This window comes from Microbacterium esteraromaticum, assembly GCF_900163815.1.
Classification (GTDB): Bacteria; Actinomycetota; Actinomycetes; order Actinomycetales; family Microbacteriaceae; genus Microbacterium; species Microbacterium esteraromaticum_B.
Window position 1 is genome coordinate 1 of sequence record NZ_FUKO01000041.1, and the last position, 112,776, is coordinate 112,776.

Consider the following 112,776-nt stretch of genomic DNA (forward strand, 5'->3'; position numbering starts at 1 on the left):
CATTTCTATGTCACGACGCTCGCTCAGAACCCAAGCTCATCGGTGAATCGAGGCTTAGTCACTGCGCACTCCTTCTCTGATGCTGTGTTGTGCCAACCGTCGGCGGAACGCTCCAGAGCCGTCAGTCGTCTGTGCGGAAGCCGGCCGCTTTGTGTGTGCCATCACAGAACGGCTTGATTGCAGACAGCCCACATCTGCACAGTGCCACCGTGCGACGGCGGCGTTCGATGATCGCCCCATCGGCGGTGCGCAGATCTACATCTCCGCGCAATAGCAAGGGGCCATCCGGATACGGAGTGATCGTTGCGCGCTCTTCGCTCATGATTCTGCGCCCGTCCGCAGAGACGATTCGCCATTGGACCAGGCCCGAAGCATGTGAGCGCCGGCCCAGCTGTCTACGGCGAGGCATGCGGCCGCACCGAACATGATGTCTTCCAGCAGGTCCGGCCTGTCTTCAGCGAGAGCGCCCGCGAGATCGCGACCGGCGATCTGCTCATGCACAGCATCCGCCTCGACATGTTCGTCGAAGTAGTCGGTGACGTCGTCCCCGAAGCCGAGCCGTCGAAAGCCGTCACCATACATTCGGTTGGGCACCGAGGATGTCATCTCGAATGCAGCGAGGTGGCCGACGATGGCTCCGACGAGGCGCCTGTTGATGCCGAACATCGACATCATGTTGTGCGAGGCAAGGGTGATCGCCGGCACGTCGTCGACATAGGCGCCATACGTGTCTTCCAGGCCGAAACCGCGCATGGAAGCGGCGAAGATCGTCGCGTGAACACGATCCGGTCGGCCGCCGCCGTATTCGTCCGCCTGAATCTCTACGAGTGCTGCCTTCGCACGCCCATGCAGGCGCGGAATCGCCCAGGAATGGGGATCCGCTTCATGCAACGTATATATCGAGCGCTGCATCAGGAACTCTCGAGCCTGCTCTCTCGTCGCCTTCTTGGCGACGTAACGCGACAGGCTCGGACCGGAGTCAGCTTCAGCCAGCGCGAACAGCGCTCTGGAGACCGTATCCACCGTCGGATGCGGCAAGTCTGGCGTCGAGATCTTCTCTCGAAGGGTGCGTTCAAAATGCTCTTCCAGAATTCGCCGAGTTTCGATCAGATCCGGGTCCCATTCGAGCGCGGGATCGAATTGCTGAAACGATCCGTAGGCCGAGGCGTACAGTGCGAACAGGGCGAGCTGGATGTCGTCATCGAGGATTACGTCCGATGTTTCAGCAACCGCAAGTCGAGCCAACTCCGTGTGCTCACGATCTGCCGAGGAGTCGGTCAGACTGTGCAACACGCAACTGCTGAGCGGCCCGCGCGCGACGAACGGAAGGCGGATGGTCTCCGGGGCGACGGTGATCTGCGACACGATCAATCTCCACTTCTGGGTCTACCAGAAGTTTGTCGCGATTGATCTAGTGGGTGAACCGCCTTGACCACCGTGCATTATGCCGGTAGGAGGGTTGGCAGATTCTTTGGCGGAGACGAGGGGATTCGAACCCCTGGTCCCCATAAGGGGACTCCACCTTAGCAGTGCCTTGGGAGTCACATTGGCCGCGTAATCGTGCTCACTCGTGCACCGAATGCACGCCTGGTTTCGGCGTGTTCGGCGGTGCGACTCCCCTGCTGCTCCCCTGGGTCGACCGACTGCGATGTCGGATACAGGTCTTGCGGATGCCTTCGCAGAAGCGATGCGGCGTTCGAATTGCGCTCGCCCCTATGAGGCTCAGCCTGGCGTGTTCGTTCGCTGTCAATCACGGCGATCGGCAGTGTGCCCATCGTGCGCGGCACAGTATCGGGGTGATTGGCAGCGGCTCGCGCGTTCGGGCATGTACGATGCTGACGGGCAGCCGGTGAAGGGCTTCCGCTACTTCTTCATCACGCTCAGTGCTCCCAGCTTTGGCGCTGTTCACCGAATCCCGAAGCCCTGGGACCATGCCGGACGAATGTGCGCGTGCGGTGTCACACATGCGCCCGCTGACGTTGATCTGCGCGGCATCCCGGTTGACCAGGACAGATACGACTACAGCGGTCAAGTCGAGTGGCACGGCACAGTTTCGCGCCTGTGGGCGTCGTCGGTGGATGCGATGCGACGGCGTGCATCCTCGATGGAGTACTTCGTGGTGCGCGAGGTTCAGGCTCGGATGGCGCTGCATCTGCACGCAGTGGTGCGGGTGCCGGAAGGGTCGCCGGTCAATGCGTCACTGATGGGTGCGGCTGCTCGAAGCGCAACGGCTGCGCATCCGGTAACCGGAGAAGTCATGGCATGGGGGCAAAAGGGCGTGCAAGATCGGGAGATTCTGCCACGACATTCTCGTGAGGAAGGCGTGCCGCCCGACATGTCTACGGCGGCGGCTCGCGTCATCGGGTACGTGTCCAAAGCTCTGAATTACAGCCTGAAGGACATCACACCGGGACAGGATGCCGCTGACAGCAACCCATCGCCCGACCGGTTCGAGTTCGTGCGTCGCCTGCGGCACGCTGCGCGGTTTCAGGTGCGCTGCAAGGACTGTCCGCCATCTGGTGCAGCGGATTGCTCGAAGCGTGCGCATCGTTCGCTGGGGTATGGCGGGCACACGGTGACGATGAGCCGTCCAACGAAACAGCGTCCAGGCTGGTCGTTCGCTCATCTGACCCGGAAGCGCATCCGCGAAGAACGAATGGCGTGGGCCGCTTCAAACTCGACACGCGATGACGCTGGCGGGATCGGACACGATGAGGTCTGGTGGGCTAATTACGCCGCTGACCTGAGGGCGCGACGTGCTCGGGAGTCTTGGGAGTCTCGACAGCACGCCCGCGCACCGTAACGGCAATTGTTCGGAATGGCCTCGCTGGTGACGGTGGGGCTAGTCGGCGTGTTCCTAGTCGAGGGCAAGGGCGCTAGCGCCTGCGGCAGGCCCGATACGGGGCAGTGATTCGCCGGAAATTGCCGACATGAGAAGGTCGGGTTCGTGCGAGGGCGGGACGGGGCACGGCGAGAACGGCGCCAGCCGCACGCGCAGCCGTGCCCCGTCCCGCCCTGCGACCGCGAAGCGGTCGCTTTATTCATGGATAGGAACTTTAGTCGGTGATGGTGGTCGTACCGATGATGTCGGAGGCGGACGATAGGTTTGCCAGAGACGAGAGGAAGACCAACGTGACTACAGTTGTGCGACGCATTCAGGAGGTGACCCAGCCTCGCGGCGGGTACATCAACGCGAGGTCAATGGAGGTGCGGCGACTGGACGACGGTGGGCCATCACCTATCGATCACAAGGTCGAGAACATCCACGCTTCGCTGGTGGGCATGGCCGTGGACTACCTCACGCGTCTTGCGACTGGCTCTGATCCTCGGGATGCGTTTGCCATATCGATTAGGGGCGCGGCATACATCGGGCGTGCTGAACTTGCGACCGCTGAGGCGGAAGTCGGCAGTCTCGTCGCGGGCAAGGTGGATAGCTATGCGATTTTGTCAGCCTGCAAGCTCGCGGGCTACGACGTGGGCTATCGAGTTGGACCGATGGCGTACAACCCGGACGCGCGTACGAAACCCGACAAAATTACGACCGACCACATCGCAGCGATGGTCGAGCGCTCACTAACTTTCTTTCAGAGCTACGGGCCTGTCACGCTCGACGGGTTCACATTCCCCGGCGGCTACAGCGATCTAGTCACGGCAGGTGACGGCGACTTCCTCACTGCGGACACGCTCTGGGATTTCAAGGTATCGGTGAACGGCCCCACGAAAGATCACACCCTCCAGATACTCATGTACTTACTCATGGGTCTACGCTCGGGCCAACCGGAGTTCAAGAGCATCACGCATTTGGGGGTATTCAATCCACGCCTGAACGCCGTGTATCGAATCGCACTTGCGGACGTGCCCGCCGATGTCGTAGCGACAGTTAGCCGCGACGTTATCGGCTACTAGTTCCGACCCGTACCGTCGTGATATCAAGAGAATGCCCTGATCTCATCGAGAAATCAGGGCATTCTTGTGTTCGCTTGGTAGAGAAAATCTCAGAGCGGGCTACCCGAGTGATGACTCGGAGGCCGGTTGGAACGTACAAAATCAGCAATCGTCCCCGGTCAGGCTGGCTGTCACTCTGCCAGGGTTGTAAGTCGCGTAGAGACATTGACGAATCGGTAGGTGCGGAACTCCTGACGGCGGACGGGCACCTGCACTTCGACGACCGGAAGTTCTCGCTGCCCGTTGCGGCGCGCTTCGGTCAGCGCGTCTGCTAGTCGCTTCAACTGCTGCCAAAGCGCATCCTTGGCGAAGTTCGAAGCAGAAGAGAATCCTAGGGCAGCTGCAAGGGTCGTCTGCCGCGTGCCCGAACTAAGCAACTGGGCGGCGACTAGAACGGTTCGAGCTTGCAAGCGGCGGGTGGCGTCCTGCGTGTTGCGGAGCAGTTCGATGCCGTCAAGCTCCGGCACCTGCGTTCCGTCAGCGCGCGACGTGGCGACAGAGGATGCCTGCTCCAGCCCTGGCTGCAACGCACCTTCGACAAGCTCGCTAATCGCGTCGTCGTGCAATTCATTGACGTTCATTGCGACCTCCGGCTTGACACTCATCGTTCTAGGCTTATAGTTTTTACTGGTAGCCAGGTAAACCTACCGAGGCTACGGAGTAACTACTACCCAAGGAGTATAGATCATGAGCAACAAGAAGAAGGTTTCGGAGAACGAGCAGATTCGGCAGCTGTTCGAGCTGCCGGAGGTGAAGAAGCTTCGTGAAGAGGTGGAGGCGCGAGCGCGAAAGAACGCTCGTATGCCGCGCGAGGTTAGCCTGAAGAGCTTGTCGACGCTGCAGAAGCTGCTGATTTGGCAGCGGGTGGTGGAGATCGCGGCGGTTGCAGCAGTGAAGACGGAGTTCCTGCGTGAGTCGAGTACGACGATCAAGCCGGTGACGCTGATGAAGCGTCTTCAGCGTGGCGCTGTTCGCGTTTGGGGATTCTGCTGATGGCCGGGTCGGTCAGCCTGCCCTTCGGGTCAGGGGTCAAGTTGCTTGCTAAGAGCGGTCAGCCCGGACGCGCAGCTTATGAATTCGACAAAGAGGCTGGGAAGTCGTCTGATCGTCCTCAGCGCAACGCTCGGGGGGCAGCGGTGTTCAGGCATCCCGCCCTTCTTCAGCTTGCCGACGGAGCCGACGTCATCGACGTGAATCTCACGGTTGATCGCGAAGAAGGTTTCGGGGCATTTCAGGAGATCACCTTGGATGCTGCAGACGCGCGAATCACGGTCAGCAACCAGAAGGATTCTTTTGATCTGAGGGTGAGCGTCAGCGGCTCGTGGCAGGGCGGCAAGAGAGCTACTTCCTGATGCGTGTAGTACGGGTTTTTCGTCGTGGTGGCTACCGGATCGTCATCGTTCCGGTAGCGGCTGCGGCTGCCCTCGGCATCTTGGTCGCGTGTTCACCGGCCTCGCAGGTGGATAGTCACGCGACTGCTTCCCCGGAGCCGCCGGTCGTTGAACACGATCCGTACTCATCCCGTGTTTCGAGGGTGGTCGTCGGTTCCGAACCTGGCACCGCTTCGGTAGATATGTACTTGCCCGTTTTCCAAGACGGTGCTGCCGTGACGGTTTCAGTGCTCGAGGGTACTGAGTCTCGCGAGTTGTGCCACGTCGTTGTGGAGGACGTGGCGGTGACAGAAGGCGTGTGCGTCGTGGAGCCGTTGGACCCCGACGAGAGATATGGGCTAGATGGGGTGCTGCTTTTCCTGCAAGACATTCCTGACACCGACTTTTACGAGATCGATGTGCGGGGACTGATCCGCTTGGAGGATGGCGCTTTGGATGCCGAGCATGGCAACCGTGCGGTTCACAGGTTGGGGAATCTGCTTACTTCTGATTGACGGTGATGCTCGGCAAGGTGGGCGCGTTGTGTGCGCTGGTGGGTTCGATTCCTACTCCGAGTTCTGCAGCACGAACGGTTCGTGTGATGAAGGGGAAGGTGGTCGGCGATGAACAGGTTCATCACGGCGGTAGTCGCAGTAGTTGTGGCTGTGTTCTTGCTCGGGTTCGGGTTGTTCGGTGCGCCGAGTGGCATGGAGTCCGTGGCGGTGCTCGGTCGTGCGCTGTGGACGATACTCATCATCGGTGCGGTGCTGGTCGTCGCTGTCGCTCCCCTGCGTCGGCGGATGCTCGGGCGTAGTCGGCTGCTCGGGCGGTTGTTTGCGCCACGTCTGGCCCGCGCTGACGCTGCCGCGTTGTCACCTCACGAGCTGAAGGCGCTTGGTGTACTGCGTCGCCCGGAAGCATGGGGTATGGCTGCTGCGCTGACAAGGGAAACCGTAGACCGGAAGGGGCAGCGGGTTCGCCTATGGCCGGCGTTAGCTGGTGTCGAGTTGACTCCGCTCGGGCCGGCTGCACGATTCGCGAATCCCCCGGGCGTGACCGCTGGCGATTGGGATGTGGCGCGGGTTAGCTCGGCGGTCGGCTTCCATGTCGAAATCAGCCCTGCTGGCGCGTCGTCGGTATTGGTCACGGCGCGCACTCGTGATCCGTTCAAGGGGGCGGCAAAGTCGTCTGGCGGTTCACTTGCGGCGGGTATTCCGTGCGGTGTGCAGGAGGATGGTTCGCCGCTACTGGCGAGCTTCGCGAATCAATCGGGCGCGGTCGTCGGGGGCGTTCCTGGCTCAGGCAAGAGCGCCGGGGCAACGAGCATCATCGCCCAGCTGTGCGCTGACCCCGCTGCGCAGTTCGTCGTGATCGACGGCAAAGGCGGTTCGGACTGGTCGTGGGTCGCTCCGCGTGCAGCGCTGCTGAACACGGATGACGAAAACCTCGAGGCGGTGAAGGCGCAGCTACTTGCGGTCACGAGTCTGATGCGGTGGCGGTTGCAGACGCAGAAGGAGCGTCGGGGTACGTCGAACTTCTGGCACGCCGGAGCGACAGCCGAAGAGGGATTCGTCCTCGTGGTGGTGGACGAGTGCCAGTCTTTCTTCGACCCGAAAGAGCACATGACGAAGGCAGCGAAGGAGCTTTCGCAGGAGATTGCAGCGCTCACTGTCAATCTGGTTAAGAAGGGTCGCTCGGCGGGCATCTTCGTGATGTCGATCACGCAGAAGCCGACTTCGGACAGCATCCCGTCGGCACTCTCCGCAAACTGCGGCGTGAAGTGGGCGTGCCGTGTAGAGACACGGGCTGCTGAGGAGTCCATTCTTGGTGCTCGCCCGGACGGGACGCCGGACAGTGCTTCGCCCACGCTCATTCCCGAGACTCGCCCTGGTGGGGTGACGGTCAAGCGTGGTGGCGAGTGGGTGCGCGCACGATTCTCGTACACGCCGGAGGCTGAGGCCGCTGCCATTGCTGAGCGTTACGCCAGCCTGCGTATCCCGTTCGAGCAGCTGACGGCAAGACAGCCTGTGTTCACAGAGGGAGACGACGTATGACCGTCGACGACCTCAACGCACGGATTGGGCGTGCGGAACGTGCCGCGATAGGTAAGGCGATGTGCGGGCGATGGACGAATACAGATGGCGAAGCGCTAATAGCTCTATACGACGAACGCAGATGCCGCTACGAGGAGAAGGGATCGGATGATGAATGACGCACCGCGCGTTCCTAGTGATGAGTGGCGTTCTCCTTTCGAGGGCCTGATTCCGGGCCAGCGGACATTCAACGAAAACGGCAACTTCCAGCTCAATGCTGGCCCGCTCCCTGGCATTGATCCTCCTGGACGGTGGCGCATGCGGGACTTCGGGCCTGTGCACGTCACGACGTACGGGAATGTGCTCAGCATCTCGACGCTCATCGAGATTGTGCCTGCCGCCGATGGTGGAAACGCCGCGATAGGTGGCAATCTCTCGTACGTGCTCACTGAGGAACAACGCCGCATCGTGGCGGAGATACGGAGGTGGCGTGATGAGTAAGACGACGGATACGCCGCTCTGGTACACCACCGAGGAATTGGCGGCTCTTATGCGCGTGGACAGGTCAACTATCTCCAGGCGGCTCAAGGACGGTACCTTCCCGCTGACTCCCCTCGTGCTTGGTTCGCGTCGTCTGTGGGCCGTTCAGGATGTACACCAACTCGCGGGGCTGACTGTTGAGCATTGAGCGACGTGAGACGGCATCGGGTGTTCGGTGGCGCGTTCGGCTGCATGCTGGTGGCCGGGTCGTGGCGGATAAGACGTTCACGACTCGGCGTGCGGCCGAGATATACGAACGGCAGGAAAAGGAAGCGTTGCACGTTGGCGGGTTCGTCTCCCCTCAGCGACAGCGCACGCCTGTCTCCGAGGTCGCCGCTGCGTTCCTCGAAGCACGGTCTGGCCAGGTTGCCCCGCACACTCTGCGCACGGATCGGGATAACCTGGCGGCTCTTCCGCCTAAGTTCGCCGCTCGTCCTATCGGGTCGGTGTCTGAGGCGGATGTGCTTTCGTTACTCACTGATCTGCTGGGTAGCCGCGCGCATTCGACGGTTTCGCGGATTCGGACGACTCTCTCTGCGCTCTGGTCGTGGGCGGTTCGGCAGCGTCTTACTCCGTCCAATCCAGTGCGTGGTGTGCGGATGCCGTCTGGCGCTGTGCAAGCTCACGAGGGTGCTCCGCTGACGGCTTCGGTCTTGAGGCTCATGCTCGACGTTCAGCGGGAACGGTCGCCACATGGCGCACTCATCACTGAATGGCTGAGCCTTACGGGGCTGCGCTGGTCTGAGTTGAGGGCGCTGCGGGTCGGCGACCTGCAAGATCAAGATGTACCGTTTCCCGCCGTGCGGGTTCTGCGGGCACAGAGCGACGGGTATGCGGAGAAGGCTCCAAAGTCTGCGCGTGGACGCAGAGCAGTGCCGCTCGTTGCGCGTGCTCATGACATCGCGAGGGAGTGGGCATCTGGCAAAGGCCCGACGAACTACCTGGCAACAAGCGCGACAGGTCTGCAACTGCGCGGCACGTACTTCCGTCGGGCGGTCGCGTGGACGATGACCTCTCCAGAGCACACGATTCACGATCTCCGGCACTACGCTGCGAGCACTTGGCTCCGGCAAGGTATCCCGATCAACCAGGTTGCGGCCTGGCTGGGCGACGATCCGCGCACCGTCTTGAAGATTTATGCGCACGTTCTTGGGGAGGCGCAGGACATCGAAGCGCTGCACCGCCTGAACTCGCCGGTCCCCTCACACTCCCCTGAGAACGTATCGAATCACGATTCGCGGGAAGGAGGGCGGTCGACAGAACCTCGTAAAACAGGTTCTGACCAGGGAAAAACTGGCGGAGACGGAGGGATTTGAACCCTCGGTCCCCGTAAGAGGACTCCACCTTAGCAGGGTGGTGCACTAGGCCGGACTATGCGACGTCTCCGTGCATCCAGCTCAGAAAGCATGGATGCGCCTTGCAATCATAACGGTTCCTGGCCGCTGCCACGAATCGCGGTGGTCAGCGCCGCACGTTGCCGTTCGAGCAGGTCTGCTGGGCGGCGGAGTTGCCCTTGATCGACGATGGCAGCTCCACGACGTCACCAGGTGTCGGCGTCGCGCTGGGCGTGGGGTCAGGCGTGGCGCCCGGTTCCGGCTCGGCCACGACGACACCGTCGTACTTGGTGTTCTGGTGGGTGATCTGCAGCTGCTTGTTCGCTGAGATCGCGTCCCAGAGCGCGGTCGCCGCGGTCTGGTTCGGAACGACCTTGTTGCGGTTGTCCGGGTCTTCCAGCGTCGGGTACTGCACGAAGACGATGTCTTCGAACGGCACGCTCTTCACGGCCAGCGCGATCTGCACGATCTTCATCGGGTCGGTCAGCGAAGACGACGGCTCGATGTTGTTCAGTCCGGTGTCGGCGAGCTTCAGCATGACCGGCACATTGCCCAGGACCTCGCCGCTGATGAGCTTGCGCGCGAGGCTCGACATGTACTGCTGCTGGTTGCCGATGCGGCCGAGGTCGCTTCCGTCGCCGACGCCCTTGCGCGTGCGCAAGAACTGCAGCGCCTCCAGGCCCTTGATGGTGTGCGTGCCTGCGGCCATGTCGAGGTTAGTGAAGCTGTCCTTGATAGGACTGGCGAGGCACACGTCGACACCGCCGATGGCATCTGTGATCTCGATCACGCCGCCGAACGTGACTGTTGCAGCGAACTCAATATCCTCACCGGTGAGCTCGGTGATGGTCTTCGCGACGCAGTTGAGACCACCATCGGCGTAGGCGGAGTTCAACGGCTGCTTGCTCATCGCTGAGCGGGTATTGCCATTCTCATCGACGCACTCGGGAATCGGGATCATCATGTCGCGGGGAAAACTCACCGCGGTGATCCGACGCGGTTCTTCCGAGACGTGGACGAGAAGGTTCACGTCGTTGAGCGAGCCCTCAGAATCCTTGCCGTCGCAACGCTCACCGAACAGGTGCGCGTACTTCGGCTCGCAGGTGTCGACACCGACCAGCAGGATGTCGAACCCGCCCGGGTAGGCGGCGATGTCGGGCGGGAGTTCTTTCTGCCCGTCCAGGTCTACCGCGTTCGCACTGACGGTGGTTCCCCAGCTCGTGAGCACGTACCCGACGACACCGACACCGCTCACCAGCACGATCGCCAAGGCTATGCCGATCAGCTTCAGCAGTTGCCCCATGGCAGACGGTGAGCGAAGCTGGCCATGCTGGGCTACGGGAAGCTGGGGAGTCCTGCTCACTCGGTGCCTTTCGATCTTCTGCGGAGGGTGTGGGATTCGAACCCACGGGACATTGCTGCCCACTGGTTTTCAAGACCAGGTCCATCGGCCGCTCGGACAACCCTCCTGGCTCGGTTCACACCGAGTCAGGCGTCGAGTCTATCCGGTTCGCGCGGCAGCCTTTTCACCAACGCCCCATTTTGCCCTGATCACCTGGGGAGACCCTGTGCCCTCGCCACCGTCAGAGGCCAGCTCAACAGCCCCGAAGCAGGATCACAGCAGCGTGCGCAGCACCGTGGCCAGGCCACCGACATCAACGTGCCCGGTCACCTCGCCGGCGACCTGGTGCACGTCTTCCGGTGCCTGCCCCATCGACGCCGCGCGGCCACCGCCGTCGACCGCCCACTCGAACATGCCGATATCGTTGCGACCATCGCCGACCACAAGCACCCGGTCACGAGCGATGCCCTGCACGTCGCGAACCCGCTCGAGCGCCGTGCCTTTGTTCACTCCGTGCGGTGCGATGTCGAGCCAGGCCGTCCAGCCGACGGCGTACGAGACTTCGTTGAGGCCGGCCTCGGCGACGAGCCGGTGGAAATCGGCCTCATCGTGTTCCGGCGATACGACGACCACACGGGAGACGGGCTGTGCGGCGAGTTCTTCCATGCTGACCTCGCGCCCGTTGTCGAGCGTCCAATCGTGCAGAAGCTGGGTGTACAGCCGCTGCCCCGAGCCGAGCTCCACCATGTACCGTGCCTCCGGAAGGCGCTCCGTGAGGAGCCCGAGCACCGTCTTCGGATCGAAGACCTCGACGTGCCACCGCTCCCATTCATCGCCGACGCGGCGCATGGTCACGGCACCGTTCGAGCACACCGCGTACTCGGCGGTCAGTTCGAGCAGCTCGTGGTACCGCTGTGTCGCCGACCAGCTGCGGCCGGTGGCGAGCATGACCTCATACCCGGCATCCCGAACCTCGGCCACCGCCTCTGCAACTCCGGGGCTGAGGGTCTCGTCCTGCAGCAGAATCGTGCCGTCGATATCCAGGCCGACGAGGCCGCGAGCGGTCACTCCGTCGCCTGCGCTTCGACAGCACCCGCGGAGTCAGCATCCGCAACCGCTTCCGTCCACCCCACCGGGCGCAGCATATCCATCCCGCCGAGATACGGTCGCAGTACCTCCGGCACCGTCACCGAGCCATCGGCCTGCTGATGCGTCTCCAGCAGCGCGACGATCCAGCGCGTCGTCGCCAGCGTTCCGTTCAGCGTCGCGACGTTCGTGGTCTTCTGCGCGTCTTCGGGGCGATACCTGATGTCGAGCCGGCGCGCCTGGTAGGTCGTGCAGTTCGAGGTGGACGTCAGCTCACGGAACGCCTCCTGCGTCGGCACCCACGCCTCGATGTCGAACTTGCGGGCAGCGCTCGAGCCGAGATCGCCCGCGGCGACGTCGATCACTCGGTACGCGAGTCCCAGCGCCGTGAGCATCTCCTCCTGCAGTGCGACCAGCCGGTCATGCTCGGCCTCGGCATCTTCAGGCGTCGTGTAGACGAACATCTCCAGCTTGTTGAACTGGTGCACGCGGATGATCCCGCGAGTGTCCTTGCCGTACGAGCCAGCCTCGCTGCGATAGCAGGTCGACCATCCGGCATACCGCAGTGCGCCGTCGCCCAGGTCGACGATCTCGTCCTTGTGGTAACCGGCGAGCGGAACCTCGCTCGTGCCGACCAGATACAGGTCGTCCTTGTCGAGGTGGTAGACCTCGTCGGCGTGCTCGCCGAGAAAACCGGTGCCCTGCATGATCTCCGGGCGCACCAGGGTCGGCACGATCATCGGCGTGAAGCCGTTGGCGAGCGCCTTGTCGAGCGCGAGGTTCATCAGCGCGATCTCGAGCCGCGCGCCGATGCCCTTCAGGAAGTAGAAGCGAGCGCCAGACACCTTCGCGCCGCGCTCCATGTCGATGGCGCCCAGCAGCTCGCCGAGCTCGAGATGGTCGCGCGGCTCGAAGTCGAACTTCGGAACCTCGCCGACGTGGCGCAGCTCGATGAAATTCTCCTCGCCACCGGCAGGAACCCCGTCGATCACGATGTTCTCGATGCGCGACAGAGCGGATGCCGCAGCCTCAGCCGCCTCACCGGATGCCCGCTGCGCCTGCTTGACGCGCTCCGCGAGATCCTTGGCCTGCGCCACCAGGGCGGCCTTATCGTCCTTCGGCGCCTTCGCGACTGTCTTGCTGAACGCATTCTGCTCGGCTCGCAGCTCTTCGAACGCGCTGAGCGCGCTGCGACGCGAACGATCCGACTCGATTGCGGCATCAACGGTGTCAACCGCATTGCCGCGCGCCAGCTGGGAGCGTCGGACGAGGTCAGGCTCATCACGGAGAAGGGCGAGATCGATCATCAGGCAAGTCTATCGAGCGTCCTCCCCGCGCGTTCAGCCGTAGAGTGGCGGCATGACGGCATCCGAGACTCCGCGCACACACGCGGCACTCGTTCTCAACCCCGTCAAGGTCGACGCCCACCGACTGCGCACCGCGCTGCTGACTCTCTCCGAGGATCACGGCTGGGCGCCGCCGCGGTTCTACGAGACCCGCGTCGACGACCCCGGCCAGCTCATCACGCGCACCGCCCTCGATGACGGGGCATCCGCCGTGCTCGCGGCGGGTGGCGACGGCACGGTGCGCGCCGCCGCCGAGGCGATGGCGGGAACCGGCATCCCATTCGCCGTCATCCCCAGCGGCACGGGAAACCTCTTCGCGCGCAACCTGTCGCTGCCGCTCGCGCGCCCCGAGACGATGATGGATGCTGTCTTCACCGGGATGACCCACCCGGTCGACATCGGCTGGGCGAAGCTCACCCGCGAAGACGACACCGAGACCGAACATGCCTTCGTGGTGCTCGCCGGGATGGGCCTCGACGCCGACATGATCGCCAATACCAAGACTGAACTGAAAAAGTCGGTCGGCTGGGTGGCGTACATCGATGGTGCCGCGCGTTCGCTGCCCGGAGCCAAGCCATTCCGGGTCGTGTATCAGATCGACGACGGCCGCCTGCATTCCACCAAGGTGCACAGCATGCTGTTCGCCAACTGCGGCGCACTGCCTGCGGGCATCGCACTCATGCCCGATGCCTCACTCGACGACGGCCGCATGGACATCGCGGTGATCCAGCCGACCGGGCCGCTGGGCTGGCTGGGTCTATGGCGCAAGGTCTGGTGGGACAACTCGGTGCTGACCCGTTCACGCGCCGGCCGACGCGTGCTTGAGCGCCGCGGCCGAAATGCGTCGATCCGCTACCTGCACGGCCACGTCGCCGAGACCGCAATGGTCGCACCGACCTCGATCGAACTCGACGGCGATGCCTTCGGCGCGGCAGTGCGGATGACCTGCCGCATCGAGCAGGGCGGCCTGCGCATCGTGCTCCCCTCCGGGCACGACGTCTCGCGTTTCTGAGGTCCCCGCGAACGGCGGATGCTGCGCGACCAACGGATGCTGCCGGTCAGCGGATACTGCCGATGCTGCTTGTCAGCCGACGACGGCGACCTTTCCGTCGAGGTTGTCCCCACGGAGGGTGAGCTCGAACGGCGCATCGTCGTCATGCTCGCGCGGCAGCATGATCGCTGTGACGCGCGGAACGAAGTCCATCGTGCACACGCGATCGACGGTGGCGAAGGTGATCGTGGCACCGGCATCCGTGTGGTCGATGTCTTCGATGACCGGCGGGCACGTCGATGATCCCCAGGTGAGGAGGGTGATGCCGTCGTCTTCGAACCATCCGGCCGATGGCTGCTGTTCGCTGATGCCCTGCGGCGCCTCTGCCAGAGCGTCGAGATCGACGCCTTGACTGCGCGGAGCGTAATCGACCTGCACGTCGACATCCTGCGTGACGTCGACGCCATCGGGCGTGCTGACGAACAGCCCACGCGGCACCAGGTCGTCGGTGCAGACCTTCTCGTCGTTGTTGCTGAGCGTCACGGCGATCGTCTGTCCGTCTGCGGTGACGTCGCCCAGCACCGGAACACAGGTCGATGAACCCCAGGTGATGATGGCGAATCCGCGGCCGTCGTCGATCCACGCGGTCTCGATGTCGCCGCCATCGCTGCCCGGAACGGTCGGGTTCGCGCTGGCGCTCTGCCCCGGCGTGCTGGTGGGCGGCGGCGAAGCCGGAGACTGCGCGCAGCCAGCGATCAGCACAGCCGCGGCAGTGAGGGCGAGAGCCGAGAAGGCGGAACGCCGTCGAGAAGAAGTCATGGGCTCAGGCTACCCGGGCTCGGAATCTGTCGCCGAGCAACCGCGCACTCACTGCAGCGCAGAGGTGAGCCGAGCGAGGTTGTCGAGCACGGTCGAGCGCAGCGGCTGCTGCGACCATTCCTCGAGGGTCAGCTCTCGGCTGAGCGTGCGGTAGGTGTCTTCGAGCTCGCGCATCTCGGCGACGAATTCCTCACCGCGCACGAGCATCGACACCTCCATGTTCAGACCGAACGAGCGCATGTCCATGTTGCTCGACCCGATCACGGCGGTCTGGTCGTCGATGGTGAGGCTCTTCGTGTGCAGAATGTACGGGCGCGGGTACAGCCAGATGCGCACTCCGGCTCGCAGCAGCGCCTCGTAGTAGCTGCGCTGCGCGTGGTAGACCATCGCCTGGTCACCCTCTTCTGACACGAACAGCTCGACCCGCACACCACGGTCCACGGCACCGGTGACGGCGAGCAGCAGCGCTTCATCGGGCACGAAGTACGGGCTCACGATCATGATCTGATCCTTCGCCGCGTAAAGCAGCGCGAGGAACAGCCGCAGGTTGTTCTCGACCTCGAATCCGGGGCCGGATGGCACGATCTGGCAGTCGAGATCGCCCTCACCGGTTTCAACCCGTGTGATGTCGATCCCCTCGGGAACGCGGTCGGTCTCGGCGTAGTAGTCCGTCAAGAAAACCGCGTTCAGGCTCGCGACGACCGGCCCGTCGACGCGCACCATCAGATCGACCCAGTGCAGACCGCGCTTGATGTTCTTGGGCAGGTTGTACGTCGAATCGGTGACGTTCTGCGAGCCGACGTATCCGACCCGGCCATCGACCACGAGCAACTTGCGGTGGTTGCGCAGATCGGGGCGCTGGATGCGTCCGCGCAACGGCTGCACCGGCAGCATCAGGTGCCAATCAGCCCCCATGGCCTCAAGGCGTCGGATGGTCTCGCGATATCTCGGCTTCCAGCGGTTCGCCCAGTAGTCCAGCAGCACTCGCACCGGAACGCCGCGCGACACCGCATCCTCCATCGCCCGGAAGATGCCATCGGTCGCCTCGTCGGACTGCAGAATGTAGAACTCGATGTGCACGTGTTCCTGCGCATCGCGGATCGACTCCGCCATTGCATCGAGCGAATCCTGGTAGCCGCTGATGAGGTGCGCGCCGTTGTCGCCGGAGAGCGGCAGAGCGCCCATGGCATGGTTCATCGTCACCAGTGGCGGAAACCATTCCGGCGCATTCGGGCGCAGCGTGCCGAACTTCAGGTGGCTGGCCGTGTCGAGGATGTACTCGTTGATGCGCTCCTGCTTCTTCCGCCGAGCGCGCGGCAGCTTCGGGTTTCCGATCAGCAGGAACAGCAGCACCCCGAACACTGGAATAAAAAAGATCGCCAGCAGCCACGCCATCGCAGAAGTAGGGCGACGGTTGCGAGGAATCACGATGACCGCGACGATGCGGACGGTCAGATCGATAGCGATATATCCGAATGCCGCCCACCACGGCCAAGAGGCCACAAGCGTTGCGGTATCCACCGTGCGCGCTCCTTCATCTCGGCCATGCCGACTAGTGCCTGGGATCAGAGTAGCCGCAGCGACCGACTTCGCCCGCACCTGCGAGCTGTCGGGCGGTTTCAGACGGAGGCGGGCCCGCGCGCAGGGCTCAGCGGATCAAGAGGCGCGAGGCGGGAGTCCGCGCGCAGCGCGCTCCTCGGCCTCGATGCGAGCGTGGGCCTTCCGCTCGGTGCGGTCGGAGTGCAGGATGCCGCGCAGCACTACGACAAAAACGATGCACACGCCGATGGTCGGCAGAATCGACCATGCCGCCGCGACCCAGAAGTTCTCCACATTCTGATGATACGCCCCGAGGCTATGGGTGGGCGCGGAGCAGCATCCGCTCGCCCCATTCCGTCTGCACCATTGCGCGATAACGCCTCCACCGCACAATCCGTGGGATCTGCCCTCGTGCGTGACGGTGGCCCTCGCCACACTCGCCGTATGAGCACAGTCATCAAAGCCACAGATCCGGCCGAGTTCCTCGGCCTTGTTCCCTCGCTCGCCGGTTTCACACCACGACAGAGTCTCGTCATGCTGCCGTTCCACGGCAAGCGCACGCACGGCGCGATGCGCATAGACCTGCCCGGTACCGAGATCGAGGCCGAGACCTTCGCGGATGTCGCGCTGCAGGCGCTGCTGCAGGTCAGTGGCGTGGATGCGGTCGCGTTCGTCGTCTACACCGACGAATGCGCTGTGTCGGTGCCAGACGGCACGCTGCTGCCGCACCTCGCGATGACGGAGGCACTGCTCGACGTCTGCGTGCAGACCGGTCTGCGTCTCGTCGAGGCGCTGTGCGTGACACCGGACGGCTGGGGCGATTATCTGACGGATGAGGCGCGAATCGAGTCGCTGGAAGACATCCCCGGCCCGCCGTCGCTGCCAGGAATCGGCGATGTCAGCGGCGATCAGCTCGCCGGAGCCGCACTGCCGCCGAGCAACCTCGTCGAGCGGGAACAGGTCGGTCGGGCCCTGCAGGAACTCACGCACGTCTTGGAGCGGCACGAGCAGGGCCGTGCGCACATCGGCGCGGGAGACAATCCGATCGCGCTCGACGTGGCGGCGGTGATTCTCGACGATCTGCCGAGCTTCGCCGAGGCGCTGCTGGAGATGCCGTCCGACGCCGCCCCGTATTCCTGTGCCGCGCTGCTCTGGTGTCTGAACCGCCCGGTGCTGCGCGACGCGATCCTGGTGCAGTGGGCCACTGACCTGGACTTCGGCTACCACGCGCTCGATGCGCAGCTGGAGTTCTCAGACCGCGGCTCGGGTGTTCCGGATGCTGTCGGCGAGGTGTTCCTCGGCCGCGGGTCCCGACCCGACATCGACCGCCTGGGCTGCGCACTGGAGGTGGTGCGGTTCGCGATCGCCCGCGCGCCGCAGCCTGCGAAGGTCGGCGCACTCACCGCAGCAGGATGGCTGGCATGGGCATTGGGCCGCTCTTCGCACGCTGGCGAGTACGTCGATCAGGCGCTGGCGATCGATCCGCACCACAGCATGGCGTCGCTCATCTCGACCATGCTGTCGGCCGCGATGCTGCCGGAATGGTCGCTGCGCAGACCGTGAGTTCTGGTGGGCTACTTGACCAGCGGGAAGAGAATCGTCTCGCGGATGCCGAGGCCGGTGATGGCCATCAGCAGGCGGTCGATGCCCATCCCCATTCCACCTGACGGCGGCATGCCGTGCTCGAGCGCGCGCAGGAATTCCTCGTCCACCGGCATCGCCTCGACGTCGCCACGGGCGGCGAGCTTCGCCTGTTCGACGAAGCGCTCGCGCTGGATGACCGGGTCGATGAGCTCGGAATAGCCCGTCGCCAACTCGAATCCGCGAATGTAGAGGTCCCATTTCTCGACGACGCCAGCGATCGAGCGGTGCTCGCGCACCAGCGGAGACGTGTCGACGGGGAAGTCCATCACGAACGTGGGACGCACGAGGTCGACCTTCACGAAGTGCTCCCAGAGCTCTTCGACGAGCTTGCCGTGCGTGGGGTGCGGGGGGATGTCGACGTCGTTCGCCTCGGCGAACGCGATCAGATCCTCCACCGCGTCGCCCGGCTGCACGGTGCGTCCGCAGGCGGCAGACAGCGATTCGTACATCGAGATGCGGTCCCAGTCGCCGCCGAGCTCGTACTCGGTGCCGTCTGCCCAGGTGACCGTCGTGGATCCGGTGACGGCGACCGCTGCGTTCTGCACGAGTTCCTGCGTGAGATCGGCGATGCCGTTGTAATCGCTGTATGCCTGGTACGCCTCGAGCATCGCGAACTCCGGGCTGTGCGTGGAGTCGGCGCCCTCGTTGCGGAAGTTGCGGTTGATCTCGTACACCCGGTCGATACCGCCGACGACGGCGCGCTTCAGATACAGCTCGGGGGCGATGCGCAGGAACAGTTCGGTGTCGAACGCGTTCGAGTGCGTGATGAACGGACGAGCGGATGCTCCGCCATGCTGCACCTGCAGCATGGGTGTCTCGACCTCGAGGAAGTCGCGCGCAGTGAAGGTGGCGCGCAGGCTGGCGTTCACCGCAGCGCGAGCGCGCACGGTGGTGCGCGCCTGGTCGCGGACGATCAGGTCGAGGAAGCGGCTGCGCACCCGCGTCTCTTCGTTGAGGTCGCCGTAGACGTTCGGCAGGGGGAGGATCGCCTTCGAGGCGATCTGCCAGCTGTCGACCATGATCGACAGCTCGCCGCGACGGCTGGAGATGACCTCGCCGTGCACGAAGACGTGGTCGCCGAGGTCGACGAGTTCCTTCCACTCCGCGAGCGATTCCTCGCCGACGTTGGCCAGCGACACCATGGCCTGGATGCGCGATCCGTCGCCGGCCTGCAGGGCTGCGAAGCAGAGCTTGCCGGTGTTGCGGCTGAAGACGATGCGGCCCGCGATGCCGACGACCAGTCCGGTCTGCGTGTCGGCCTCGATCTCGCCGTACTCCGAGCGGAGGGCAGAGATGCTGTGGGTCACGGGCACCGATACCGGGAAGGCACCGCCACCGGCATCCACTCGGTTCGCGATCAGTTTGTCGCGCTTGGCGAGGCGAACCGCTTTCTGCTCGAAGATGTCGTCCTCGGGGATCGGCGCAGACGCGTCAGTCATGGGTGGGGCTCCTTGAAGAAAGTCTCGTCCAGTCTACCGGCGAGCCCGCACCGTCCCGAAGCCGCCGACTCCCCCGCGTTAGCCTCTTAACCATGCGAGTCCACCGAGGTGACCACCGTTCTGACAGTCAAAAGCGGATCCTCACCGTTCTCACGATGATGGTCGGGCTGCTGGCGGCTGTGCTGTTGCCGGCATCCGCAGCATCCGCCGACGTCGACGACTTCTCCTACTCGTCGTGGGACGCGCACTACGCCGTATCGCTCGATGCCGAGGGCCGAGCCGTAGCGCACGTCACCGAGACGCTGGTGGCCGAGTTTCCCGACGCCGATCAGAACAAGGGGATCGTGCGCGGGTATCCGGAGCGCTACGAGGGTGCGGGCATCAGCCTCGACATCGTCTCGGTGAAGGATGCCGACGGGCAGCCCATGCCGTATGAGACGGAATCCGACGACGGGATGCTCTACGTGCTCACCGGCGACGACGACTACGTGCACGGCGCCACCACCTACGTGATCGAGTACACGATGCGGGACTTCATGGTCACCGGCTCGAAGTCGCACAACGACGAGTTCTACTGGGATCTGCTCCCCCTCGACAGCACGCAGCCGATCGACCGTGTCGACATCGAACTGTCGTTCTTTGGCGCGCTCGCGCATGCCTTCACCGGTGATAGCGCCTGCTATGAGGGCGGTTACGGCAGCAGCCGTCGCTGCGACCTCGATGGACCGCGCACCGACGGAGACGCCCAGGTGTTCCGGGTGACGTCAGGTGAACGCGACGCCGGCGACGGCATCACCCTCGCCATCGGCTTCGACGCAGGCACCGTTACGCAACCCGCGGCCCGTCAGCCCGACCCGGTGGCCGACTTCGGTGCCGCTGGATTCGGCGCAGGCGCCCTCGCGCTCCTCACCGGTTCGTGGTTCGCCGTCGCACGCCTGGCACGCAAGCGCCGCATCGCGACCGGCATCATCGTGGCCCAGTTCGACGTGCCAGACGAGCTCGAGCCGCTGACCGCCGCCGCACTCATCCCGCGGTCTCCGAACCCCATCCCCGCCGAGCTGGTGCATCTGGCCGTGCAGAGCGCGGTGCGCCTCGAAGAAGAAGCAGACAGCAAACGTCCTTCCGTGCGGCTGCTCGATCGCGAGGCCGTCACAGCTCCCCTCGACCTCGCCACTCTCGATGCGGTGTTCACCGGCGGGTCCCGGCTGCGCGTGATTCCGCGCACAAACGAGAAGTTCGCGAAGCGGATGACGAAGCTCGCGGCCAAGGGGAAGGCTGCGGCGAAGACGCACGGATGGGTGACGACCGAGCGCAGTCGCGCAGCGATGGCCCTGGCCGGGGTGGGCATCGCCCTGCTCCTCGGCGCGGTCGCGCTGCTGGTGTGGAACCTCACACTCGACCGAGACATGCTGCCGCTGTCGGTCGCTGCGGTCATCTTCACCTTCACCGCTGCCGTGATCACCTCGTTCGTGGCCTTCGGCAAGCACACCGTGCTCACTCGCGACGGCGCCGAGCGCTACGAGTACCTGATGGGCCTGAAGGAGTTCATCCGCGTCGCGGAGGCCGACCGGATGCGGATGCTGCAGTCATACCAGGGCGCTGAGCGGCGCAGTGATGGCCAGGTCGATGTGGTGCACCTCTACGAGAAGCTGCTCCCCTACGCCATGCTGTTCGGCGAGGAGAAGACCTGGACGCAGGTGCTGCAGACCGCGTACGACACGGCGGACACGCACCCGATCTGGATCGCCCACGCAGCGAACATCAGCATCGGCGCGAATCTCTCGCGCTACTCGCAGTCAGTCCGCTCGGCGGCCAGCTATTCGGCGTCGTCGTCATCGTCGGGTGGTTCGATGGGCGGCGGCTTCTCGGGCGGCGGCGGGGGCGGCGGGTTCTCCGGCGGGCGCTGACGCGTAGCGCTCAGAGCGCAGGCGATGGGCCGATCGAATCGGATTCATCGCGCAGCGCGCGCTCGACAGCCGACTGCACGAGCGCAGACAGGTAGCCGCCGGGGTTCCCCACGCCGATGCCGCGCAGAAGTCCCGTCGCCTGCTGCACAATCGATCGTGAGAATTCGGATGCTGTGGCGATCGCCTCCGCGTACGCAGCGCGGTCTTGTTCGGCGATGACGACAGGTTCGCAGCCCATCTCCACGGCGAGCGCCTGCGCGATCGGCAGCACCGCGGCGGGAGCGGTGACGCCGGCGAACGAGGCCTGCAGCTGTCGCAGGTCGAGCGTGGTGCCGTTGAAGAGGATCGCCGGATGCACGGCCAGGGGAATCGCGCCATGCTCGGCAGCGGGACGCAGCACGTCGATGCCGTAGGCCGGATCGACGTGCAGCACGAGTTGCCCCATCTGCCATCCGCCGACGTCCGCGATGCCCTGCACGAGTGCCGGCAGCTCATCGTGCGGCACGGCGATCACGACGAGCTCGCTGCGCCGCACGACCTCGACGGCGTCGAGTACCGGCGCACCGGGCAGCACTGCAGCAGCCCGATCATCGTCTGAGCCGCTGGTGATGCCGGTGATGGCATGGCCGGCACCGGCGAGGGCGGCCCCGATGACGGGGCCGACCTTGCCGGCGCCGATGATGCCGACGCCGAGGCGTCCGGGTGCAGTCATCTCAGTCGCCGCTGAACGGTGGCGGGGTCGCCGGGGATGCCGGCGGCGCATACGGCGGTGGAGTCGGCTGCGCAGCGGCGGCCGGTGCGGATGCCGATGCAGGTGCGGCGTAGGCAGACGGCGCATCTGCGGCAGCGCCCACCGGCACCGAGGCGTTTTCTGCCCAGCGATGGCTGTGATCCGTAGACACGGCATTCGCGGTGGCTCGTGCCACGTCGTCGAGCAGTGCGATGGCGTCACTGCGGTCGAGCGACGCGACCGCGCCGCTGACCGGGCCAGCTACCGAATGCGCCTGAGCCGATGCGATGCGCTGTGCGCGCGACAGCGGGCCCTGCGTCACCGAGATGCCCTGCAGTCGAGCCAGCGGGAAGATGGCGAGGCGACGCCACGCCCAGCCCTTGCGCAGCAGCAGGCCCGCCCGGGTGAGTGCCCATCCCTGCCGCTTCCAGGTGAAGGGATGCCGCCAGGCGGCGCGTGCGGGGATCGTGTGGAACGGCTCGCCTGTCTTGCGTCCCTCCACGCCCCGCTCCCAGATGTCGGCGAGGTCGGAGGCGGTGAGATCCGGCAGGATGAGTCCGAGCACGCGCTCGACATCGGCGCGCTTGCCGACCGGCAGCACGATGTTGAACTGCTGAGCGGTGCCGGACTGCTGCTGCGACGCAGATTTGCCCGACATCCGGTTGATCTTCACAGACCACCAGCCGAACGGCCGCCACAGCAGAGACTGCGTGACAGCCACGGCGAAGATGCGGCCCGGTGGCAGCGTCTCGGTGATCGTCGTGAGCAGACCGAACGTCAGGCGGATGCCATCAGGCGTCGGCGCGATCGCATACCGCAGCGATCGCGAGATCTGTGCCCAGGTGATGCCGACGATGGCGATCACCAGCGGGATACCCATGCCGAAAGTGATCGCCAGCATCGCGATGAGGACGTCCTCACCGGAATCGCCTTCGGAGGTCATCCCGATCCAGCTCATCACCATCGCGACCGCGTAGATGATCCCGAACACTCCCACCCAGACGAGCGAGTTGACCAGCTGCGAGCCGATCAGCCGTCCGGTGGGGATCTTCACGACGCTCTCGGGGGCGACATCGTCGAGGTCGACCCCCGCGATGAGCCCGGTCACGCCGGCGTTCATCGACCCGACGAGTTCGTCGCGCATCCCGGCCACGCCCGAATGCCCGGCCTGGGCGGGGGTGGAATGGGCGGGGGCGCCACCGGATGCGACCAGTCGCGCGTTCCGAGCTCCCGACGCGAGCCGCAGGATGTCCTTGCGCACGGCCTCGGCCTTGGACGTGGCCAGGTACTCCAGGTCGACGTTCGAGTCGTTGCCTGCCCCGACGACCTCGATTTTGGCGAGCCCGATGAGGCGCGCGGGGAACGGACGCGTGAGGTTCACGCCCTGCACGCGATCGAGCGGAGCGCGGCGCTGCGAGCGGAACAGCAGGCCCTTGCGCACCTCGACGTGCGAGCCGGTGATGCGGAACTGGTGGAATCGCCAGATCACCCAAAAGATGACGACCAGCACGATGATCAGTCCCACCACGGCGAGCAGCGCGATGAGCAGCAGGTTGTTGGCCAGGACCCAGTCGACGGGATCTCCGCCGTAGGAGAGGTAGTCGGCTTCTTCCGGCGCGAACAGCTTCACGAACCAGCTGATGATCCGATCGCGCATGTTCGCGACCAGGATGCCGGCGACGATGAGAAGCACCAGCCCGCCCTTGAACAGGGGCGTGAGCGGATGCATCCGGTGCCATTCGCCATCAGCAAGGCTCGACGATCCGCCATCCGGCAGTGTTCCGGTGGGAACCCCAGGTTCGGGGGCAGGAGCGGAGGGGATGCTCACAGGCCAGTCCGCCTGGTCTCGGCGACCTCGATCAGGGTGTCGCGCAGCGCTTCGGCGGCGGGCTGCGTGAGCCCGGGGATCTGCACGCCGGTGGTTGCCGCGGCGGTGACCATCTTCAGCTGCGAGACGCCGAACGCGCGATCGAGCGGGCCGTGCGTGATGTCGACGAGCTGCAGGCGCCCGTAGGGCACGGCGACCATGCGCTGCCACAGGATGCCGCGGCGGAACACGATGTCATCGGCGCGCAGCATGTACCCGGTGGCCTTCGCCTGGCGGGGCAGGATGATGAGCGTGATCAGCGTGAACAAGATCACAATGCCACCGGGGATCCAGACCCAGGCCTGCTCGAAGGCGAAGGCCATCACGAGCATCACCACGATGACGAGGGCGAGGAACAGCCCGTTCTGCAGGAACTGCGACGCTACCCAGCGGGGCGAGATCTGGTGCCACGTGCCGTCGAGCGCGAGCGCCGAGGCGCTGCGCGGAGTGCGCAGCGCAGAGTACGTGCCAGCGTCGAGCGCATCGGGCGTCACAGGAGCGGATGCAGACGGTGCGGCTTCCGGCGACGGAGCGGATGCCGAGTGAGCAGACGGAGCGGATGCCGGCACTGGAGGAGCCGTCGGATAGGCGGGCGGAACCTCCGCCTGCCCCGGCTGCGGCGCCGAATAGGGCGGCGGGGTCAGCGGCGCGCTCGGCTCATGAGGAGGGGGCGTCTGGCTGTCGGTCATCAGGGTCCTTCGGCAGGGTGCAGAACTGTTCCGCGACGAGCGCGACCCCGACCAGCACTAGAGCGCCGATGACGAGCGCGACCATCGCCACAATAGACCCTACCGGCGCGGGTATCGGCCGGGACACCAAGAACACGAGCAGCCCGATTCCGAAGCCGGCGAGAATCGCGCCGAGCAGGCTGGAGGCCTGGGCGAGCGTGGCTGCTCTCAGCGCGCGGAAGGGGTCGATCCGCGTGCCACCGCGCTTGCTGCGACGGACGGGCCAGGCCAGCCAGAGGACCGCACCGGCGATGATGAGCAGCAGTACGGGGAGGAATCCAGATGGGACGAATGTCGCCCGGCCGCTGACGGTGAGCAGATGATCGAAGCCGAAGCCTGAGCCCGCCGCCAGCAGGGCGAGCACAGCGAGCACGCTGCTCGAGGTGCGCTTCACCCGGTGCCTCCCCCAGCGTCCTTGAGTCGGCGCACCAGTTCATCGACGCGTCCATGACCGTGCAGCACAGCATCCGCATCGATGCTCAACCACGGCTCCAGCACGAACAGTCGCTCCGCCGCGCGCGGGTGCGGCACCAGGAGGTGCTCGTCGTCGCTCTCGAAATCGCCGTAGGCGATGAGGTCGAGGTCGAGGGTGCGGTCGCCCCAGCGCTCGTGTCGCACCCGACCCTGCTCTTCTTCGACAGCGTGCAGCATGCCCAGCAGCACCTGCGGTGCCAACCGCGTGGTAACCAGCGCAACGGCGTTCAGGTACCTCGGCGCATCCGGGTCGGGTCCGTCCGGCTTCACCGCGATGCTCTCGATCGGGTCGCTCATCACCAGGTCATCGACAAGCGGGAGTCGACGCAGTCGAGCCGCAGCGGCCTGCAGGATCTCGCCGCGGTCGCCCTCGTTCGAGCCCAGCGCGATCACGGCGACCTGCGGCTCGCGGCCGGGGCGCGGATCGGGGGGCTGTGGCAGGTGCGTCAGACGCCGATCCATCATGCTCCCCCTCGCTGCAATGTCACCGCGACGTCAGAGAACGTCTGAGCGATCGGCGCCTGCGGCTTGTGCACCGTGACCGTCACGAACTGCACGCGCTCGTCTGCGAGCACGACGTCGGCGATGCGCTGCGCGAGCGTCTCGATGAGGTCGACGGGGTCGCTGGCCACCACCGCCGCGACCCGGTCGGCGAGCTCGCCGTAATGCACTGTGTCGGCGACGTCGTCGGATGCGGCAGCATCCGCAAGCGAGAGACGCAGCTGCAGATCGATGATGAAGTTCTGGCCGTCGCGGCGTTCGTGGTCGAACACACCGTGGTGACCGAACACCGTCAGGCCGGTGAGGGAGATCTCGTCGAGGTGCTCCATGTCAGACTCCATCCCACGCGCCGACGATCGCCAGCGCATCTCGTGTGGCGGCGACGTCGTGCACGCGCACGGCCCACACACCGGCCCGTGCGGCGAGCGCACTGGTGACCGCCGTGGACAGGTCCCGCCGCTGTTCACTGACGCTGCCGCCGCCCAGCGTCTCGGTCAGGAACCGCTTGCGTGAGGTGCCGATCATCACCCGGCAGCCGAGCGCGGTGAGCTCGTCGAGCCCACGCAGCACCTGCCAGTTCTGCTCCCCCGACTTGGCGAAGCCGATGCCGGGGTCGACGATGATGCGGTCGGGCGCGATCCCGGCGGATGCTGCCGCGGTCATGCGCTCCCGCAGTTCGGCAGCCACCTCGCGCGCCACTCGTTCGTACTGAGCTCGCGCGTACATGTCGGTCGATGGGCCACGCCAATGTCCGAGCACGATGTCGGCGCCGGAGTCAGCGACGGCTGCCAGCATCCGCTCGTCGGCGAGCCCGCCCGAGACGTCGTTGACGACGCGGGCGCCCGCGCGCACGGCCGCGACCGCGGTGTCGGCGTTGAGTGTGTCGATGGAGGTCGGTATGCCCGCGTCGGTGAGCGCTTCGATCACCGGCAGCGCACGCTGCTGCTCCATGGGCAAGGAGACCCGCATGGCCCCAGGTCTGGTCGATTCGCCGCCGACGTCAATGATCCCGGCGCCCTGCGCGTGCAGCACCCGAGCGTGCTCGACAGCGTCGACCGGGTCGGCGTAGCGGCCGCCATCGCTGAAGGAGTCCGGGGTGACGTTGAGGATCCCCCAGATGCCGGTCATTCGGGCGTCTCCGCGGTGCGCGTATGGGCCGTCGAGCCGGTGCCCGCAGCGCCGATCAGCGTGATCAGCTCGCCACGGGCGGTCGGGTCGGTGAACTCGCCGCGGGCGGCGATCGTGAGGGTGGATGCTGCGCTCTGGCGTTCGCCGCGCATCGTCACGCAGCCGTGGGATGCATCCAGGATCACCAGAACCCCTCGCGTGTCGAGATTGTCGGCGATCGTATCGGCGATCTGCTCGCCGAGGCGCTCCTGCACCTGCGGTCGGGCGGCGAGAGTCTCGACGACCTTGACGAGCGCTCCGAGCCCGACGACCTGCTCACCGGGGAGGTAGGCGAGATGTGCGTGTCCGGCAAAAGGAAGCAGATGGTGCTCGCAGACCGACCGGAACCGGATGTCGCGCAGCAGCACCGCGCCCGAGGGCAGCGTGTCTGGAGCCGGACCGCGCGAGACGCTGATGGTGCGGGCGAGATGCTCGGCGGGATCTTCGCTGACACCGGCGAAGAACTCCGCGTACAGTGCCGCCATGCGCGCCGGGGTCTGCGTGAGGCCGGGTCGTTCGGGGTCTTCGCCGATGGCTTCGAGCAGCTCGCGGGTGAGCTGCTCGACGCGCGGCCTGTCGACGGTCACGTCAGGCCGTCGCTGGCCGGGCCTGTCCCCCGGTCGTCCGCGCCGTGGAGGTGCGTGCGGCGTCGGTCTGAGCCGGGGCCTGGGCAGCGACGCCCTGATCGGCGCGACGAGGCACGTCGATCGGCGGGCGCTGCGACACCGGGCGGCCCTCGCTCGAGAGCCACTGCGGGCGCTCGGGGAGCTTGCGGATCTCGGTGAAGATCTCGGCGATCTGGTTGTGGTCGAGCGTCTCAAGCTCGAGCAGCGCGAGCGCGAGGCGGTCGAGGATGTCGCGGTTCTCGCTGATCACCTGGTAGGCCTCGTTGTGCGCCTGCTCGATGAGGGCGCGCACCTCCTGGTCGACGCGCTCGGCGATGCTCTCGGAGTACTCGCGGCCACGACCCATGTCCCGACCGGCGAAGGGCTCGCCGCCCTCGGAACCGAGCTTGACCGGACCGAGTTCGGTGGTCATGCCGTACTCGATGACCATCTTGCGGGCGATGCTCGTCGCCTTCTCGATGTCGTTGGAGGCACCGGTCGTCGGGTCGTGGAACACGATCTCTTCGGCGACGCGCCCGCCCATCGCGTAGGTGAGCTGGTCCTGCAGCTCATTGCGCGTGATCGAGTACTTGTCGTCGAGCGGCATCACCATCGTGTAACCGAGCGCCTTGCCGCGAGGCAGGATCGTGATCTTGGTGACCGGGTCGGTGTAGTTCATCGCCGCTGCGGCGAGCGCGTGCCCGCCCTCGTGGTACGCGGTGATGAGCTTCTCCTTGTCCTTCATCACGCGCGTGCGGCGCTGCGGGCCGGCGATCACACGATCGATGGCCTCGTCGAGAGCGCGGTTGTCGACCAGCTGCGCGTTCGAGCGTGCGGTGAGGAGGGCTGCTTCGTTGAGGACGTTGGCGAGGTCGGCGCCGGTGAAGCCCGGCGTCTTGCGCGCGACGACTTCGAGGTCGACCGATTCGGCGAGTGGCTTGCCCTTGGCGTGCACCTGCAGAATGTGCAGCCGACCCTTGAGGTCGGGGGCGTCGACGCCGATCTGCCGGTCGAAGCGGCCGGGGCGGAGAAGTGCGGGGTCGAGGATGTCGGGACGGTTGGTCGCCGCGATGACGATGACGTTCGCGTTCGGGTCGAAGCCGTCCATCTCGACGAGCATCTGGTTCAGCGTCTGCTCGCGCTCATCGTTGCCGCCGCCCATGCCCGCGCCGCGGTGGCGGCCGACGGCGTCGATCTCATCGATGAAGATGATCGCGGGGGCGTTCTCCTTGGCCTGGTTGAACAGGTCGCGAACGCGCGAGGCGCCGACGCCGACGAACATCTCGACGAAGTCGGAGCCCGAGATGGAGTAGAAGGGTGCACCCGCTTCGCCGGCGACAGCGCGGGCGAGCAGGGTCTTTCCGGTTCCTGGAGGGCCGTACAGCAGCACGCCCTTCGGGATGCGGGCGCCGATCGCCTGGAACTTGGCGGGATCCTGCAGGAACTCCTTGATCTCATGGAGCTCTTCGATCGCTTCGTCGGCACCGGCGACGTCGGCGAAGGTGACCGTCGGGGTCTCTTTGCTGACGAGCTTCGCCTTCGATTTGCCGAACTGCATGACCTTGCTGCCGCCGCCCTGCATCGACGAGAGCAGCCACCAGAACAGCAGTCCGAGCAGCACCAGCGGCAGGAGAGACAGGAAGCCGTCGAACCAGGTCGCCCGCGGGACGACGTCATTGAACCCGTCCTTGGGCGCGGCCTTGTCGATGGCCTGAACGACCTGGTCGGCACGGGCTTCGACGTAGTAGAACTGGACGTTCTTCGAGCCCTCGAACTCCTTCGAGAGCGTCAGGTCGACTCGCTGATCGCCGTCGGTGTTGATGGCCTCGGTGACCGTCTTGCCGTCGAGCAGTTCCAGACCCTGCTGCACCGTGACCTGCTTCGGCGCCGACAGGTTCGAGATCAGCAGAAAACCAGCGAAAAGCAGCACGCCGATCAACGCAACGTAGATCAGCGGGTTCCGGGAGACCTTCTTGACATCCATGATGCGTTCAGCGTACCGCTCGGGCACTAGGGGGCCGCTGTGCGTTCACCATTGGCGTACGCCGTCGGGGAGAGGCGCGCAGGTCGTCACATATAGACGTGCGGAGCCAGCACGGCAACGTCGCGCAGGTTGCGGTACCGCTCGGCGTAATCGAGCCCGTAGCCGACGACGAACTCCACGGGGATGTCGAAGCCGACGTACTTGCAGTCGATCTCGACCTTCGCCGCTTCGGGTTTGCGCAGCAGCGCCAGCACCTCGATCGATTCGGCACCGCGCGATTCGAAGTTCTCCAGCAGCCAGCTCAGGGTGAGACCGGAGTCGATGATGTCCTCGACGATGAGCACGTGCTTGTCATGCAGGTCGGTGTCGAGGTCTTTGCGGATCTGCACGACACCGCTCGACTTCGTGCTCGCTCCGTAGCTGGAGACCGCCATCCAGTCCATCGGTGCGTGCATCGGCAGAGCGCGGGCGAAATCGGCCATCACCATCACCGCGCCCTTGAGCACGCCGACGAGCACGAGATCCTTGCCCTCGTAGTCGGCGGCGACGCGGTCGGCGAGTTCCTGCAGCTTGGCGAGGATCTCCTCCTCGGTCACGAGGATCTGGGTGAGGTCGTCCTGGATATCCGCTGCGCGCATGCATCGAGTGTAGGTCGAATCGAGCTGGACATCCGCACTACTGTGAGCACAGGAGCGGGCGCGCGCCCGCGGGGAAGGAAGACATGGACTTCGACGCAATCCTCAAGCAGGTGCCGATCGGCGACATCGCGGAGCGCTTCGGCGTCAGCCCGGATGTCGCCCGTCAGGCGGTGCAGGAGGGCGGTGCAGCTCTCCTCGGGGGCCTCGCCAAGAACGCGGAGACCGCAGAGGGCTCCTCCGCTATCGAGCAGGCGCTCAGCCGCCATGAGGGCTTCAACGGCGCTTCCAAGGTCGATGACATCGACACCGCCGACGGCGACAAGATCGTCAAGCACGTGTTCGGCAACAAGGAGAAGGAGGTCGTCAACAGCCTCACCGAGTCGAAGAAGACCGCCGGTGGCATCGACTTCGGCAAACTGCTGCCCGTGCTCGCGCCGATCGTCATGGGCCTGATCGCGAACGCCACCAAGGGCAAGAGCACCGGTGGCGGCGGCGGTCTCGGCGACATTCTCGGCGGGCTGCTCGGCGGCGGCCAGAACGAGCAGTCATCGGGTGGCGGCGGCCTCGGTGACATCCTCGGTGGGCTCGGTGGCATGTTCGGCGGCGGCCAGCAGAGCGGCTCGAACTCCGGCGGCAACGTGGTCGGCGACATCCTGGGCGGCCTCTTCGGCAAGAAGTAGGCGTCGCCGCTGCCCGCTCAGCGGGCGGTGAAAACGATGCGCCCGCCTGCTCGGCGCGCCGAGCAGGCGGGCAGGTCGATCGGCCCCTGTCCCGACCAGTCGGTCACGAGGCGTGCGACTTCGACGGTCTGCGAGCGGCTGAGGCTGACGCCGAACTCGCTGTCGACGACGAAGCGGAGGATCCGGTTCCGCAATGCCGCAGGGTTGGCGGCGAGTGCGGCCACGCTGACAGATATTCCCGCCTCCGCATGCTCGACGATGTCCTCGATCGTCTCGTGGATCATCTCGTCGAATGCCTCGGCGTCCTCCCGCAGCTGTTCGGCGGTGCGCGCCAGCGCCTCTGCAATCCCCGGCCCGATCTCGGCTTCGAGCACAGGCAGCGCCTGCGTGCGCACGCGAACGCGCGCGTAGCGGGTGTCGAGATTGTGCGGGTCATTCCAGAACGGCAGAGCGGATGCTGCGCAGAACGCAACCGTCGTCGCACGCCGCACCGTGAGCAGGGGGCGCAGCCACAGCATCCCGTCGCCGTCTTGGCGTGATGGCGCCATTCCCTGCAGACTCGCCGCACCCGAGCCGCGGGCGAGGCCCAGCAGCACGGTCTCGGCCTGATCGTCGAGGGTGTGGCCAAGCAGAACAGCCGTCGCGTTCTCTGCGGCGGCGAAGCGTGCGAGCGCGGCGTACCGCGCAGCTCGAGCCGCGGCTTCCGGACCGTCCGGATGCTGATCATCGACCTCGATGGCCAGCACCATCGCTTCCACGTCGAGCTCGCGCGCCTGTGTCGCAGCGCGCTGGGCGACAGCATCCGATCCACTCTGCAGGCCGTGGTCGACGACCGCCGCGACAACGCTCATGCCGAGTTTGGTCGCCTCGAACGCGACGGCCGCGGTCAGCGCCAGCGAATCGGCGCCACCCGACAGTCCGACGATGACGCGCGTTTCGGGAACGGCAACCAGAGCGTTGCGAACGGCGAGGCGCACTTCGGCGATGGCGGGATCGAGTGAGGGCACTTCTCCACGCTAGAGCACAGCGCTCGACGCTGAAGCCCTGCGCGCGGGTGATAAGCGGCGGGCGCGAGTAGGCTGGTCTGCGGCATCCACCCCGTCTTTCCTGAGGAGCACACGCATGGGCGCACACGACGTCATCATCGAGATTCCGCGCGGCAGCCGCGTGAAGTACGAAGTCGACCACGAGACCGGTCGCGTCCACCTCGACCGCGTTCTGTACACGACGTTCGGCTACCCCGCCGACTACGGCTATTTCGACAACACGCTCGGCGAAGACGGCGACCCGCTCGACGTGCTCGTGCTGCTCGACCACGGCATCTACCCGGGCGTCGTCGTGAGCGTGCGTCCCGTCGCCGTGCTGAAGATGAGCGACGAGGCCGGTGGCGATGACAAGCTCGTCGCCGTGCTGTCGAAGGACCCGCGCTGGGAGCACATCCAGGACATCGACGACATCGCCGAGCACACGAAGAAGGAGATCGCGCACTTCTTCGAGCACTACAAGGACCTCGAGCCCAGCAAGTGGGTCAAGGTCGACGACTGGGGCAATGCCGCTGAGGCGCAGCGCATCCTCGACGAGGCGATCGAGCGCTTCGGCACCGAAGGCCACTGAGCTTTCTACAGCGCAGCAACGCGAAACCCCCGGTCGGTCGGCCGGGGGTTTCGTCGTGACTCGAAGCGATTCAGATAGCGCCGCGAGCGGCGAGGAAGTTGTACGGGTTGACAGTGCCGCCGCCCGTGTAGACCTCGAAGTGCACGTGGCATCCCTGCGATGCACCGGTGTTGCCGGCGTAGGCGATCACTTGACCGGCGCTGACGTGCTGGCCGGACGAAACGGCGAAGCGCGCAATGTGCGCGTAGCCGGTGGCGATGCCGTTGCCATGCTGAATGCGAACGTAGTTGCCGTAGCCGCCGTTGTAGAACGCTGCATCGACGCGGCCAGAAGACGCCGCGTAGATGGGTGCTCCGCATCCGTTCGCGAAGTCGGTTCCGCGGTGGTAGGTAGAGCGCCAGACGCCGTTGCTGAACTGCGGCGGGCGCGGGCCATAGCCCGAGGAGATGTAGCCGCCGTGCGGGCGTCGCCAGGCGCCGGAGCCCGAGCCGCCGGATCCTGATCCGCCACCCGAGCTGGGGCGTCCTCCGCCTCCGCCGCCCTGGTTGTTCTTCGCGGCCTCTTCGGCTGCTTTGCGTGCTCGTTCCGCTTCTTGGCGGCGGCGCTCGGCTTCGGCCTTGCGGCGCCGCTCTTCCTCGGCCTTGCGCACGCGCTCGCCCTCTTGGTACCCGGCGACTGTGGCGGCCGTGTTGTCCTTGAGTGCGGCGAGCTGGGCTTCGAGCGTCTGCAGGTTGGCCTGCTTCTCATCGAGAGCGGCCTGCGCAGCATCCGCTGCCTGCTGCGCCTTGATCATCTTCTCTTCGGCGATCTTCTGCAGGCGGTCGCGCTCATCGCGGGCAGTTGTCGCCTGGTCGCTCAGCGACTGCGCGGCGTCACGCGCCGAAGCGGCGTTCTCGTACACCGTGCGGTTGTAGCCGAGCAGCTTGTCCATGCCGCCCAGGCGCGACAGCAGCCCGTCGGCGTCAGCGGAATCGGAGAAGAACAGTTCGAGGGCGGCGTCGTCGCCACCGTTTCGGTACAGCTGGGTGGCGACCTGACCGGCCTTGCGCGCCGTCTCATCGGCGATCTTGGACTGATCGTCGGCCTGCGACTGCAGATCGGCGGCCTTGGCGGCCTGGTCGAAGAACGCCTGCTGCGCTTCGTAGAACTCGTCGCCGGCGGTGCGGGCCGCGGCTTCGGCTGCGGCGGCGCGCTGGGTGAGCGACTGGATCAGCGTCTCGATGCGACTGATCTCGGCGCCCTTGGCGGATTCGCTGGCCTTCGCGCGCTGCACGTCATCCCAGCTGGGGTAATCGGCCGCGTGCGCAGACTGGGTGCTCGCCGAGATGCCGAAGGCACTGAGCGCGATGGCGCTGAGTGCGCCGACCGTGATCGCTCCGCGGCGGGTGATGGGGCTGGTGGGCCAGAGCGCGCGGCGCTCGGCGGCGGTCGGTGCGCAACCGCAATCGTCGGATGTTGCCCGCGCATCCGGGTGCTGATCGTTGTTCACACGCGCCCTTCCACCATATTCACAAGTGCCACACTAACAACATTCGTCACATCTGCACCAGGTTTGCGCGGCTGACGGGTTGCGCGCGCATACCGCACGTCGTTGTCGTGCATCTCTATCGTGCATCGGAAACGCCCGGGATGCCGGCAGGAATGCCTCCGATTTCGTGATTCGTCTGAGCGTCCTTTATGCTTGAGCGTCGGCAGGACAACCCTCGGGATTCGCCTGCGGCCCCATCGTTTAGCGGCCTAGGACGCCGCCCTTTCACGGCGGTAGCACGGGTTCGAATCCCGTTGGGGTCACTCATCCGATACAATTTAATAGTTATGGCCCTGTAGCGCAGTTGGTTAGCGTGCCGCCCTGTCACGGCGGAGGTCGCGGGTTCAAGTCCCGTCAGGGTCGCTCCTAGCGATCGGCCTTCTTTCGAGAAGGCCTTTCGTTTCGGACGCGGCAGTTCTATAGTCAGCCGCGCGGCTCTGTAGCTCAGTTGGTAGAGCGTTCGACTGAAAATCGAAAGGTCACCGGATCGATGCCGGTCGGAGCCACACGGATCATCATTACAGTGATCCCAGAAACCCTCGCCTAGCTTCTACATGGCGGGGGTTTTGCTTTGCCCGGGTGAGGTGAGGTTTTGAGGCCTATCAGCCAAAAGAAGCGAATAAGTTCGGGGACACCACCGCCGTCGAACTCTCCGAGCACGCAGCAGAGGCCGCGGACTGCGTCTTCCCCCGGCACGGGAAGGGCGACTCGATCGATGACCTCACGCCACTCGTCGTCGCACCTCGACTACGCTCGCATCGAGCCGGTTGAACACACCGGCTGACACCAGCAAAACGCTCTCCAGACACGCCGGGGCGGGTCGAAGATAGGTCATGAAAAGAGTGAAGCGATGACCAAGACACTGCTACTTACGCCAACGATCTCGACTGGTGGTCGGTCAGTATTTCCAAAGGGCAAAAACCCTGCCCGCTTCATCGGGTGGCTCCTCATAGTTCCTGCCATAGCGTTCGCTATCGCGTTTGCCGACTCTCGTGTCGGTTTCAGGCTGCTCATGGCCAGTGTCGGAATCACCATGCTGGTTCTCGCGCTCGCGCTATATTTCCGTAGCCGCACCTTGCGAACTGGAAATATTCGTATTGCCGCGTCTGGCGGGCTGCGGTTCCTGCCACCAGGTTCCACCCGCGCCGGTGCGTTGTGTGTTGCGATCGCATTTCTCATTCCCGCTAGCGCCTCACTGATCATCACGCTCGTCGACCTGCCGACCCAGCAGGGCTTTTCACGGTTCACAGCCGTGGGCCCGTATGTTCTTGCGGCGCTCGGGCTCTGGCTGCTCGTGAAGGAGATCCTGTCTGCGCGGACCCCGGCGGGCCTGCAGGTCGACGCGGAGGGGCTCAGCGGTGTTCGCGGCACCAAGCAGGTGCATCTTCGCTGGGACGACCTCGAGAGCGCAGCGGCGTTCGGGCGCCACGGACCACAGCTCATGCTGCTCACGAGCAACCAAGGGCCGATTGCCCTTGAAGCACATCACTTTGGCTCTGACCCGGCGGTGGTTGCGCGCATCATCGAATATTTCAGAGTGAATCCGACGCAGCGTGCACAGTTGAACGACGGCGCAGCCGCGATCCGCACCGTAGAAATGGTAAGCCGCTAAGCGCTAGTCGATGTCGGCGAGGCGAGCATGCCACACTGGCATCCATGCCGCAGCAGCCGACAGACCCGCGCCAGGCGCGGCGTCTCTCCGAGACCCTGAACGAATTCCAACAGGCCGAAGGGCACCCGCACTTCCGGCTGGATGTCGAGCGCGTCCGGTTCTCGCCGTTCTACTCGCGACTGTCGGCCGTCACCCAGGTGATCTCGCAGACCGGGGCGGGTCTAGCAGTGCACAACCGACTCACCCACTCCATCAAGGTCGCCGCTGTGGCACGGGCGATCGCCACCCACCTGTCGTCGCGCACCGATGAGTCTGCACAGATCGTCGCAGAGCTGGGCGGTGCACACCCGGTGGTCGTGCAGGCGGCAGCCGCGGCGCACGATCTCGGACATCCACCGTTCGGCCATCTCGGCGAGCAGACGCTCGATCGTCTGGCACGCGAACGCTTCGGCCTCAGAGAAGGCTTCGAGGGCAACGCGCAGACCTACCGCATCATCACTCGCCTCGATGAGCACGACCGCCCCGGTGTCGGTCTCAACCTCACCGCCGCGGTGCGCGCCGCAGTGCTGAAGTACCCGTGGCGGCGCGGCCAGGGCGGAGAGCGCCGCGGCGGGGCCAGCAAGTTCAACTTCTACGCGATCGACGGACCGGATGCCGCGCAGGCACTCTCCGCGTACCCGCTGATCGAACGCGGGCAGCAGACCATCGAGTGCTCGATCATGGATATCGCCGACGACATCGCCTACTCGCTGCACGACCTCGACGACTTCTACCGCGCCGGGCTGCTGAACCCGGCCACGCTCTCGGCCGAGTTCCGCTCCTGGCACCGCGAGCTCGCCGGTCTTCGAGCATCCGACACCGAGACACTCGCCACCGACACCCGCACTCCCGGCCACTCGCTCGAGCTTCTCTGGCGCCGACTGCAGAGCAAAGATGCCTGGATCGCCGATGCCGATGCGTTCGGCGAGGCCGTCGCCAAGGTCGCCGCCGAGGTGATCGATGGTCTCGTCGCCGAGCCGTTCGACGGATCTCTCTCCAGCGAGCGCGCGCTCGCGCGATTCACCACCGGCTGGATCGCGCGCCTGCAATCGTCGGTCGAGGTGCGTCGCCACCCAGACGTGCGCTCGGGTCACGTCAGCCTCAACCGGCAGGCGTGGCATGAGGTCGCGGTGCTGAAGTTCCTGCACGAGCGCTTCATTCTCGAGCGTCCCGACCTCACGGTTTACCAGCGCGGACAGGCGAGTGTGCTCGAACGGCTCGTCGACGGGTTCACGGCCTGGCTCGACGATCCGCGTGACGCCCGACGCGCTCCGCGCCGACTGATCGACCTGGTCGAGCTGGCCACCGACGACTACCGCCGACTGCGGCAGGACGCCCCAGAGCTCGTCGAATCCCACACCGACAACGATCTCGATGCGCTCGCTCGCGGCCGCGGCATCATCGACTACGTGGCCTCACTCACCGACGCGCAGGCACTCTCGATCGACGCGCTGCTGTCCGGCCGGACCGAGCGGCTGTGGGACGCCGGACAGGGGCTCTGAGCGCGATGGGCGATGACCGCACGGGCACCCGCCGCATCGAACTCATGCTGCGCAAGCCGTGGTTCGCGCTGTATGCCGGCATCCGCCCGACTCTCGTCATCGGCGGACGCGGCCAGCCGACCCAATGGGGCCTCGGCACCTGGCAGATGCCCGCCGACGAGGCGGTGACACTGGGCGTGTTCCTCTTCAACAGAGTGTGGCGCTTCGGTGCGGCGGAGTTCACGGTCGCGCCCGGCCAGACCTCCACCCTCGTCTACCAGGCTCCGGCGCTGCCCTTCGGCCGCGGGCGGATTCGCGCCACCGAATAGCGCGCCCGAAGTCGCGCTCCGCGTGGAAGAGTGGATGCCACATGGCACCATCTTCCGGAGGAGCATCATGCGCGCTGTCGTCTACGACCGGTTCACCAAGGATTTCGATGAGCTCGCCGTGCGCGATGTTCCCGAGCCGAAGCTCCCTCCGGCATCCCTCCTGATCGACGTGCGCGCAGCGGGCGTGAATCCGGTCGATTGGAAGCTCATGGCAGGCTACCTGGATGCGATCGTGCCGACGCAGTTCCCGGTGATTCCGGGATGGGATGTCGCCGGCGTCGTCGTCGGCACGGGCTTCGACACCCCGGAGTTTCAGATCGGCGACGAGGTGATGGCCTACGCCCGCAAGGATGTGCTGAGCACGGGCACCTTCGCCGAGCGCGTGGCTGTTCCGGTCTCCGCCGTGACGGCGAAACCCGCGTCTCTCTCCTGGGAACAGGCCGGCGGGCTCCCGCTCGTCGGCGGTGCCGCCCTGCGCACGATCGACGCACTCGGTGAACTGCATGCGCGCACGGTGCTCATCCACGGTGCTTCCGGTGGCGTCGGCAGTCTCGCGGTGCAGATGGCCGTCGCCCGCGGAGCGCGCGTGATCGGCACAGCATCCGAAGTGAACCACGACTTCCTGCGCAGCCTCGGAGCGGAGCCCACCACCTATGGCGACGGCCTCGCCGAACGGGTACGCGCGCTTGCGGGCGGCCAGGTCGATGCCGTCGCCGACTTCGCGGGCGACGTACTGACAGTCACACTCGATGTGCTCAGTCCCGACGGAGTGCACGCGTCGATCGCTGACGCGACGGTCCGCGACCATGGTGGCCGCTACATCTGGGTGCGCCCGGACGGTTCGGAGACGGCGCGTCTCGCCGCGATGGCGGATGCCGGAGAGCTGCGCATCGATATCGCGGGCACCTACGGTCTTGATGAGGTGGCCGAGGCCTTCCGCGCCAGCAGTTCCGGGCACACTCGCGGCAAGCTCGTCATCATCCCCTGACCGCCTGTGGGCGCACGCAGCGGTTGGCGGCCGTCGGCATCAACGGGCTTTGTCGGCGACATCGGGAAGGCGCTCCGATGCGACGACGACGACGTCCTGCGACTTCCAGTCCATCGCGACGATCATCTCCGACGCCTCCGTGATCTGACGAAGAGAGACCTTGCGCTTGCGGGGAACCACGAAGGCCTCGATGTGGAAGACCTGGCCCTGATCGCGCATGCGCACCGCGGCATCCGCAACCCATGGCAACTCCCTCAGCCGCGACACGATCTCGCCACCAAGCGGATGCGGCTCTTTGTCGTCGTGAGTGCGCGCTCGCTGATCCATCAGATCGGCCACGGCGGATTTCGTGTTGCGAAGGCCGTCCATGATGATTCCCGACGAGATGAAGAGCGCGGCGATGCCATCGAGCCACCACCACCCGACGCCGATTCCGAGAACGCCCACGATCGAGGCGACGTTGGTCTGCCAGTCGGCCTTCGCCATGTCGGCATCGGTGTAGATGAGCTTGTTGTGCAAGACGGGGGCGAGCTTCGCTTTGGCGGGACCGTAGAACAGCGGCCCGACGATCACCAGCACCATGGCGCCGATCATCAGCCAGCCCAGCCAGATGGTGTGGCCGAACAGCCGCACCGTGCCGATGGTGGGATGCTCAAAAGTCACCAAGTTCTTGATGGCCTCGATGGCCAGATTCACGCCGACAGCCAGCAGCGCGACTCCCGCAACCACGTGGCCGGTAGCCATCGCACGGTGCCAGCCATACGGCCGACCAACGGTGGGTCGGCGACGCACGAAGATGAGAGCGGTGAGGAAGGCGATCTGCGGCAGCAGCGACAGCATGTCTTCGATCCATGCGGTCTTCATCGACTGCGAGTTGCCTACGACGAAGGCGACGAGCGCGATCGTGGCGCTCGTGTAGCAGATCGTGAAGATCTCCCAGCGCGTTGCTTTGCGTAGTGCATCTGCCTGCTCTTCGGGCAGGTCAGTGCGCCCGAACTGCTCCCACTTCATTGCAGCTCCTTGTCGAGGAACGACTCGAGCTTCGAAAGGAGCGCGTTCTCACCCAGCGGGACAGCAAAGACCAGAGATCGTTCGTCAGAGCCAGCGATGTTCGAGTAGCCGCGAGTGATACCCACCCGGTCGACCCAGGGCGTCTCGTCGGTGAAGCCACCGATAGCGAGATCGAGATCACCGCTCTCGAGTTCGCCGACCAGTGTCTCTTCAGCGGCCACCGTCCACTCGACCCGAGCGTCGATCGAATCTGCGAACCGCTCGGTCAGCGACACCAGCGGCCCGTGCAACTCATCACCGGTCCGCTCGACCAGTCCTGGCTCCAGAGAAGCGCCGACCCGGAGAATCGACCCCGTCGCCCGGTCGAGGGCTCCGTTCGGATCGGTGGGGATGGTCAAGCCGCATCCTGACAACAGCATTGCGACGAACAGAAGCCCGGTGAGCATTCCCACGCGAACCACCCGCAGGGCGTCGTATCGCCCGAGCAACCTCGCCATGTCCCCTCCAGGCACTGACTGAACGGCTGTCTAATTGAAAATTCCACGATCAGAGTAGCCAGCGCGCACCGTTACCCCTCTACAGAGATATCGGCGCGCGCTGGTTCAGACGGAGCCGCTGTGGCGGGCTCAGAGCACTTCGTCGCCTTCACCAGGTGCGCGAACCGAACGACGAGAGACATTGCCGTCAGGGGTGGCCTCGGTGCGCGTGACGACATCGGTCCTGCGGCGACGCGCCATCAGGATGATCCCGAGAAGCACGACGAGAACGCCCGCTCCCATCAGGATGTAGCCGATCATCTGCAGATCTGCCCAGTCCACCTGGACATTGATCGCGAAGGCCAGAATGGCGCCGACTACGAACAGAAGGATTCCTGTACCGATACTCATGTGCATTCCCTTCAATCAGGCGACGCTGTGCACCGCCGGGCGCCAGTCTGTCGCATGGCTCACGAGGGCGAGAGGGGGTTGACAACGGCGTCCGGTGTTCCGAGATGTACAGCACGCGCGACACACGCTCCTCTCGTGAGAACCTGGAAGCATGGTCGTCCCCCGCCGCAAAGGACTGCTCGCCACCGTCCACAGTGTCATCCGCAATGATCCGTCTCGTGTCGCGCCCACCGAGCTTCTTCCTGTCATCTCGGACGAGCTGACCCGAAGAATCCTCGACCTCGCGATGCGGATCGGCGAGGCGCTGTTCGCCGTCGGCGCCTCGGCGCACGACGTGACCTTCGCGATCACGCGCGTGACGAATGCCTACCATCTGCACAGCGTGCAAGTGGATGTCACGTACAACTCGATCACCGCCGCGCATCATCACGGAGACGAAAGCCGCCCGATCACACTGCTGCGAGTGGTGCGCGTCGCCTCTCCCGACCACGCGAAGCTGCAGCGCCTGCAGGCTCTGGTGGTCGATATCGATGACGGGCTCGCTCTCGACGCTGCGCGTGATGCGTTCCGCGGCATCCGCCGTACACCCTTCCTCTACCGGTCCCCCGTCGTGATCGTCTCGCGCGCGGTGCTGGCGGCCGGCGTCGCCGTGCTGTTCGATGCGTCGGCGATCATCGTCGGACTCAGCTTCGTGGCAGCGCTCTGCGCAGCGCTCGTCCAGGCTGGCCTCGCTCGGTTGAGCGTGCCATCGTTCTTCAGCCAGATCGCCGGTGCGTTCGTGACGACGATGGTGGCGTTGATCGTCGCGGCGCTGGGAAGTGCGGGGGTCGAGCCGTTCATGGGAATCCGCCCGACGATCATCGTCGCGTCCGGCATCGTGCTGATGCTCGCGGGCCTCACCGTCGTCGCCGCCGCGCAGGATGCCATCGACGGTTTCGCTGTCACGGCGGGCGGCCGCATCCTCGACCTGACGATGCAGACGATCGGCGTCGTTCTCGGCATCCTCATCGGCCTCGAGTTCGCTCGGGTGCTCGGACTCGGGATGGTGCTGCCGACCGATGCGATACCGCTCGGTTCCTTCGCGGGACAGCTCGCGGGAGCGGTGATCATCGCCATCGCGGTCGCCGTGTTCAACGGCGCAGGCCTGCGCATCGTCGTCGTCAGCGTCGTGCTCAGCCTCATCGCGATCTCCGGGTACAACGCGCTCGCGCTGCTCGATGTGCATGTGGCGGCCGCCAGCGCCGTGGGGGCGCTTCTGGCCAGCTTCGTCGGCATCCTCGTCGCCCGCCGTCTGCACGTGCCATCGGTTGCCGTGACGACCGCGGCCATCGTGCCTCTCGTACCTGGGCTCGCCGTCTTCCGTGGCCTGCTGGGGGTCATGCACTCCGACGGCACCGCAGAGAGCCTCTTGACCGGCGCAGCCCCACTCGTGCTGGCGGCGATGATCGGCATCGGTCTGGCCGCCGGCAGCTCGCTGGGCCTCTACATGGGAACGCCGGTGCGAGCGACGCTGACGAGCGTGGCGAAGTCTCGCTCGCGGGTTCGCCGCTGACGCTCCGGACGAGTTGCTTACAGCTCGCCCGGTCGCATCGCCTCGGCGTCGATCGCGCGGATGATCCGGATCGCGGCGGAATCGGTGGTGGGCTCGTGCGCGGCGTCCGCGCGCCGGCGTCGCGGCCGGTAGACGACGAGTGCGTGGTAGAGGAAGCGGGCGAAGAACGCGACCACGAGCGAGATCGCCGTCGCGATCACGCTGGAGATGTGCCAGGTCTCGACCATCAGCGCCATCAGTGGAATGCGCAGCGCCGCCTCGACGCTGTTGAAGGTGACGGATGCCACGAAGCGCACCCACAGCTGGGAGGCATCGTCGCGCATATCGCCGAAGACGTACAGTTCCTGCAGCACGAAGTTGCCGACGATCGTGGCCGCGGCACCGATGATCGCCGCGAGCACGTAATCCATGCCGAAGTGCGTGAGCACCCACATGATGCCGATGTTCGCCAGTGCTCCGATACCGCCGATCACGGCGAAGCGGCCCATCTTGCCGAACCGCAATCGTGCGAGATGCGCGATGAACGTCGCACCCTGTCGCAGACTGGCCTTCGATGTGCCGTGACGTCGGCGCCCGAACGCCATCGGCACCTCGGCGATGCGCAGGTCACCCCGTTCGCCGCCGCGACCGCCGCGCACGAGGATCTCGAGCAGGATCTTGAAGCCCTGCGGACGCAGCGTCGACACCTCGATGCGCGAGCGGTCGACGAGAAAGAAGCCAGTCATCGGATCGGTGCTGTGCCACAGCCGCCGCAGGAACATCGCCTTCGTGATCGCGGTCGCCGCCTTGGACACCCCGAACCGCACCGCTGTTCCGAGGCCGCGGGAGTCGCCACCGCCGACATAGCGCGACGCGGCCACGACGTCGGCACCGCCCTGCACGAACCGCTCCAGCATGGCCGGCAGCAGCTCGGGCGGATGCTGCAGATCGCCATCCATCACGATGCAGACCTCGTGCGCAGCCTCGGCGAGCCCGAGTGCCACCGCGCCTCCGAGCCCGCCGACGTTCGCGTCGCGGTGGATCGCACGAACCGGCAGCGGCGCCGTGGCCGCGACCCGTGCGATCTCGGCCATCGTGTCGTCGGAGCTGTCGTCGACGAAGAGGATCTCCGCGTCGTACTCGGCGAGCGCCGCGGCCGTGCGCGCGACGAGTTCGGCCACGTTTCCGCGTTCATTGAAAGTGGGCACGATGACGGTGACTGCGACGGTCATACGCGCTCCTCCCCCGATGCGACGCTGTGATGCACGCTCCATCGTTTCATGAGTTGGCGACGGCGGCGATCCGCTCGTCAGTGCCGGGTGCCGGGTGCCGGCGGCGGTCGTAGGCTAGGAGCATGACGACTACTCCTGCTGCAGACACCATCACCATGTTCGGCGCCGAATGGTGCGGCGATTGCCGGCGCACCAAGAAGCAGCTCGACGAGCTCGGCATCGAATACACCTACGTCGACCTCGCCGCTGAGCCTGCCGCCGCTGACGTCGCCAAGGAGATCTCGGGACGGACGAACATTCCCGTCGTCGTGTACCCCGATTCATCGCACCACGTCGAGCCCTCCAACGCTGACGTCGAGGCGAAGCTGCGCGAGCTGTCGCTGATCTGACCGGCGCCCGCACGGCAGACGTGCGGGACGCATTCGTCGCCCGCTGGCACGGAATGAGCGCGGCGATACGCTGTAGCCAGGCCTGAAGGAGACGATGATGACTTCCACGACCGCGCGCACTGCGGCATCCGCTGTTCCGGAACTCGACGATGACGATCGCGCAGAACTCGACGCGCATATCGCCGAGTTGCGCAAAGGCGCGCGGACGTGGGCCAGTCTGACCATCTCGCAGCGCGTGACGCTGCTGCACGCCCTGCGCACGAGCGTCTCCGCGAGCGCGGAAGACTGGGCGAACACCGCGGCCGATTCGAAGGGTCTCCGCGCGAATCATCCGCTGCGCGGCGAGGAGTGGCTGAGCGGACCCTACTCGCTGCTGGGCGCCATCGATGCCTACGCCGACACTCTCGGCAAGCTCGCCGCCGGGCGGAGCGCTCTCGACGAGGTCGAGATCGGCCGTGCTCCGGGCGGACGCACGAGAATCAGCGCCTTTCCTCTCACCGGCATCGACCGCTTTCTGATCTCCGGGTTCACCGGCGAGGTATGGCTCGAGCCGGGCATCACCCCCAACACGGCCCGCAGCTCGGCGGGGCTCGGTCAACTGACACCATCCACGTCCGGTGGGGTCGGCCTTGTGCTCGGGGCCGGCAACATCACCGCGATTCCCGTGCTCGACGTGATGTACGAGCTGCTTGCGCACAACCGCGTGGCGCTGCTGAAGGTCAATCCGACGCAGGATGCTCTGGTGCCGATCTTCGAGCGGGCACTCGCGCCGCTGATCGAACCCGGCTTCTTGCGCATCGTGCGCGGCGCCGCGGCGGTCGGCTCGTATCTGACTGCGCACCGTGACCTCGAGCACGTGCACATCACCGGGTCAGAGGCCACCTTCAATGCGATCGTCTGGGGCCCGTCTTCGGGCTCCGGGGCAGGCGCGACCACGCGTCGACGACGCGAGAACCGTCCGCTGATGAAGAAGCCCATCACGGCGGAGCTCGGCGGAGTGGCTCCGATCATCGTCGTGCCGGGCCAGTGGACCGATGCCGACCTCACCTACCACGCCGAGCACATCGCCACGATGCGGCTGCAGAACTGCGGACACAACTGCATCGCCGGCCAAGTCGTGATCATGTCACGCGACTGGGCGCAGGCAGAGCAGTTCAAGACGGCGCTGCGCGGCGCATACGCACGCGCCCCAGAACGGCCGATCTGGTATCCCGGATCGCCCGCGCGGATGCGACAGGCGAGTGACGACTACCCCGATGCGCTGGTGCTCGCGGATCGACTGCTCGTCGAGATCGAAGACGGAGCGGATGCCACGGCACTGCAGACGACAGAGTACTTCGCTCCTGTTCTGGGCATCGTCGAGATCGACGGCACCGGCCAGGAATTCCTCGATGCTGCTGTCGAGCATGCCAATGATGAGCTGCACGGCACACTCGGCGGCAACATCCTGATCGACCCCGCCACCGAGAAATCGCTGGGCACCGGGTTCGAGCGCGCGATCGCCGAGTTCCGCTACGGCTCCATCGCGATCAACGCGTGGACCGCTCTGGGCTTCATCATCCCCACCCTCAGCTGGGGCGCCTTCCCCGGCAGCACCATCGACGATGTCGGCAGCGGTATCGGTGTGGTGCACAACGCGCTGCTGCTCGACGGCGTCGAGCGCTCGATCGTGCGCGGCCCGTTCCGCCCGTTCCCGCGCTCGCTGCCCGTCCTCAACGGCGGTGGCCGCTTCACGATCCTGCCGACTCCGCCGTGGTTCGTCACCGCGCGCACGGGTGCGAAGGTGAGCGAGGGCCTGACGAAGTTCCGCGCACGCGGTGGAGTGGTGGGCCTGGTGCGCACGCTCCTGGCCGCGCTGCGCGCCTGACTCCTGCACGGCGGTACTCGGTGAGCGGTAGCTAGAGCTTGTCGCCCGCCACCGCGAACGTGTCGCAGACGCCGAGACCGTTCTTGTAGCCGTTGGCGAACCAGAACTTGCGTTGCTCGCTCGTGCCGTGGGTGAAGCTCTCCGGGTTCACGAACCCGGACTGCTCTTGAATGTGGTCGTCGCCGACGGTGTAGGCCGCGTTCACGGCATCCGCCAGCTGCGCCTCGGTGGGGGTCTTCAGATACCGCACGCCGTCGTCGTCCTTCAGCTCGGCAGCGTCACCCAGCCAGGCACCCGCGTAGCAATCCGCCTGCAGTTCCATCCGCACGCCGTTGCTCTCGGGTCCGGTGCCGTTGTTCGGATGCTCGCTCATCGTGCCGGTGATGTTCTGAATGTGGTGCCCCCACTCGTGACCGACGATGTACAGCTGGGCCAGCTCCCCGGCTGACGCCCCGAACTGCTGCTGCATGAGCTGGAAGAAGGTCGGGTCGATGTAGACGCCCTGCTCCGGCGGGCAGTAGAAGGGCCCGACGGCGTTGGAGGCGGTGCCGCACTGCGTGGGCGTCTGGCCGTCGACCACAGTCAGGGTGGGCGTGACGTACCCGTCGACATGCGCCGACCAGTAGTCGTTCAGAATGACTTCGGCACCGGCCATTCGACAGTCGTCGTTCGTGTTGGCATCATCACCGGTCTTGCATTCGATCAGCGTGCCGCCGCTTCCTTCCGAATCGCCAGCCGGTGCACCGCCACCGCCTACGAGACCGGAGAGGTCGACCCCGAGCATCGGGCCGACGATCAGGGCGAGCAGACCGAGCACGCCGACGCCTCCCGCGCCGATGGCGACGTTGCGGCCCCGGCGGCGGGTGGTGTTGCCCGAGATATCGGCATTCGGATTGAAAGTCATGGAGAAAAGGTACCCTGCTGCCGACACTGCGTGCACAATAGGCTCGAGTTATGGCGACGACGATCACGATCACGGGGGCCGGCGGACAGATCGGCTACGCACTGCTGTTCCGCATCGCGGCAGGAGACATGCTCGGTCCAGACGAGAAGGTGCGGCTGCGGCTGCTCGAGATCCCTCAAGGCCTCGATGCCGCCGCCGGGGCGGCGCTCGAACTGCAGGATGGCGCTTTCAGCCTGCTGGAGCACGTCGAGGTGACTGATGACCCCACGGTCGGATTCGATGGCGCGAACCTGGCACTGCTGGTCGGCGCTCGCCCGCGTGGCCCGGGTATGGAACGCGGCGATCTGCTCGCGGCCAACGCCGGGATCTTCGGTCCCCAGGGTGCGGCGATCGCCGAGCACGCGGCATCCGACGTACGTGTCACAGTGGTGGGGAATCCCGCGAACACGAACGCGCTCATCGCAGCATCCGCTGCCGACGGAGTGCCAGCCGAACGATTCACTGCGCTCACGCGTCTCGACGAGAATCGGGCCCGTGCGCAGCTCGCGCTGACACTCGAGCGGCCGATCGACAGCATCCGTCGAGTGCCGATCTGGGGCAACCACTCGGCGACTCAGTTTCCCGACATCTCACACGCGACCGTCGACGGTGTTCCTGTCGCGGAGGCCATTCACGAGAAGGTCGGAGATGTGCGCGCGTGGCAGGAGCAGCAGTTCATCCCGCGGGTCGCGAAGCGCGGCGCCGAGATCATCGCCGTACGGGGGTCATCGTCGGTGGCATCCGCCGCCAATGCCGCCATCGAGCACGTGCGCGATTGGGTGCGGGGCACCGAGGAGTGGACCAGCGCCGGGGTCGTCTCGCATGGCGAGTACGGTGTGCCCGAAGGACTCATCTCGTCGTTCCCGGTGCGCTCGGTCGATGGCGCCTGGCAGATCGTCGACGGGCTCGAGATCGATGACTGGGCGCGAGCGCGAATCAACGCGTCGGTCACAGAGCTCGCTGAGGAGCGCGAGACGGTGCGCGGACTCGGGATGCTGTAAACCCCGTTTGTCTGCGGCGTCGGGCAGAATGGTTGCTGGAGGTGCGACGATGAGCGACGCGATGAGACGGGCGGATTCCGGTGCGGAGATCACCGTGGAGGCTGCTCTGACGAGCCCACTGACTCTCCCGCACGCGGCGTCGTCCTGCCCGAAGTGCCTGGCGAACGACGATCACGACTGGTGGTCAGCCCGTCCAGAGGGCGCCCGACTGGTCGGGCTGGTGGTCTCCCGTGAGGGGATGCCCTCCGTCACTCAGCAGCGCGAAGACCTCACCCGCTTCGGCGTGCCGATCGAGGGATTCCGGCATCCGGCGCCAGACATTCTCGAGAGCTGGGGCGATCGCCTAGCCCGTCTGATCAACACCCTGCAGCGCGGCGACGTGCTTGTTGTGGCGAATGCTCACGCTCTGGGCCGCGATTCGGAAGAGGAATCACGCACGATCTCCGAACTGCGCCAGCGAGGAATCATGGTGAAGGTGCTCGGGCACCACGCCAGGCACCTCGTCGACGCGGTGGTCTGACGCCTTTCCGCACGGCCTCCGGTGCCGATGACCAGGTAGATGCTGCGTCGTAACAGCTCAGTTGAATGCGCGGGCCTCATGCTCGAGGCGGGTGGCGATGGTGAGAATCTCGTCGACATTCTCGATCGGCACGACCACGAGCGGGTATGCCTCCGATTCCTCAGCCAGGTAGATGATGCGCAGCCCGTGAGGTGCGAGGATGCCATCGGCGCGGGCGATGGCGTCCGCCAAATCACCGTCGACATCGGCAACTCTGTCGAGATCCGCGTGGGAGCGGAACACCCGAGGAACGCCGGCGAGCGCGTCGGACAGTTCCACGCCCGAGTCCTGCGACTCCAGATAGGCGAGCGCACCCGAATCGTCGAGACCGTCGATGAGAACAAGCCAGGTGTCGAGTTGCGGATCGACGGCCGCTTGCTGCACGGCCGAGAGCGTGACAGGGTCGTCATCGATCAGTACGCAGAGGCGTGCCCAATGGGCTTCAGTCGTCGATGTCATGCGTCTGTCCCGCTCGTCGGTCCTGGGCTTGTCGCCCGTTTGTCGTCGATCTCAGCAAGGCGAAAGCCGGCCCTCGCGCCCGAGTGATTCGGGGCGAGGGCCGGCTCATGCGACCACCGTCAATGGCGGTGCACAGAACTTGTCACCAACGGTTCTTGTTGCGGTTCTCGTTGGCCTGACCCTCGGAAGAGTCCTGCGAGACCTGACGACCGATGTCGTTCAGCAGCACCTTCATCTCTGTCAGCGCTGCGCTCCACTTGGCCTTCGCCTGGGCGTACGCCGCGGAAGCCTCACCGGTCCAGTCGGCCTGAAGCGGCTTGAGTGCGGTGTCCATGTCGTTGAGCTTGGTTTCGATGTTGCCCGCCCCGCGGACGAGGTCGCTGCCCGCCGCGTCGACGGCACCGAAATTCATTTTGTAGCCGTTGCCACCCATAATCCGTATCCTTCCAGTCTCAGCCGAGACGGCCCATGAACTTGTTGTGAGCCGCCTTCGACGTGTCGTCGGTGGCGGTGTAAGTCGTCTGCGAGTCGCGCAGGTTCTGCTCGAACTCGTTGAGCGCGTTTGTGATGCGCTTCGACTTCTCGGCCCACGCCTGGAACGTCTGCTGGAAAGAAGTCGCTCCGGCTCCGGTCCATGCTGCACCGATACCGGACAGCTGGTTGCTGATCGAGTTCAGCTCTGTAACGATCTCGGTCTTCGACTGACTAACGATGCTGGCGCCACGCTGCAGGGCTCCATCCGCTGCGGAAACTTCTCCGACCACGGTCACCTCCTGGTCCTGAGGGCTTGTCCGCCCTGAATGCTTCAGCCCTGATGGGCCGTGACGCCGATGCCCGGCGACAAGTACAACCATACGGATTCGTGCCGAACCTGCCTATGGGTAGGTCTGCCCACGTGGGAATTTTCGGCAGAGAAGCCCAGATCAACGTCACAAATGCGAGGACGGTGAATACGCCAGTTGCATGATCTGGAGACCCCGCTCGCGGGTGACCACCTTGGCCCGACCGGGAACCGCCGGCGACGCCTTGAGATTTCCGATCAGCTGACCTTCATCCGGATCGCCCGAGAGCAGGATGCCGGGCGCGGCAATGTCGCGCAGCGTCTGCATGACGGGCTCGAAGGTGGATCGTGAAGCTCCACCTGTTCGTCGCGCCAGAGTGAGATGCAGGCCGACGTCGGTCGCCTGTGCCAGCAGCGGTTGCAGCGCCGCGATGGGGTTGCCCGACTGGGTGTTCACCAGGTCGTAGTCATCGACCAGCACGAAGACCTCGGCACCCGTCCACCACGAACGACTCCGCAGCTGCTGCGGTGTGACGTCGGGGCCGGGCAGACGAGTCTTCAGGTATTCAGTGAGGCCCTGCAGCTCTTCCGTCGCCTGCTGCGCGGTCGTGAAGTAGCCCGCGAGGTAGTCATCCGGCAGTTCGGACAGGAGGGCGCGCCGATAGTCGACGACGAAGAACTGTGCCTCTTTCGGGGTCATCGTGCGTATGATCTCGCGAGCGAATCCGCGGAGGAAGCTCGACTTGCCCGACTGACTATCGCCGAACAGATACACGTGCGGGTTGCGCGCGATATCGAAGGCGGTCGGAGCCAGCTCAGCCTCGTCGACACCCAGCAGGATCTGCTTCCATAACGGCGTGCCCTGCACGCGTTGATGCAGTTCGGAGTAGTCGAGCATCTCCGGCAGCAGCCGCAGTTTGGGTCCGCTGGGGCCCTGCCACGCCGCGTTCACGCGCTCGATCAGGTCGTCCACGCCCTCACTCAGCTGACCCGCGTCGCCGGAGCCATCGATGCGCGGCAGCGCCGTGAGCATGTGGTGTTTAGACGGCGAGAGTCCTCGGCCTGGTCGACCTTGCGGCACGTTGACAGCGATCTTGCGATCGATCTCGGAGTCCGAAGGATCGCCGAGGCGCAGTTCGAGCTTCGATCCGAAGGTGTCGCGGATCGCCGTGCGGAAGTCCATCCAGCGCGTCGTCGTCACCACCAGGTGCACACCGAACGTCAGAGCACGGCCGGCGAGCTCCTGGATCTGGAATTCCATCTCGTCGAACTCGGCGCGAATCGTCGGCCAGCCATCGATGAGCAGGAATACATCGCCGTAGCCGTCATCAGCCTTGCCCTGTGCTCGTCGTCGCCGGTATGTCTCGATCGAGTCGATGCCGTTCGCGGTGAAGTAGCGCTCGCGAGCGTTCACGATTCCGAGAACTTCCTGGAACAGGCGGCGCAGCACATCGGGCTGGTTTCTGCCCGCGACTCCCGCAACATGCGCCATCTTCCCGAACGGCACGAACGTGCCACCGCCGAAGTCCATGATGTAGAACTGCACTTCCAGCGGGGTGTGCGTCAGCGCGATGCCAGTCAGGACGCTGCGGGCGAGCGTGCTCTTACCGCTGCGCGCCCCGCCGACGATCGCGAGATGACCGCCTGCTCCGACCAGGCTCATGCTCATGCTCTCGCGGCGTTGCTCGAGCGGCAGGTCGACGATGCCGAGCGGGATCGTCAGGGGCCCGGCCGCGCGCCACTTCGGCGAGATCAAGCCGAGTTCGGGATCCTCGACCAGGTCTCCCAGCAGTTCGTCGAACGTCGGCGGAATGTCCAGGGGCGGCAGCCAGACCTGGTGCGCCGGCATGCCCTTTCCCTTCATCAGCGACACGGCGATGTCGAATGTCACCCGCTTCTCAGCGGGCTCACCACCGGCGATCTCCGGTGCCGCGACCGGTGTGTCCGGCGTCTCTTCGGCGATGACAGGCGCCGCGGTGAAAGGCCTGGCCTCGATGGCGCGGATCGGCTGAGCACTCTCTACCCCGCCTTGGGCAGTGCCTGCCCTGCGACGCCGCGTCTTCGGCGGAGCCGAGACGTATGCAGCACGGAACTGCGTGAGGGTCTCAGCATCCGACTTCAGGATGCCGTGCCCACCACCACCTGGCAGCGTGAATGCATCGGGTACGCCGATCACCGCACGCGAGTCAGCCCCCGAGAAGGTCTTCAGACCGATCCGGTACGACAGGTGCGAGTCCAGACCCCGTAGTTTGCCCTCTTCGAGGCGCTGCGTAGACAGCAGCAGGTGCACCTGCAGTGAGCGGCCAAGACGACCGATGGCCACGAACGTCTCGGTGAAATCCGGTTTCGCCGCGAGCAGCTCGGAGAACTCATCCGCGACGATGAGCAGAGCCGGGAGTGGTTTCAGATCGGTGCGGCCGCCCTTGCGCGCAGCCTCATAGTCGGTGACGTTGGCGAAGTTGCCGGCATCGCGCAGCAGTTCCTGGCGGCGATTCATCTCGCCCAAGATCGCGTCCTGCATGCGATCGACGAGCGTCAGATCATCGCCGAGGTTCGTGATCACCGCGGAGACATGCGGCATGTCTGCCATGCCCGCGAAGGTCGCACCACCCTTGAAGTCGATCAGAACGAAGTTGAGCGCCTCGGATGAATGCGTGAGCGCGAGCGACAGCACGAGCGTGCGCAGCACCTCGGACTTACCCGAACCTGTCGCGCCGATCAGCATGCCGTGCGGACCCATGCCCTGCTGAGCGGATTCCTTGATGTCGAGGTGCATGAGCTGACCGGTTGCGGTGAGCCCGATCGGCACGCGCAGGCGATCGCGCGCAGATCGCGGCTTCCACGCCACGTCGGGGTCGAAATCGCGAACGTCCGGCAGCCCGAGCAGATCGGTCAGCTCGGCCGAAATCGTACGCGCCCCACCGGCAGCGTCCTCAGCATCCTCCGACTCGATCAACCCGGTGAGCCGTCGCGCGACCGCCTCCGCCGAGGCGATGCCCATGAAGTCCGCTGACGACTGCATCACACCGACGCCGCGTCGCACGACCGTCAGCTGCGAATCCGGGTCTGCCTGTTCGTTGACGAGCAACCGGATCGTGAACGGGTCGGTGAGCTCATCCCACGCACGTGGGAGATCCATCAGAGTGACACCTTCGATACCGCCCTCTTCCGCCAACTGGTGGCCGGCAGGCATCTCCATGCCGTCGGTGACGATGAGCACGTGCGGCCCGACTCCCCCGCCTTGACCGCTGACGGGCCCGCGGGAGCGGATGTTCGCCAGAAGGGGTTCGATCTCGCTCCACGAAGAGCCGATGCGGCGAGCGCGACCGACAGCATCCGACGCCTCTTCGGCCTGGGCGTGCGGAAGCCACTTCATCCACTCCCAGTAGGCGGCGTTCTCACCGGTCGTGAGCACCGCGATCTGCAGGTCCTCCGGCGCCACGAACGTCGCCAGGTGCGCGATCATGGCACGCGCGAGCCCTCGAGCGCGCACTGTGTCACCGGCCACTTCGAGCCGCGCGCACGTCGCGATGTTGATCGCGAACGGCAGGTCGGGCAACTGATCGTGCGTGAGCACGAAGCGGTGCGCAGCCGACGCACTGACCGGGTCGAGTTGCGCCAGTGCCGGGATGGGCGCTTCGTCGAGCGTCATGACCAGCGGCTGCGTGGCGGCCCCCAATCGGACCGCGAGCAGATCTTTGTCGTTCGCCGGGCGTTCCCAGACCCGCGAGCCCTCTTCTACGATGAACGGCAGTGTGGCCGGCGCGGGCAGCATCCACTCTTCGTAGCGGCGCTGACGATCCGCGACTTCTCGCACCGCGTCTCGTGTCTCCGCCAGGTAGGCGAGGTATTCACGGCGAGTGTTCTCGACGTTCGTGGAGTGCTGCGATTTCTGCCGCCACATCTGGCCGCCCACCATCGACAGCGCCATGAACAGGAACATGCCGCCCATGATGTACGTGCGGGTCGCGTCACCGCCCTGCGTCAGCGAGAGCAGAGCGATCGAGCCCATGCTGCCCACCATCGGCAACGCCATCATCAGCGAATTCGTTGCGCCCTCGGGCTTAGGCAGCTCCGGAGCCTGCTGAAGAGTGAGTTGGCCGCCAGCCGGGGGTTTCGGCGCACGGCGGTTAGCGATCATGCTCACGACAGGCCCTCCTCGAGTCGCATACTATTGTGTCAGGGTACGGGCGTGAAACTGCGTCACGCCGAAGATCTTCAAGGGGCTGGGCATGTCAGTGAAGACGGTTCGTCTCACAATCGCCGATGCTCATAGCCGGCACGACCTGGTGGTTCCTGCTGACTCGACCGTTGCGGAGCTGCTGACCGTCGGCGGAGTGGATCTCGACAAGTACATCAGCACCACGACCTCCGGCACCGCTATCGAACTCGACAGCGAGGTGTCTGAGACTCCGGGCGATGGCGGCGTGATCTGGCTGTTCGACCGCACCGCGACCAGCGTCGCGCCCGCAGCGCCCACCTCACGGGTTGCCCCTCGCACGCCACTCGCCCGTCAACGCTGGGTGACGCTGAGTCTGCTCGTCTGCATCGCCGTGGGCATGATCGCGGGCGCGTTCCTCGCACCTTCACCGCTTACGATTCTGGTGGCGGCGGTGCCGCTGCTGGCGGGTTCCGCCGCGCTGCTCATGCAGCCTGTTCGCGACGACAACGCATATGTGGCGTTCTTCGCGCCGCTGCTCGCCGCAGCATCCGGTGCCGTCGCGATCTCCGGATTCGGTGATGCCGGCGCCATGATGGCGACCGGAATGGTGGCGGGCGCGACCGTCGCCTGCATCCGACATGCCCTCACGAGCATTCGTCGAAGCGACACCTCCAACGCGACCGCGGTCATCGCCGCGTTGTGGTCGATCTTCGCGATCGTGAATGCCGCGGCATTCATCGGCGATGTGTCCGCCACAGCGATCACCGCACTGCAGGTCGCCGTGGCGGCACCCCTCTTTCATTACATGCGCGGCAGCGCACTCGCCGTCGACGCCGGTGAGCTCATCGATACGCCCTTCGTCATCCGCGACGCCCCTGGGCTCCGCGCTCGCGTGCCAGCCGAGCCCTCGCCGATCGATCCCAGCTCGGCAGCACGCCAGTACCAGCTTGCGAAGCAGCGCTCCGATGCCGGTACCGTCACTGCGAGCGCACTGGCCCTGCTCTCTTCGCTCTACGCCGTGCTGACCGTCGAAAGCGGGACGATCGGGGCCTGGTGCGTTCTCGGCGGAACCCTCGGAGTCGGATGCTATTTCCTCTTGACTTCACGGAAGCAACGACGCGGACTGGCGCAGGGTGCTGCACTCTTGACCGGTGCTCTGATCGTCATACTCGCGACAGCCGCGCTGACCGCCTCCCTGCAGATCGCCCCTCTGCTCATCGCCGTCATTCTGATCGTCGCCGGTGTGATCGTCGGAAGCATGACCGTGCCGCTCGCCGCTGACTGGCGTTCACTCGGCTGGTCTCGCACCGGTGACATCATTGAAGCGATGCTGCTCGCGTTCTCGCCCGCTGCTCTGATCTATGGTTCGGGAATTGCCGGAGAGATCCTGGAGGCCTTCTCATGACGCTCGCCGCTCCTGCCCCGCTTCGGCGCACATCGCTCCCGCCGCAGGACGTGGGCACTGCCCGTGTCGATGCTTCGGCTGGCAAGCGTGCAGCTGCCTACCTCATCGATTTCGCCATCGTGGCCATCATCGGTGTGCTCGCGTGGTTCTTGACCGGATCGATTCTGCTGACCGGCGTCGCCGCTATCGAGCTGTGGGCGATCGGCTGGGTCTGGGAAGGCCACACCGGCGCCACCCCGGGAAACTTGCTCTGCGGCATCCGCACCGTGCAGCGCGGCAGCGCGCTCACCGTGGGTGCCGTTCGCCTTCTTCCGCGCAGCCTGCTGATGGGCGCCGCCCATGTGATTCCCGTGCTGCTCCCGGTGAGCCTGGCCGCGTCCGGTGCACTGGATGCCGTCGTCCGCGCTCGAGTCGTCGATGTCAAGAAGCTGCGGCAGTCGCCCGGCGGAGAAGTGCGTACGAGAACGCACCTCGAGGATCGGGTTGCGCACGCGGACTCGACGGCCGGGATGCCGCAGCGTCAAGGCCCCATCACGCGCGTGCCGACGACTGCCGCTGTCCCTGCCGCCCCCGGCCCTGCGGCTGTGCCTGCGGCGACGCCCGCCCCGCAGACACTTTCGGGCCCGGGCACGATTCCGGTGTTCGAACTGAGCGACGGCACGGTGATTCGAGTCACCGGGCTGGGGTTCATCGGGCGTGCCCCACGGGCACCCGAATCCGTGCCGGATGCCATCCTCGTGCGTGTACCCGATGGCGCCCGCTCGCTCTCGCGCACCCATGCGTCGTTCGGCATCGAAGACGACCGGCTGTGGGTGCAGGACCTCGGCTCGGCCAACGGCGCATCCATCCGTCACCTCGGCGGCAGTATCACCGAACTCACCTCGCGCAGCCCGTACTTCCTGGTGGCGGGAGACGTGCTGATCCTCGGCGGGGACGCCGAACTGGCTTTCCACCGTCGAGTCGATCGAGCAGCAGCATCCGCTGCTCCGGCGCAACCGACCGCCGCACCCACCGCTGCCGCGGTGCCCGACGCACCCGTAACTCCTGAACCGGCTCCGCTGACGCGGACCGCCCCCGGAATCGCACTGCAGTTTCACGATGGTACGACAGTGCCGATTCGAGGCAGCGGCTACATCGGTCGCGCTCCGAGCCTGCCGGAGGGGGAGCAGGCGGATGCTGTGCTTGTCACCGTCCCCGACGGCGACCGCTCGGTGTCGCGCACCCATGGCCGATTCGGCATCGTCGACAACCAGACCTGGTTCGAAGACCTCGGCTCAGGAAATGGCTCGGCGCTGCGCACCGGCGATGGCCGCTCCGGCCCGATGACGCCGAACCAGCGATTCAGCCTGGTCCCCGGCATGGTGCTGCAGCTCGGTGACTGCGTCATCCGGGTCATCGCCTCGTGAGCCTGCGAGCCGTCTGAACGCTGACGGATCGAAGGACGCGCTCACGAAAGTCGCCCACCCGCGCAATGCGAGTGGGCGACTTTCATCGGTCGAAAAGGGTTACCAGCCGAGTTCTTCCCGGTCTTCGGAATCTGCACTGCCGGCAGCGCCGGCCGCCCCCAGATCGGGCGCAATCCCATCCTCGTCTTCGATCTCGTATGCGAAGAGGTCCTGACCACGACGGCGGTTCTTCTTGCCCTTGCCGGCTCCGCCAGCGGCGCCGCCACCGGCCATCATGCCGCGCGCGCCCCCCGAGCCCCCGGCGACGCCTGCGGTACCGGATCCGGCTCCGGCGGAACCACCGACACCGCCAGCACCGCCTGCTCCGCCGACGCTGCCGCCGCTCAGGTTGCCGACACCACCAACACCACCAACGCCGCCACCACCGCCAACGCCTGCACCGCCGACTCGGCCACCGCCGAGCAGACCAACCGCACCGCCACCACCGCCAGCACCGGCACCGCCGGCGCCGCCAGGGGGTATGACTCCGCCACCGGGAGGCGTCAGCGAACCGCCCGGAGGTGTTCCGGGCACAACTCCGCCGCCACCACCATCGACACTCGGACAGTCTGGGTACCAAGGATTGGGGTATCGAGGGTTCGGGGCAACGCCCACGGAGTCCTTCGGGCCGGGCCCGGTGGGACCGGTGACGCCAGGTCCGTTGTAATTGCCGTTGCCACCGCCATTTCCGGAGCCGCTGCCGCCGGGGCCGGAAACACCCCCTCCGGGGTAGTCGACGCCGGGCCCGCTGCCCGAGCCGTCTTCGTCGGAAGGCTCCTTGTCGGGCTCGTCCGGGTCGAATTTGGACTCGGGGAGACCGTCGATGATCTCCTGAAGCCGGGTGTCCACATGCACAGCGAGTTTCTGCGCTTCAGCCTCTTGCGCGGATTCCGCCTGCTGCGTGTACCACTGAGCGGCCTGCGTCGGAGTGAGCGCAACCCCGGGTGTCACTTGAACGGGGCTGCCCGTCTCCTGAGCCATCTTGATGGTGCTCTCTTGCGTCGGCGTCAGGTTGGTGCTGGGGAGATCGTGGCCTTGCAACGCCGCCGTCTCCAGCACGTGGTTCGCTGCCGAGACCGCCGAATGCATCTTATGGATGAACCCGCCGAGCTCGTTCAGGTCTTTGTTGATCGAAGAGATCTTGGCGTAGATCTTGTCGCCCAGATCCCCTTCGAAGCCTTCGGTCCTCGCGGCGGCATGCATGCCGGAGTGCACTGAGGTGACGGCCGCCATCAGGCCAGTGCTGCTCTGATCCTGCGCGTCCCGCACCGCTGAGGATACGTAGCTGGTGCGATTCGCCTGCAACCGGGCAACCCGGTCTGTGTACTGTCCCATGGTGCCTCCGGTCAGAAAGGTGAGAGCTTGATGGGGAAGCCGAGATTGATGGTTTTGAGCATGGCGGCAAAAGCTCTCTTCTGCTCTTCATCCAGAAGCCTCGTCTCCTCAATGGCGAGCTTGAGGTTCTCGTGTGCTTCGGCGATGTCCTTCTGGATGGCGTTCAGCTGCTCCCTGCCCGCAAGATACTTCGCTGTCAGCTTGGCCGCGAGATCAACCGACTTGCCGTCGGCGGTCCACACCTGCTCGGTCTGCCCCACGCGGAGCTCTTCCATCTGCTCCACCGACTCATCGAGCTTCTGCTGGCATCGCTCAAGGAGCTTGACCTGGCGTTCCGCCGTTTCCAGGTCAAGCTGAATGCCGCGTTCACCTGTCATAATCGATCCCCTCCGCACATGCCATGTCAGTCGATGCTAGCCCGCATCGATTCGCCGATCCATGGGGAGCATTCCCCATCCTGCGCTGACACCGGATCATGGCTTGCAAAAGAGAAGAACATCGGTCAACACGTCTCGAGCATGCTCGAATTCATCCGCGCCCGGGTACTCGTCTTTGATGCCCGCCCACAGAGTTTCATCGCTGACGTCGGAGTCATACATTTTCTGTCCGATGCATTCGGCGATCTCGGGGTCATCGTAATCGTGGACGCCATCGGCGTGCATGATCGCGAGATACCCCTCGGAGATCTCTGCAGGAGTCGGGCGATCGGATGACTCCGGTGCGTCGGTCGGCTGTTCACTAGGCGCGGAGATGCTCGGCGCAGGCGAGCTCACGGGGCCACTGTCGACGGGGCCTTGCGCGATAGAGAAGACCGCCACGACGAGCAGCACGACAGCGGCGATGACACCACCGATGACCGACACGACAATACTGACGATCGCCGGCCACTTCGCCGTGTGCTTCACGAACAAGGCGATGATGCCCACGACCAGCGCCGCGAACAGCAGAACCATGCCGATCACGATCACCGGAACCACCGGAACACAGCCCAAGATCAGACCCACCACCGCCAGACCCAGAGCGATGAAACCCAAGACGGGCGCCCTCCGCGGCGCAGGAACTGTCGGCGCGGAGCGATCCGATGCGACGTCAGCTATGCCCGTGCCCGCCGGCGCATAGTCCTCCGTCCACTGCACACCGTCCCACCAACGCTGCCGCCCCGCACCGTCGTCATACCAACCAGCAGGAACCCCCATGCAACACCCTCCGTGTACATCCTCTATGCCTTCGTATCCGACGTCACTCGACGTCAGAAACGACCGTCTCTGTATACCAGGCGCACATGAAAGAAGTGCGTCGGGGTGACGCCGCGGTCACCGGTTCCGTCGTCCTTCAGACCGCGAATGCGTCGAGCAGGGGAAGGTCGTCGGCAGTCACGATCCGAGCTCCCACCGCATGTTCAACGAGCCGAGAGCGCTGCGAAGACAGGATCTCTCCCGCGCCCGAACGCTCCAGGCCACTGATGCCCAGCCGAGCGAACTTATCGCACAGTGCGCCTACGCGTCGCTCGACCTTCTCCACTGCCCAGCCCAATCGAGTCGCCACCTGCTCCGTCGACGGCAGCGGCACCGACCCCTCTGCACGTCGGCGCAGCAGGGGCTCTGCCAGTGAGGTCAGCAGGATCCTCTGCATGGGCGACAGCAGTTCGGCGACCGTGCGCGCGTCGGCCCCAGATGTCCACGACGTCGACATCTGATAGAACGGCTGCTGCGCAGTCAACGAGAACTCGTACGTCGTCGAGCCCGCCGTGAACAGCACGGTCGTCGCGCTGAACACCAGCGGCATCGTCGCGCCAGGGCTCAGCCATGACTGCGCCATGCCGTCCGCCGAGGTCACCGATGCCGCGAGCGCCGATCCGACGTTCGTCAGCCACCAGATGCCGTCCCGCTCCGCCACCTCCAGAAACCGCCGGTGGATGTATGGATTCTCATCGATGGAGAGATCCGCGGTGCGTCCGATCGTGAACGCAGTTCCCGGCTGGATGCGATCGACTCTCCCGCCGAAATCGAGCAGCAGCGCGCCCGGTGAGGCCGTCTCCGCATTGATCGTCGCTGGCTGCGCTTCCTGTGGCATGGTCACGCCGCCGCGTGACGCGGCCAGGCGCCGCCGGGGAATGCGCTGGTCGACGACAGCGTGTTCGTGACACCCACCACGAACGACGAAGTGCCCTGGTTCGCCGTCATGATGGCGGAGATGCCATCGATCAGGAAGGTGAGGAACACGCCGACCGCACCGATGATCGTGCCGATCGCAACCGGTGCCGTTACGACGCCCGCAAGCGCGGCAGCAGTCGTGAGGACACCGATGACCAGGCTGACGACAGCACCGAGCATTCCGATCCAGAAGTTCTCGATAGCACCGGCGAAGCTGTCCAGCTGGGTGTTGATGTCATTGCACTTCGCAAGAACGTCATCCGAGGCGGGACCCTGCTGGTCGACGCGAAGTTGGTACGCGTCGTACGCCTTGCCCTCCCAGTTGCCCGTCGTCGGGAGCACCGTCGGCAGCAGAGTGGCAGTGCACTGCTGCGCCGGCGTGCCGACGTCGCGCACCCAGTCCAGCCCCGTATTACGCAGCGTGGACGGGCTTCCGACGTAGGCGAAGACCTGCGCGACCTTATCGATGGCTTCCTGCACCTTGGCAAACATCTTCTCGAGCCATGAGTTGATCCTGTCCATGATTCCGTCGGGAAGCACGAAGTTCACCAGACCTAAGCCGCCGTTGATGATGTCGACGACACCGTCGATGAAGCCCGTGAAGCTGTCAAACTCCGACTTCGACTCCTGTGCGTTCTGCGCTGTGGAGTCGCTGCCGCCGCTGGGTCCGATAGTGGTGACCATGTCAAACCTTCTTTCTGCTTCGTCGATTCACGTTCAATTGCCGAGCCGGCTCTGCCAAGACGAACCTGCAGATGCGGAGGTGCTGTCCGCTGCAGCGGCAGGCTGTATGCCGATGTCACCCTCAAGAGGAGGAGTCGCTAGATCACTGTCGGGTGCACCATCCACCGGTGCACCATCCACCGGTGCACCATCCACCGGCGCACCATCCACCGGCGCACCATCCACCGGTGCGCCTTCAACGGGCGTTTCCGGGGTCACATCAGCATCGATCTCAGCATCCGGAGCGACTTCCACATCGATGTCCGTCTCGGGGGCGGGCTCGGCCTCGAGATCTGCTGCGGAATCAACGCCCGACTCGCCGCCCGCGGCCTGGTCGCGCAACTCCGCGGCCTGGTCGCGCAGGTCTGCAGCCTTGTCGCGCAGCTCTGCAGCATCCTCTCGAGCGTCCGTCATCTCTTCATAGGCCTCGTCCTGCTGGCCCTCGAGCTTCTCCGCTTCGAGCCTGAGTTCTGCGGCTTCCGCGCGCTGTGCTGACGCATCCACGCGCAATGCCGCAGCCTCCGTGCGGCTCTGCAGCGCACCCGCGGAGTCGCCGGCCTCATCCTGCTGCGAGGCCTTGAGGTCGAACTCGGTCGCGCGTCGCTCCAGATCCGTGGCGCTCCGGTCGAGCTCGGCGGCCCGGTCCTCGAGTGCATCGATCTGCGTCTCGAGGGCGTCGACCTGCTCTTGGGCCTTTTCGGCGTGCTTGTCGGCCTGATCCGCCTGCCGGTCCAGCGCATCAGCGCGCGCATCCATCTGGTCGGCTTCCGCATCCAGACGCGGATCGTCGATTCCAGTCTCGCCGTCGACGCTGCCGTCGACGCTCGGCTGCTCGGCGATGCCACCGCCGACGCCTCCGCCGCCTGCACCGATGCCTCCGCCGGGCTCTCCCCCGCCTGCACCGCTGCCGCCGCCCCCGACGCCACCGCCGCTGGAGCCTCCACCGCCCGTAGATCCACCCCCGCCACCAGGTGTGTACGAGTCCCCGCCCGGGATTTCCTTCTTCTGATCCGTCGCCGACGTCTGGTCGGTCTGGTCATAGGCATCCGCTGTCAAGCGAAGCGAGTCCGCGAATCCGGTGTGCGCCTCAGGCGCGGTGTGCAGCAGCTGCGACATCGTCACCTGAAAATCCGCATACGCCTGAGCCGCGTCCTGACCAAAGAAGGTGAACGCTGACGGGTCGATCGTCAGCCCGTCGGCCGCTCCGGCGATGCCCTCATAGGTGGATGCACCGGCATCCCAGAGAGTTGCGTCCTTGCGCAAGAACGAGGTCTCGACATCGACTTCCCCCTCGGCGCCGAACGACGATGCGGCCGGCTGCGCAGGCGGCTCGGGAAGAACCGACTCGCCCTCGACCACCGGCAGCTTCTCGTACACGCCGTCGGTGAGGTCCGAGATCCCCAAGTTGTCCGGCCCGCCGAGCAGGTGGGATCCAGCGCTGACGATCTCGTCGATCGGGGTCAGCGCGTCGAGGACGTTACCCCCCGCGGCGATGAAATCGCCCTCCGCGACGTTCTTGACAAAATCGATCCCCTCGTCGATCGGAGTGATCGCGTCGAGGAGGTCGCCCCCTGCTCCTTTTAAGTTATCCCAAAGGCCCATGTCTCTGCTCCTTATCTCAGCGAACGCTGCCCATGCGGCGCAGCATCTCGCGAGGATCTTTCGTCATGTCCATCAACCGCTGCACAGCCGGAAAGCCTTCGTACGTGTTCTGCTGGTCACGGTTCGACATCGCCATGACGTTGTTCATCGCGCGGACGATCTCACGCTCGATCATGCCGTCGTTCGCGTTGCGCACCCAGCGCTCGTCGAGTGCTACACCGGTGATGGCCGGCCCGCGGCGCGACACGATGACGGTCTTGGCCGAGTTCACTGCAGCCCGAGCTTCGCTGCCCTTCTGATTCACCTTGGCGAGGTAGGCCTCGCGCTGATCCCGCGCCTGGTGGATGGCGTCGAGGATGTTGCTGCGCCCCTCCTCCGCCGAAGCTGTCGTCGGGTCACCCAGAGTGAACGGCGCGGGTGGCGGAGTCGTGATGCGGGTGTCATCTTCAGGCTGCTCGTCGACCGCGGTCATCATCTGATCGAGCCGCTTGCCGAGCGCCGTCTGATAGCACATGCTCACCGATGCGCCGAGGCTCTCCTCGCCGATCTTGTCGCGCCAGTCCTCATCGAGCACGAGCGCCTCCACGGAGCCATTCTTCGCGAGGGTCAGCTTCACGGCCTTCTCGTCATCCTCGACCGTCACAGGCGTCAACTCGTCCGCTGCCGTCGCGACCGCCCTGAGTTCACGCTGCAGGTTCGCCGCGCTCTCACGCAGCTCTGCCATCAGCCGGCCGGCATCCGCCATATCCAGATTCACGATGGCCTCCTTCTCTTGTGGTCCGATGTGGCAATCCTACGGAGCACACTCGAACCGACATAGGGGGAGGAGTCCCCATGCGGCGCTTCAGAACGAGCCGCGAGAGCCGCAAGCGCGACATCGCGGCACCCACGTTCGAAGACGTTTCAGGCGCTCGTTCGGCGCGCCCGCCCGCGGGCCAGCAGAAGCACGATCACGGAGATCGTCGCGCCGGCGCCGAGAGTCCATCCCACGATCGTCCGCGCGGGATCGAGTGCATCCGGCACCGGGTCGAGCGAGACCGTGCGCGGGTTCTCCGGCTGATCAGCCGGTGCTGGGTGCGCGGCCGAAGGAGGCCCCGGCAGCATCCCATCGTCAATAAGTGCCAGGGCCGCGGCCGGCCTCACTTCGCCCCAGCCGACGGTATTGCTGCGCTCTGCCGGGGCGACGCGCATCGCCGACTGCATCAACCGGAACGCCCATTGGTCAGGAGATTCTTCGGGAAACCGTGCGGCGATGAGCGCCGCCGCACCCGACACGACCGCGGTGGCGTAGCTCGATGACGCAGAGTCGCTGTTGAAGACGCAGTCACCGCCGGAGATATACGTGGACGGCACAGCCTGTCCCGGAGCCGCGATATCGACGTGCTCGCCCGCATAGGACGACTCGGCGTCCCAGGTGCCATCGCTCAGCACGCCGGCCACGGCGAGCGCGCCGTCGAGCTCTCCGGGATAGAAGTGGGTGGGGTCGGGTTGATTCGGTGCGGCGGTCTTGCGGTTTCCTGCGCTGGCTATGACCAGGGAGCCTCGGGCGTTCGCGTAGGCGACCGCATCTCGGTACTGTGCCGAAGACTGCGCGTCGGATAGCGAGACATTGATGATCTGCGCTCCGTGCTCAGCAGCCCAGCGGATGCCCGCGGCCACTGTCCCTGCCGACGGCGGCGTGAGGTCACGGGACGACTGGCCGTCCTCCGGCCCTGCCTCGAATGCGCGGATCGGCATGATCTTCGCCTCCGACGCGATACCGATCACACCGGAGCCCTTGACCTGCCGCGCCGCGATGATTCCGGCGATCGCCGTGCCGTGACCGAAGAGGTCAGCATCCGCTCGAGCAGAGCCGTTGCCGAAACTGGTGTGGCCGGGCACCAGAGCATCCTTCAGATGCACATTCCCCGCCTGCACACCAGAATCCACCACAGCTACTGTGACACCGCGCCCGCGACTGAGCGCCCAGGCTTCTTCGAGCCCGAGCCGACCGACCAGGTAGCTGGTGCCGGGTATCAGTGCGCGCTTATCGGGCGTGCATTTCTGCGTGGCCGCGTCAACAGCCGGAGCATCGGCAGGCGCGCTCGGCGACTGCACCATCGATGTCAGCGCAGTTGCAGACTCGGCCGGTGGCACCGCACCGGCACCCGTGCCGAGCAGCGCGACGATGCCGATGACAGCAGCGGCGGCGAGCTTGGCAGGAACGCGCGTCACTTCTCCTGCCTCGGCGCCGTCCGCTGCGCGATCGACTGGCTGAGTGTCGGCCCTTCCTCGAGCAGCTGGGTCCATGATGCGGGAACCGTCATCGAGTCAGCGGTGCTGTATCCGAGCAGTTGAAGATCAGTCGCCGACGCGACTGGGAAGTACACCCCGGCCTCGGAGACGAACCCGTATGTCGCGCCTTCGCCCGTGCTCCGCGATGTGACAGCTAATCCCGATCCGGGCTTGACCCTGGTGCCGGGTTCGAGCTCTTCCGGAGAAGCTGCCACAGAGACCACTGGGCCGTCAGCGGTCGGGGTCATCTGCAGGCACGCGCCCGACGGGTCAGCCGATGGCACAGGCACCGCCGAGGGCCAGTCCTCTGGCACCGCAGTCGAGTTCACATTGCGCAGACTGGTGGCTTCGGCGACGGTCATCGTCACCGGCGGCACGCCCACATATGCGGTGAGCAGGGTGCGGGCGAACGGCGTCGCAGGAACCAGATCCCCGCGACCGTCTACGATGTACTCCGCCACGACTTCACCGTCGACCTGCGTCTGCACGGCCTGTCCGACGATGAGTCCCGCGGTGCCGGCGTCCTCGCCCAACTCGCTGCCCAGCGTGATGTCCAGCGGTGTGCCCGGAGTCACAAGGTTGAGCCAGAGTGCCGATGCTGTCGGAACGGTGCGCACATCATCGATTCCGAGGAAGACGCTCGCGACGACAGCGACGCTGTCTTTGCTGACGGCAAAGCGGCGCGCGCCCTGGATGTACCAGTAGTCACCGTCATCGTCTTTGACGAGAGCGGCTTGCGTTTTCGGTCCGCTCGGATCGCTGAGCAGACGGGTGGAGATCTCCAGAGGACGGGATGCCGTGACGCAGGCGAGCCAGTGGTCGGTGTACTGCCGGTCAGGAGCCGGAAGATGATCGGGGGCTCCGTCGATCCCGACCGGGGTCGGATCGCGGTCGATGCCATCGAGCTTGTCGGCCGGGACCGAAGTGATCTCGGTGGATCCGACGAGCAATCGTGCGCTTGCCAGGTTCTTCACCGGGTAGAGCGTGTCACCGAGGGCGACGTATCGCGATCCCTCACCCTTCACCACGATGATTGAGCCGTCGCCCCAGCCCTTGGGCAGGGTTCCGGTGAACGTGCCGATCAGCAGCGAGACGATGATGGTGAGAATCGCCAGCGCAACGCTGACCACGACGCCGCGGAGGGGCTTGCCCGGTGCGAGTTCACGCCCGCCCGGCGCACCGCTGGTGAAAGCTGTGCGCAGGCGGCGCCGGTTGAAGGCCTGCGCCTGCATCAGCTCGGTTTTGGACGCCATTTACTTAGAACCAGCCTCCGGCGATGATGGCCAAGGGCAGCAGCAGGGCGATCGTGAGCCATTCTGCGAAGTCGGCGAAGCGCGTCAGACCCAACCGCACCTTCGAGCTCAGCAGCACGATCACGATGACGCAGACGGCGGCAGCCGTCAGGGCGATGACCAGTGCGCCGATCCAGTCGGGGTGCGAGATGATCGCAGTGACCACGCTGAGCACGACCCCGGAGAGCACCCCGGATGCGACGGCGATGATGTCGAACCGCGAATACACCTGTCTGCTCCCCAGAAACATTCCGATGTACGTCACCGCGCACAGGAGCAGGCCCCAGACGCCGGAAGCGACCACGGGTGCCGTCGCCACCAGCACGATGAGGCTCACCGCGATCCGCAACGAGACCTGGTACCGGTGCGCGCGCACATAGAGCTTCGCGACGTCCTCCGGAAGGATGCGCGTGGGCGCGTCGTACACCTCGGAGTCATCCCGCGCGGATACGACGCGCAGCGGCACCGATGTCAGTGCGATCCAGGGAGCGGCGAGCCCCACGATCCCGGCGATGGCCATGGCTGCGGCGAGGATGGATGCCACGGGCGCGGCGAGCCACACCACGATGCCGCTGACTGCGAGGAGCGCCCCGCCGACGACCACCGGGATGAGTCCGTACTCGCGCATGCGCTTCAGCGCCAGCATGGTGACGATGCCGAACAGCAGCATGGCGCCGCTGCCGATGACCAGCGGCAGTCCCCACCCGCCGTCTGACGGAAGAATGGTGTATCCCGCGACTCCCGCATAGACCGACGACACCAGCGCAAGCGCCATCGTGGCCTGTTCCGGAGCACCGGTGCGATCCATGACCAACGCGCAGACCATGAGCACGACTGCTGCTGCGCCGGCGCCCGCCGCGGTGACGATCGTCCCGGTGTCGAACCACGACCAGACCATCGGCACCAGCCCGAGAAGCAGCAGGACGGACGCGACGACGGTAGCGGTGGTCACCGAGTTCTGCGCGGTCCAGGCCGGCGCGCTCTCTTCGACGACGTCTGCGACGGCCTCGACCAGATCGTCATAGCGCTTCGATCCGGCGACGGCAGCGCCCTGCTCGAGCACAAGGAAGTCACCATCGTGCACGGATTGCGCTGCCAGGGTGCGATCACCATCGAGCGAGGTGCCCTCGGCGCGAACCAGTCGGAAGCCGGAGGATGCGGAGACGTTGTCGAGCACCCGAAGCCGTCGCGTGAGGGAGGGGAGAATCTCGGCGACGGGGACGCCCCCAGGAACACCCACGTCAATGCGCTGGGATTCCCACTGCACCGTAATACGCAGTAGCTGCGCCGGCGCGACAGCTGTCGTCTGAGGCGACATCGATCCCCGCTTTCTCTCGGCACGCGCGCTTCACATTATCGCTTGCCTGACTGTTCTGCCTGTTCAGCGCACGACGTGCGCTCAGCTGTCTCCGGTGCCGTCGTTGCTTGCTGCTTCGGCATCCAGCAGCACGAGATCATCTCGTTCCACCAGCCTGCTCGATACCGCGTGCTCGACCAGACGAGCCCGCCTGTTGGTCGCCAGCTTGCCCTGACCACCACGCATGCCCTGCACTCCGATGCGGTCGAACTTGTCGCACACGTTGTCGAGCTTGCGGTTGAACCTCGTACTCGTCCATCCGAGCCGCTTCGCGGCAGCCGCCGAGCTGGGGATCTCACTCGTCCCGGTGCCCTCGCGCCGCAGCAGCGGCTCGGCCAGCGACAGGATGAGGAGTTTCTGACTTGCGGTCAGCGGCACGTGTCCGATCGTCGACTCACCGTCATCCGTCGCATCGCGCGGCGTGATCTTCACTTCCGGCGTCTTGGCGTGAATCGTGAACTCGTATGTGGTCGGCCCTGCGGTGAACACCACCGAGGTCTGCTCGAAGACGATCGGCAGCCGCGCGCCTGGCGCAAGCCAGGCGTTGACGCCGCCCGACGAGTCCGTCACCGTCGCGGTGAGGCGTGCGCCGATGTTCGAGAGCCACCACAGTCCGTCGGAATTGGAGATCTCCAGGAACTGACGATGCAGGAACAGGTTGTCGTCGAGTTCCAGGTCGCCTTGTCTGCCGACGTAGAACGGCTTCTCCTCGGCGAGAGAGAAGTACTCCCCCGCGTACTCGATCGTGACATCCATCAGTTCACGCACCCCCTGGTCGGCTCGGGCGAGGAGCGCCCGTCTGCCCGCTTGATGAGCACCTCGATGCAGGTGCGGTCCGAGGGCCCGCTCTTTACTGCGGCACTCGTCTCTTCTGTGGTCTGGGTCTTGTCCGGTCCGTCGAGCGACATCTCGTACCAGAGGTAGACGTCGCCGTCTTCCGGTGCCGGATTCTTCCAGGTGAAAACGACCTCATCGCCATCGCGCGTGCCGACGACGTCAGTCACCGGAGGCACCACGCCCGCGATCGGATCCTTCGGATCGGGATCCGACGACGCCGTCGCCTGCGGCGTAGGGCTCAGCGTGCCCGCAAAGCTGCCAGCGAAGACGATCCCCATCACCACGGCCGCCACCCCGAGCGCTGCGGCGACCCAGCCCCACCACGGCATGCCACGTCGCGTCCGCTCGTGCGCCAGGTCGGGCGCCGGTTCGACCGCACCGGGGGCTGCCGCCGGCAGACGTGCGGATGCTGCGGACGGTGCGGGAGCGACCACGGTCGGCCTGCGCAGCAGCGTGGCTTCATCCGGGTCGCCGGATGCCGCGACGCCCGGCGCTCGTCGCTGCGTCTCGTCGAGGGCTTCTGCAGCGGCTGGATGCTCGAATCTCGGCCCCGCAGGAGCGGGTGCGCTCGGGCGCTTGCGCTCTGTCGTGGCCGAGGGCCGCGTCGCGGAGTGCGTGTCCGGGTTGATCGATCGGATCTCGCGAACCCGCGTCAGCCCGTCATCGTCGTCTTGCTCGTCTTCGTGGGCGGGGTGGTCGTCGACGATGTCGATGGGCGTCACCGAATGCGAGAGCTCGATCTGCACCTTCTGCAGCGCGCGGGCGAATGCGACGGCACTCGGGTAGCGGTCTTCCGGACGCTTCGCCATCGCTCGCGCAAGTGTCGCCTGCAGGCTGGCGGGAACATCTGCGCGTTCCAGCGACGGAACCGCCATGCGCTCGATGCGCTCGATCAGGTCGACACTGGTGTTCCGTTCACCCTTGCGCTCGAACGGCGAGCGGCCGGACAGCAGGGTGAAGACCGTCGCGCCCAGCGCGTAGACATCGGTGCGCACCCCGGTAGTGGGGGTCTCGGCGAACGACTCCGGGGGCGACCACGGAATCGACATCCCTTCGGCTTCGTCTGCAGCGCCAGATGCTCCGGTCGTCGACGCGATACCGAAGTCAGTGAGGGCAGGACGGTTGTATGCGGTGACCAGAATATTAGCCGGCTTGATATCGCGGTGCAGCACCCCGGCGCGGTGCGCGGTCTCGACCGCGCCGCTCACCTGCACGCCGACGCGCAGCGCTTCGGCGGCCGAGAACGGCTCCTTGCGGGTGCGGATCTGCAGGTTCGGCTTCGGGCAGTACTCCATCACGAGGTACGGACGACCGTCGGCGGCGACGCCGGCCTGGTAGATCGTGACGATCGCCGGATGCGTCGAGAGCAGCGCCATGACGTTGGCCTCGTTGGTGAACTCTTCGGCGGCCCCCGCGCTGAGGCGGTCGGCCAGCAGCACCTTGACCGCGACTTCTCGCTTCGGCAGCTGCTGCTCATAGAGGAAGACGTCTGCGAAGCCACCGGTTCCGAGCGGGCGGAGGTAAGTGAATCCGTTCAGCTCGGGTGGTGGCGATGGCGCGCGGGTCATCCGAATTCCTCGACGGCGATGGTGATGCCATCGCCGATGTCGATGACGTCGCCGCCCAGTACGAGGGTCTGCTCGCCGGGGTGCAGGCGCACCGGGTCGGCGCCCGGACGCAGCAGGGTCGAGCCGTTGGTCGTGTGCAGATCGATCACAACGACCGAATCACCCTCGGGACGCACCTCGAGGTGATTGCGGGAGATATCGGATTCGGGGCTGTCGACGGCGACCAGATGCGGCAACGTGCTGCCGCTGGCCCGGGTCGAGCGGGGCTTGCGGCCGATGATGACCGGACGATCGAGGTCGACCACCTGTCCTGTCGACAGCCGAATCCGCGCCGAGCTGGGTGCCGGTGACGCTGTGTCGGCAACCGGGATGACTTCCGTCGGCGCGTCGGGCGCGGATGACCGCTGACGCAGCTGCCGCGCCTCAGCAACGGAGATCGTGGCACCATCATGGTCACCGATGTCCGCGAGCATCGGCGCCGGTGCCGGCGCAGCCTCTGTCGCCACGTCGGGCAGCACGGGGGGTGCGGGGGGCACGGGCGGCGCGTTGCGCGCGTCGTCGGGGTCGCTGACGTCGCCGCGCGCCAGGACGACCTCATCAGGGGTGATCGTGTCGGTGGAGGCATAGGTGTCCTGCGGCGGGTCCGCCGACTCGGCGGCTGCCGCTTGCTCAGGCTCAGGCTCAGGCTCAGGCTCAGGCTCGGGTTCGGCCTCTGGCTCGGGCTCGACCGCTGGCTCAGCGACGTGCTCTGCGGACACGAGTGTTGCGGCATCCGCATCCGCATCCGCATCTTCGACGTCGGGGGCAGTGAACTCCTCCCCCACGCGGACACCGGAAGCGAGAACGACACCGGAGCGGATCGGGTACTCGACAGCGTCGGGCAGTGCCGTGAAGGTGATCTCGAACTGCGGGGCGCCTGGAATGAAGCGTTCACTCCAGGTCGTGATGTCCTCACCCGAGAAGCCCTCGTCGTGGCCGGTGCTCACCGTCACTGGCCCGCGGACGGCGAAGCGCACGCCGTTCGTTCCGATCAGTGCGACGGCGAAAGAGCCGAGCCCGGTGATGGCGCCGCCGGAGAGCACATCGATGACCTCGGTCAGAGCGGGCACGCCCTGTCGAAGCATCGCCGACAGAGCGACGACCTTGTCAGCGCTCGCGTCTGCGGGAAGGGCCGCGACGCCTGATTCCTCGATGACAACCTGCCACTCACCCGAACGGTAGATCACGTCACTCATCGCATTCCTCCATCCACGGCGGCACGCGGACGCGTGTCGTCGAGCTCATCGGCCTCATCTGCGTGCACGTGAACGCCCCGCGCCGAGGCCACGGTCAGCGCGTCGACGATCACCACCGTCACATTGTCGCGGCCACCAGCGCGCACTGCTTCTGCAGTAAGCATGTCGGCGGCCCGCTGCGGATCCGGCTCTGTCGCCAGCACCTCGGCGATCCGCTCGTCTGGCAGCTCCGTCGTCAGCCCGTCCGAGCAGACCAGCATCCGATCTCCGCTCTCTGCCGGGAACAGCCAGTAGTCGGCATCGCCGACGCTGCCCGCACCGATCGCGCGAGTGATGATATTCCGACGCCGATCGGACTTGGCCTGTTCTGGGGTGATCTCACCCTCGTCGATCAGCTCCTGAACGTAGGAGTGGTCGACGGTGATCTGCTCCAGCATGCCGTTCGAGAACTGGTAGGTGCGAGAATCGCCGATGTTCAGCACCAGCCAATAGCCGAGGCCGTCGACGCTGGCAATCACAACCCCACTCAGAGTCGTACCGGCGCCGGCGGTGCCCTGCTGTCCCAGGGCTCCGACAGCTGTGCGAGCGGATGCCAGCACATCGCGCACCTGCCCTATGCTCAGCGATTCCTGCCCGCTGAGGGTCGAGAAATGCTCCACGACCTTCGCGCTGGCGACCTCGCCGGCATCGTGTCCGCCCATGCCGTCGGCCACGATGAACAGTGGCGCTGCTGCGAGAAATGCATCCTCGTTGAGTCTGCGTCGGGCGCCGACATCCGTGGCGCTGGCGCTCCTGGTCATGATGGGAGCAGTCATGCGTACCCGCCGATCGTCACGATGCGGTCGCCGATCTCGAGGGCATCGCCCAGTCGTACCGGAACGCGCTGACCCGGAGGGCAGGCGATGCGCACGCCATCGCGGACGATCGATGTTCCATTGGTCGACTGCCTATCCAGCACCCAGCCGCCGCGCGCGTCCGCGCCGGCCTCGAAATGCGTCTTGGAGAGTGAGCGGGTCTCGTCGCGGACAGCGACATTCGCGGCACCGTCGCCTTCTTCGGGATTGCGACCGAAGACCGTGCGGCCCGAGACCATTGCGCGCTGACCATCGTCCCAGGTGAACACCAGACGATGGCCGGGAACGCTGATCCGCGTGGACTCGAAGTCCTCGTCTTCGAAGATCTCCGGCTCCAGCTGCGGATGCGGCTCGGCGTCCGGCTCGGGGTGCGGCTCGGGCTCCGGCTCCGGCGCTGGCTCCGGCTCCGGCTCCGGCGCGACGGCCGCCGGCGCGGGCGGCTCTTCGCGTCGCACCGGCTCCTGGGTGATGCCGGGCACGAAAGAGATGAGCGGATCATCCGGAAGATCCCGGGTGAGGTGCGGCGTGAGCACGGTCTGCTCGGCGACTTCCTCATCGACTGATGGCTGCATGACAGCTTCAGACGCCGCATGATCGGGCGATACCGCCGCCTGCGGCGTGGGCGGGACAACCGACGCCGGATCGGCAGCGGGCGCCGGCGCTGCGGCTGGCGATGGCGCCGCGAAACCAGGCATGGATGTCGGTGCGAGCGGAGCGGCGAAACCAGGCATCGAGGTCGGCGCCGACGACATCATCGGGGCAGGCCCACGATCTGGCACCAAGGGCGCAGCGGCCGCATTCATCTCCTGCGGCATCCTCTCCGCACGGTACGACTTCTGATCGATCATCACGGATCCGACGGCCTTGTCGTGCCAGCCCTGGAAACGACCCGACCCGTCGAACAGCGGCGAGAAGTAGCCCACCACGATCGAACCGGCGAGGCCGAAGACGATATTGCGCAGCAGCGCCCGCCAGAAGCTGATCGGCGATCCATCGGCTGCCGACGCCAGCCTCAGGCCCTGCGCGCGCATGCCCACCGATCCCCTGCCGGTCTGCATGAAGGTGTACACCAGCATCCAGCCGAAAGCGAGAATGCCGACGATCGGCATGACGACGAAACCGAGCGCGAAGAGCGTGCCGGTGGGCTCGCCGCTGCTCAGAGCGCTGACAGTCATCACGATGGCGATGATGGCGCCGAGCACCGGAATCACCGCGGCGATCAGCGCATCGATGATGTACGCCACCGCGCGCCGTTTGACCGGCGCGACCTGACCGAAGGGAAGCATCGTCATGGGGTCTCGCTCTCGGAGGTCGTGCTGTTGTGTTCGATGTTGCCAGGTTCGCGGCGAACGCGCGCGGTCGCGGCGGCTTTCAGTTCCTGCATCCGGACGCTCATCCGGCCGGAGCCGGTGAGAGAGCGGATGCTGACGCGGGCCTTCATGCGCTTGAAGAATCCGGCGTCCTTGCCCAGTCCACCCACCACAGTCTCGATCTCCTGCCAGAACGAGTCGACCTCGGCTTGGCTCGGCTCATCCGGCCCGAAGACCTGTCCGTCTGCGCGATCAGCGAGCGCGGTGACCGAGGGCACGGTCAGAGCGGCGGACACCGTCGCCGCCTCTTCGATGCGCGTCGCACCCGGCGCAAGGCGCGCGCCGTAGTCGACAGCACGGTCGGTGAGTTCATCCCAGCCGCCGCTGATCCGATCCGACGTGCGGTCGGCGTTGCGCCGCGAACGCCGCTTCGATGCTTTCCATGCGCCGATGACGATGAAGGGCGAAGCGAGCAGCAGCAGCACGCCGAGCGAGATGCCTCCGATGGCGAGGATGACACCGATGATCCCAAGGATATTGGGGGTCTCATCCTGCGGCTTGCGGTCATCAGGAACCGTCGGGGGCAGATCGATCGGCTCCTGCGGCGGGGGCGGCGGCTGCAGCACCTGCGGTTTGGGATCGACCCGGGGCTTGGTGTTCGTGTCGTTGGGGACTTTGTCCTTGGGCGGGGTCGGCGAGAACGGCACCCAGCCAAAGTCCTCGAAAGCGACCTCGACCCACGCGTGCACGTCATCGCCGGTCGCGGTGAAGACCGGATCGCCGGCCTGCTCCTCCTCCGGGTAGTAGCCCATCACGACGCGGGCCGGGATGCCGAGCTCTCGAGCGGCGAGCGCCATCACGGCGGCGTACTGCTCGTCGTCGCCGATCATCTGGTCACCCCCGAGGAGGGTCGCGATGCGCTCTGCGGTGTGTCCGGCTCGCGAGAGCACTTCTCCTTCGAGACCGTGGCTGAAGAAGCCGTCCTCGGCGAAGTGGGTCTCGAGTGCCCGCACCTGTTCGATAGGAGTCTCGGCATCGGTCACCGCGTCGGCGGCGATGTTCGAGAGATCTTCGGGCACGTTGGTCGCCTTCGGCATCCGGATGTTCGCGAACGCGGCATCCTTCAGCTGCTCATCGCTCACCGCCGCCGGAACGATCGCACGCAGCGTGTACGCGTCGCCCTCCTTCAGTCCGTCGACGACCACAGTGGTGCCCGTTCCGGTGTTGCTGTAGGCGCTGCGCCGCAGAGCGTCGGCGTGGTCGCCATCGAAGGCGAAGTCGTCGGCAACCTCGACGCTGGGCACCCAGACGCCGTCGTAGTCGCCGATCTCGAAGCGGAGCGAGACCGGCACGCCCTCGGCATCCGCCGCCATGTTCGAACGCAGCGGTGTGAAGGCGCTCGACGAGCCGGGGCCGCCGTCGGCGACGTTGAAGACGACGCCGTCCCACTCGTCCATCGCCGCGAGACGCACTCGCGCACCCTTGGGAAGGCCCGAGACGGTGAAGAGCGTCTTCTCCTTCTGATCGCGCACGTTCTTGCGGAACGACTGCAGCGGGCTCACGTAGTCGCGCACGTTGAATGGCGGCACGATGGCATCGCGGAAGATGTGGCGCGGCTCGGCGGGGGCGGATGCCGCGCTGACCGCCACGCCCGCGCCTGCGGCGACCGCGACCACTGCCACACCGCTGAGAACGCGCCGCAGCCGCATGTGCGCGGCACGGGTGGGATCGACCTGAGAGACGTCGACGGCGCTGCTGCTGGGCACCCACCAGGCGCGCAGTGACATCCAGGTCACGGCGCCACCGGCGAGGATGATGCCCTGCACCACGGGGAAGGCCGGGTCGGGAACGCCGAGCGCGATGACGAGGACGAATGCACCGATGATCGGCGCGAGCGCCCAGCCGACGTGGCGCAGGCGCAGCGCGAGCGACGCGGCAGTGACAGCCGCGACGAGAGCGATCAGGAACGGCACGAGCAGGTGGCCATCAGCGGCCGAGACCGGAGCGACGGTGGTGAGCAGCTGCTTCCACGCGGTCACAGCGCCGAGCGCCAGTGCACCGAGGGTATCGAGGGTGGGGATGAACCCCGCGATCGCAGTGTGCGAGAGGGCGAAGGCTCCGCCGAAGACGAAGTAGGCGGCGATCGTCAGACCGGCGACGATGAGAATGCCCCAGCCGCGCCAGGTGCACACGGCTGCGATGGCGATGCCGAGCAGTACCCCGCCAGCGGCGGCGAGGCCGAAGCTGCCGCCGCCGAAGGTGGGCCAGAAGCCGAGCAGGGCGACCGCCAGCAGCACAGCGACCGCAGCCAAGTCGAGCACCCAGCGCCGGATCGAGAGTGCCGGTGAAGGCGAGACGGCGGTCATGCGAGAACTCTCTGCAGTGCGATGGGGAGCTGCTCCAGCGCTCCGACGGTGACGACATCGGCTTCGCCGATCTTGCGCAGCTCGGGCTGCGCGAGTCCGGACTGCACGATGACAGCCAGAGCGCGCGCACCGAAAGGAAGGCGCGAGCAGGCCAGCCGCAGATCCTCGGCACGCACGGCGGTGCCGCAGACGAGCACGACCACACTGGCCAGCGGCATGTTGGCGCTGAGAACACCGGCGAGATCGGCGATGCCGCCCTCGCGGGGCTTGGACTCCTCGACCATCGCCAGAGAGTCAAGCAGCTGCTTGCCCGTGCCGGATGCCAGCTCTCGGCCCTGCACGCGCATGTCGACACGCTGAGAGTCGCGCAGCGCTCGCAGGCCGATCGATCCCGCCACCGAGATGGCGAGCTCGAGGTCGTCGTCGCTGCGGTAGTCGCCGCTGGAGCGAGAGAGCCCGATCACGAAGTGCGAGCGACGTGTCTCTTCGAACTGGCGCACCATCATCACCCCGGTGCGGGCGGTGGAACGCCAATGCACGTGACGGAGATCGTCGCCGGGCTGGTACTCGAGCAGCGTATGGAACGAGACATCGTCACGCGAGAGATCGGCCGCAGGCAGACCCTCCAGGTCGCGAAGGAACCCGAGCGACTGCCCGCCGAAGAGCACCGTCTTGGGGTGCACGTAAAGGTCAACCGGTTCATCACGGTGGTGCGCGCGTTCGAAGACGCCGAGCGGGTCGCCTCGAACGACGCTCACCGGGCCGACCTTGACGACCCCGCGGCGCTGCGTCGGGATCGTGAACAGCTCCTCGGCTTCCTGCGCGGGAGCAAGACGCTGGATCGTGAATTCACCGCGCCCCGCGCCTACCGGCATCACCACGCGCGAGGGGAGAATAGCCCGCGACCCATGATTCGCGAGCGTCAACGCGCCGACAGCTCGCTCGCCGACGACGACTCGCGTGCGGGCGAGATCGAGCGACACGTCGTACGCAGTGCGGCCGATGAGGAACGCCGCACAGATGACGAGGATGATGCCGAGCACCATCGCCGCCACGATCAGCTCCTGCCAGCCCAGCAGCGCACCGACGAGCCAGAACGAGACGGCCAGGCCGAACAGCACCCAACCCAGCGGCCGCACAGCCGAGGCGATCAGGCGAAGACCGTCGAGAACGCGCCCGCCGAGGACGGCCGCGATGTCGCGCCAACCGGCCTCGCGTTCGCCTCCTTCGACCGCAGCGATCGTTCCCGCCGACATCAGGCCGCCGTTCGCGCCTGCGGAGCCGTGACGCTCTCGAGTACCCGGCCGACGACGCTCTCGGCGGTGGTGCCCGCGAACTCAGCCTCAGCGTCGAGCAGCATCCGGTGCTGCCACACCGGACGCGCAAGAGTCTTGATGTCGTCAGGCAGCACGTAGTGGCGGCCGTGCGCTGCCGCCCAGACCTTCGCGATGCGGACCATCGCGATCGCGCCGCGCACCGAGACGCCCAGTCGCGTGGCTGAGTCTGCGCGCGTCGCCTCGGCGAGCTCGGCCGTGTAGCGCAGCACCGCGGATTCGACGTGCACGGTTGCCGCGAGGTCAGCCATGTCGGCGACCGCGCTGGTGGTGATCATCGCCGACAGGGCGGCCGCGGGGTTGCGCTGCGACGACCCGGCGAGAATGCGCTCGGTGACCGCCAGATCGGGGTAGCCGATCGACGTCTTGATGAGGAAGCGGTCGAGCTGCGCTTCGGGCAGCTTGTAGGTTCCCGCCTGCTCGACCGGGTTCTGCGTGGCGATCACCAGGAAGGGTCGGCCCGCTTCGTGGGAGACCCCATCGACGGTGACCCGCGATTCCTCCATGACCTCGAGCAGCGCCGACTGCGTCTTCGGAGAAGCACGGTTGATCTCATCGGCCAGCACGATGGAGGCGAAGATCGGGCCCTTGTGGAACTCGAACTTGTGCGACTGCTGGTCGTAGATCGTCACACCGGTGACGTCGGACGGCAGCAGGTCAGGGGTGAACTGAATGCGCGAGCTGCTCCCCTGCACGGTCGCGGCGAGCGCCTTCGCGAGGCTCGTCTTGCCCGTGCCAGGGGCGTCTTCGAGCAGCACGTGTCCTTCGGCCAGCATCGCGGCGATGACCAGACTCACCACGTCGCTCTTGCCCTGCAGCGCCTTGTCGACGTTCTCGACGAGACGGTGGAAGGTGCCCTGGAACCAGGTGGCCTGTTCGGGGGTCATCGTCATCGTGTTCGTTCCATTCTTCTATTCGAGAAATCTGCTACTACCACGTCATCGCCTTCGCATTGCCCCAGCCCTCGATCGTGACCCACACTGTTGTGCCCGGGTTGCCGTAGAAGCAGCTGAGAGTGGCCTTGCCGTTGGCTGGCACGTACACGGACCTGCCGCCCCAGCGCTGGCTCCCACTAGGTCCGTCGTTGCAGTACAAGTTGTAGTTGCCGGCGGGGAAGTCCTTCACCTGGATCGCCATCGTCGCGCAGGACGATGCCGTGCAGGATCCGGTGCCGCCCCAGCCCACAGGCCAGGATCCAGATGCGCCCTTCACTGTCTGCGCGGTGGGCTGCGGCGGACTGCTGGTCTTAGCCGAGTACGTCTTGGACTCGGCCGTGCCACCCTCGGCGACCGCGCGCACCTTGATGCTGTGCGTCTGGTCGTAGCCGTTGCCGACGGTCGTCGTCCCAGAGGTGGCCTTCTTCTGCCAAGCCCCGCCGTCGACACTGATGTACGTGGTCACCGCACGGCCGTTGTCGGATCCACCCGCGTTCCAGGTCAGCTTGATCGCCTTGTCTCCGGACTTCGCCGCGCTACCGGTCGGGGCGTGCGGCGCTCCGAAAGGAATAACGCTGCTCGAGGCCTTCGCGGGGCCCGGGTTGGACTGCTGACCGCCAACGACCGAATACGCGCGCACCTTGACCGTGTACGTCGTGCCGTTGTTCGCGGCGATGTCCGACGTGCCGTTCCAATTCGTCCACGCCGCGGAGTTGAGCTGGTACTGGTAGCGGATCTCGCCGCGCTTCGCTCCGTTCAATGCCGAGTCCGGCAGCACGAATGCCACCTTGATCGCCTTGTTCTTCGGAGTCGCGGTGACGCTCGAGGGCGCGCCCGGCTGGCCGAACGCACGCTGCGGGGCGGACTGCGGACTCAGCTTGCTCCAGCCGGCCTTGTTCTCTGCCCGCACCGAATAGGTGTAATCGGTCGAGTTCGTCGGCACCGGCACGGTCTGCGAGCGTGCACCGCCACCACCGGGGACGGGCACCGTCTTGAAGACGGAGCCTCCTCGGTAGACAGTGAGCTCGTACCCGCGGATGGCGTCGCCGTTCTGCGCCGCGGCATCCCAGCTGACGGTCATCTGCGCTTCGCTGCCGACCGACGGGGCGCTGCTCACGCGAGGAGCTCCCATCGTGCCGGGCGGGCCAGCCGGAATCTCGGTGGCGGAGTACTCGCTCCAGCTCGACGGGTCTGGTGCCCGGTTGTGAGCTTCCACCCGCACGGCATAATCAGTGCCGTTCTCCAGACCCTCCCACACCAGCGAGTTGCCGACCACGCCGACCTTCTGGCTGCTGCCCGACGGCGGCGGAGGCGAGATCTCGAGGGTGTAGTTCTCCACCGGAGACCCGCTGGACGTCGGAGTCGTCCACGCGACCTTCAGCGACTTGTCACCGAATTTCAGCGTCGGCGGAAGCGGCTTGTCCGGCCGCGTGTCCGGGCGCGCCGGCTGTGATGCGGAAGAGGCAGGACCCTCGCCGACGCGGTTGTGGGCCGTCACCTGGAACGTGTATTCGACGTTGTTCGTCAGGCCATCGAGCGTGCACGTCGTCGAGGCGCAGGTCTTCGAATACGGGCGGCCTCCCACAGAGGTGACGGTGTACTCGGTGATCTCGGCGCCGTTGTTCGACGGCGATGCCCACGCCAGGACCACAGTGCGGTCTTCGACGCTGCTGACAGTGGGCTTGCCCGGAGCATCCGGAACGCCCTGCACAGCCACCGTGATGCGGCCGTCGACCTCGCGATCAGGGTCCTTGGTGGCGTCCTGAATGCGGTAGCGCACGACCATGACTCCGACGAACGATGCAGCAGGCGTCACTTCGACCTGATCGCCGACGGCCTGCGCTGCTCCACTGCCGCTCTCCAACGAGGCAGAGAGAACCTTCAGCGGGTCCCCCTCGGCCTGGAACGGGTTGATGTCGTTGTTCAGCACTGGCACGACGATGGTCTTGCCCTGGTCGGCTTCGTCGATCGTGTCGGGGCTCGCCACGGCCAGATTTCTCGTCGACGCGGTCACGACGATCTGCACGCTGCCCTCGATCGGGTCGGTCGTGCCATCGCTGATCCGCACACCGACACTCGCCGTCGTGCCCTTCGGCGTGCTGGAGCCGGTATCGGCGAGCAATGTGCTGCCGTCCATGCGCACATTGATGCCCTGGCCGGGCTGATCCGAGATCGTGAATTTCAGGTTGCCGTCATCCTCCGGATCCGGATCGGATGCCAGGGCCGCCAGATCCAGCGAGGTCGCGTCCTCGCCCGGTGCGATCTGCATCTGGCTGTCGGTGAACGTCGGCTGCTGATTCTTGGGCGGTAGCACGTGAATCGGAATGGTCAGTGTGGCCTTGCGCCCCGCAGGGTCATCCGGTCCGGTGCCGTCGGTGACCTCGAAGGTCAGCGCGTCATCGCCGAAGAAGCGATCCTTCGAGGTGTAGACCAGCGTCGTCTCATCCTTGATCAGCGGATCGCCGTTCGCATTGATCGCACTGACCTTGGCAGCCTCGGTGAGGCGGACGTCGCCGCCACCGGCGACGATGACGTACTCCTCGAGCGGGAGCTCCTTCGTCTCTCCGCTCATGACCTCGAGCGGCTTCGTCGACTCCAGCCGTGGGCGCATCTCCTTGAGCGCTGGAACGAAGATGAAAGCGGATGCCGACAGCTCGTCCTGGTCGGTGATCGTGTAGCGGATCAGCTGTCGCTTCTCGCCGACCGTGACGCGCACCTTGCCGTCGGGCAGCTGCTGGGCGCCCGCCTCAACGGTGACATCGACGCCCTCGATCGTGCCGTCGGGGTCTTCGTCGTTGCGCAGAATATCGAGATCGACATCGAGCTCGCCGTCCTTGACGTCCTCGACCTGCACGCGGTCATCGCGAGCGATCGGCGTCATCAGCGGCACGTCCTCATCCACCGTCACGAGGATCGAGGCCGTCGCATCGGCACCCTTCGCATCGCGGATCGTGTACTGCAGCGAGGTCTCCAGCGGGCGATCAGGCACCTGGATGATGACCCGATCACCGGAGACCTTCGCCGTCAGCCCCTCGACGTCGCTCGGCAGGGTGAGACCGTCCTTGACGAGTCCGATCTGATCGCCCTCGGGGTCGGAGTCGTTCACGAGCACGGGTACGGCCACCGACCGCCCGGGGCGCACGACCACCGCGTCGTTCACTGCATACGGCGGCTGGTTCATGGCCTCCGGCGGCGCGATGCCGACCCGGACAGTGGCGATGCCCTCCTTGCCGAGGCGATCGCGCACGCGATAGGTGAACGTGTCGACGCCCGTGGACGCGTCGAATGCCTCATACGTCAGATAGTTCGCGCCCTGCTCGCTGACACGGCCCTTCGACGGGGCGGTGTCGACGCCGATCAGCTCGACGGAGTCGCCATCAGCATCCAGGCCATCGAGCGGAATCGGGATGTTCACCCGCGAACCAGACAGAGCTCGCGCCGTGAGGTCCTGGGGCCGAGGCGCCGCGTTGGTGCCATCCACGACCGGGACGATCTGCACGGTGACGTGGCCGCCGGCCTTCTGCCCGCGCGAATCCACCGTCTCGTAGGTCAGGTAGACGGTGCGCGGCTCGTTGCCGGCCCGGAATCGCACGGTGTCCTGCGAGACGAATGCCTCGCCGTCCTCGGGGTCGACGAGCGGTTCCACGAGGTCGGGAGCGACATGCAGCACGTCGCCGTTCGGGTGAACATCGTTGTCGAGCACGGGAATCGTGACGACATCGCCGACGCGCACGACCGCCTCGTCGTCATTCGCGACCGGCGGCAGCAGCTTCGGCGGTGCCGGGATCGGGATGACGACGACATCACCCTCCGCCGATTTCACTCCGTTGGAGATGCGATAGGTGATGCGCACCGGCTCGTCCAATGCGCCCTGGTCGCTGATGCGCAGCGTCTCGTGGTTGAGCACCGAGACGGCGACGCCGCTCTGCGGTGGAACACTCACCGACTGCACGACCAGCACGCCGCCGGAGGGGTCGGTGTCATTGTTGAGCACGCCGACGAGCGCTTCGCTTCCGCTGGGCAGCATCGCGACATCGCGCACCGCCACTGGAGGGAGATCGCTCTCGCGCTCGTCGAGCACATCGACGCGCACGATGCCCTTCGCCTGCTTCGGACCAGCCGTGGCAAGGTACTGCACGTAGTACGTGCCCTTGGTCTCGGCGCGGAACGTGAACTGCCGATTCGGGTAATCCTTGACGATGGTCGTGCCGGGTGTGTCCTCGACGCGAGCCAGGCGCAGGCGCTCACGCCCGGCGCTGGTGTCGTTGGTCAGCGGGGCCACCGTGACCGTCTCACCGACGCGCGTCACGACGTGGTCGGCGTTGGTGAGCGGATTCGTCGAGCCCTCGGGCTTCACATCGAGAAGGATGGTGCCCTCGGACACCTTGCCGAGGGCGTCGGCGACATGCACCTTGACGTCCTTGCGGCCCTGCAGACTGGCCACCGCGCGGTAAGTGATCTGACCGTCGGTGGTGAATTCGACCTCATCGCCGGGCGCGGCTTCGACATCGCGCAGATAGAGGTCATCGCCCTCCGGGTCGATCCAGTCGGGCAGCACGTTGTAAGCGACCGTCCCGCCGGTCTCCACCGCGAGCTTCGTGGTGCGCTTCGGCTTGGGTGCGGAGTTCTTGTCCCAGTCGTACACGGTCACCGTCACGGTCGCCGTGTCGGTGCCCTTGCGGCCGTCATCGATCTCGTAGTCGAACTTGGCTCTGCCGGTCGCGTCCTCGGGCACCATGATCTGCAGGGCAGCGCCGTTGAGAACCGGCTGCACCTCGCCGATCGACGGCTGCTTGCCGAGCAGCGAAGCGACGAGAACATCGCCATCGGCGTCGTTGTCGTTGTCGAGCACCGGGAGCAGGGTGGTGCCGCCGGGGCGCACACCCAGGTCGTCGTCTTCGGCGACCGGTTTGGTGTTCTCTTCCTTGCGCTCGGGCAGTGAGGTCTCGACCGTCTCCTGAGTGGTGTCCTCTTCGTCTTCGCTCTCGCCCTTCGGCGGAACCAGGACGCTCCAGTCGTCGACGCGCTGCATGCTGCCGTCGGCCAGCCAGGCGGCGCCGCCGAGAATGTCGTTGAGCACGATCACGTCGCGGTTGACGCGGAAGGTGAGCTCAGCGGATTCCTTCGCGCCCGGGATGTCTTCGGCGACGTCCAGCGAATCACCCGCACAGTCCCGCACGAACTTTCCGGATCCGCCCCAGGCCGCATAGGTGCAGCCGCGCAGCTGCACGGGCTCGGTGGGATTGCCGTTGTTGCCGGCCTGCGTCGATGTCGCCTCGTCGCCATCGAACGGCACCCGCACCAGCGCCGTCGGCGTGGCGAGCACGACCCCATCGGCTGCTTCCGATGGGCGCTGCAGCACAGCATCCCTCGAGTCATCGAGTTCGGTGCGGAACCCGCCAGGAGTGGTGACGACGCCCGCGGCCGCATCGAGAACGATCGGCGTGGTTCCGACCACGGTGATCGTCGAGGCCGCCGCCGGGTCGAGCTTCCCCACCGACGCCGTCTCGGGGTCGAGCGGAAGTCCTTCGTTATCGGCGGGGATCGTGACGACCTCGCCGCGCTTCGACGACAGCGCGTATACGGTGCCATCGCTGCCCACAGCGACATCTGCGTTCTTGCCGAGTTCGACGAGAGGCTTCTTGCCCTTGATGTCGAAACCCGAGAGCGCCTTGGCGGAGGTCACCCACAGGTCGCCCGACTTGCTGTCGAGAATGGCCACCGTCGTGCGCCCGAGCGCGATCTTCGCGTTGCCCGGAATCGGCGCGCTGTCGGTGAGCGAGACCCGCGCAGGATCGATCGCCGTGACCGTGTCCTGGCCCTGGTCGACGAGGAGAACCGTCTCGGCATCCTGCAGCACGTCGTAGTCGTCGCTGGATGCGCGGAGGCCGCCGTCGAGAACGGTGGATTCGTGGTTGAAGTGACCCACGAGCAGGCTCGATGACTTCGTCAGCCAGACACCGGCATCGTTCAGGTCGACCTTCGTCGTCGGGAAGCCGTCATAGGCGACCGCCATCGTCGTCAGAGTCAGTGCTCCGATCGCCACTCCGGCGGCAGAAGCCAGAGTTTTCGGCCGTGAACGAACCCAGTTCATCGCCTTCATCTCGAAATTCCCCCTCGACAGCGCACGCGACGCGCCGGGCCCATCCTACCCGGGGCACTTCGCCGACCCTGAGTCCCGACCATGGGGAGAACTACCCTCCGCGCGGCGGCTCAGCCGTCTCCGGCGCGCCAGCATCCGCTGACGTGGTCGTCGACCATCCCGGCCGACTGCATGAGCGCGTACATCGTGGTCGGCCCGACGAAGCGGAAGCCGCGGGCGCGCAGCGCCTTGCTCAGAGCCGTCGATTCGTCGGTCACCGCGGGCACGTCGCCCAGCTCACGAGGTCGAGAGCGAGCGGATGCCGATGGCGCGAACGACCACATCAGAGCGTCCAGTTCGCCTTCAGCCAGCCGCTGCACAAGCGCCGCGTTCGAGATCGTGGCCTCGATCTTGGCGCGGTTGCGGATGATCCCGGCATCCGCCATCAGCCGCTCGATGTCTTCCGGGCCGAACGCCGCGACGACAGCGGGATCGAACCCCGCGAACACCTCTCGGAACCTCGGCCGCTTGCGCAGGATGGTGATCCACGACAGGCCAGCCTGGAAGCCTTCCAGCGCCATCTTCTCGAACAGCGGTCGATCGCCGTGCAGCGGCGTGCCCCATTCTTCGTCGTGGTAGCGGCGGTACTCCGCATCGTCGCCGACCCAGCCGCAGCGGTGTCGCTCGTCGGGGCCGATGCGCAGCGAGCTCATCCGATCAGGCGTTCCAGGGGAACGGACGATCTCGATCGAGCTCGGCGTCTTTGCCGACTCCGGCAAGGGTGTCGCCACCGGCGCGCACGCAGATCCACCGCATCGGTGCGCCGCTGTCGGGAAGGCAGCGCAGCGCGTGCCACGCATCGCGGCCAGCGCGCACGATGGTGCCCGGCGCGAGCGGAAGGACCTCGTCGCCGAGGGCGAACTCGCCCTGCCCGTCGATCACGATGTAGACCTCTTCGAGCGCCGAGTGCCGGTGCCAGAAGGGTGATTCTCCGCCGGGTTCGGTGGAATTGATCGAGACGCCCATGAACTCGGCGCCGATCTCCTTTTCGACGAACCTCTTGCCGGCCTCTGCCCAGCTGTCGAGGTCGCCCATCTCTGTGACGTTGCTGTTGCTCATGCCCATCACGCTATCGGCAGTTCCGGACACCGGGGGCTATCGGCTCTTCTTCTTGAGCGCCTTCTCTGAGATCGGGGCGTTGCCGGAGGCCTCCAACTCGGCGAAGTACGCGCGAGCATCGTCCTGGCGCTGCTGCTCGATGCCGCTCGCGATGGTCGCACGCACGTGCTCGGGCTCATAGCCGAACGCGTTGACGAGATCGAGCGCGTGCGGGCGCAGCCGGGCGCAAAGGCGGTCGATGTAGCGCGAGACGGATGCTGCCCGCTGCGCCGACAGGCGACCGTTGATCAGGTACCAGGCGAGGTGCTTCTCGATCAGGTGCAGACCGAACAGGTCGCGCAGCCAGGTGAGCACCTGGGCCGTGCTCTCGTCTTCAACCGTATGCACGGCATCGGTGAACGCCTCCCACTCCAGCAGCTCGCCATGAGCGCGCGCGGCTTCGATGAGCTCGGACTGGTTCTCGTTGAACAGCTTCTCGCCGAGCACCTTGTCCTTGCCGGCGGGGCGCATGCGCCCGGCGATATCAGCGACCATCTGCTGCACGCGGTCGGTGAGCAGCTCATGCTGCTGCTCTTCGCGCAGGCCGTATTCGACCGAGCGCGCGGTCGAGCCGAGGTCGGCGACCGACTGACCGAACTGGCGCAGTCCTGCACCGTGGAACACTTTACCCGCGGTCTGGCCGACGGCGAACTTGGCGAGCGCCGCAGCATCCTTCCCCTGGAACTGCTTCGCGAAATCCGTCAGCAGACGCTTGCCGACGAGCTGCAGCAGGATGTTGTTGTCACCCTCGAAGGTGGCGTAGACGTCAAGGTCCTGACGAAGCCCGACCAAACGGTTCTCGAACATGAACCCGGCGCCGCCGCAGGCCTCTCGGGCTTCCTGCAGAGTGTCGAGCGCGTGCCAGGTCGACAGCGGCTTGAGCGCCGCGGCGAGGGTCTCGAGGTCTTCGCGGTCGTCGGGTGTGTCGGTGCGGCCGGAGAAGACGCCGTCGAACTTCTGCAGGAACTCATCGTGCGCGAAGAGGTGCGCGTACGTGGTGGCCAGCCGTGGCAGCAGTCGGCGCTGGTGCTTGGCGTAGTCGAGGAGTACTGTCTCCTGCCCGTTGGCACCATCGAACTGCCGGCGCTGGGTTCCGTAGGTGATCGCGATGTGCAGACCGAGGGCGGAAGCCCAGGATGCTGCCCCGTCGAGCGAGACACGCCCCTGCACGAGCGTGCCGAGCATGGTGAAGAAGCGACGCCCGGGGCTGTCGATCGGGCTCGTGTAAGTGCCGTCGACAGCGACGTCGCCGTACTTGTTCAGCAGGTTGGTGCGCGGCACCCGGATGTGTTCGAAGCTGAGGCGGCCGTTGTCGATCCCGTTCAGCCCGCCCTTGAGACCATCGTCCTCCCGACCGATGCCGGGGAGGTCATTGCCGTCGTCGTCGCGCAGCGGCACATAGAAGCAGTGCACGCCGTGGTTCACGCCATTGGTGATCAGCTGCGCGAAGACCGTCGCTGCGACCCCGTGCAGGCCGGCGTTGCCGAGATACTCCTTCGTCGCAGCCCGGAACGGGGTGTTGATGACGAATTCCTCGGTGTCGGGGTCATAGGTGGCGGTCGTGCCGAGAGCGGCCACATCGGATCCGTGGCCGATCTCGGTCATCGCGAATGCGCCCGGAATGTCGAGGTTCATGATGCCGGGCAGCCACTTCTCGTGGTGCTCGGCGGTACCGAGCTGCAGCACGGCCGAGCCGAACAGCCCCCACTGCACGCCGGCCTTGATCTGCAGACTGGGGTCGGCGACGACGAGCTCTTCGAAGCCGGCGACATTCGCGCCGTTGTCCTCTTCGCCGCCGAAGGCCTTCGGGAACGCGCGGTGCACCGCGTTGTTCTGCACCAGCAGATGCAGCTGCGAGAGCACGCGCTCGCGGTGCTCATCCATGCCGAGGCTGTCGTCGCGCCAGAACGCGGAATCCTTGATGAGCTCGCGCGACGTGCGGCGCGTGTCGGCCCAGGTGCCGAGAAGCAGCTCGTTCACGCGCGAGACGTCGATGCCGCCCTCAGTGTGCGCGACGGATGTGGACTGAACGGCAGCGTCGACCATGGTGGTTCCTCTCGGCGGAAGTGGATACCTAAACGGTAGGACTTCAACAACCTTTCGTGAAGTCGACTGTCGGCATGACACAACAGCATCCGCTCCCATCGCTGCCCGCGGTTGTCGCCTCGCGACAGATTCCACCGCCGTCGACGAGAGCGGATGCTGCGCATCACCACGCGGTCTTGATCGTGCCGTTGCCTTCGATGACCGTGCGCACCTGATCGCTGGTGAACGCCTTCTTCAGCGCGGTGGTCGCCTCGGTGTCGGCGTTCTTCTGCTGCACGACGAGGTTCAGCGCGAACGTGTCATCGAGCTCGGCGATGAGCCCATCGTCATCTGGGTTGAGGCCCAGAGCCACGATGTGCGAAGGCCATTGGAACACCAGATCGACCTCTTCATACGCGGCGTTCAGCGACGCGATCGGGACCTGCAGGAAGTCGACGTTCTTCGGGTTGTCGACGATGTCCTTGACCGTCGACTCGTAGGGGTCGACCTTCGGGTCGAGCGTGATGATGTCGTTCGCGGCGAGCAGCTTGAGTGCGCGACCGGTGTTCGACGGGTCGTCCGGGATCGCGATCTTCGCGCCGTCGGGCAGGTCGGCGATGTCGTCGAGCGTCTTCGAGTAGAAGGCGATGACGAAGTTGTAGACCGGCTGCACCCCGACGAGGGTGCCGTCGTTGCCGGCGTTGAACGACTCCATGTATGGCAGGTGCTGCGAGAAGTTCGCGTATACGTCGCCGCTGTTGAGGATCGTGTTCGCGGTGACGTAGTCGCCCACCTCGACGAGTTCGATCTTGTAGCCGTCTTCGATGGCTTCACCAGCCGCTTCGACGACATCGGTCATCGGCGCGGTGACCGCGGCGACCTTCAGGGTGACCGGGGCGTCGCCCGTGGCATCCGTCTTCTGGTCGTCTGCGCCTCCGGCACAGCCGGTCAGCGCGATCGCCACTCCCAGGGTCGCGGCCAGCAGACCGACGCGTGACTTCTTCATTCGTGTGTTCTCCTCTGTGTGTTGTTCAAGTTCAGCGGTGATCCAGGCGGACGGAGGTGCGGTGCCCGATGGCCTGGATGGCGAGCACGCACACGATGATGATGACGATGACGAGGTACATGAGGCTGTCGTTGTAGACCTGGTAGCCGTAGCGCATCGCGAAATCGCCGATGCCGCCGCCACCCACCACGCCGAGCACCGTCGAGTAGGAGAGCAGGCTGATGGCGGCCGAGGTCAGCGCGTAGACCAGACCGGATCGAGCCTCGGGCAGCAGCATCCGGAACACAGACTGCGGCACCGTCGCCCCCATCGCCCGCGCGACCTTCGGGATGCCGGGGGGGATCTCGCGGAGGATCTGCTCGGTCAGGCGGGCGTAAATCGCGACGGCGACGAAGCACAGCGGCAGGGTGGCGGCCTGAGTGCCGAAGCTCGTGCCGACGACGGTGCGCGTGAACGGGATGAGGAAGACCACGAGAAGGAGGAACGGGAACGAGCGCACGATGTTGATGTAGAGATTCGCGGCGGTTGCGAGCGCGCGGTTCTCCGCGAGGCCGCCGCGCTCGGTGAGGTACACCGTCATGCCGAGAGGAAGACCGATCAGCACGGCCGCCAGCAGCGAGACGAGCATCATGTAGCCGGTCTCGGCCATCGATCGAGCGATGTCCTCGCCGTATTCCGCGAGGAGTTCGGTGAGCCAGTTCACGACATCAACTCGCGCTTGACCTGCTCGTAGTAGCTGGGCAGGTGCCGATCGCCGGAACGGGCGATCGGGAAGACCTCGCGCAGGCGACCCTTCTCGAGCAGGGCCGCCCGGTCGCACAGCACCTTCACGACGTCGAGGTCGTGGGTGATCACGATCACAGTGGTGCCGAGCTTCTCTCTGGCATCCGCCAGCACCCGCAGCACGTCACCCGTGGTCGACGCGTCGAGCGACGAAGTCGGCTCGTCGCACAGGAGCAGCGGCGGTCCCGAGACGAGAGCGCGAGCAAGACCGACGCGCTGGCGCTCACCACCGCTGAGCTGCGCGGGAAAGTGGTCGGCGCGGTGAGCCAATCCGACGAACGCGAGGATCTCATCGACCGCCCGCTGCTGCTCGCGCCGGGACGTGCGGGTGCCCTCGGCGCGAGCGGCGAGCCGCAGCGGGAGCCGCACATTGTCGCGCACGGTGGTGTTGCTGAGCAGATGCACGCCCTGGAAGACGACGCCGATGTCACGGCGCAGCGCACGCAACCCCCGACGATCGAGACGTGCGACATCGGCTCCCCGCACGGTCACTGTGCCGGAGGTGGGCGCGGTCAGCCCGTTGACGAGTTCGAGAAGCGTCGACTTGCCCGCACCGCTCTCGCCGACGATGCCGAAGATCTCTCCCTCGCTGATGCTGAACGTGATGTCGTCGAGCGCAGCCGGTTCGTCGCGCTCGGCGCGGAACCGCTTGGTGATGCTGTCGAACTGCACGATCGCAGAGGGGACGGTGGCCATCGCAGAGAAGTGCTCCTTCGGTCTGCGCGGGTCACGCAGCGTTTCTGTACGTAGTCCAAGTATAGGTTGTCTGGGCACGACGCCGGCGCGCGGCGCCGCCCCGCTGGGCCGCTCGTATAGTGGGATTGTGGCTCTCAGATATCAGACAGAAGCGATCAACACCGAGGGCGGAAACGCCACCAGCCGCATTGTCGACGGCATGGAGGTTTCGGTCTCGTCACCGCTGGGCGCGCATCCCGACCCGGATGCCACGAACCCCGAGCAGCTGCTGGCACTCGCCTGGGTGACGTGCCTGAACTCCACTCTGCAGGCGATCGTCGAGCGCAAGCACCGCACGGCGGTGCGCGTGGAAGTCGGGTTGCACACCGCGGAAGGCGGATACGAGTTCCACGTCGACGCCTTCATCTCCGCCGAGGGAATCTCGATCGCTGAGACCGAGGAACTCGCAGCCGCCGGCCACGCACGCTGCCCGGTATCCAAGCTGCTCCGCACCGCCGCGAACGTGCACGTGCACGCCGAGGAGTACGTCGCTCGCTGAGCAGCCTGCTCGCTCGATCGGCCTGCTCGCTCGATCAGTGTGCGGCGATGACCGCCAGAACGGCCTCACCGTAGGCATCCTGCTTCTTCTCGCCGATGCCGCTGATGCCGCCGAGTGCGCCGACCGAGGCCGGCCGATGTTCCGCGAGCGCGCGCAACGTGGCATCCCCGAACACGATGTAAGCCGGAACACCCTGCTCGCGCGCCGTCTCGGCACGCCAGGCGCGCAGCGCCTCGAACAGACCCCGGTCGCCCTCGCCGAGCGAGTCGGCGGCCGATGCCTTGCGCGCGCGCGTCGTCGTGGTGCGGCCGATCGTGTCTCGGCGCAGCGGCACCGCCGTCTCGCCGCGCAGCACGCCCTCGGCGGGGGCGCCCGGCGCAAGAGTGCCGTACTCGCCCTGCGCGACGAGGATGCCACGGGCGAGCAGCTGCCGCACGACGCTTCGCCAATCCTGTTCCGAGAGATCTGCGCCGATGCTGTAGGTGGCGATCTGCTCGTGGCGCATCTTGCGCATCCGTTCGGTGGATGCTCCGCGCAGGATGTCGATCAGGTGGCCGGCACCGAAAGCCTGGTTGCGCTCGCGCTTGAGACGCACGATCGTCGACAGCAGCTTCTGCGCGGGAATGAGCCCGTCGTAGGTCTCTGGTGATTCGAGGCAGGTGTCGCAGTTGCCGCACGGCTCGGATTGCTGGCCGAAGTAGCCGAGCAGATTCTGTCGCCTGCAGTGCACGGTCTCGCAGAGCGCGAGCATGGCATCGAGGTGCTGCCCCATCCGTATCTTGAAAGTGCGGTCACCCGGGCTCTGATCGATGAGCCGGCGCTGCTGCACCACATCGCCCAGGCCATACGCCATCCAGCCCACCGCCGGCTCACCATCGCGACCGGCGCGACCGGTCTCCTGGTAGTAGCCCTCGACGGATTTCGGCAGGTCGATGTGCGCGACGAAGCGGACATCGGGCTTGTCGATGCCCATGCCGAAGGCGATCGTCGCGACCATCACCACACCGTCTTCGCGCAGGAACCGCGACTGATTCGCGGCGCGCATCTCGGCGGGAAGACCCGCGTGGTAGGGCAGCGCATCGAGCCCTTGGGATGCCAGGTGCGCGGCGGTCTGCTCGACCGATTTGCGACTCAGCGCGTAGACGATGCCGGCCGATCCCTCGGGCTGAGAGCGGATGAACGCCACCAGCTGCTTGCGCGGGTCGACCTTCGGCACGATGCGGTACTGGATGTTGGGCCGGTCGAAGCTCGCGACGAAGTGCTGGGCGTTCGGCAGGTGCAGACGCTCGGTGAGCTCCTGGTGGGTGGCGCGTGTGGCGGTGGCGGTGAGTGCCATCCGGGGCACACCGGGGAACCGCTCGCCGAGGTCGCCCAGCGCCAGGTAGTCAGGACGGAAGTCATGGCCCCACTGCGAGACGCAGTGCGCCTCGTCGATGGCGATCACGCTGAGCGTGCCTCGCTGCAGCAGCTGCGTGGTCTGCGGCGAGGACAGCCGCTCGGGAGCGACGTAGATGAGGTCGAGTTCACCGGCGACATACGCCCGCTCGACCTCGCGGCGCTCGTCGATCGACTGGGTGGAATTGAGGTAGGCGGCGCGCACGCCATTGGCGCGCAGTGCATCGACCTGGTCGTGCATCAGCGCGATGAGCGGGCTGATCACGAGCCCGGTCCCCTCGCGCACGAGCGCAGGCACCTGATAGGTGACCGATTTTCCGCCACCGGTGGGCATCAGCACGACAGCATCCCCGCCGCCGATCACGTGCTCGACGATTGCGGCCTGATCACCGCGGAACGCGTCGTAGCCGAAGACGGTGCGAAGCGCGTCGATGGCGGTCGGATGCTGCGACGCAGCGGTGCCCTTCGACAGGCTCAGGGACCCATTCGGCGGGGGCAGAAACCCATCGGATGACGAGCCGGACCAATCCGCCGACGACTGGTAGCCATCTGCGGGAGGCTCCCAGTCCATCTCCTCCGGGTCGCCCCACGGTTCATCCGCATACGGCACCTCGTCATACGGATCGTGCGGTGTCTGCGGCATCCCACCAGCGTAGCCACCGCCGTCGACATCGACGCCGCCCTCCACTGGCCCTGGACTCTCGCGAAGCGCGTAGGTTGGACGGAACCGAAGGAGGAGCCATGCCCGACATCACCGTCAGCCGCAACGAAGACGCTTCCCGCTACGAGATCCATTCCGACGGCACGCTCGCCGGCTTTGCCGAGTTCGAGCGCCGGCCCGGCGAGATCCGGTTCACGCACACCGAGATCGACCACGCTTTCCAGGGGCGGGGCCTCGCTGGTGAGCTGGCCTCCGAGGCGCTCGCGGAGGCAGCAGCATCCGGCGACACGATCGTGCCGTACTGCCCGTTCATCGCGAAATATCTCACCGAGCACGAGATCCCCGGCGCCGAAGTCCGCTGGCTCAACAGCTGATCTCGCCCGCAACTGGTGAGGCGCCTGTGCACCGCAGGTGAGGGTAGCCTTGTCCAGTGGCAACCCGAACCTCGCTGAGCACGCGAACACTGCTCGTCTGCGCGGCAATCGGCGTCGCCACCGGCATCATCGGCGGTATCGCCGGGCTCATCACGCCGGTCGTGCTGGTCAGTGTGCCGTTCCTGTACGGGCTGGTGCTCGGAGCCCACGTGCTACCCGGGATCATCGCCCAGGAAGTGCTGCGGCTGCCCCTGGTCGCGCTCGTCACCCATGTCATCGCCGCACTGATCTCGAGCGCGTTCAATCCGGCCTGGGCGCTGCGCTTCATCGGCACCGCGCTGCTGTTCGGCGCGATTCAAGAAGCCATCGCCGCGCTCACCCGCTATCGACTGTGGGGCCGCTGGCGCTTCTTCGTCTCGGCCGTGATCATCGGCATCCTGGTGGCCGTCGTGGTGTGGTTCGCCGCCCACATGGAAGCGCTCGACCCGTGGGCGCGCATCCTCTATCTCGCGGTCTCGGTGCTCGGGCCGGTCATCTGGACGGCCATCGGCATCGGCGTCGGCAATGCGCTTCGTCGAGCAGGCGTCGCCCCGAAGTGAGGCGCCCGCTCAATCCAGGTGGAAGACTTCGCGCATCGGCGCCCAGAGCTCTCCCGGCTCGGCAGTGTCCACCGGCTCCTGGCAGGGATCGGTGAACGTCCACCACCGCTGCGTCTCAGGATCGGCGGCGATGGCGGCGGAGTCAGCCGCGTAATCATCGCCCACGTACTCCATGTAGGAGAAGAGCATGCCGTCGCGCAGGAAGATCGAGTAATTGCGGATGTTGCTGCGCGCCAGCCGATCCAGAACGCTCGGCCACGCTTCGGCGTGAAGAGCGATGTACTCCGCCTCCTTCTCGGGACGGAGGCGGACGACGGAGGCGATTCTCTGCGGCGCTGCGGCGGTCATCGTTTCTTCAGACTTCCTGTTCGGGTGACGGGACCGGCGGCCCCTCGGCCTTCACGATATCGCTGACGCGGCCCACGCGCGCACATCAGGTAAGGCTCAGCTAAGTTAGAGGGGTACCGAAAGCTGAGAGAGGCCCCTTGCGCACTTCCGCACCCCTCCTGCGCGTGTGCGACCTGAGCGTCACCCACGCAGGCTCCGAGCACCCTTCTCCCCGGGGCGTCTCCTTCGACGTGCACCCCGGCGAAGTCGTGCTCGTGCTGGGGCCCAGCGGATCCGGCAAGTCGACCCTCACCCTCACCCTCAACGGGCTCATCCCGCAGTCTGTCACCGCCGAGGTCACGGGGTCGGTCGCCGTCACGGGGAAGGATGCCGGCATCACCCCGGTCGCCGAGCTCAGCACGCACGTGTCGATGGTGTTCCAGGACCCCGACTCGCAGCTGGTCACGGGGACGCTGCTCGACGAAGTCGCTTTCGCACTCGAGAACCTGCTGCTGCCGGTCAGCGAAGTGCTCGCCCGCGCCGAGAGCGCGCTGCGGCGAGTCGGGCTCTGGGACCGCCGCTCGTGGAATCCGGATCGCCTCTCCGGCGGCGGGCGCCAGCGACTGGCTATCGCCTGCGCACTGGCGATGGGGTCCGAGCTCATCGTGCTCGATGAGCCGACCGCGAACCTCGACCCGCAGGGCATCGACGATGTCTATGACGCGCTCACGAGCCTCATCGCCAGCGAGGATCGCGCCATCATCCTCGTCGAGCACAACCTCGACGCCGCCATGCGTTTCGCCACGCGTGCGCTCGTGCTCGACCGCGCGGGCCGACTCGTCTTCGACGGCCCGGTCGATGAAGTGCTGCGCGAGCACACCGACGAACTGGTCGCCATGGGCGTGTGGCTGCCGGCAGCAACGCTGGCGGGGCGGATGCTGCGCGAACGCGGCATCCTGCCTCCGAACACACCGCTCCCTCTCACACCGGAGGAGCTCGCGGACGCCACCCGCACCGCGCTGCCGACGGAACCTCCGGCACACCTGCAGGGAGAAAATACGGATGCAGGCCGACACGCCGTGGATTCGTCCGACATCCGTGCATTGGCCCTGCATCCGTCCGCCACGGAGAACGATGACAAACCGATAATCCGCGCACAAGGGCTGACCGTGCGCCGTGGCCGGAGCGAGATCCTGCACGGCATCGACCTCAGCATCCCGGCCGGCACGCTCACTGCGATCGTCGGAGCGAACGGCGCCGGCAAGACGACGCTCATTCAGGCGCTGGCGGGGGTGGTTCCGCCGCCCAGACGACAGGTCGTCGTCGACGATCTCGACCCGGGTACGGCGTCGCCACGCGATCTCGCCTCGCGCATCGGATTCGTCTTCCAGAACCCGGAGCATCAGTTCATCGCCCACACCGTGTTCGATGAACTCGCGCACGGACTCCGGATGCGCGGCACCGATGACGCGGAGATCGCGGAGCGCGTCGACGGGATGCTCGAGCGCTTCGGCCTCGAGGACAAGGCCGGGGTGCATCCCTTCCTGCTCTCCGGCGGCGAGAAGCGACGCCTCTCCGTCGGCACCGCGCTCATCACGCATCCTCGTGTGCTCGCGCTCGACGAGCCGACCTTCGGTCAGGATCGAGCCCGTGCCGCGGAGCTGCTGAGCCTGCTCGGCGACCTCCGAGATGAGGGCACGACGATCGTGATCGTGACGCACGACCTGCAGCTGGTCGCGGATCACTCCACACACACGGTGATTCTCGCCGACGGCCGCGTGCACGCCGCTGGTCGCACGGCTGAGCTGTTCGCCACCGCGGGCCTGTTCGAATCGGCCGGACTGCGGCTCCCCACCCTGCATCGGGCGCTGCCGCCAGCACTGCGCGGCATTCTCGCCGAGGGCATCCGATGACCACCGCGACGGCACCCATCGTCATCGACCCGTATGCTCCGGCACCGCCCGAGCCCGCGTGGCGGTTCCTGCACCATCTGAATCCACTGTCGAAGATCGGTGCCGTCGCTCCTGCGATGCTCGTGCTCATCATGGTGCGCGACCTCGCGACGCCAGCGGCCTTCCTCGCGCTCGGGTACCTGATCGTGCTGTTCGGCGCCCGACTGCGCCTGCGCACGGCTGCGTTGATGTTCCTGGGCATGCCGATCGGCATCATCGCGATCGGGCTGGGCTTCTCGCTGTGGGTGGATACCGGGATCGTCGATAACACCGCTTCTCTGTTCCGCATCGGCGATTGGACGCTCTACAGCGGGGCGCTGCAGATCGGCTTCGCCACTGCTCTGCGACTCGCGGCGATCCTCGCGCTCGCTCTCATCGGCGGGCTCACCACCACCGGGCCTGACCTGGTCCGTGCCAGCATCCAGCAGCTGCATGTCCCCTATCGGATCGGGTACTCGGCGTTGGCCGCCTACCGATTCGTGCCACGATTCGGGTACGAGCTCTCGGTGATCCGCGCGGCGCACCGCATCCGCGGACATCACGGCGGACGAGGTCCCTTCGCCAGGCTCGCCCGCGGCTGGGGCTACATCGTGCCGTTGCTGGCGGGCGCGATTCGACATGCCGAGCGAGTTGCACTGGCGATGGACTCCCGCGCGTTCGGCGCCTATCCCACCCGCACGGAGCGGTATCTCGTGCCCTTCCGCGCGCGCGATTGGGTCTTCATCGCGGCGTTCGTCGCGGCATCCGTCGTTCTCTTCATCGTCTTCTTCCCCTGGCAAGCCTGAACGGAGCTCTCATGGCATTCAGCAAGACGGTCAAACCGGCAGCCGCCGAATTGATGCCTCTCACCGTGATCCGCACCGAGCGGCTCGCGCCGCACTGGATGCGCGTGACTCTCGGCGGCGAGGCCGCGTCATCGTTCCAGGCGATGGGGTACGACCAGTGGTTCCGATTGTTCCTGCCGATCGGCGGCGATGCAGGCCTGAACCGCGTCCCGGCGAAGGCGAACAAGATGTTCGGCTATCTGAAGTTTCTGCGGATTCCCGACGGCGAGCGTCCGGTGATGCGCAATTACACCGTGCGCGCCTATCGGGCTGCGGAGGGCGATCGCGGCGCTGAGATCGACGTCGATTTCGTGTTGCACGGTTCTGCCGCCGAGGGCACGGCCGGCCCCGCATCGCGCTGGGCGGAGACCTGCGCGCCGGGCGAGAACGTGCTGCTCATCAATGAAGGGCTTACCTTCAATCCGGAACGCGGTGAGGACCGGGTGCTGCTGATCGGCGATGAGACAGCACTGCCCGCGATCGCATCGATCTGCGCATCGCTTCCAGCGACGGCATCGGGCCCGGTCGTTATCGAAGTGCCGTCGGAAGAGGATGCTCTGGCTTTCCCGCATCCGGACCGCGTCTTCGTCGATTACCTCGTGCGGCCAGAGGGCATTGCTCCCGGCGAGCTGGCACTGGCGCGGCTGCGCGAACTCGCCCTGCCGGAGGCGCCGTTCCACGCCTACGCCGCGGGCGAGCAGGCGCTGGCATCCGGTGTGCGCAAGCACCTCGTCGGCGAGCGCGGCATCGACCGGAACCAGGTCAGCTTCTGCGGCTACTGGAAGATCGGCGCAGCCGCCCCCGCTTCAAAAGCTTCCCGTGCTGCGGCCGCTGAGCGGGTAGCATGACCGCACAGCGCACCGCTGATCGGCAGCCGGCGCTGACAGCGAAAGGCTGGTTCCGGAAGCCCGGAACCAGCCTTTCGCGTGACGGGTTGCGCGTCAGCGCTTGCCCGCGATCTGACGGCCGACGAGCTCTCGCATGATCTCGTTGGTGCCGCCGTAGATGCGGTGCACGCGGGCGTCGAGGAACGCACGGGCGATCGGGTACTCGGTGATGTAGCCGTAGCCGCCGTGCAGCTGCACGCCCATGTCGAGCACCTCCCACTCGCGCTCAGTCGCCCAGTACTTCAGCTGTGCGGCTTCTTCGGCCGAGAGCTTCTCGGCGGCGTACAGCTTCAGGCCGCGGTCGACGTACGCCCAGAGCGCGTCGACGGTGGTGGCCATGTCGGCGATCTTGAAGCGGGTGTTCTGGAAGTCGATGATCCGCTCGCCGAAGGCCTCGCGGTCCTTGGTGTATTCGACGGTCCACTTCAGCGCGGCTTCGGTGGCGGCGGCAGCCGAGACGGCGATCGAGAGGCGCTCGAGCGGCAGGTTCATCATGAGCTGCACGAAGCCCATGCCCTCCTTGCCGCTGATCAGGTTCTCTTCCGGCACGAACACATCGGAGAACGACAGTTCGGCGGTGTCCCACCCGTGGAAGCCCATCTTGCTGAGCTTCTTGCCTTGGTCGAAGCCCTCCATGCCCTTCTCCACGATCAGCAGGCTGAACGCGTCGGGACGGTTGCCTTCGCCGGTCTTCACGAACGTCACCACGATGTCGGCGGTGGTGCCGGAGGAGATGAACGTCTTGGCGCCGTTGAGAATGTAGCCGCCGTCGACCTTCTTCGCGTTGGTCTTGATTCCGCGCAGGTCACTGCCCGCACCGGGATCAGTCATCGCCAGGGCACCGAGGATCTCACCGGTCGCCATCCGCGGCAGCCACTTCTCCTTCTGCTCCTGCGTGCCCATGTGCACGAGGTACGGCACCGCGAGGTCGTCCTGGATGCCGAGGGCGCCAGCGAGCGAACCCGCACCAGCGCCGATCACCTCTTCGTTCACGACCGAGCGGAACCGGTAGTCCTGCAGCATCCCCGCGCCGCCGAACTCCTCCGGCACCGAGAGGCCGATGATGCCTGCCTCGCCTGCGGCGAGCATGGTGTCACGGTCGACTTCGCCAGCGGCATCCCACCGCTCGATCGCTTCGCTGGTCGCGTAGCGCTTGACGAAATCCTTGACCAGATCGCGGAAGGCTTCGTGGTCTTCCTCGTAGATGTCGCGTTCCATGACTTCCTCCTGAGCAGCTCGTGCGTCTTCGCACCGCGAGTCTACGGCTTGACCTTCGCGCGGAACAGGTCATTGTGGGAATGCGTCTCACGAAAGGTGACACTGCGTTTCTTGATTGTGGGATGCCGCAGATCCGGCGTCCGAGCAGGACGGATGCTGCGATGCGCAGCACTGGATCAGTGCGCGTAGTCGGGCGCGTCCGGGAGACCGAAGAACTCCTCGAGGGTGTGGAAGCCGCCCTGGTGATACGCCGCGGCGAGATCGACTCCGACATATCTGATGTGCCACGGCTCGGGCAGATAGCCCGTCGTGCCGGTGTGGCCTCGCTCGTAGCGCACGATGAATCCGTACTTCCAGGCGTTCTCGGCGACCCACCGGCCCTGGGAAGTATCGCCGAACTGCTCGAGACTACTGCAGCCGGAAGCACATGCGATGAGATCGAATGCCAAACCGCTCTGGTGCTCGCTGTAGCCGGGGCGCGCTGATATGGCATCCGCTCCCGACTGCCCCAGCTCGCGAACGTGCGTGCCGTATGTGCGCTGCTGCACGTGGTACGAGCGATAGCCGTTGTTGATGCCGAGAGTGCCGGCGCCCGCTGCGGCGGCATCGGCGGCCATCGCCTCGAGAGCGTCGGTCGCGGCAGGTCGCAGCTCGTTGGAGCCGGTGCTCGCGTACAGGCCGATGCCCGTGAGGGATGCTGGCGCGAAGCTCTCCGGCTGCAGCGGGCGCATCTTGTTCACGACGACCCAGATGTACTTCGGATCATCGAGCGTCACACACGGGGCGTTCCCGGCGACGACCGCTTCGCGGAACTCCGATCCTCCACCGAATGCGTGCACGACGGCCGCGTCATCGCCGGCGGCGAGTGCGGCGGTCACGTCATCATCGACACAGGGATTGGCCGCGGTCGTCTCCGCCAGCTCGACACCAGGAAGCACCATAGCCGCGGCGGGTGCGGGCAGCTCGATCGGCTCGATCGCACTGATGCCCATCAGAGTCGCCAACGACGCCGCCGCCGTGAACAGCACGCCGATCGGGGTGGCCACCCGGACGGCAAGCGGTGCACGCACAGCATGGCGAGGCTGCGTGACACTCATTGCTCCATTGTCGCGCACTCAGGAGGGAACGCGCTCATAGAAGCTTATTTCTATTGTTGGTTGACATTCCATCGTTTCTTTGTTCGAATAATCAGATGCGGTGGCAAGGACAGACTCTCAATGATGTGGATGCTGACGCGCTGCCCGGGCTCGAGAATCGAAGCGGCATCGTCCGCTCGGTGACGACGCCCAAGTTCGCCGGGATGACCTTTCACGAAGTGCTGGCGAAATCGGCTCTGAACGCCGTGCCCGGTGCATCGCGCATGCCGTTCTCGTGGACGATCAATCCCTATCGCGGATGCAGTCATGCCTGCCTGTACTGCTTCGCGCGCGGCACCCATGAGTATCTCGCTCTTGACGGGGGCGCCGACTTCGACTCGCAGATCGTCGTGAAGACCAATGTGGTGGAGGTGCTCGAGCGCGAGCTGCGACGCGGGTCTTGGAAGCATGAGCCGGTCGCGCTCGGCACCAACACCGACCCTTACCAGCGCGCCGAGGGGCGATACAGGCTGATGCCGGGAATCATTCGCGCACTGGCCGACTCGGGCACGCCGATGTCTATCCTCACCAAGGGGACGCTGATCCGACGCGACCTCCCCCTGCTGACGGCCGCCGCGCAGCAGGTGTCGATCGATGTGCAGATGTCGATCGCGATGTACGACGACGAGCTGCAGAAGTCGGTCGAACCGGGAACGCCATCGACGCAGGCGCGGCTCGACACCGTGCGTGCGCTGACTGATGCCGGTTTCCGGGTCGGGGTCTTCCTCATGCCCGTACTGCCACATCTCACCGATTCGATCGACGCCATCGACGTCGCACTGCAGCGCATCCGCGACAGCGGTGCAGACCACGTCGTCTACGGCGCTCTGCATCTGCGCGCCGGCGTGAAGCCGTGGTTTCTGCAATGGCTGGAAGCGTACCGACCAGACCTCGTCTCGTCCTATCGCGCCCTGTACCCAGGGGCTGCGTCCGAGGCGCCCCAGGGTTACCGGCAATGGCTGGCGAAGCGCATGCGACCGATGATCCGCATGTACGGGTTGGAAGCGCAGCGTTCGCGTGAGGCCCCTGCGTCTCGGCGTCTTACCGGGGCAGCGAGAAGCACGAGTGCACCGGCCGCGCCGGCCCCCGCACCGATGCTCTTCTGATGCCCAGCCGTCACCGGACCGCGCCGTAGGCTGATCGCATGCCATCGCACGACAACCTGCCGATCTCGGAGTACGCGTTTCCCGGCCCGCTGCGCGATCAACTGGTCGGTGCGATCATCGACGGCGAGAAGACCACGACGACCTTCCTGCTGTGCGAGCTGGCGATCGATGATGAGCCGATGCCCGAGCCTGGTCATCGAGCTTCAGTGGTCGACTCAGCCGGATTGCACGTCGGCGTCGAGACGATCGAGGAGGTGCGCGTCGTGCGCCTGGCCGACGTCGATCTCGCTCATGCCCTCGGCGAAGGCGAGGGGTACCGTTCCGTCGCGGAATGGCGCGCCGGACATGAGACGTTCTGGCACGGTGCGGAATACCGCGATTTCCTCGGCGATGCCGGCTTCCGCGTCGACGACGACACCCCCGCGGTGCTGGTGCGGTTCAGCTTCGAAGCCGCCTGACGCGGCCGTTCACGCGGAGTCGCGTTTCTCCAGCGGTTCCGTCCAGATCGCGAGAAAGAAAAGTGCGATCGGCCCGAAGATCATTGTGATGAAGAACCACCACAGCTTGCCGCGGCCCTGCATCCCTGCCACTGCCGCGGTCAGCAAAGCGACCGACGTCCACACCGCGCTGCCGACGGACGCTGTCTGCTGCCAATCCATCCGGCAATTCTAGGTTCACGTGCGCTGCCACCGCGGTACGCAACTCCTTGAAGAAACGAAGAAGTCGCCGCATCCAGCACCTTTCGGGCCGAACGCGACGACTTCCTGCGGAGGTGTGTCCGAGGTCAGGCGGTGAGCTCCGCAGCGGTCGGGACCCGGCCGCTGATCTCGTCGATCACGTCGTCGCCCGGCTGTGCGAGCTCGAACGGCGCCGCGATCTCAGCACGCTGCAGCATGTCCTCCATGCGGCGACGGCGCTGACGCGGGATCAGCGTGACCACACGGCCAGAACGACCGGCGCGACCGGTGCGGCCCGAACGGTGCAGGTACGTCTTGTACTCGTCCGGTGCGTCGGCCTGCACCACCAGGTCGATGTCGTCGACGTGGATGCCGCGTGCGGCGACATCCGTGGCGACGAGCACCTGCACCTTGCCCGCAGTGAGCTTCTGCAGATTGCGGGTGCGCTTGGCCTGATTCAGGTCACCGTGCAGCGAGACCGCGGCGATTCCGGCATCCTCGAACTGCTCGGCGAGCATCTCGGCATAGGCGCGGGTGCGCGCGAAGACGAGCGTCTGGCCGTCGCGGTCGACGAGCGAGGTGAGAACCTCGGCCTTGTCGCGGTGCTCGATGACGAGCACGCGGTGCTCGATCGTGCCGGAATCCTGGTCTTCACCTGCGACCTCGTAGACCGCCGGGTTCACCAGGAACTCGTCGACGAGAGCGGCGACCTCACGGTCGAGCGTCGCCGAGAACAGCAGTTTCTGGCTGCCGTCCGCCGTCTTGCGGAGGATGCGCTGCACGGGCTCGACGAACCCGAGCTCGCACATGTGATCTGCCTCGTCGAGCACGGCGATGCGCACGTCGGAGAGGTCGAGCTTGCCCTGCTCGATGAGATCCTCGATGCGTCCGGGGGTGCCGATGATGATGTCGACGCCCTTGCGCAGCGCACCGACCTGGCGCGCCTGCGGCACACCACCATAGATCTGCGTGGTGAACAGGCCGACGCTGCGGGCGATCGGCTGCACGGTGCGGTCGATCTGCAGCGCGAGCTCACGGGTCGGAGCAAGGATGATCGCGCGCGGCTTGCGTCCGATCTCGCGGCGGGTGCCCGCCTGCGACTTCAGGATCCGCTCGACGAGCGGAGCCCCGAAGGCGATCGTCTTGCCGGACCCGGTGCGTCCGCGGCCGAGCACGTCGCGGCCCTCGAGCACAGCGGGAATGGATGCTGCCTGAATCGGGAACGGCTTCTCCGCACCCATGTTGCGCAGCACTTCAGCGATGTTCGAGCCGAGGCCGAGGTCGGCGAAGGTCACATCTGCGACCTCGGTGGCCTGGACGGTCTGCGCCTCGAGCCGCTCGTGCACGACATCATCTGCGTGCTGCGGTGCCGGGGCAGCAGCGGTGCGGTTCCAGTCGCTGCGGCTCGGACGGTCTTCACGGTTCTGGCGCGGAGCGCGGTCCTCGCGCACAGGGCGTTCGGTGCGGGCGGGGCGCTCGTTGCGGTCGTAGCGGGGACGCTCGTCGCGAGCCGGACGGTCGTTGCGGTCGAAACGGGGACGGTCGCCATAGCGGGGACGGTCGTCGCGAGCCGGACGGTCGTTGCGGTCGAACCGCGGACGGTCGTTCCCGCGGTCGAAGCCACCGCGCCCACCACGGTCATCGCGGTCGAAACGCGGGCGATCGCTGGGGTTGCGGTCAAAGCCGGGACGTCCGCCGCGGTCATTCCGGTCATTCCGGTCGTAGCGGGGACGGTCGTCGCGGTTGAAGCCGGGACGCTCGCTCCGGTCGTTCCGATCGAAACGGGGACGGTCGTTGCGGTCGTTCCGATCGAAACGCGGACGGTCGTTGCGGTCGTTCCGATCGAAACGCGGACGGTCATTGCGATCGTTCCGGTCGAACCGCGGACGGTCGTTGCGATCGCTGCGGTTGAAGCCGGGACGGTCGCCACGCTCGTTCCGATCGAACCGGGGGCGCTCATTGCGGTCGCCGCGGGCGAAGCGGTCGTCGCCGCGTCCACCGGCACGGTCATCCCGGCGCGGTCCGTCGTAACGACGCTCACCACGGTCGTTGAAGCGGCGCTCACCGCGGTCATCGCGGCCCTCGTGGCGAGGAGCCTCGCGGCGACCCGAGTCCGCGCGGTTGCGGATGGTGCGCGATTCGTCGCGGCCGGCACGCTCCTGGTCGGTCCAGCGACGCTTGGGCGCATCGCTGCCGGACTCGGCGGCACGGTATCCGCGGTGCTTCGGGCTGACGCTGCCCGGGCGACGGTCGGCGCTGCGACCCTCGCTCGAGAAGTTGCGGCCTTCACCGGAGTAAGAGCGACGCTCACCGGCATCCGATCGTCCGTCACGACCGGCGGGACGACCACCGTCGCGGCCACCGGGGTGACGATCGTGGAACGAGGTCTTCTTGGCGTAGCGCGGCTCGAAGTTGCGAGCGGGGCGACCGCCCTTGGGCTTGCCATTCTTGGGCATGGTATTTCCTGACTGTCTCTGACACGAGAACAGCGTCCGCAGGCGGCGCACAGAGATCAGCGCACGGCGGACATACCCGAGCATTCATCGGCCGGGGCCATTCATGTGATGGTTTATGAACCATCGGCCCCTGGGCTCACACTTGTTCAAACGCCCCGCGATGCGCGGGTGCCCGAAGCCGACTGCGGTAGCTTACCGGACCTTGCTGAGAGAGTGCCGGTCCTACGATGGCACCATGTCCCCCACCGACGCAGCGAGCTCTCCCACCGGCATCCAGATCCACCTTCGTCTCGGCGCTGTCACTGCGCAGATCGCGCAGGTGGGCGCCTCGCTTCGGCATCTGAGGGTCGACGGCGTCGACATCGTGCCGCCGTACCCGGAGGATCAGCCGACGCCCTCCTGCTCGGGTGTCGTTCTGGCACCCTGGCCGAATCGCATCCGCGACGGGATCTGGCAGGACGGCGATATGACCCGAGCCCTCGCCGTCACCGAGCCGAAACTGCACAACGCCAGCCATGGCCTGCTGCGCTTCACCGCCTACGAGGTCGTCGAGCAGTCCGACGACGCGGTCACGCTGGCGGCGACCATCGTGCCCCAGACCGGCTATCCGTACCTCGTCGAGACGACGGTGCGGTATGCCTTGACGGATGACGGAATCGACGTCACGCACACGCTCACCAACCGGTCGGATGCTGCCGCCGCCGTCGCGCTCGGCACGCACCCCTTCCTCACGATCGGCGGGGTCGATGCGCGTGAGCTCGTGCTGCGACTCCCGGCAGAGACATACTTCGAGACCGATGAGCGGATGCTGCCGATCGGCGAATCGCCGGTGGCATCCGGCACCGATCTGCGCGCTGGGGCCCGCCTCGGCGACGTGCAGCTGGACAGCGGATTCGCGAACCTGCACCGCGATGCCGACGGGCAGGTGCGCACCACCCTCACCGCGCCGGACGGTCGCACGGTGACGCTGCACCAGGGCGAGGGTCTCGACTATGTGCAGGCGTACACGACGACCAGCTACCCCGGACAACCGCTCGTCGTGGCGATCGAGCCGATGACCGCTCCCGCCGAGGCGTTCAACTCGGGGCGCGGCTTACGTCGCCTCGCACGTGACGAGTCCTGGACGCTCACCTGGGGCATCCGCTTCGCCTGACCCGCGCCTCAATCGCGCACTCCGGTCGCGATTTCTCCCGCCCGCGCCGTCACCCGCACGCTCCGGTCGCGCACTCCGGTCGCGATTTCTCCCGCCCGCGCCGTCACCCGCGCACTCCGGTCGCAATTTCTCCCGCCCACGCGGCGGCGAAGCGGGAGAAATTGCGACCGGAAGGGCGGAGCCGCGGCCGCTAGTGGGATGCCAAAGGCGGGGCGGGCGGCATCAGTCGAGGGGATTCGCGGCGGGGATGCTGCGGGCACGCAGCTGGCGGCGCGTGAGAGTGGCGCCAGGCGCGTCAGCATCCGGGGAATCAGGAGCATCGGCATCCGCCGACTCCGCCGCCCCGCCGCCGTGCCGGGCCCGACGACGCTCGCGAGCACCCTCGACGAGGTTGTAGAGCGTCGGCAGCACGATCAGCGTGAGCACGGTCGACGACACGAGGCCGCCGATCACGACGATCGCCAGCGGCTGCGAGATGAACCCGCCCTTGCCGGTGATGCCCAGCGCCATCGGCGTGAGCGCGAAGATCGTCGCCAATGCCGTCATCAGGATCGGCCGCAGACGCTTCTCACCACCCGCCATGACCGCGTCGTGGGCGGACAGCCCCTTCAGCCGGTACTGGTTGATCAGGTCGACGAGCACGATCGCGTTCGTCACCACGATGCCGATCAGCATCAGCACACCGATCAGCGACGCAACCCCCAGCGGCACTCCGGTTGCGATCTGCAGCAGAATCGCACCGGTCGCCGCGAACGGCACCGAGACCAGCAGCAGCAGCGGCTGACGCAGCGACTTGAAGGTCGCCACCATCACCACGTAGACGATGAGGATCGCGGCGAGCATCGCGAGTCCGAGCTGCGAGAACGAATCGGCCTGCTGCGAGGCGACGCCGCCGACCTCGGCGCGTGCACCATCGGGCAGGGCGACCGCGTCGAGCGCGTCGTTGACGGATGCTGTCGCCACGGCGAGGTTGTCGGATGCCGGCGGCACCGTGATTGTCGCCGTCCGGCTGCCGTGCTCGGTAGTGATCGACGTGGGCCCCTGGCGCTCCTCGACCGTCGCGATGTCCTTCAGCTCGACCGGGCCGGCCGGTGTCGGGATCACGAGTGCGCGCAGGGCGTCCGCGGTGGCGGGCGGCTCCGACGCAGCGAGGTAGACGGTCAGCGCCGTTTCGTCGATCTCGACCGAGCCGAGCTGCTGCGGACGCATCGAGTTCGACACGATCGATCCGACGGCTGCCTCAGAAAGCCCGCGCGCAGCGGCCGCGTCTCGATCGACGACGACGGCGAGGTACGGCAGGGCTGCGGCGAGGTTGTCGGTGACCGCACCGATCCCCTCCCGGCCCTTCAGTTCCTTCACGACGGCTTCAGTGGCCTCGGTGAGGTCGGCGCCGGTCGACGCGGTCACCGAGATCGCGATATCGGTCGATCCGAAGCCGGACGCACCGCCTACCGAGATGTCGCCGGCGTCCTTCAATCCGTCGATGGCCTTCTGCACGTCGGCGCGCAGCGCTTCCTGGTCGGCACCGCTGTCGGTCAGCACCGAATAGGTCACGCCCGCACCGCCGGCGAAAGCGTCGCGCACCGAAGATCCGCTTGAGCCGATCGACGCCTGCACGTGGGTGATGCCGTCGATGTCGAGCAGGGCCTTCTCGACGTCGAGCGATGCCTCGGTCTTCGTCTCGAGGCTCGCGGTCGGCCCGAGGTCCTGAGTGACGGTCATGGTGTTCTGCCCGGTGTCGCCGAGGAAGTTGATCTTCATCAGCGGCGCGGCAGCCAGCGTTCCGGCCAGCACGACGACGGCGAGCACGACCGTGGTCACCGAGTGCTTGAGCGTCCAGCTCAGCACCGGCCGGTAGGCCTGCTGCAGGCGGGTGGGCGGAGCATCCGGATGCTCAGGATCGATCGCGTTGCCGTTCTCATCGACCAGCTGCTTGCCGGGCCGGAGGAACCAATAGGCGAGCACGGGCACGATCGTCAGTGCGACCAGCAGCGACGCGGCCATCGCGATCGTCACCGTCATCGCGAACGGCCGGAACAGCTCTCCCACCATGTCGCCGACGAAGACGATCGGCAGGAAGACCGCCACCGTGGTGATCGTCGACGCGGTGACCGCACTGGCGACCTCGCGCACGGCGAGAATGATGGCTCTGCCCTTGTCTGCGTCCCCGACGTAGTGGCGCTTGATGTTCTCGATCACCACGATCGAGTCGTCCACGACGCGTCCGATGGCAATTGTCAGAGCACCCAGCGTCAGCAGGTTCAGCGAGTAGCCGAACGCCTGCAGCCCGATGAAGGTGATGAGCACCGAGGTCGGAATCGAGATGGCGGTGACGATGGTGGAGCGCACCGACAGCAGGAACACCAGAATGACGAGCACCGCGAAGGCGAGGCCGAGCAGCCCCTCGGTCGCCAGCGTCTCGATGGACTGCTCGATGAACGGCGCCTGGTCGAAGATCACCGTGAACGAAGCATCCGGAAATGACTCGCCGATCTCATCGAGCGCGGCGAGCACGCCCTGTGACACCTCGACCGTGTTCGCCGCGGGAAGCTTCGTGATCGAGATGGAGAGCGCGTCCTTGCCGTCGACGCGCGAGACGGAGGTGATCGGGTCCTGCGCCTGAGCGACGGTGGCGACGTCGCCGATCGTGGCATCCGTTCCGACGAGCGGAAGGGCTGCGATCTCCTTGACCGACGTGATCTTCGCGCCGGTCTGCACGGTCAGGGTCTCACCGTTCTCGGTGATGCTGCCGCCCGGGAAGAGCGTACCGTTCTGCTGCAGTGCCGAGCTGATCGCCTGCGTGCTCAGCTGCCGCTCTGCGAGCTTCGCCGGATCTGGCGTGATCGTGATCCGCTGCCCGACGCCGCCGACGATCTCGGCCGCGTTGACGCCCTCGACGTCTTCCAGCGCAGGAACAGCCACGTTCTCCAGCTCAGCCTGGGCGTTCTCGGCATCCTCGAATCCGGTGACGGCGATCTGAATCACCGGGAAGTCGTCGATCGAGATCGACAGCACCTGCGGCGCCAGATCTTCGGGCAGCTGAGACGAGATGCGGTTGATCGCCTGCTGCATCTTCTGCTCAGCCGTGGCGAGGTTCGTGCCGTAGGTGAACATCGCCTGCACGACTGAGGCGTTGGTGGTGCTCGTGGCGGTCGTCGATTCGAGCCCTGGCACGCCCTGAATCGCGTTCTCGATGGGGGTCGATACGTCGTTCTCCACGACCTCCGGCGACGCACCGGGATACGTGGTCATGACCACGAGCGCCGGCAGCTCGAGTGAGGGGATCAGCTCCTGCTTGAGGTTCGTCAGCGCGAGACCTCCGAAGACAGCGGCCACGATCGTGATGAGGGCGATGAGCGCACGGTTTCGCAGGCTCAGAACGGCGAGGTTCGACAAGGTGATTCTCTCGGGCTAGTCAGTGGTCGGCGGTGGCGCGGGTGTGCGCGGCGGGTGGCGGGGTGAGGATGCCGGTCAGCGCACTCTCGATGAGATGCTGAGCCAGCGGTTCGTCGTGGATTTGCGCGTGCCAGAGCACACCATCGATGAAGACGGCTGCGGCCTGCGCACGGTCGTGCCCGTACAAAGGAGCGAGAAATGCGGCGAACTCATCTGACCAGTGTCTCGCAAGCTCACGCAGGCGGGGGTCGTGCACAGCGGCGGTGACCACGGCACGGTCGGCCTGGACAGATCTCGCGTCGGCTAGCGCGACCTGCAGCAGCCCGGCAAGGACGGCCGGAGTGGTTCCGCGCTCGGTCAAAACCGTTTTGATCGCGTTCATCTTCTCATCGACGTGCTCGACGAGAAGGTGCAGCGCGGCATCGCGCAGATCGTCAAGAGTCGCGAAGTACTGGGTGGTCGCGCCGAGCGGCACGTCGGCCCTGGCTGCGACCATCCGATGCGTGATGGCATCGACGCCGACCTCGGTGATGAGCTCGGCCGCGGCCGTCACGATCGCCTGGCGGCGGGCGTGCGGATCGCGCCTTCGGCGCACCTGGTCAGTCATGATCTCCTTGGACGGCTGTACATGTACTTTTGTACATTTTTGTGATGTGCGGATGCTGGGAGAGCCAGCACTCAGGAACCCGGCCATCGTTACGTAGACTCGACGAATCGGTCACGCCTCCGCCCGAAGGAGCTCAGACCGCCAGGAGGACGACCCGCGAGTGCTGACCAGAAAGATCTTCGGCTGGCTGCGTCTGCTGACCGCGGCCATATGCATCACGGCGCTCACGCACCGGATGATCTGGGGCATGGGCTCGCAGACCCTCGCCAGCGACAACTTCTTCGCGTATCTGACGATCCAGTCGAACACCGCGTTCGCTGTGGTCGCGATCGTCGCCGGAATCATTGCGCTGCGCCAGGATGAGGATCCGGCCTGGATGACGACCGCCCGCGCCCTCGTGCTGAGCTGGACGATAACGGCCGGCCTCGCTTTCGCGCTCATCGTCTGGCAGGCGGGGCTGCGCGGCATCCCGATCACGGTGCCCTGGTCTGACGTGATGCTGCACTTCATCATTCCCGCGTGGACCATCGTGGCGTGGATATTCGGACCCGGCCGGCGCGCGGCATCGTGGCGGGTCGTGCCGTTCGTGCTGCTGTACCCGATCGTGTGGGGCGTGTTCACGATCTGGAGGGGAGCGGTGATCGGGTGGTACCCGTACTACTTCCTCGACCCGCGACAGGTGTCGGGACTGCTTGAGATGGCGATCACCTCGGCAATCGCCCTGGCGATCTTCGCGCTGGTCGCATCGGGGCTCGTGGTGCTCAGCCGGGTGCACCCGACGGTTGAGGGGGTCTCGCACGCGATCTGGCGGAAACTGCCGCGTAAGCGAGCGGATGCCGCGCGGTCGGGCGTCAGAAAACTGCCGCCACCCCTCGGAGCCTGATCAGTTGTCGGCTTCCTCTTCCGGGGCGAAGAAGGCCAGCGACTCGCGTGCGGCCACTTGTGCGTCATCATCGCTGAGCGACGCGAACTGCTCGGCGGCCTGACCGCCGACGAGGCCGACGAGGATAGGCTCGCCGGTCGCGGGCTGCAGATTCAGCCAGGTGCGGATGAGACCGCCACCGCCGACGACGTGCCAGATCAGCGCCTCGGTATCCCAGAACGGCTCTTCGAACCGCATCCAGACCGTCTCGATGAACCCGGATGCCAGGGCGGCGATCGCGCCCCGGTGCGCGAACGGCAGTGCCGGCGCGAACTCGATTCCCTGCTGCTGGAGGACGCCCACCGGCACGGCGACGACGACGCGGTCGAACGAGAGCGACTCACCGGTGCCGATGCGCAGGCTCGCTCCGCGGTCGTCATAGGCGATGCGCACCACGGGCGAGGCGAGGGTCACCTCGAGGTCGGCAAGGTGCTCGTTGATGAACTCACCGAGATCCCCCGTCAGCCCGTTGAGCGCGTCTGGCGCGAAGTCGGGTGGATACCAGCTGGAGGCGCGCTCAGGGTCGACGCCTGTGGTCGCCGAGAGCCAAGCCAACGCGGCTGTCAGCTCAGCCTCTTCGGGGTCGGCGCCGTTCTGCGTGAGGGCTTCGATGAGTGACACGTCGGTGGGAAGTCCACTGGCCTTCTCGACGGCCTGCGCGATCGGCTCGCCATCGATTGTCTCGGTTTCGCCGTCTTTCGACCAGCCGGTCGCCGAGTCCAAACTGATCTGGTCAGTGCTCATCGAGATGAGCCGGTCGTGCAGGGCATCGACCTGTGCTTCGCCGAGAAGCCACGCACCGAGCTGCGCGGGCATCGGCCATTCGTCATCGGATTGGCTGAGGATGCGTCCACCGGTGCGCTCGCGCGCTTCGAGGATGGTCACGGTGTGCCCGGCATCCGCCAGCAGCCGCGCGGCGACGACGCCCGCGGCGCCCGCGCCCACAACCGCAACGCGTTCGGATTCGGATGCTGCGGAGACGATCGCCAGACCGGCGCGGCGGCCCGAGTCGACCGCGCCCAGCACCGTGCCGGGGTTGCCCGCATCCGTCGCCTCCCCCGCGAAGAAAAGTCGCTGCATGACCGGGTCGGCGAGCACGTCACGCTGCTGCGGATCGCTGCCGGCAGGCAGATAGCTGGCAGCGCCGAACGAGTACGGATCCGTCGACCACGTGCTGCGCGCCCACCCGGCAGCGGACGGCACGTTCGACGGTGCGGTCGGCTTCGGCACGGGCTTCTTCGTCTTGGTCGGCTCCGGTGTCGGCTCGGGCGTGCACGAGGCAAGGAGCATCGCGACGGCACCGGTTCCGGCGCCGAGCAGAAGAGTGCGGCGAGTGATGCTCATCGTGTTGCCAGACTACCCGGGGATGCAGCGTTCCCGCCGCCTCCCCGCGCCTACAGGTTCGTCTCGGCGTATACGACGAGAGCTTCGCGCACGAATTCAGCCCCCGTGGTGCCGCCGGATCCCGTGGCGTAGTTCGCGGCGAAACGCGGGTCGGCGACGTACATCTCCGCGAGTGAGAGCACGTAGCTCTTGAGCTCGGCGCCAGAAGCGGCAGCAGGCGTGCCCGGAACCGAACTCAGCCATTGCACGTGTCGGCGCGCGATCTCCTGCGGTGTTGCGGATGCCGGTTCGGCGCCGCTCTCCGCGGCGGCGATCCAGTCGTGATTCAGGTCGGTGACGCGCTGCTGCCAGGCCGCGCGGTCGTCGGGCGATATGCCCCGCCACCAGCGGTCGCTGTCGGCGTAGGCCTGCTTTCCCCAGCGCTGTTCGACCTCGTCCTTGTACTGAGTGTGATCGAAGCCGTCGAACATGTTCTCGGCCATGAGGGTCGTTCCTTTCTGCAAAGCGATGATGGTGGATTCCACCGAGTCGATCTGACGTCTCACCCGGTCCTGCTCCTGGCGAAGCCAGGCGAGGTGCGTCTTGAGAGCCGCGGCTTCGGTCACGGCATCCGCTATCGGATCGAGCACCGCCGCGATCTGCGGCAGGCCCAGCCCGAGCTCGCGCAGCAGCAGAATGCGCTGCAGGCGCACGAGTGCCGCCTGGTCGTAATGCCGGTAGCCATTGCTCGCGATCCGCGAGGGTGCGAGCAGGCCGATGTCGTCGTAGTGCCGCAGTGTTCTGCTCGTCGTGCCGGCGAGCCGGGCGATCTCTTGAATCGACCAGTCCATGGCATCCTCCTCTGCGTTCGTCATCTGATCTCGATACTGCGACTTTAGAAGTTGACGTCGCGTCAAGGTCAAGCTGTTCTCAGCAAACTTTCATGCCAACTCGCGATATATCGTGTTACTGTCCTCTAACGCGATATATCTCGATATCGCCGCAATCAGGAAGAGAACGGAAATGACCGAGAAGTGGCTCATCGCCCCCGGCGAAGAACGCGTCATCGACATCGCCTCGGCATCACGGCTCAAGGTCGGACTCGTCGGCGGGCAGGTCGATGTCATCGCGCACGACGAACCCGGCATCCGCATCGAGGTGCACGGCGTCACCATCAAGGATCTGCGCATCGAATCCAACGACGGCGAGATCGAGATCGACCACCCGCAGATCGGCTGGGACAACTTCCTCGAGGTGTTCCGCAACTTCGGCGCCGGTGGCCCGAAGGCCGAGATCAGCGTCGCCGTGCCTCGTGCCATCGCCCTCACGCTCGGCGTCGTCAGTGCTGGAGCGCTGGTCTCCGGCATCCGCAATGATGTCCGACTCAACACCGTCTCCGGCGACCTCATCGCCGACGGCGTCACGGGCGACCTCTCGGTGAACTCGGTGTCGGGCGACGTGCAGGTGCGCGGGCTCGTCGGCACGATCACGGCCAACAGCGTCTCGGGCGATGTCGCGGTCACCGGCACACTGCGCAAAGCAACCGTCGACACCGTCTCGGGCGCGACGCTCGTCGACGCGATCGGCAATATCAACTCGGTGAACCTCAACACCGTCTCCGGCGCGACCACCATCCGGCTCGACGAGACTTTGCCGGCGAACTACGTGCTGCGCAGCATGAGCGGCAAGCTGCTCGTCGATGGCGAGCAGCGCTCGAGCGGCGGACCCAGCAACTACAGCGGGCAGAAGGGCGAACTCGCCGGTAGCTTCGTCGACGTGCGCGCGAACTCGGTGTCGGGTGGCATCACTGTGCTGCGGCGCCCGCGGGTCTCGGTCGCCGACGACGCGGAGTGGGAATCATGAGCCCCGCCGTCTTCTCGCACGGCGACCTGCGGCTGTACTTGCTGTCGCTGCTGGCCGAGGCGCCGCAGCACGGCTACGGCATCATCCAGGCGCTCACCGACCGCACCGGCGGTACTTACACCCCGAGCGCCGGCACGATCTACCCGCGGCTGGCAAAGCTCGAAGAAGAAGGTCTGGTGTCGAAGACCGTCGACGGCCGCACCACGATCTATGCCATCACCGACGCCGGTCGCGCCGAGCTGGCTGATCGCGAGTCCGACCTGGTGGGAATCGAGGAGGGGCTGTCCGACTCGGTGCGGCTCATCGCCAGCGAGGTGCGGCAGAGCGTGCAGGAGGCGATGCGCAGTCTGCGTGCGGACCTGGCCACCGCTGCCCACGAGGAGAAGAAGTCTGCGAAGGAGCGCTCGCGCGCTGCCGGGATGAGCGACGAGCGTGTCACCAGCCGCGAGAACCTGCAGCGAGCGG

103 protein-coding genes and 5 tRNA genes are annotated in these 112,776 nt (G+C 66.2%); 40 read left to right on the forward strand and 68 right to left on the reverse strand.

The features are described from left to right. Positions 1-121: 121 nt before the first annotated feature. Together FM104_RS14270 and FM104_RS14275 are read right to left on the reverse strand one after the other, a co-directional pair. Positions 122-409: a CDGSH iron-sulfur domain-containing protein gene (locus FM104_RS14270; protein ID WP_306298525.1), complete on the reverse strand. Its 288-nt coding sequence runs from the start codon at positions 407-409 to the stop codon at positions 122-124. Further along, positions 319-1,365 (reverse strand): iron-containing redox enzyme family protein, encoded by a 1,047-nt coding sequence (locus tag FM104_RS14275; protein WP_256971683.1) that lies wholly within the window; start codon positions 1,363-1,365, stop codon positions 319-321. Before FM104_RS14275 ends, FM104_RS14270 begins: the two co-directional genes overlap by 91 nt. A gap of 322 nt (positions 1,366-1,687) precedes the next feature. Between FM104_RS14275 and FM104_RS14280 the strand changes: the two genes are divergently transcribed. Then, the gene (locus FM104_RS14280) at positions 1,688-2,803 is read left to right on the forward strand and encodes a replication initiator (protein ID WP_373407857.1); all 1,116 of its coding nucleotides are present in this window, start codon (positions 1,688-1,690) and stop codon (positions 2,801-2,803) included. Between the two features lie 263 nt (positions 2,804-3,066). Beyond that, a complete protein-coding gene (locus FM104_RS14285; protein ID WP_218778590.1) occupies positions 3,067-3,906 on the forward strand; it encodes a hypothetical protein in 840 nt (279 codons plus the stop codon). A gap of 170 nt (positions 3,907-4,076) precedes the next feature. Here FM104_RS14285 and FM104_RS14290 read toward each other — a convergent pair whose 3' ends face one another. Next, the gene (locus tag FM104_RS14290; RefSeq protein ID WP_143738440.1) at positions 4,077-4,550 is read right to left on the reverse strand and encodes a hypothetical protein; all 474 of its coding nucleotides are present in this window, start codon (positions 4,548-4,550) and stop codon (positions 4,077-4,079) included. An 82-nt stretch (positions 4,551-4,632) separates the two neighbouring features. Between FM104_RS14290 and FM104_RS14295 the strand changes: the two genes are divergently transcribed. From FM104_RS14295 to FM104_RS16910, 7 genes are all read left to right on the forward strand, one after another. Then, positions 4,633-4,938, forward strand: a complete 306-nt coding sequence (locus tag FM104_RS14295) for a hypothetical protein (protein ID WP_087132901.1) — start codon at positions 4,633-4,635, stop codon at positions 4,936-4,938. Next, the gene (locus tag FM104_RS14300) at positions 4,938-5,297 is read left to right on the forward strand and encodes a hypothetical protein (protein ID WP_087132902.1); all 360 of its coding nucleotides are present in this window, start codon (positions 4,938-4,940) and stop codon (positions 5,295-5,297) included. Before FM104_RS14295 ends, FM104_RS14300 begins: the two co-directional genes overlap by 1 nt. A gap of 254 nt (positions 5,298-5,551) precedes the next feature. Beyond that, a complete protein-coding gene (locus tag FM104_RS14305; protein ID WP_143738442.1) occupies positions 5,552-5,830 on the forward strand; it encodes a hypothetical protein in 279 nt (92 codons plus the stop codon). A 108-nt stretch (positions 5,831-5,938) separates the two neighbouring features. Further along, on the forward strand, positions 5,939-7,369 hold the full coding sequence (locus tag FM104_RS14310) for a hypothetical protein (protein WP_087132904.1): 1,431 nt from the start codon (positions 5,939-5,941) through the stop codon (positions 7,367-7,369). A gap of 150 nt (positions 7,370-7,519) precedes the next feature. After that, entirely contained in the window at positions 7,520-7,849 is a 330-nt protein-coding gene (locus FM104_RS14315; RefSeq protein ID WP_143738444.1) for a hypothetical protein, read from the forward strand. Beyond that, entirely contained in the window at positions 7,842-8,036 is a 195-nt protein-coding gene (locus FM104_RS16645; RefSeq protein WP_087132906.1) for a helix-turn-helix transcriptional regulator, read from the forward strand. Before FM104_RS14315 ends, FM104_RS16645 begins: the two co-directional genes overlap by 8 nt. Positions 8,037-8,097: 61 nt before the next feature. Beyond that, a complete protein-coding gene (locus tag FM104_RS16910) occupies positions 8,098-9,204 on the forward strand; it encodes a tyrosine-type recombinase/integrase (protein WP_087132907.1) in 1,107 nt (368 codons plus the stop codon). Here the strand turns inward: FM104_RS16910 and FM104_RS14330 are convergent. From FM104_RS14330 to serS, 5 genes are all read right to left on the reverse strand, one after another. Then, positions 9,183-9,274: transfer RNA gene (locus tag FM104_RS14330), tRNA-Ser, on the reverse strand. The genes FM104_RS16910 and FM104_RS14330 overlap by 22 nt on opposite strands. 75 nt (positions 9,275-9,349) lie before the next feature. After that, positions 9,350-10,585: an LCP family protein gene (locus tag FM104_RS14335; RefSeq protein ID WP_256971684.1), complete on the reverse strand. Its 1,236-nt coding sequence runs from the start codon at positions 10,583-10,585 to the stop codon at positions 9,350-9,352. A 21-nt stretch (positions 10,586-10,606) separates the two neighbouring features. Next, positions 10,607-10,691: transfer RNA gene (locus FM104_RS14340), tRNA-Ser, on the reverse strand. 146 nt (positions 10,692-10,837) lie between these two features. Beyond that, positions 10,838-11,632, reverse strand: coding sequence for an HAD family hydrolase (locus tag FM104_RS14345; protein ID WP_087132909.1), 795 nt, complete (start codon positions 11,630-11,632; stop codon positions 10,838-10,840). Further along, positions 11,629-12,957 carry a serine--tRNA ligase gene (gene serS / locus FM104_RS14350; protein ID WP_087132910.1) on the reverse strand — a complete coding sequence of 443 codons (1,329 nt, stop codon included), beginning with the start codon at positions 12,955-12,957 and terminating at the stop codon, positions 11,629-11,631. The genes FM104_RS14345 and serS overlap by 4 nt, the downstream gene beginning before the upstream one ends. A gap of 52 nt (positions 12,958-13,009) precedes the next feature. On the opposite strand from serS, the gene FM104_RS14355 reads away from it, so the two are divergent. Next, the gene (locus FM104_RS14355; RefSeq protein ID WP_087132911.1) at positions 13,010-14,008 is read left to right on the forward strand and encodes a diacylglycerol/lipid kinase family protein; all 999 of its coding nucleotides are present in this window, start codon (positions 13,010-13,012) and stop codon (positions 14,006-14,008) included. Positions 14,009-14,080: 72 nt separating this feature from the next. On the opposite strand, the gene FM104_RS14360 is transcribed toward FM104_RS14355, so the two are convergent. From FM104_RS14360 to FM104_RS16590, 3 genes are all read right to left on the reverse strand, one after another. Next, on the reverse strand, positions 14,081-14,806 hold the full coding sequence (locus tag FM104_RS14360) for a hypothetical protein (protein ID WP_087132912.1): 726 nt from the start codon (positions 14,804-14,806) through the stop codon (positions 14,081-14,083). A gap of 48 nt (positions 14,807-14,854) precedes the next feature. Then, positions 14,855-16,309, reverse strand: a complete 1,455-nt coding sequence (gene cls, locus FM104_RS14365) for a cardiolipin synthase (protein ID WP_087132913.1) — start codon at positions 16,307-16,309, stop codon at positions 14,855-14,857. Between the two features lie 153 nt (positions 16,310-16,462). Then, positions 16,463-16,639, reverse strand: coding sequence for a hypothetical protein (locus FM104_RS16590; RefSeq protein WP_179206825.1), 177 nt, complete (start codon positions 16,637-16,639; stop codon positions 16,463-16,465). 150 nt (positions 16,640-16,789) lie between these two features. Here FM104_RS16590 and FM104_RS14370 point away from each other — a divergent pair, with 150 nt between their 5' ends. Beyond that, positions 16,790-17,908 carry a DUF4192 family protein gene (locus FM104_RS14370; protein ID WP_087132914.1) on the forward strand — a complete coding sequence of 373 codons (1,119 nt, stop codon included), beginning with the start codon at positions 16,790-16,792 and terminating at the stop codon, positions 17,906-17,908. 11 nt (positions 17,909-17,919) lie between these two features. On the opposite strand, the gene lysS is transcribed toward FM104_RS14370, so the two are convergent. Beyond that, positions 17,920-19,428, reverse strand: coding sequence for a lysine--tRNA ligase (lysS, locus tag FM104_RS14375; protein ID WP_087132915.1), 1,509 nt, complete (start codon positions 19,426-19,428; stop codon positions 17,920-17,922). A gap of 92 nt (positions 19,429-19,520) precedes the next feature. Here lysS and FM104_RS14380 point away from each other — a divergent pair, with 92 nt between their 5' ends. Further along, the gene (locus tag FM104_RS14380; protein WP_087132916.1) at positions 19,521-21,335 is read left to right on the forward strand and encodes a DUF2207 family protein; all 1,815 of its coding nucleotides are present in this window, start codon (positions 19,521-19,523) and stop codon (positions 21,333-21,335) included. Positions 21,336-21,345: 10 nt separating this feature from the next. On the opposite strand, the gene FM104_RS14385 is transcribed toward FM104_RS14380, so the two are convergent. From FM104_RS14385 to hpt, 10 genes are all read right to left on the reverse strand, one after another. Continuing rightward, positions 21,346-22,047, reverse strand: a complete 702-nt coding sequence (locus FM104_RS14385; RefSeq protein ID WP_087132917.1) for a DUF2520 domain-containing protein — start codon at positions 22,045-22,047, stop codon at positions 21,346-21,348. A gap of 1 nt (position 22,048) precedes the next feature. Then, positions 22,049-23,893, reverse strand: coding sequence for a PH domain-containing protein (locus FM104_RS14390; RefSeq protein ID WP_256971685.1), 1,845 nt, complete (start codon positions 23,891-23,893; stop codon positions 22,049-22,051). Continuing rightward, positions 23,890-24,501, reverse strand: coding sequence for a PH domain-containing protein (locus tag FM104_RS14395; protein ID WP_373407859.1), 612 nt, complete (start codon positions 24,499-24,501; stop codon positions 23,890-23,892). Before FM104_RS14395 ends, FM104_RS14390 begins: the two co-directional genes overlap by 4 nt. 88 nt (positions 24,502-24,589) lie before the next feature. Continuing rightward, a complete protein-coding gene (locus FM104_RS14400) occupies positions 24,590-25,054 on the reverse strand; it encodes a DUF3180 domain-containing protein (RefSeq protein WP_087132920.1) in 465 nt (154 codons plus the stop codon). Next, positions 25,051-25,599 (reverse strand): 2-amino-4-hydroxy-6-hydroxymethyldihydropteridine diphosphokinase, encoded by a 549-nt coding sequence (gene folK, locus FM104_RS14405; protein ID WP_373407858.1) that lies wholly within the window; start codon positions 25,597-25,599, stop codon positions 25,051-25,053. Before folK ends, FM104_RS14400 begins: the two co-directional genes overlap by 4 nt. Beyond that, positions 25,596-25,964: a dihydroneopterin aldolase gene (gene folB / locus FM104_RS14410; protein ID WP_087132922.1), complete on the reverse strand. Its 369-nt coding sequence runs from the start codon at positions 25,962-25,964 to the stop codon at positions 25,596-25,598. Before folB ends, folK begins: the two co-directional genes overlap by 4 nt. Position 25,965: 1 nt before the next feature. After that, a complete protein-coding gene (folP, locus tag FM104_RS14415; RefSeq protein WP_087132923.1) occupies positions 25,966-26,763 on the reverse strand; it encodes a dihydropteroate synthase in 798 nt (265 codons plus the stop codon). After that, the gene (gene folE / locus FM104_RS14420) at positions 26,760-27,389 is read right to left on the reverse strand and encodes a GTP cyclohydrolase I (RefSeq protein WP_087132924.1); all 630 of its coding nucleotides are present in this window, start codon (positions 27,387-27,389) and stop codon (positions 26,760-26,762) included. Before folE ends, folP begins: the two co-directional genes overlap by 4 nt. Position 27,390: 1 nt before the next feature. Continuing rightward, positions 27,391-29,391, reverse strand: coding sequence for an ATP-dependent zinc metalloprotease FtsH (gene ftsH, locus FM104_RS14425; protein WP_087132925.1), 2,001 nt, complete (start codon positions 29,389-29,391; stop codon positions 27,391-27,393). Positions 29,392-29,477: 86 nt separating this feature from the next. Further along, complete coding sequence (gene hpt / locus FM104_RS14430) at positions 29,478-30,029, reverse strand: hypoxanthine phosphoribosyltransferase (protein WP_087132926.1); 552 nt, start codon at positions 30,027-30,029, stop codon at positions 29,478-29,480. Between the two features lie 83 nt (positions 30,030-30,112). Here hpt and FM104_RS14435 point away from each other — a divergent pair, with 83 nt between their 5' ends. After that, entirely contained in the window at positions 30,113-30,709 is a 597-nt protein-coding gene (locus FM104_RS14435) for a DUF937 domain-containing protein (RefSeq protein WP_087132927.1), read from the forward strand. Positions 30,710-30,726: 17 nt separating this feature from the next. Here FM104_RS14435 and tilS read toward each other — a convergent pair whose 3' ends face one another. Beyond that, positions 30,727-31,716, reverse strand: a complete 990-nt coding sequence (gene tilS, locus FM104_RS14440) for a tRNA lysidine(34) synthetase TilS (RefSeq protein ID WP_087132928.1) — start codon at positions 31,714-31,716, stop codon at positions 30,727-30,729. 115 nt (positions 31,717-31,831) lie between these two features. On the opposite strand from tilS, the gene ppa reads away from it, so the two are divergent. Then, positions 31,832-32,323, forward strand: coding sequence for an inorganic diphosphatase (ppa, locus tag FM104_RS14445; protein ID WP_087132929.1), 492 nt, complete (start codon positions 31,832-31,834; stop codon positions 32,321-32,323). Between the two features lie 70 nt (positions 32,324-32,393). On the opposite strand, the gene FM104_RS14450 is transcribed toward ppa, so the two are convergent. After that, on the reverse strand, positions 32,394-33,812 hold the full coding sequence (locus FM104_RS14450) for a M23 family metallopeptidase (RefSeq protein ID WP_087132930.1): 1,419 nt from the start codon (positions 33,810-33,812) through the stop codon (positions 32,394-32,396). Between the two features lie 229 nt (positions 33,813-34,041). On the opposite strand from FM104_RS14450, the gene FM104_RS14455 reads away from it, so the two are divergent. From FM104_RS14455 to FM104_RS14485, 7 genes are all read left to right on the forward strand, one after another. Continuing rightward, positions 34,042-34,114 (forward strand) — tRNA-Glu (locus FM104_RS14455). A 26-nt stretch (positions 34,115-34,140) separates the two neighbouring features. Beyond that, positions 34,141-34,214, forward strand: a tRNA-Asp gene (locus tag FM104_RS14460). A 70-nt stretch (positions 34,215-34,284) separates the two neighbouring features. Beyond that, positions 34,285-34,357, forward strand: a tRNA-Phe gene (locus FM104_RS14465). 344 nt (positions 34,358-34,701) lie between these two features. Next, positions 34,702-35,463, forward strand: a complete 762-nt coding sequence (locus tag FM104_RS14470) for a hypothetical protein (RefSeq protein WP_087132931.1) — start codon at positions 34,702-34,704, stop codon at positions 35,461-35,463. A 44-nt stretch (positions 35,464-35,507) separates the two neighbouring features. Next, positions 35,508-37,004, forward strand: a complete 1,497-nt coding sequence (locus tag FM104_RS14475) for a deoxyguanosinetriphosphate triphosphohydrolase family protein (RefSeq protein ID WP_087132932.1) — start codon at positions 35,508-35,510, stop codon at positions 37,002-37,004. A 5-nt stretch (positions 37,005-37,009) separates the two neighbouring features. Continuing rightward, positions 37,010-37,312, forward strand: coding sequence for a hypothetical protein (locus FM104_RS14480; protein WP_087132933.1), 303 nt, complete (start codon positions 37,010-37,012; stop codon positions 37,310-37,312). A gap of 67 nt (positions 37,313-37,379) precedes the next feature. Beyond that, positions 37,380-38,300, forward strand: a complete 921-nt coding sequence (locus FM104_RS14485; protein ID WP_087132992.1) for an NADP-dependent oxidoreductase — start codon at positions 37,380-37,382, stop codon at positions 38,298-38,300. 39 nt (positions 38,301-38,339) lie between these two features. On the opposite strand, the gene FM104_RS14490 is transcribed toward FM104_RS14485, so the two are convergent. The 3 genes from FM104_RS14490 to FM104_RS14500 form a co-directional block, all read right to left on the reverse strand. Continuing rightward, positions 38,340-39,311, reverse strand: a complete 972-nt coding sequence (locus FM104_RS14490) for a cation transporter (protein WP_087132934.1) — start codon at positions 39,309-39,311, stop codon at positions 38,340-38,342. After that, complete coding sequence (locus FM104_RS14495) at positions 39,308-39,808, reverse strand: hypothetical protein (RefSeq protein ID WP_256971686.1); 501 nt, start codon at positions 39,806-39,808, stop codon at positions 39,308-39,310. Before FM104_RS14495 ends, FM104_RS14490 begins: the two co-directional genes overlap by 4 nt. 129 nt (positions 39,809-39,937) lie before the next feature. After that, positions 39,938-40,198, reverse strand: coding sequence for a DUF6458 family protein (locus FM104_RS14500; protein WP_087132994.1), 261 nt, complete (start codon positions 40,196-40,198; stop codon positions 39,938-39,940). A 151-nt stretch (positions 40,199-40,349) separates the two neighbouring features. Here FM104_RS14500 and FM104_RS14505 point away from each other — a divergent pair, with 151 nt between their 5' ends. Then, complete coding sequence (locus tag FM104_RS14505; protein WP_087132935.1) at positions 40,350-41,750, forward strand: threonine/serine exporter family protein; 1,401 nt, start codon at positions 40,350-40,352, stop codon at positions 41,748-41,750. 17 nt (positions 41,751-41,767) lie between these two features. Here FM104_RS14505 and FM104_RS14510 read toward each other — a convergent pair whose 3' ends face one another. Beyond that, the gene (locus FM104_RS14510) at positions 41,768-42,961 is read right to left on the reverse strand and encodes a glycosyltransferase (protein ID WP_256971687.1); all 1,194 of its coding nucleotides are present in this window, start codon (positions 42,959-42,961) and stop codon (positions 41,768-41,770) included. A 122-nt stretch (positions 42,962-43,083) separates the two neighbouring features. Between FM104_RS14510 and FM104_RS14515 the strand changes: the two genes are divergently transcribed. Further along, entirely contained in the window at positions 43,084-43,350 is a 267-nt protein-coding gene (locus FM104_RS14515) for a glutaredoxin family protein (protein ID WP_087132937.1), read from the forward strand. 97 nt (positions 43,351-43,447) lie between these two features. Next, positions 43,448-45,217: an aldehyde dehydrogenase family protein gene (locus tag FM104_RS14520; protein ID WP_087132938.1), complete on the forward strand. Its 1,770-nt coding sequence runs from the start codon at positions 43,448-43,450 to the stop codon at positions 45,215-45,217. A gap of 31 nt (positions 45,218-45,248) precedes the next feature. Here the strand turns inward: FM104_RS14520 and ypfJ are convergent, their stop codons facing one another. Further along, a complete protein-coding gene (ypfJ, locus tag FM104_RS14525; RefSeq protein ID WP_087132939.1) occupies positions 45,249-46,121 on the reverse strand; it encodes a KPN_02809 family neutral zinc metallopeptidase in 873 nt (290 codons plus the stop codon). 50 nt (positions 46,122-46,171) lie between these two features. On the opposite strand from ypfJ, the gene FM104_RS14530 reads away from it, so the two are divergent. Further along, positions 46,172-47,161, forward strand: coding sequence for a malate dehydrogenase (locus FM104_RS14530; protein WP_087132940.1), 990 nt, complete (start codon positions 46,172-46,174; stop codon positions 47,159-47,161). A 49-nt stretch (positions 47,162-47,210) separates the two neighbouring features. Then, positions 47,211-47,681, forward strand: coding sequence for a recombinase family protein (locus tag FM104_RS14535; protein WP_256971688.1), 471 nt, complete (start codon positions 47,211-47,213; stop codon positions 47,679-47,681). A 57-nt stretch (positions 47,682-47,738) separates the two neighbouring features. On the opposite strand, the gene FM104_RS14540 is transcribed toward FM104_RS14535, so the two are convergent. From FM104_RS14540 to eccCa, 4 genes are all read right to left on the reverse strand, one after another. Further along, the gene (locus FM104_RS14540; protein ID WP_087132941.1) at positions 47,739-48,179 is read right to left on the reverse strand and encodes a DUF6630 family protein; all 441 of its coding nucleotides are present in this window, start codon (positions 48,177-48,179) and stop codon (positions 47,739-47,741) included. A 142-nt stretch (positions 48,180-48,321) separates the two neighbouring features. Beyond that, positions 48,322-48,591 (reverse strand): WXG100 family type VII secretion target, encoded by a 270-nt coding sequence (locus tag FM104_RS14545; RefSeq protein WP_256971689.1) that lies wholly within the window; start codon positions 48,589-48,591, stop codon positions 48,322-48,324. Between the two features lie 40 nt (positions 48,592-48,631). After that, positions 48,632-48,943 carry a WXG100 family type VII secretion target gene (locus FM104_RS14550; protein ID WP_179206826.1) on the reverse strand — a complete coding sequence of 104 codons (312 nt, stop codon included), beginning with the start codon at positions 48,941-48,943 and terminating at the stop codon, positions 48,632-48,634. A gap of 165 nt (positions 48,944-49,108) precedes the next feature. Next, positions 49,109-53,101 carry a type VII secretion protein EccCa gene (eccCa, locus tag FM104_RS14555; RefSeq protein ID WP_087132944.1) on the reverse strand — a complete coding sequence of 1,331 codons (3,993 nt, stop codon included), beginning with the start codon at positions 53,099-53,101 and terminating at the stop codon, positions 49,109-49,111. 91 nt (positions 53,102-53,192) lie between these two features. On the opposite strand from eccCa, the gene FM104_RS14560 reads away from it, so the two are divergent. Together FM104_RS14560 and FM104_RS14565 are read left to right on the forward strand one after the other, a co-directional pair. Continuing rightward, positions 53,193-54,527 carry a hypothetical protein gene (locus tag FM104_RS14560; RefSeq protein ID WP_087132945.1) on the forward strand — a complete coding sequence of 445 codons (1,335 nt, stop codon included), beginning with the start codon at positions 53,193-53,195 and terminating at the stop codon, positions 54,525-54,527. Then, positions 54,524-55,933, forward strand: a complete 1,410-nt coding sequence (locus tag FM104_RS14565; protein ID WP_087132946.1) for an FHA domain-containing protein — start codon at positions 54,524-54,526, stop codon at positions 55,931-55,933. The genes FM104_RS14560 and FM104_RS14565 overlap by 4 nt, the downstream gene beginning before the upstream one ends. A gap of 99 nt (positions 55,934-56,032) precedes the next feature. Here the strand turns inward: FM104_RS14565 and FM104_RS16595 are convergent, their stop codons facing one another. From FM104_RS16595 to FM104_RS14690, 25 genes are all read right to left on the reverse strand, one after another. After that, on the reverse strand, positions 56,033-57,307 hold the full coding sequence (locus FM104_RS16595; RefSeq protein WP_087132947.1) for a hypothetical protein: 1,275 nt from the start codon (positions 57,305-57,307) through the stop codon (positions 56,033-56,035). An 11-nt stretch (positions 57,308-57,318) separates the two neighbouring features. Next, complete coding sequence (locus FM104_RS14575) at positions 57,319-57,684, reverse strand: hypothetical protein (protein WP_087132948.1); 366 nt, start codon at positions 57,682-57,684, stop codon at positions 57,319-57,321. Positions 57,685-57,780: 96 nt separating this feature from the next. After that, positions 57,781-58,503 carry a DUF2510 domain-containing protein gene (locus FM104_RS14580; RefSeq protein WP_087132949.1) on the reverse strand — a complete coding sequence of 241 codons (723 nt, stop codon included), beginning with the start codon at positions 58,501-58,503 and terminating at the stop codon, positions 57,781-57,783. A 136-nt stretch (positions 58,504-58,639) separates the two neighbouring features. Then, complete coding sequence (locus FM104_RS14585; protein WP_143738448.1) at positions 58,640-59,386, reverse strand: hypothetical protein; 747 nt, start codon at positions 59,384-59,386, stop codon at positions 58,640-58,642. After that, complete coding sequence (locus FM104_RS14590; RefSeq protein WP_087132951.1) at positions 59,383-60,144, reverse strand: hypothetical protein; 762 nt, start codon at positions 60,142-60,144, stop codon at positions 59,383-59,385. Before FM104_RS14590 ends, FM104_RS14585 begins: the two co-directional genes overlap by 4 nt. Positions 60,145-60,177: 33 nt before the next feature. Beyond that, a complete protein-coding gene (locus FM104_RS14595; protein WP_087132952.1) occupies positions 60,178-61,785 on the reverse strand; it encodes a type VII secretion target in 1,608 nt (535 codons plus the stop codon). A 16-nt stretch (positions 61,786-61,801) separates the two neighbouring features. Further along, positions 61,802-62,542, reverse strand: coding sequence for a hypothetical protein (locus FM104_RS14600; protein WP_143738450.1), 741 nt, complete (start codon positions 62,540-62,542; stop codon positions 61,802-61,804). 146 nt (positions 62,543-62,688) lie between these two features. Next, positions 62,689-63,999 carry a S8 family serine peptidase gene (locus tag FM104_RS14605; protein WP_179206827.1) on the reverse strand — a complete coding sequence of 437 codons (1,311 nt, stop codon included), beginning with the start codon at positions 63,997-63,999 and terminating at the stop codon, positions 62,689-62,691. Then, positions 63,996-65,312 carry a type VII secretion protein EccB gene (locus FM104_RS14610; RefSeq protein WP_087132955.1) on the reverse strand — a complete coding sequence of 439 codons (1,317 nt, stop codon included), beginning with the start codon at positions 65,310-65,312 and terminating at the stop codon, positions 63,996-63,998. The genes FM104_RS14605 and FM104_RS14610 overlap by 4 nt, the downstream gene beginning before the upstream one ends. Before the next feature lie 4 nt (positions 65,313-65,316). Beyond that, the gene (gene eccD, locus FM104_RS14615; RefSeq protein ID WP_087132956.1) at positions 65,317-66,669 is read right to left on the reverse strand and encodes a type VII secretion integral membrane protein EccD; all 1,353 of its coding nucleotides are present in this window, start codon (positions 66,667-66,669) and stop codon (positions 65,317-65,319) included. 81 nt (positions 66,670-66,750) lie between these two features. After that, the gene (locus FM104_RS14620; RefSeq protein ID WP_087132996.1) at positions 66,751-67,467 is read right to left on the reverse strand and encodes a hypothetical protein; all 717 of its coding nucleotides are present in this window, start codon (positions 67,465-67,467) and stop codon (positions 66,751-66,753) included. Beyond that, positions 67,464-69,113, reverse strand: a complete 1,650-nt coding sequence (locus tag FM104_RS14625) for a serine/threonine-protein kinase (protein ID WP_087132957.1) — start codon at positions 69,111-69,113, stop codon at positions 67,464-67,466. The genes FM104_RS14620 and FM104_RS14625 overlap by 4 nt, the downstream gene beginning before the upstream one ends. Then, a complete protein-coding gene (locus FM104_RS14630) occupies positions 69,110-70,348 on the reverse strand; it encodes an FHA domain-containing protein (RefSeq protein ID WP_087132958.1) in 1,239 nt (412 codons plus the stop codon). Before FM104_RS14630 ends, FM104_RS14625 begins: the two co-directional genes overlap by 4 nt. Beyond that, complete coding sequence (locus FM104_RS14635; protein ID WP_087132959.1) at positions 70,345-71,163, reverse strand: PP2C family protein-serine/threonine phosphatase; 819 nt, start codon at positions 71,161-71,163, stop codon at positions 70,345-70,347. The genes FM104_RS14630 and FM104_RS14635 overlap by 4 nt, the downstream gene beginning before the upstream one ends. Further along, entirely contained in the window at positions 71,160-72,494 is a 1,335-nt protein-coding gene (locus FM104_RS14640) for an RDD family protein (protein WP_087132960.1), read from the reverse strand. Before FM104_RS14640 ends, FM104_RS14635 begins: the two co-directional genes overlap by 4 nt. Beyond that, the gene (locus FM104_RS14645; RefSeq protein ID WP_087132961.1) at positions 72,491-74,878 is read right to left on the reverse strand and encodes a transglutaminase-like domain-containing protein; all 2,388 of its coding nucleotides are present in this window, start codon (positions 74,876-74,878) and stop codon (positions 72,491-72,493) included. Before FM104_RS14645 ends, FM104_RS14640 begins: the two co-directional genes overlap by 4 nt. Next, positions 74,875-76,134, reverse strand: coding sequence for a DUF58 domain-containing protein (locus tag FM104_RS14650; RefSeq protein ID WP_087132962.1), 1,260 nt, complete (start codon positions 76,132-76,134; stop codon positions 74,875-74,877). The genes FM104_RS14645 and FM104_RS14650 overlap by 4 nt, the downstream gene beginning before the upstream one ends. Further along, the gene (locus tag FM104_RS14655) at positions 76,134-77,105 is read right to left on the reverse strand and encodes an AAA family ATPase (RefSeq protein WP_087132963.1); all 972 of its coding nucleotides are present in this window, start codon (positions 77,103-77,105) and stop codon (positions 76,134-76,136) included. The genes FM104_RS14650 and FM104_RS14655 overlap by 1 nt, the downstream gene beginning before the upstream one ends. Before the next feature lie 37 nt (positions 77,106-77,142). Further along, a complete protein-coding gene (locus FM104_RS14660; protein ID WP_256971690.1) occupies positions 77,143-83,241 on the reverse strand; it encodes an Ig-like domain-containing protein in 6,099 nt (2,032 codons plus the stop codon). Positions 83,242-83,360: 119 nt separating this feature from the next. Continuing rightward, positions 83,361-83,942, reverse strand: a complete 582-nt coding sequence (locus tag FM104_RS14665) for a DNA-3-methyladenine glycosylase I (RefSeq protein WP_087132965.1) — start codon at positions 83,940-83,942, stop codon at positions 83,361-83,363. A 4-nt stretch (positions 83,943-83,946) separates the two neighbouring features. Then, a complete protein-coding gene (locus tag FM104_RS14670; RefSeq protein ID WP_179206828.1) occupies positions 83,947-84,348 on the reverse strand; it encodes a cupin domain-containing protein in 402 nt (133 codons plus the stop codon). Between the two features lie 36 nt (positions 84,349-84,384). Beyond that, a complete protein-coding gene (locus tag FM104_RS14675; protein WP_087132967.1) occupies positions 84,385-86,433 on the reverse strand; it encodes an acyl-CoA dehydrogenase family protein in 2,049 nt (682 codons plus the stop codon). Positions 86,434-86,596: 163 nt separating this feature from the next. After that, positions 86,597-87,418 (reverse strand): MetQ/NlpA family ABC transporter substrate-binding protein, encoded by an 822-nt coding sequence (locus tag FM104_RS14680; protein ID WP_087132968.1) that lies wholly within the window; start codon positions 87,416-87,418, stop codon positions 86,597-86,599. 31 nt (positions 87,419-87,449) lie between these two features. Beyond that, positions 87,450-88,121 carry a methionine ABC transporter permease gene (locus tag FM104_RS14685; protein ID WP_256971691.1) on the reverse strand — a complete coding sequence of 224 codons (672 nt, stop codon included), beginning with the start codon at positions 88,119-88,121 and terminating at the stop codon, positions 87,450-87,452. Beyond that, positions 88,118-88,897, reverse strand: a complete 780-nt coding sequence (locus FM104_RS14690; RefSeq protein ID WP_087132969.1) for a methionine ABC transporter ATP-binding protein — start codon at positions 88,895-88,897, stop codon at positions 88,118-88,120. Before FM104_RS14690 ends, FM104_RS14685 begins: the two co-directional genes overlap by 4 nt. A 127-nt stretch (positions 88,898-89,024) precedes the next feature. Here FM104_RS14690 and FM104_RS14695 point away from each other — a divergent pair, with 127 nt between their 5' ends. Continuing rightward, the gene (locus FM104_RS14695; RefSeq protein WP_087132970.1) at positions 89,025-89,435 is read left to right on the forward strand and encodes an OsmC family protein; all 411 of its coding nucleotides are present in this window, start codon (positions 89,025-89,027) and stop codon (positions 89,433-89,435) included. Positions 89,436-89,469: 34 nt separating this feature from the next. Here FM104_RS14695 and recQ read toward each other — a convergent pair whose 3' ends face one another. Then, positions 89,470-91,473, reverse strand: coding sequence for a DNA helicase RecQ (recQ, locus tag FM104_RS14700; RefSeq protein ID WP_087132998.1), 2,004 nt, complete (start codon positions 91,471-91,473; stop codon positions 89,470-89,472). Positions 91,474-91,571: 98 nt separating this feature from the next. Between recQ and FM104_RS14705 the strand changes: the two genes are divergently transcribed. After that, positions 91,572-91,865: a GNAT family N-acetyltransferase gene (locus FM104_RS14705; protein WP_087132971.1), complete on the forward strand. Its 294-nt coding sequence runs from the start codon at positions 91,572-91,574 to the stop codon at positions 91,863-91,865. Between the two features lie 56 nt (positions 91,866-91,921). Continuing rightward, on the forward strand, positions 91,922-92,464 hold the full coding sequence (locus FM104_RS14710; protein ID WP_087132972.1) for an ECF transporter S component: 543 nt from the start codon (positions 91,922-91,924) through the stop codon (positions 92,462-92,464). Between the two features lie 9 nt (positions 92,465-92,473). Here FM104_RS14710 and FM104_RS14715 read toward each other — a convergent pair whose 3' ends face one another. Then, positions 92,474-92,812 (reverse strand): L-rhamnose mutarotase, encoded by a 339-nt coding sequence (locus tag FM104_RS14715; protein WP_087132973.1) that lies wholly within the window; start codon positions 92,810-92,812, stop codon positions 92,474-92,476. A 137-nt stretch (positions 92,813-92,949) separates the two neighbouring features. Here FM104_RS14715 and FM104_RS14720 point away from each other — a divergent pair, with 137 nt between their 5' ends. The 3 genes from FM104_RS14720 to FM104_RS14730 are packed head-to-tail and all read left to right on the forward strand — an operon-like array spanning position 92,950 to position 96,415. Further along, positions 92,950-94,704, forward strand: coding sequence for an ABC transporter ATP-binding protein (locus tag FM104_RS14720; RefSeq protein ID WP_087132974.1), 1,755 nt, complete (start codon positions 92,950-92,952; stop codon positions 94,702-94,704). Next, positions 94,701-95,528, forward strand: coding sequence for an energy-coupling factor transporter transmembrane component T family protein (locus FM104_RS14725; RefSeq protein ID WP_087132975.1), 828 nt, complete (start codon positions 94,701-94,703; stop codon positions 95,526-95,528). Before FM104_RS14720 ends, FM104_RS14725 begins: the two co-directional genes overlap by 4 nt. A gap of 11 nt (positions 95,529-95,539) precedes the next feature. Beyond that, complete coding sequence (locus FM104_RS14730) at positions 95,540-96,415, forward strand: siderophore-interacting protein (RefSeq protein WP_087132976.1); 876 nt, start codon at positions 95,540-95,542, stop codon at positions 96,413-96,415. Positions 96,416-96,508: 93 nt separating this feature from the next. On the opposite strand, the gene FM104_RS14735 is transcribed toward FM104_RS14730, so the two are convergent. Beyond that, complete coding sequence (locus FM104_RS14735) at positions 96,509-97,672, reverse strand: acyl-CoA dehydrogenase family protein (protein WP_087132977.1); 1,164 nt, start codon at positions 97,670-97,672, stop codon at positions 96,509-96,511. A gap of 176 nt (positions 97,673-97,848) precedes the next feature. Next, positions 97,849-98,769, reverse strand: coding sequence for a M15 family metallopeptidase (locus FM104_RS14740; RefSeq protein ID WP_087132978.1), 921 nt, complete (start codon positions 98,767-98,769; stop codon positions 97,849-97,851). Positions 98,770-98,864: 95 nt separating this feature from the next. Here FM104_RS14740 and FM104_RS14745 point away from each other — a divergent pair, with 95 nt between their 5' ends. Both FM104_RS14745 and FM104_RS14750 read left to right on the forward strand, forming a co-directional pair. Beyond that, positions 98,865-99,914, forward strand: a complete 1,050-nt coding sequence (locus FM104_RS14745) for an Rv2578c family radical SAM protein (RefSeq protein ID WP_087132979.1) — start codon at positions 98,865-98,867, stop codon at positions 99,912-99,914. A 38-nt stretch (positions 99,915-99,952) separates the two neighbouring features. Continuing rightward, the gene (locus FM104_RS14750) at positions 99,953-100,372 is read left to right on the forward strand and encodes an ASCH domain-containing protein (RefSeq protein ID WP_087132980.1); all 420 of its coding nucleotides are present in this window, start codon (positions 99,953-99,955) and stop codon (positions 100,370-100,372) included. 9 nt (positions 100,373-100,381) lie between these two features. On the opposite strand, the gene FM104_RS14755 is transcribed toward FM104_RS14750, so the two are convergent. Together FM104_RS14755 and FM104_RS14760 are read right to left on the reverse strand one after the other, a co-directional pair. After that, positions 100,382-100,573, reverse strand: a complete 192-nt coding sequence (locus FM104_RS14755; RefSeq protein WP_087132981.1) for a hypothetical protein — start codon at positions 100,571-100,573, stop codon at positions 100,382-100,384. Positions 100,574-100,698: 125 nt separating this feature from the next. Further along, positions 100,699-103,047: a DEAD/DEAH box helicase gene (locus FM104_RS14760; RefSeq protein ID WP_087132982.1), complete on the reverse strand. Its 2,349-nt coding sequence runs from the start codon at positions 103,045-103,047 to the stop codon at positions 100,699-100,701. Positions 103,048-103,282: 235 nt separating this feature from the next. Between FM104_RS14760 and FM104_RS14765 the strand changes: the two genes are divergently transcribed. Beyond that, positions 103,283-104,200, forward strand: coding sequence for an aldose 1-epimerase family protein (locus tag FM104_RS14765; RefSeq protein ID WP_087132983.1), 918 nt, complete (start codon positions 103,283-103,285; stop codon positions 104,198-104,200). A gap of 222 nt (positions 104,201-104,422) precedes the next feature. On the opposite strand, the gene FM104_RS14770 is transcribed toward FM104_RS14765, so the two are convergent. Then, positions 104,423-107,596: an efflux RND transporter permease subunit gene (locus tag FM104_RS14770; RefSeq protein WP_087132984.1), complete on the reverse strand. Its 3,174-nt coding sequence runs from the start codon at positions 107,594-107,596 to the stop codon at positions 104,423-104,425. Positions 107,597-107,615: 19 nt separating this feature from the next. Then, positions 107,616-108,203 carry a TetR/AcrR family transcriptional regulator gene (locus tag FM104_RS14775; RefSeq protein WP_087132985.1) on the reverse strand — a complete coding sequence of 196 codons (588 nt, stop codon included), beginning with the start codon at positions 108,201-108,203 and terminating at the stop codon, positions 107,616-107,618. Positions 108,204-108,363: 160 nt separating this feature from the next. Here FM104_RS14775 and FM104_RS14780 point away from each other — a divergent pair, with 160 nt between their 5' ends. Further along, entirely contained in the window at positions 108,364-109,086 is a 723-nt protein-coding gene (locus FM104_RS14780) for a Pr6Pr family membrane protein (protein WP_087132986.1), read from the forward strand. Here the strand turns inward: FM104_RS14780 and FM104_RS14785 are convergent, their stop codons facing one another. Together FM104_RS14785 and FM104_RS14790 are read right to left on the reverse strand one after the other, a co-directional pair. After that, positions 109,087-110,469 (reverse strand): flavin monoamine oxidase family protein, encoded by a 1,383-nt coding sequence (locus FM104_RS14785; protein ID WP_087132987.1) that lies wholly within the window; start codon positions 110,467-110,469, stop codon positions 109,087-109,089. A gap of 50 nt (positions 110,470-110,519) precedes the next feature. Then, a complete protein-coding gene (locus FM104_RS14790) occupies positions 110,520-111,299 on the reverse strand; it encodes a MerR family transcriptional regulator (protein WP_087132999.1) in 780 nt (259 codons plus the stop codon). Positions 111,300-111,471: 172 nt separating this feature from the next. On the opposite strand from FM104_RS14790, the gene FM104_RS14795 reads away from it, so the two are divergent. Continuing rightward, positions 111,472-112,311: a DUF4097 family beta strand repeat-containing protein gene (locus FM104_RS14795; protein WP_087132988.1), complete on the forward strand. Its 840-nt coding sequence runs from the start codon at positions 111,472-111,474 to the stop codon at positions 112,309-112,311. Then, on the forward strand, positions 112,308-112,776 hold a 469-nt coding region (locus tag FM104_RS14800; RefSeq protein WP_087132989.1), incomplete at its 3' end, for a PadR family transcriptional regulator. The genes FM104_RS14795 and FM104_RS14800, both read left to right, overlap by 4 nt.

Coding starts and splice junctions, on each gene's coding strand:
- FM104_RS14790 (WP_087132999.1), bottom strand. CDS start 111,299: ATGGACTGGTCGATTCAAGAGATCGCCCGGCTCGCCGGCACGACGAGC.
- FM104_RS14755 (WP_087132981.1), bottom strand. CDS start 100,573: ATGGATTGGCAGCAGACAGCGTCCGTCGGCAGCGCGGTGTGGACGTCG.
- FM104_RS14510 (WP_256971687.1), bottom strand. CDS start 42,961: ATGACCGTCGCAGTCACCGTCATCGTGCCCACTTTCAATGAACGCGGA.
- FM104_RS14515 (WP_087132937.1), top strand. CDS start 43,084: ATGACGACTACTCCTGCTGCAGACACCATCACCATGTTCGGCGCCGAA.
- FM104_RS14645 (WP_087132961.1), bottom strand. CDS start 74,878: ATGACCGCCGTCTCGCCTTCACCGGCACTCTCGATCCGGCGCTGGGTG.
- FM104_RS14595 (WP_087132952.1), bottom strand. CDS start 61,785: ATGGGCCTTTGGGATAACTTAAAAGGAGCAGGGGGCGACCTCCTCGAC.
- FM104_RS14730 (WP_087132976.1), top strand. CDS start 95,540: ATGGCATTCAGCAAGACGGTCAAACCGGCAGCCGCCGAATTGATGCCT.
- FM104_RS14635 (WP_087132959.1), bottom strand. CDS start 71,163: ATGACTGCTCCCATCATGACCAGGAGCGCCAGCGCCACGGATGTCGGC.
- FM104_RS14295 (WP_087132901.1), top strand. CDS start 4,633: ATGAGCAACAAGAAGAAGGTTTCGGAGAACGAGCAGATTCGGCAGCTG.
- FM104_RS14270 (WP_306298525.1), bottom strand. CDS start 409: ATGCCTCGCCGTAGACAGCTGGGCCGGCGCTCACATGCTTCGGGCCTG.
- FM104_RS14370 (WP_087132914.1), top strand. CDS start 16,790: ATGAGCACAGTCATCAAAGCCACAGATCCGGCCGAGTTCCTCGGCCTT.
- FM104_RS14490 (WP_087132934.1), bottom strand. CDS start 39,311: ATGAAGTGGGAGCAGTTCGGGCGCACTGACCTGCCCGAAGAGCAGGCA.
- eccCa (WP_087132944.1), bottom strand. CDS start 53,101: ATGATCGCTAACCGCCGTGCGCCGAAACCCCCGGCTGGCGGCCAACTC.
- FM104_RS14500 (WP_087132994.1), bottom strand. CDS start 40,198: ATGAGTATCGGTACAGGAATCCTTCTGTTCGTAGTCGGCGCCATTCTG.
- lysS (WP_087132915.1), bottom strand. CDS start 19,428: ATGACTGACGCGTCTGCGCCGATCCCCGAGGACGACATCTTCGAGCAG.
- recQ (WP_087132998.1), bottom strand. CDS start 91,473: ATGCCGCAGACACCGCACGATCCGTATGACGAGGTGCCGTATGCGGAT.
- FM104_RS14530 (WP_087132940.1), top strand. CDS start 46,172: ATGGCGACGACGATCACGATCACGGGGGCCGGCGGACAGATCGGCTAC.
- FM104_RS14505 (WP_087132935.1), top strand. CDS start 40,350: ATGGTCGTCCCCCGCCGCAAAGGACTGCTCGCCACCGTCCACAGTGTC.
- serS (WP_087132910.1), bottom strand. CDS start 12,957: ATGATCGATCTCGCCCTTCTCCGTGATGAGCCTGACCTCGTCCGACGC.
- FM104_RS14725 (WP_087132975.1), top strand. CDS start 94,701: ATGACCACCGCGACGGCACCCATCGTCATCGACCCGTATGCTCCGGCA.
- folB (WP_087132922.1), bottom strand. CDS start 25,964: ATGGAGCACCTCGACGAGATCTCCCTCACCGGCCTGACGGTGTTCGGT.
- FM104_RS14665 (WP_087132965.1), bottom strand. CDS start 83,942: ATGAGCTCGCTGCGCATCGGCCCCGACGAGCGACACCGCTGCGGCTGG.
- FM104_RS14385 (WP_087132917.1), bottom strand. CDS start 22,047: ATGACTGCACCCGGACGCCTCGGCGTCGGCATCATCGGCGCCGGCAAG.
- FM104_RS14670 (WP_179206828.1), bottom strand. CDS start 84,348: ATGAGCAACAGCAACGTCACAGAGATGGGCGACCTCGACAGCTGGGCA.
- FM104_RS14480 (WP_087132933.1), top strand. CDS start 37,010: ATGGGCGATGACCGCACGGGCACCCGCCGCATCGAACTCATGCTGCGC.
- FM104_RS14760 (WP_087132982.1), bottom strand. CDS start 103,047: ATGCCCAAGAATGGCAAGCCCAAGGGCGGTCGCCCCGCTCGCAACTTC.
- FM104_RS14740 (WP_087132978.1), bottom strand. CDS start 98,769: ATGAGTGTCACGCAGCCTCGCCATGCTGTGCGTGCACCGCTTGCCGTC.
- FM104_RS14540 (WP_087132941.1), bottom strand. CDS start 48,179: ATGACATCGACGACTGAAGCCCATTGGGCACGCCTCTGCGTACTGATC.
- FM104_RS14795 (WP_087132988.1), top strand. CDS start 111,472: ATGACCGAGAAGTGGCTCATCGCCCCCGGCGAAGAACGCGTCATCGAC.
- FM104_RS14630 (WP_087132958.1), bottom strand. CDS start 70,348: ATGAGTGACGTGATCTACCGTTCGGGTGAGTGGCAGGTTGTCATCGAG.
- FM104_RS14660 (WP_256971690.1), bottom strand. CDS start 83,241: ATGAACTGGGTTCGTTCACGGCCGAAAACTCTGGCTTCTGCCGCCGGA.
- FM104_RS14640 (WP_087132960.1), bottom strand. CDS start 72,494: ATGACGATGCTTCCCTTCGGTCAGGTCGCGCCGGTCAAACGGCGCGCG.
- FM104_RS14745 (WP_087132979.1), top strand. CDS start 98,865: ATGCGGTGGCAAGGACAGACTCTCAATGATGTGGATGCTGACGCGCTG.
- FM104_RS14565 (WP_087132946.1), top strand. CDS start 54,524: ATGACGCTCGCCGCTCCTGCCCCGCTTCGGCGCACATCGCTCCCGCCG.
- FM104_RS14380 (WP_087132916.1), top strand. CDS start 19,521: ATGCGAGTCCACCGAGGTGACCACCGTTCTGACAGTCAAAAGCGGATC.
- FM104_RS14750 (WP_087132980.1), top strand. CDS start 99,953: ATGCCATCGCACGACAACCTGCCGATCTCGGAGTACGCGTTTCCCGGC.
- FM104_RS14625 (WP_087132957.1), bottom strand. CDS start 69,113: ATGACCCGCGCGCCATCGCCACCACCCGAGCTGAACGGATTCACTTAC.
- FM104_RS14590 (WP_087132951.1), bottom strand. CDS start 60,144: ATGGTCACCACTATCGGACCCAGCGGCGGCAGCGACTCCACAGCGCAG.
- FM104_RS14310 (WP_087132904.1), top strand. CDS start 5,939: ATGAACAGGTTCATCACGGCGGTAGTCGCAGTAGTTGTGGCTGTGTTC.
- FM104_RS14560 (WP_087132945.1), top strand. CDS start 53,193: ATGTCAGTGAAGACGGTTCGTCTCACAATCGCCGATGCTCATAGCCGG.
- FM104_RS14650 (WP_087132962.1), bottom strand. CDS start 76,134: ATGTCGGCGGGAACGATCGCTGCGGTCGAAGGAGGCGAACGCGAGGCC.
- eccD (WP_087132956.1), bottom strand. CDS start 66,669: ATGTCGCCTCAGACGACAGCTGTCGCGCCGGCGCAGCTACTGCGTATT.
- FM104_RS14545 (WP_256971689.1), bottom strand. CDS start 48,591: ATGAATTTCGGTGCCGTCGACGCGGCGGGCAGCGACCTCGTCCGCGGG.
- FM104_RS14705 (WP_087132971.1), top strand. CDS start 91,572: ATGCCCGACATCACCGTCAGCCGCAACGAAGACGCTTCCCGCTACGAG.
- FM104_RS14580 (WP_087132949.1), bottom strand. CDS start 58,503: ATGGGGGTTCCTGCTGGTTGGTATGACGACGGTGCGGGGCGGCAGCGT.
- FM104_RS14355 (WP_087132911.1), top strand. CDS start 13,010: ATGACGGCATCCGAGACTCCGCGCACACACGCGGCACTCGTTCTCAAC.
- folK (WP_373407858.1), bottom strand. CDS start 25,599: ATGATGGATCGGCGTCTGACGCACCTGCCACAGCCCCCCGATCCGCGC.
- FM104_RS14520 (WP_087132938.1), top strand. CDS start 43,448: ATGACTTCCACGACCGCGCGCACTGCGGCATCCGCTGTTCCGGAACTC.
- FM104_RS14575 (WP_087132948.1), bottom strand. CDS start 57,684: ATGACAGGTGAACGCGGCATTCAGCTTGACCTGGAAACGGCGGAACGC.
- hpt (WP_087132926.1), bottom strand. CDS start 30,029: ATGCGCGCAGCGGATATCCAGGACGACCTCACCCAGATCCTCGTGACC.
- FM104_RS14785 (WP_087132987.1), bottom strand. CDS start 110,469: ATGAGCATCACTCGCCGCACTCTTCTGCTCGGCGCCGGAACCGGTGCC.
- FM104_RS14495 (WP_256971686.1), bottom strand. CDS start 39,808: ATGGCGAGGTTGCTCGGGCGATACGACGCCCTGCGGGTGGTTCGCGTG.
- FM104_RS14360 (WP_087132912.1), bottom strand. CDS start 14,806: ATGACTTCTTCTCGACGGCGTTCCGCCTTCTCGGCTCTCGCCCTCACT.
- FM104_RS16595 (WP_087132947.1), bottom strand. CDS start 57,307: ATGGGACAGTACACAGACCGGGTTGCCCGGTTGCAGGCGAATCGCACC.
- FM104_RS14715 (WP_087132973.1), bottom strand. CDS start 92,812: ATGACCGCCGCAGCGCCGCAGAGAATCGCCTCCGTCGTCCGCCTCCGT.
- ppa (WP_087132929.1), top strand. CDS start 31,832: ATGGGCGCACACGACGTCATCATCGAGATTCCGCGCGGCAGCCGCGTG.
- ypfJ (WP_087132939.1), bottom strand. CDS start 46,121: ATGACTTTCAATCCGAATGCCGATATCTCGGGCAACACCACCCGCCGC.
- FM104_RS14470 (WP_087132931.1), top strand. CDS start 34,702: ATGACCAAGACACTGCTACTTACGCCAACGATCTCGACTGGTGGTCGG.
- FM104_RS14485 (WP_087132992.1), top strand. CDS start 37,380: ATGCGCGCTGTCGTCTACGACCGGTTCACCAAGGATTTCGATGAGCTC.
- FM104_RS16645 (WP_087132906.1), top strand. CDS start 7,842: ATGAGTAAGACGACGGATACGCCGCTCTGGTACACCACCGAGGAATTG.
- FM104_RS14535 (WP_256971688.1), top strand. CDS start 47,211: ATGAGCGACGCGATGAGACGGGCGGATTCCGGTGCGGAGATCACCGTG.
- folP (WP_087132923.1), bottom strand. CDS start 26,763: ATGACCGGCATCTGGGGGATCCTCAACGTCACCCCGGACTCCTTCAGC.
- FM104_RS14690 (WP_087132969.1), bottom strand. CDS start 88,897: ATGGCCACCGTCCCCTCTGCGATCGTGCAGTTCGACAGCATCACCAAG.
- FM104_RS14435 (WP_087132927.1), top strand. CDS start 30,113: ATGGACTTCGACGCAATCCTCAAGCAGGTGCCGATCGGCGACATCGCG.
- FM104_RS14680 (WP_087132968.1), bottom strand. CDS start 87,418: ATGAAGAAGTCACGCGTCGGTCTGCTGGCCGCGACCCTGGGAGTGGCG.
- FM104_RS14735 (WP_087132977.1), bottom strand. CDS start 97,672: ATGGAACGCGACATCTACGAGGAAGACCACGAAGCCTTCCGCGATCTG.
- FM104_RS14610 (WP_087132955.1), bottom strand. CDS start 65,312: ATGGCGTCCAAAACCGAGCTGATGCAGGCGCAGGCCTTCAACCGGCGC.
- FM104_RS14290 (WP_143738440.1), bottom strand. CDS start 4,550: ATGAGTGTCAAGCCGGAGGTCGCAATGAACGTCAATGAATTGCACGAC.
- FM104_RS14300 (WP_087132902.1), top strand. CDS start 4,938: ATGGCCGGGTCGGTCAGCCTGCCCTTCGGGTCAGGGGTCAAGTTGCTT.
- FM104_RS14775 (WP_087132985.1), bottom strand. CDS start 108,203: ATGACTGACCAGGTGCGCCGAAGGCGCGATCCGCACGCCCGCCGCCAG.
- ftsH (WP_087132925.1), bottom strand. CDS start 29,391: ATGGATGTCAAGAAGGTCTCCCGGAACCCGCTGATCTACGTTGCGTTG.
- FM104_RS14475 (WP_087132932.1), top strand. CDS start 35,508: ATGCCGCAGCAGCCGACAGACCCGCGCCAGGCGCGGCGTCTCTCCGAG.
- FM104_RS14280 (WP_373407857.1), top strand. CDS start 1,688: ATGCGGCGTTCGAATTGCGCTCGCCCCTATGAGGCTCAGCCTGGCGTG.
- FM104_RS14285 (WP_218778590.1), top strand. CDS start 3,067: ATGGTGGTCGTACCGATGATGTCGGAGGCGGACGATAGGTTTGCCAGA.
- FM104_RS14655 (WP_087132963.1), bottom strand. CDS start 77,105: ATGACGATGACCCCCGAACAGGCCACCTGGTTCCAGGGCACCTTCCAC.
- FM104_RS14765 (WP_087132983.1), top strand. CDS start 103,283: ATGTCCCCCACCGACGCAGCGAGCTCTCCCACCGGCATCCAGATCCAC.
- FM104_RS14675 (WP_087132967.1), bottom strand. CDS start 86,433: ATGGTCGACGCTGCCGTTCAGTCCACATCCGTCGCGCACACTGAGGGC.
- FM104_RS14315 (WP_143738444.1), top strand. CDS start 7,520: ATGAATGACGCACCGCGCGTTCCTAGTGATGAGTGGCGTTCTCCTTTC.